Source organism: Streptococcus sp. CM6 (genome assembly GCF_000526095.1).
Lineage (GTDB): Bacteria > Bacillota > Bacilli > Lactobacillales > Streptococcaceae > Streptococcus > Streptococcus oralis_BW.
In genome coordinates this window covers 57672-170943 of the sequence record NZ_JATS01000020.1, presented here as the reverse complement: position 1 = coordinate 170943, position 113272 = coordinate 57672, and the positions used below count along the sequence as shown (strand labels likewise).

The 113272-nt window shown below is 42.1% G+C and carries 122 protein-coding genes, 1 tRNA gene and 1 CRISPR repeat array (2 of these 124 only partly in view); of the genes, 113 read left to right on the top strand and 10 right to left on the bottom strand.

All coding sequences use genetic code 11. From position 1 onward, the window contains the following. The 13 genes from alr to HMPREF1516_RS07450 form a co-directional block, all read left to right on the top strand. Window positions 1–808: the 3' portion of an alanine racemase gene (alr, locus tag HMPREF1516_RS07510; RefSeq protein WP_000648091.1), read on the top strand. Its footprint begins 296 nt before the window's first position; 808 of the gene's 1104 nt are visible here — the last part of the coding sequence; its start codon lies beyond the left edge, outside the window; its stop codon occupies window positions 806–808. Between the two features lie 22 nt (window positions 809–830). Then, entirely contained in the window at window positions 831–2846 is a 2016-nt protein-coding gene (gene recG, locus HMPREF1516_RS07505) for an ATP-dependent DNA helicase RecG (protein ID WP_001048795.1), read from the top strand. Between the two features lie 310 nt (window positions 2847–3156). After that, window positions 3157–3639 (top strand): acyl-CoA thioesterase, encoded by a 483-nt coding sequence (locus HMPREF1516_RS07500; protein WP_000894822.1) that lies wholly within the window; start codon window positions 3157–3159, stop codon window positions 3637–3639. 158 nt (window positions 3640–3797) lie between these two features. Beyond that, window positions 3798–4778 carry an acetylxylan esterase gene (locus HMPREF1516_RS07495; RefSeq protein WP_000795098.1) on the top strand — a complete coding sequence of 327 codons (981 nt, stop codon included), beginning with the start codon at window positions 3798–3800 and terminating at the stop codon, window positions 4776–4778. A 337-nt stretch (window positions 4779–5115) separates the two neighbouring features. Next, window positions 5116–8508: an SIALI-17 repeat-containing surface protein gene (locus tag HMPREF1516_RS07490; protein WP_033606283.1), complete on the top strand. Its 3393-nt coding sequence runs from the start codon at window positions 5116–5118 to the stop codon at window positions 8506–8508. A gap of 233 nt (window positions 8509–8741) precedes the next feature. Next, entirely contained in the window at window positions 8742–9440 is a 699-nt protein-coding gene (locus tag HMPREF1516_RS07485) for an N-acetylmannosamine-6-phosphate 2-epimerase (protein WP_001135660.1), read from the top strand. 113 nt (window positions 9441–9553) lie between these two features. Then, complete coding sequence (locus tag HMPREF1516_RS07480) at window positions 9554–10882, top strand: extracellular solute-binding protein (protein ID WP_033606229.1); 1329 nt, start codon at window positions 9554–9556, stop codon at window positions 10880–10882. A gap of 219 nt (window positions 10883–11101) precedes the next feature. Further along, the gene (locus tag HMPREF1516_RS07475; protein ID WP_161800156.1) at window positions 11102–11968 is read left to right on the top strand and encodes a carbohydrate ABC transporter permease; all 867 of its coding nucleotides are present in this window, start codon (window positions 11102–11104) and stop codon (window positions 11966–11968) included. A gap of 15 nt (window positions 11969–11983) precedes the next feature. Then, on the top strand, window positions 11984–12823 hold the full coding sequence (locus tag HMPREF1516_RS07470) for a carbohydrate ABC transporter permease (RefSeq protein ID WP_001183243.1): 840 nt from the start codon (window positions 11984–11986) through the stop codon (window positions 12821–12823). Window positions 12824–13268: 445 nt separating this feature from the next. Beyond that, window positions 13269–13721: a YhcH/YjgK/YiaL family protein gene (locus tag HMPREF1516_RS07465; RefSeq protein ID WP_000575446.1), complete on the top strand. Its 453-nt coding sequence runs from the start codon at window positions 13269–13271 to the stop codon at window positions 13719–13721. A 20-nt stretch (window positions 13722–13741) separates the two neighbouring features. Further along, the gene (locus tag HMPREF1516_RS07460; protein WP_000057503.1) at window positions 13742–14386 is read left to right on the top strand and encodes a YesL family protein; all 645 of its coding nucleotides are present in this window, start codon (window positions 13742–13744) and stop codon (window positions 14384–14386) included. Window positions 14387–14556: 170 nt separating this feature from the next. Beyond that, window positions 14557–15474 (top strand): dihydrodipicolinate synthase family protein, encoded by a 918-nt coding sequence (locus HMPREF1516_RS07455; protein ID WP_001281480.1) that lies wholly within the window; start codon window positions 14557–14559, stop codon window positions 15472–15474. Between the two features lie 17 nt (window positions 15475–15491). Continuing rightward, window positions 15492–16376: an ROK family protein gene (locus HMPREF1516_RS07450; RefSeq protein ID WP_033606228.1), complete on the top strand. Its 885-nt coding sequence runs from the start codon at window positions 15492–15494 to the stop codon at window positions 16374–16376. Between the two features lie 15 nt (window positions 16377–16391). Here the strand turns inward: HMPREF1516_RS07450 and HMPREF1516_RS07445 are convergent, their stop codons facing one another. Next, window positions 16392–17243 (bottom strand): MurR/RpiR family transcriptional regulator, encoded by an 852-nt coding sequence (locus tag HMPREF1516_RS07445; RefSeq protein ID WP_001039485.1) that lies wholly within the window; start codon window positions 17241–17243, stop codon window positions 16392–16394. Between the two features lie 256 nt (window positions 17244–17499). Here HMPREF1516_RS07445 and pbp2b point away from each other — a divergent pair, with 256 nt between their 5' ends. The 24 genes from pbp2b (at window position 17500) to HMPREF1516_RS07325 (ending at window position 44052) form a co-directional block, all read left to right on the top strand. Beyond that, window positions 17500–19542: a penicillin-binding protein PBP2B gene (pbp2b, locus tag HMPREF1516_RS07440; RefSeq protein ID WP_033606227.1), complete on the top strand. Its 2043-nt coding sequence runs from the start codon at window positions 17500–17502 to the stop codon at window positions 19540–19542. A gap of 10 nt (window positions 19543–19552) precedes the next feature. Beyond that, window positions 19553–20149 (top strand): recombination mediator RecR, encoded by a 597-nt coding sequence (gene recR / locus HMPREF1516_RS07435; protein ID WP_000966754.1) that lies wholly within the window; start codon window positions 19553–19555, stop codon window positions 20147–20149. 186 nt (window positions 20150–20335) lie between these two features. Further along, window positions 20336–21379, top strand: a complete 1044-nt coding sequence (locus tag HMPREF1516_RS07430; protein WP_033606226.1) for a D-alanine--D-alanine ligase — start codon at window positions 20336–20338, stop codon at window positions 21377–21379. 84 nt (window positions 21380–21463) lie between these two features. After that, window positions 21464–22837, top strand: a complete 1374-nt coding sequence (locus HMPREF1516_RS07425) for a UDP-N-acetylmuramoyl-tripeptide--D-alanyl-D-alanine ligase (protein WP_033606225.1) — start codon at window positions 21464–21466, stop codon at window positions 22835–22837. Then, the gene (locus HMPREF1516_RS07420; RefSeq protein WP_033606224.1) at window positions 22824–23435 is read left to right on the top strand and encodes an NUDIX hydrolase N-terminal domain-containing protein; all 612 of its coding nucleotides are present in this window, start codon (window positions 22824–22826) and stop codon (window positions 23433–23435) included. The genes HMPREF1516_RS07425 and HMPREF1516_RS07420 overlap by 14 nt, the downstream gene beginning before the upstream one ends. 196 nt (window positions 23436–23631) lie before the next feature. Beyond that, on the top strand, window positions 23632–24336 hold the full coding sequence (locus HMPREF1516_RS07415) for a YwaF family protein (RefSeq protein ID WP_001055264.1): 705 nt from the start codon (window positions 23632–23634) through the stop codon (window positions 24334–24336). Window positions 24337–24569: 233 nt separating this feature from the next. Continuing rightward, the gene (gene ftsA / locus HMPREF1516_RS07410; protein ID WP_000196341.1) at window positions 24570–25940 is read left to right on the top strand and encodes a cell division protein FtsA; all 1371 of its coding nucleotides are present in this window, start codon (window positions 24570–24572) and stop codon (window positions 25938–25940) included. Window positions 25941–25956: 16 nt separating this feature from the next. Further along, on the top strand, window positions 25957–27213 hold the full coding sequence (gene ftsZ, locus HMPREF1516_RS07405) for a cell division protein FtsZ (protein WP_000144258.1): 1257 nt from the start codon (window positions 25957–25959) through the stop codon (window positions 27211–27213). 3 nt (window positions 27214–27216) lie between these two features. Continuing rightward, the gene (locus tag HMPREF1516_RS07400; RefSeq protein WP_007521215.1) at window positions 27217–27888 is read left to right on the top strand and encodes a YggS family pyridoxal phosphate-dependent enzyme; all 672 of its coding nucleotides are present in this window, start codon (window positions 27217–27219) and stop codon (window positions 27886–27888) included. A 9-nt stretch (window positions 27889–27897) separates the two neighbouring features. Continuing rightward, window positions 27898–28428, top strand: a complete 531-nt coding sequence (locus tag HMPREF1516_RS07395) for a cell division protein SepF (RefSeq protein ID WP_000053358.1) — start codon at window positions 27898–27900, stop codon at window positions 28426–28428. After that, the gene (locus tag HMPREF1516_RS07390) at window positions 28428–28688 is read left to right on the top strand and encodes a YggT family protein (protein WP_000576502.1); all 261 of its coding nucleotides are present in this window, start codon (window positions 28428–28430) and stop codon (window positions 28686–28688) included. Before HMPREF1516_RS07395 ends, HMPREF1516_RS07390 begins: the two co-directional genes overlap by 1 nt. Next, window positions 28685–29476: a YlmH family RNA-binding protein gene (locus HMPREF1516_RS07385; RefSeq protein ID WP_007521218.1), complete on the top strand. Its 792-nt coding sequence runs from the start codon at window positions 28685–28687 to the stop codon at window positions 29474–29476. Before HMPREF1516_RS07390 ends, HMPREF1516_RS07385 begins: the two co-directional genes overlap by 4 nt. Window positions 29477–29484: 8 nt before the next feature. Then, window positions 29485–30279: a DivIVA domain-containing protein gene (locus HMPREF1516_RS07380; RefSeq protein ID WP_033606223.1), complete on the top strand. Its 795-nt coding sequence runs from the start codon at window positions 29485–29487 to the stop codon at window positions 30277–30279. A gap of 253 nt (window positions 30280–30532) precedes the next feature. Continuing rightward, window positions 30533–33325 (top strand): isoleucine--tRNA ligase, encoded by a 2793-nt coding sequence (gene ileS, locus HMPREF1516_RS07375; RefSeq protein WP_033606222.1) that lies wholly within the window; start codon window positions 30533–30535, stop codon window positions 33323–33325. A gap of 327 nt (window positions 33326–33652) precedes the next feature. Continuing rightward, a complete protein-coding gene (locus HMPREF1516_RS07370) occupies window positions 33653–34033 on the top strand; it encodes a hypothetical protein (protein ID WP_000856374.1) in 381 nt (126 codons plus the stop codon). A 188-nt stretch (window positions 34034–34221) separates the two neighbouring features. Beyond that, entirely contained in the window at window positions 34222–34914 is a 693-nt protein-coding gene (locus tag HMPREF1516_RS07365; protein WP_000240120.1) for a phosphoglycerate mutase, read from the top strand. 120 nt (window positions 34915–35034) lie between these two features. Further along, entirely contained in the window at window positions 35035–35736 is a 702-nt protein-coding gene (locus HMPREF1516_RS07360; RefSeq protein ID WP_033606221.1) for an ABC transporter ATP-binding protein, read from the top strand. After that, entirely contained in the window at window positions 35732–38440 is a 2709-nt protein-coding gene (locus HMPREF1516_RS07355) for an FtsX-like permease family protein (protein WP_198014362.1), read from the top strand. The genes HMPREF1516_RS07360 and HMPREF1516_RS07355 overlap by 5 nt, the downstream gene beginning before the upstream one ends. A 144-nt stretch (window positions 38441–38584) precedes the next feature. Continuing rightward, complete coding sequence (rpsO, locus tag HMPREF1516_RS07350; protein WP_001018251.1) at window positions 38585–38854, top strand: 30S ribosomal protein S15; 270 nt, start codon at window positions 38585–38587, stop codon at window positions 38852–38854. A gap of 232 nt (window positions 38855–39086) precedes the next feature. Next, window positions 39087–39404: direct repeats of the CRISPR family, unit length 36 nt; unit sequence TGTTTTATCGGTCACAATTTTGGAGACTACAAAAAC. A gap of 298 nt (window positions 39405–39702) precedes the next feature. Further along, window positions 39703–40314 (top strand): CadD family cadmium resistance transporter, encoded by a 612-nt coding sequence (locus HMPREF1516_RS07345; RefSeq protein WP_000531731.1) that lies wholly within the window; start codon window positions 39703–39705, stop codon window positions 40312–40314. A 231-nt stretch (window positions 40315–40545) separates the two neighbouring features. Continuing rightward, complete coding sequence (locus tag HMPREF1516_RS07340; RefSeq protein WP_033606219.1) at window positions 40546–41592, top strand: FecCD family ABC transporter permease; 1047 nt, start codon at window positions 40546–40548, stop codon at window positions 41590–41592. A gap of 1 nt (window position 41593) precedes the next feature. Then, window positions 41594–42349 carry an ABC transporter ATP-binding protein gene (locus HMPREF1516_RS07335; RefSeq protein ID WP_033606218.1) on the top strand — a complete coding sequence of 252 codons (756 nt, stop codon included), beginning with the start codon at window positions 41594–41596 and terminating at the stop codon, window positions 42347–42349. A 19-nt stretch (window positions 42350–42368) separates the two neighbouring features. Beyond that, the gene (locus tag HMPREF1516_RS07330) at window positions 42369–43379 is read left to right on the top strand and encodes an ABC transporter substrate-binding protein (protein ID WP_033584430.1); all 1011 of its coding nucleotides are present in this window, start codon (window positions 42369–42371) and stop codon (window positions 43377–43379) included. After that, the gene (locus HMPREF1516_RS07325) at window positions 43360–44052 is read left to right on the top strand and encodes an alpha/beta hydrolase-fold protein (RefSeq protein ID WP_000603757.1); all 693 of its coding nucleotides are present in this window, start codon (window positions 43360–43362) and stop codon (window positions 44050–44052) included. The genes HMPREF1516_RS07330 and HMPREF1516_RS07325 overlap by 20 nt, the downstream gene beginning before the upstream one ends. 42 nt (window positions 44053–44094) lie before the next feature. Here HMPREF1516_RS07325 and HMPREF1516_RS07320 read toward each other — a convergent pair whose 3' ends face one another. Continuing rightward, window positions 44095–44844: a lysophospholipid acyltransferase family protein gene (locus HMPREF1516_RS07320; protein ID WP_000500180.1), complete on the bottom strand. Its 750-nt coding sequence runs from the start codon at window positions 44842–44844 to the stop codon at window positions 44095–44097. 133 nt (window positions 44845–44977) lie between these two features. Between HMPREF1516_RS07320 and HMPREF1516_RS07315 the strand changes: the two genes are divergently transcribed. The 6 genes from HMPREF1516_RS07315 to HMPREF1516_RS07290 all read left to right on the top strand — a co-directional run bounded on the left by HMPREF1516_RS07315 (window position 44978) and on the right by HMPREF1516_RS07290 (window position 52283). Next, complete coding sequence (locus tag HMPREF1516_RS07315) at window positions 44978–47314, top strand: cation-translocating P-type ATPase (protein WP_000360081.1); 2337 nt, start codon at window positions 44978–44980, stop codon at window positions 47312–47314. Window positions 47315–47415: 101 nt separating this feature from the next. Continuing rightward, entirely contained in the window at window positions 47416–48093 is a 678-nt protein-coding gene (locus tag HMPREF1516_RS07310) for a tRNA (adenine(22)-N(1))-methyltransferase (RefSeq protein ID WP_033606217.1), read from the top strand. Continuing rightward, window positions 48080–48877, top strand: a complete 798-nt coding sequence (locus HMPREF1516_RS07305) for a Nif3-like dinuclear metal center hexameric protein (RefSeq protein ID WP_000881177.1) — start codon at window positions 48080–48082, stop codon at window positions 48875–48877. Before HMPREF1516_RS07310 ends, HMPREF1516_RS07305 begins: the two co-directional genes overlap by 14 nt. A 16-nt stretch (window positions 48878–48893) precedes the next feature. Continuing rightward, window positions 48894–49997: an NAD(P)/FAD-dependent oxidoreductase gene (locus HMPREF1516_RS07300; RefSeq protein ID WP_000754622.1), complete on the top strand. Its 1104-nt coding sequence runs from the start codon at window positions 48894–48896 to the stop codon at window positions 49995–49997. A 299-nt stretch (window positions 49998–50296) separates the two neighbouring features. Next, window positions 50297–51316 carry a UDP-glucose 4-epimerase GalE gene (galE, locus tag HMPREF1516_RS07295; RefSeq protein WP_033606216.1) on the top strand — a complete coding sequence of 340 codons (1020 nt, stop codon included), beginning with the start codon at window positions 50297–50299 and terminating at the stop codon, window positions 51314–51316. Then, window positions 51300–52283 (top strand): glycosyltransferase family 2 protein, encoded by a 984-nt coding sequence (locus tag HMPREF1516_RS07290; RefSeq protein WP_198014361.1) that lies wholly within the window; start codon window positions 51300–51302, stop codon window positions 52281–52283. The genes galE and HMPREF1516_RS07290 overlap by 17 nt, the downstream gene beginning before the upstream one ends. 82 nt (window positions 52284–52365) lie before the next feature. Here HMPREF1516_RS07290 and HMPREF1516_RS09910 read toward each other — a convergent pair whose 3' ends face one another. Continuing rightward, a complete protein-coding gene (locus tag HMPREF1516_RS09910; protein ID WP_162278996.1) occupies window positions 52366–52569 on the bottom strand; it encodes a ferredoxin in 204 nt (67 codons plus the stop codon). A gap of 45 nt (window positions 52570–52614) precedes the next feature. Between HMPREF1516_RS09910 and HMPREF1516_RS07285 the strand changes: the two genes are divergently transcribed. From HMPREF1516_RS07285 to whiA, 10 genes are all read left to right on the top strand, one after another. Further along, window positions 52615–53121 (top strand): SAG1386/EF1546 family surface-associated protein, encoded by a 507-nt coding sequence (locus HMPREF1516_RS07285; RefSeq protein WP_001040924.1) that lies wholly within the window; start codon window positions 52615–52617, stop codon window positions 53119–53121. A gap of 9 nt (window positions 53122–53130) precedes the next feature. Then, window positions 53131–53805: a (d)CMP kinase gene (gene cmk, locus HMPREF1516_RS07280; protein WP_033606215.1), complete on the top strand. Its 675-nt coding sequence runs from the start codon at window positions 53131–53133 to the stop codon at window positions 53803–53805. A gap of 118 nt (window positions 53806–53923) precedes the next feature. Beyond that, window positions 53924–54430 carry a dihydrofolate reductase gene (locus HMPREF1516_RS07275; RefSeq protein WP_033606214.1) on the top strand — a complete coding sequence of 169 codons (507 nt, stop codon included), beginning with the start codon at window positions 53924–53926 and terminating at the stop codon, window positions 54428–54430. Beyond that, a complete protein-coding gene (locus HMPREF1516_RS07270; protein ID WP_000442251.1) occupies window positions 54430–54600 on the top strand; it encodes a hypothetical protein in 171 nt (56 codons plus the stop codon). The genes HMPREF1516_RS07275 and HMPREF1516_RS07270 overlap by 1 nt, the downstream gene beginning before the upstream one ends. A gap of 31 nt (window positions 54601–54631) precedes the next feature. After that, window positions 54632–55864: an ATP-dependent Clp protease ATP-binding subunit ClpX gene (gene clpX / locus HMPREF1516_RS07265; RefSeq protein ID WP_002874765.1), complete on the top strand. Its 1233-nt coding sequence runs from the start codon at window positions 54632–54634 to the stop codon at window positions 55862–55864. Window positions 55865–55872: 8 nt separating this feature from the next. Next, on the top strand, window positions 55873–56460 hold the full coding sequence (gene yihA / locus HMPREF1516_RS07260; RefSeq protein ID WP_000422603.1) for a ribosome biogenesis GTP-binding protein YihA/YsxC: 588 nt from the start codon (window positions 55873–55875) through the stop codon (window positions 56458–56460). Between the two features lie 9 nt (window positions 56461–56469). Next, window positions 56470–56850 (top strand): RidA family protein, encoded by a 381-nt coding sequence (locus HMPREF1516_RS07255; RefSeq protein WP_001140420.1) that lies wholly within the window; start codon window positions 56470–56472, stop codon window positions 56848–56850. Between the two features lie 51 nt (window positions 56851–56901). Next, the gene (gene rapZ, locus HMPREF1516_RS07250) at window positions 56902–57792 is read left to right on the top strand and encodes an RNase adapter RapZ (RefSeq protein ID WP_000163039.1); all 891 of its coding nucleotides are present in this window, start codon (window positions 56902–56904) and stop codon (window positions 57790–57792) included. After that, window positions 57789–58766: a YvcK family protein gene (locus HMPREF1516_RS07245; protein ID WP_001231060.1), complete on the top strand. Its 978-nt coding sequence runs from the start codon at window positions 57789–57791 to the stop codon at window positions 58764–58766. Before rapZ ends, HMPREF1516_RS07245 begins: the two co-directional genes overlap by 4 nt. Then, a complete protein-coding gene (whiA, locus tag HMPREF1516_RS07240) occupies window positions 58763–59674 on the top strand; it encodes a DNA-binding protein WhiA (RefSeq protein WP_000011291.1) in 912 nt (303 codons plus the stop codon). Before HMPREF1516_RS07245 ends, whiA begins: the two co-directional genes overlap by 4 nt. An 87-nt stretch (window positions 59675–59761) precedes the next feature. On the opposite strand, the gene HMPREF1516_RS07235 is transcribed toward whiA, so the two are convergent. The 4 genes from HMPREF1516_RS07235 to HMPREF1516_RS07220 form a co-directional block, all read right to left on the bottom strand. Next, window positions 59762–60889, bottom strand: coding sequence for a tyrosine-type recombinase/integrase (locus HMPREF1516_RS07235; RefSeq protein ID WP_033606213.1), 1128 nt, complete (start codon window positions 60887–60889; stop codon window positions 59762–59764). A gap of 160 nt (window positions 60890–61049) precedes the next feature. Continuing rightward, window positions 61050–61514 carry a TM2 domain-containing protein gene (locus tag HMPREF1516_RS07230; RefSeq protein WP_033606212.1) on the bottom strand — a complete coding sequence of 155 codons (465 nt, stop codon included), beginning with the start codon at window positions 61512–61514 and terminating at the stop codon, window positions 61050–61052. An 18-nt stretch (window positions 61515–61532) separates the two neighbouring features. Continuing rightward, entirely contained in the window at window positions 61533–61913 is a 381-nt protein-coding gene (locus HMPREF1516_RS07225) for an ImmA/IrrE family metallo-endopeptidase (RefSeq protein ID WP_033606211.1), read from the bottom strand. Window positions 61914–61934: 21 nt separating this feature from the next. Beyond that, on the bottom strand, window positions 61935–62294 hold the full coding sequence (locus HMPREF1516_RS07220; RefSeq protein ID WP_033606210.1) for a helix-turn-helix domain-containing protein: 360 nt from the start codon (window positions 62292–62294) through the stop codon (window positions 61935–61937). Between the two features lie 302 nt (window positions 62295–62596). Here HMPREF1516_RS07220 and HMPREF1516_RS07215 point away from each other — a divergent pair, with 302 nt between their 5' ends. Continuing rightward, window positions 62597–62818: a hypothetical protein gene (locus HMPREF1516_RS07215; RefSeq protein WP_033606209.1), complete on the top strand. Its 222-nt coding sequence runs from the start codon at window positions 62597–62599 to the stop codon at window positions 62816–62818. A gap of 3 nt (window positions 62819–62821) precedes the next feature. On the opposite strand, the gene HMPREF1516_RS07210 is transcribed toward HMPREF1516_RS07215, so the two are convergent. Next, complete coding sequence (locus HMPREF1516_RS07210; protein ID WP_033606208.1) at window positions 62822–63073, bottom strand: hypothetical protein; 252 nt, start codon at window positions 63071–63073, stop codon at window positions 62822–62824. A gap of 68 nt (window positions 63074–63141) precedes the next feature. Here HMPREF1516_RS07210 and HMPREF1516_RS07205 point away from each other — a divergent pair, with 68 nt between their 5' ends. The 48 genes from HMPREF1516_RS07205 (at window position 63142) to HMPREF1516_RS06970 (ending at window position 97942) form a co-directional block, all read left to right on the top strand. After that, window positions 63142–63333 (top strand): hypothetical protein, encoded by a 192-nt coding sequence (locus HMPREF1516_RS07205; protein WP_016397650.1) that lies wholly within the window; start codon window positions 63142–63144, stop codon window positions 63331–63333. Window positions 63334–63406: 73 nt separating this feature from the next. Next, window positions 63407–63679 (top strand): hypothetical protein, encoded by a 273-nt coding sequence (locus tag HMPREF1516_RS07200; RefSeq protein WP_033606207.1) that lies wholly within the window; start codon window positions 63407–63409, stop codon window positions 63677–63679. Then, on the top strand, window positions 63676–63861 hold the full coding sequence (locus tag HMPREF1516_RS07195) for a hypothetical protein (RefSeq protein ID WP_033606206.1): 186 nt from the start codon (window positions 63676–63678) through the stop codon (window positions 63859–63861). The genes HMPREF1516_RS07200 and HMPREF1516_RS07195 overlap by 4 nt, the downstream gene beginning before the upstream one ends. Next, window positions 63858–64070: a hypothetical protein gene (locus HMPREF1516_RS07190; RefSeq protein ID WP_033606205.1), complete on the top strand. Its 213-nt coding sequence runs from the start codon at window positions 63858–63860 to the stop codon at window positions 64068–64070. Before HMPREF1516_RS07195 ends, HMPREF1516_RS07190 begins: the two co-directional genes overlap by 4 nt. Window position 64071: 1 nt before the next feature. After that, complete coding sequence (locus HMPREF1516_RS07185; RefSeq protein WP_033606204.1) at window positions 64072–65352, top strand: AAA family ATPase; 1281 nt, start codon at window positions 64072–64074, stop codon at window positions 65350–65352. 19 nt (window positions 65353–65371) lie between these two features. Beyond that, on the top strand, window positions 65372–65716 hold the full coding sequence (locus HMPREF1516_RS07180) for a hypothetical protein (protein ID WP_033606203.1): 345 nt from the start codon (window positions 65372–65374) through the stop codon (window positions 65714–65716). Window positions 65717–65718: 2 nt separating this feature from the next. Beyond that, window positions 65719–66837, top strand: coding sequence for an ATP-binding protein (locus HMPREF1516_RS07175; protein ID WP_033606202.1), 1119 nt, complete (start codon window positions 65719–65721; stop codon window positions 66835–66837). Window positions 66838–66882: 45 nt separating this feature from the next. After that, on the top strand, window positions 66883–67305 hold the full coding sequence (locus HMPREF1516_RS07170; RefSeq protein WP_033606201.1) for a hypothetical protein: 423 nt from the start codon (window positions 66883–66885) through the stop codon (window positions 67303–67305). A 2-nt stretch (window positions 67306–67307) separates the two neighbouring features. After that, on the top strand, window positions 67308–68045 hold the full coding sequence (locus HMPREF1516_RS07165; RefSeq protein WP_033606200.1) for a hypothetical protein: 738 nt from the start codon (window positions 67308–67310) through the stop codon (window positions 68043–68045). A gap of 13 nt (window positions 68046–68058) precedes the next feature. Beyond that, window positions 68059–68616 (top strand): hypothetical protein, encoded by a 558-nt coding sequence (locus tag HMPREF1516_RS07160; protein ID WP_033606199.1) that lies wholly within the window; start codon window positions 68059–68061, stop codon window positions 68614–68616. Between the two features lie 10 nt (window positions 68617–68626). Continuing rightward, window positions 68627–70210, top strand: a complete 1584-nt coding sequence (locus tag HMPREF1516_RS07155) for a DEAD/DEAH box helicase (RefSeq protein WP_033606198.1) — start codon at window positions 68627–68629, stop codon at window positions 70208–70210. Between the two features lie 3 nt (window positions 70211–70213). Continuing rightward, window positions 70214–71245, top strand: coding sequence for a DNA cytosine methyltransferase (locus tag HMPREF1516_RS07150; RefSeq protein ID WP_033606195.1), 1032 nt, complete (start codon window positions 70214–70216; stop codon window positions 71243–71245). Between the two features lie 12 nt (window positions 71246–71257). Next, window positions 71258–73543: an AAA family ATPase gene (locus HMPREF1516_RS07145; protein WP_033606194.1), complete on the top strand. Its 2286-nt coding sequence runs from the start codon at window positions 71258–71260 to the stop codon at window positions 73541–73543. 229 nt (window positions 73544–73772) lie between these two features. After that, window positions 73773–74174, top strand: coding sequence for a RusA family crossover junction endodeoxyribonuclease (locus tag HMPREF1516_RS07140; RefSeq protein WP_033606193.1), 402 nt, complete (start codon window positions 73773–73775; stop codon window positions 74172–74174). Continuing rightward, window positions 74171–74386, top strand: a complete 216-nt coding sequence (locus tag HMPREF1516_RS07135; RefSeq protein ID WP_033606192.1) for a hypothetical protein — start codon at window positions 74171–74173, stop codon at window positions 74384–74386. The genes HMPREF1516_RS07140 and HMPREF1516_RS07135 overlap by 4 nt, the downstream gene beginning before the upstream one ends. 184 nt (window positions 74387–74570) lie before the next feature. After that, window positions 74571–75269, top strand: coding sequence for a DUF1642 domain-containing protein (locus tag HMPREF1516_RS07125; protein ID WP_033606190.1), 699 nt, complete (start codon window positions 74571–74573; stop codon window positions 75267–75269). Next, on the top strand, window positions 75266–75691 hold the full coding sequence (locus tag HMPREF1516_RS07120; RefSeq protein WP_033606189.1) for a DUF1492 domain-containing protein: 426 nt from the start codon (window positions 75266–75268) through the stop codon (window positions 75689–75691). Before HMPREF1516_RS07125 ends, HMPREF1516_RS07120 begins: the two co-directional genes overlap by 4 nt. A 140-nt stretch (window positions 75692–75831) precedes the next feature. Further along, window positions 75832–75902: transfer RNA gene (locus HMPREF1516_RS07115), tRNA-Trp, on the top strand. A gap of 69 nt (window positions 75903–75971) precedes the next feature. Further along, a complete protein-coding gene (locus HMPREF1516_RS07110; protein ID WP_033606188.1) occupies window positions 75972–76403 on the top strand; it encodes a terminase small subunit in 432 nt (143 codons plus the stop codon). Beyond that, the gene (locus HMPREF1516_RS07105) at window positions 76381–77679 is read left to right on the top strand and encodes a PBSX family phage terminase large subunit (RefSeq protein ID WP_033606187.1); all 1299 of its coding nucleotides are present in this window, start codon (window positions 76381–76383) and stop codon (window positions 77677–77679) included. The genes HMPREF1516_RS07110 and HMPREF1516_RS07105 overlap by 23 nt, the downstream gene beginning before the upstream one ends. Window positions 77680–77690: 11 nt before the next feature. After that, complete coding sequence (locus HMPREF1516_RS07100; RefSeq protein WP_033606186.1) at window positions 77691–79103, top strand: phage portal protein; 1413 nt, start codon at window positions 77691–77693, stop codon at window positions 79101–79103. Beyond that, the gene (locus tag HMPREF1516_RS07095) at window positions 79066–81081 is read left to right on the top strand and encodes a minor capsid protein (protein WP_033606185.1); all 2016 of its coding nucleotides are present in this window, start codon (window positions 79066–79068) and stop codon (window positions 81079–81081) included. Before HMPREF1516_RS07100 ends, HMPREF1516_RS07095 begins: the two co-directional genes overlap by 38 nt. A 10-nt stretch (window positions 81082–81091) precedes the next feature. After that, a complete protein-coding gene (locus HMPREF1516_RS07090) occupies window positions 81092–81307 on the top strand; it encodes a hypothetical protein (protein WP_000466474.1) in 216 nt (71 codons plus the stop codon). A gap of 50 nt (window positions 81308–81357) precedes the next feature. Further along, window positions 81358–81651: a hypothetical protein gene (locus HMPREF1516_RS07085; protein WP_033606184.1), complete on the top strand. Its 294-nt coding sequence runs from the start codon at window positions 81358–81360 to the stop codon at window positions 81649–81651. 193 nt (window positions 81652–81844) lie between these two features. Next, window positions 81845–82012: a hypothetical protein gene (locus HMPREF1516_RS10010; protein WP_156916953.1), complete on the top strand. Its 168-nt coding sequence runs from the start codon at window positions 81845–81847 to the stop codon at window positions 82010–82012. A gap of 103 nt (window positions 82013–82115) precedes the next feature. Continuing rightward, window positions 82116–82685, top strand: a complete 570-nt coding sequence (locus HMPREF1516_RS07080) for a DUF4355 domain-containing protein (RefSeq protein WP_033606183.1) — start codon at window positions 82116–82118, stop codon at window positions 82683–82685. Window positions 82686–82706: 21 nt separating this feature from the next. After that, on the top strand, window positions 82707–83561 hold the full coding sequence (locus HMPREF1516_RS07075; protein ID WP_033606182.1) for a N4-gp56 family major capsid protein: 855 nt from the start codon (window positions 82707–82709) through the stop codon (window positions 83559–83561). A gap of 10 nt (window positions 83562–83571) precedes the next feature. Then, on the top strand, window positions 83572–83775 hold the full coding sequence (locus tag HMPREF1516_RS07070) for a hypothetical protein (protein WP_033606181.1): 204 nt from the start codon (window positions 83572–83574) through the stop codon (window positions 83773–83775). 8 nt (window positions 83776–83783) lie between these two features. Beyond that, entirely contained in the window at window positions 83784–84095 is a 312-nt protein-coding gene (locus HMPREF1516_RS07065; RefSeq protein WP_033606180.1) for a phage head-tail connector protein, read from the top strand. Further along, window positions 84076–84414, top strand: coding sequence for a hypothetical protein (locus HMPREF1516_RS07060; protein WP_033606179.1), 339 nt, complete (start codon window positions 84076–84078; stop codon window positions 84412–84414). The genes HMPREF1516_RS07065 and HMPREF1516_RS07060 overlap by 20 nt, the downstream gene beginning before the upstream one ends. Further along, a complete protein-coding gene (locus tag HMPREF1516_RS07055) occupies window positions 84389–84901 on the top strand; it encodes an HK97-gp10 family putative phage morphogenesis protein (RefSeq protein WP_033606178.1) in 513 nt (170 codons plus the stop codon). Before HMPREF1516_RS07060 ends, HMPREF1516_RS07055 begins: the two co-directional genes overlap by 26 nt. Next, a complete protein-coding gene (locus HMPREF1516_RS07050; RefSeq protein WP_033606177.1) occupies window positions 84898–85266 on the top strand; it encodes a hypothetical protein in 369 nt (122 codons plus the stop codon). The genes HMPREF1516_RS07055 and HMPREF1516_RS07050 overlap by 4 nt, the downstream gene beginning before the upstream one ends. Window positions 85267–85269: 3 nt before the next feature. After that, entirely contained in the window at window positions 85270–85683 is a 414-nt protein-coding gene (locus tag HMPREF1516_RS07045; RefSeq protein ID WP_033606176.1) for a phage tail tube protein, read from the top strand. A gap of 3 nt (window positions 85684–85686) precedes the next feature. Further along, window positions 85687–86076: a DUF6096 family protein gene (locus HMPREF1516_RS07040; protein WP_033606175.1), complete on the top strand. Its 390-nt coding sequence runs from the start codon at window positions 85687–85689 to the stop codon at window positions 86074–86076. 50 nt (window positions 86077–86126) lie between these two features. Next, window positions 86127–86468, top strand: a complete 342-nt coding sequence (locus tag HMPREF1516_RS07035) for a hypothetical protein (RefSeq protein WP_033606174.1) — start codon at window positions 86127–86129, stop codon at window positions 86466–86468. Beyond that, the gene (locus HMPREF1516_RS07030; RefSeq protein WP_033606173.1) at window positions 86469–89708 is read left to right on the top strand and encodes a hypothetical protein; all 3240 of its coding nucleotides are present in this window, start codon (window positions 86469–86471) and stop codon (window positions 89706–89708) included. 11 nt (window positions 89709–89719) lie between these two features. After that, window positions 89720–90070 carry a DUF6711 family protein gene (locus HMPREF1516_RS07025; protein WP_033606171.1) on the top strand — a complete coding sequence of 117 codons (351 nt, stop codon included), beginning with the start codon at window positions 89720–89722 and terminating at the stop codon, window positions 90068–90070. 8 nt (window positions 90071–90078) lie between these two features. Then, complete coding sequence (locus HMPREF1516_RS07020; protein ID WP_084647660.1) at window positions 90079–93372, top strand: tail fiber domain-containing protein; 3294 nt, start codon at window positions 90079–90081, stop codon at window positions 93370–93372. After that, window positions 93369–93578, top strand: a complete 210-nt coding sequence (locus tag HMPREF1516_RS07015; RefSeq protein WP_033606170.1) for a hypothetical protein — start codon at window positions 93369–93371, stop codon at window positions 93576–93578. Before HMPREF1516_RS07020 ends, HMPREF1516_RS07015 begins: the two co-directional genes overlap by 4 nt. Next, window positions 93568–94176, top strand: a complete 609-nt coding sequence (locus tag HMPREF1516_RS07010; RefSeq protein WP_033606169.1) for a hypothetical protein — start codon at window positions 93568–93570, stop codon at window positions 94174–94176. The genes HMPREF1516_RS07015 and HMPREF1516_RS07010 overlap by 11 nt, the downstream gene beginning before the upstream one ends. A gap of 11 nt (window positions 94177–94187) precedes the next feature. After that, on the top strand, window positions 94188–94487 hold the full coding sequence (locus HMPREF1516_RS07005; protein WP_033606168.1) for a hypothetical protein: 300 nt from the start codon (window positions 94188–94190) through the stop codon (window positions 94485–94487). 1 nt (window position 94488) lies between these two features. Then, window positions 94489–94821, top strand: a complete 333-nt coding sequence (locus HMPREF1516_RS07000) for a phage holin (protein ID WP_033606167.1) — start codon at window positions 94489–94491, stop codon at window positions 94819–94821. Window positions 94822–94823: 2 nt separating this feature from the next. Next, window positions 94824–95789, top strand: coding sequence for an N-acetylmuramoyl-L-alanine amidase family protein (locus tag HMPREF1516_RS06995; protein WP_033606166.1), 966 nt, complete (start codon window positions 94824–94826; stop codon window positions 95787–95789). A 252-nt stretch (window positions 95790–96041) separates the two neighbouring features. Next, window positions 96042–96371 (top strand): hypothetical protein, encoded by a 330-nt coding sequence (locus HMPREF1516_RS06990; protein ID WP_197018564.1) that lies wholly within the window; start codon window positions 96042–96044, stop codon window positions 96369–96371. 13 nt (window positions 96372–96384) lie between these two features. Next, a complete protein-coding gene (locus HMPREF1516_RS06985; RefSeq protein ID WP_033606165.1) occupies window positions 96385–96594 on the top strand; it encodes a hypothetical protein in 210 nt (69 codons plus the stop codon). Between the two features lie 25 nt (window positions 96595–96619). Continuing rightward, complete coding sequence (locus HMPREF1516_RS06980) at window positions 96620–97006, top strand: hypothetical protein (protein ID WP_232216685.1); 387 nt, start codon at window positions 96620–96622, stop codon at window positions 97004–97006. Window positions 97007–97323: 317 nt separating this feature from the next. Further along, window positions 97324–97611 (top strand): hypothetical protein, encoded by a 288-nt coding sequence (locus HMPREF1516_RS10165; protein ID WP_232216684.1) that lies wholly within the window; start codon window positions 97324–97326, stop codon window positions 97609–97611. Between the two features lie 58 nt (window positions 97612–97669). Next, window positions 97670–97942 carry a DUF7720 family protein gene (locus HMPREF1516_RS06970; RefSeq protein WP_033606162.1) on the top strand — a complete coding sequence of 91 codons (273 nt, stop codon included), beginning with the start codon at window positions 97670–97672 and terminating at the stop codon, window positions 97940–97942. 140 nt (window positions 97943–98082) lie between these two features. On the opposite strand, the gene HMPREF1516_RS06965 is transcribed toward HMPREF1516_RS06970, so the two are convergent. Next, window positions 98083–99051 (bottom strand): NAD(P)/FAD-dependent oxidoreductase, encoded by a 969-nt coding sequence (locus HMPREF1516_RS06965; protein ID WP_000081035.1) that lies wholly within the window; start codon window positions 99049–99051, stop codon window positions 98083–98085. A gap of 136 nt (window positions 99052–99187) precedes the next feature. On the opposite strand from HMPREF1516_RS06965, the gene cdaA reads away from it, so the two are divergent. The 8 genes from cdaA to HMPREF1516_RS06920 all read left to right on the top strand — a co-directional run bounded on the left by cdaA (window position 99188) and on the right by HMPREF1516_RS06920 (window position 107476). Then, complete coding sequence (cdaA, locus tag HMPREF1516_RS06955; protein ID WP_001011078.1) at window positions 99188–100045, top strand: diadenylate cyclase CdaA; 858 nt, start codon at window positions 99188–99190, stop codon at window positions 100043–100045. After that, a complete protein-coding gene (locus tag HMPREF1516_RS06950; RefSeq protein WP_001230922.1) occupies window positions 100032–100814 on the top strand; it encodes a CdaR family protein in 783 nt (260 codons plus the stop codon). Before cdaA ends, HMPREF1516_RS06950 begins: the two co-directional genes overlap by 14 nt. 28 nt (window positions 100815–100842) lie before the next feature. Then, window positions 100843–102195 (top strand): phosphoglucosamine mutase, encoded by a 1353-nt coding sequence (glmM, locus tag HMPREF1516_RS06945; RefSeq protein WP_000521446.1) that lies wholly within the window; start codon window positions 100843–100845, stop codon window positions 102193–102195. A 73-nt stretch (window positions 102196–102268) separates the two neighbouring features. Then, window positions 102269–102643 (top strand): DUF1149 family protein, encoded by a 375-nt coding sequence (locus tag HMPREF1516_RS06940; RefSeq protein WP_001050095.1) that lies wholly within the window; start codon window positions 102269–102271, stop codon window positions 102641–102643. A gap of 2 nt (window positions 102644–102645) precedes the next feature. Beyond that, complete coding sequence (locus HMPREF1516_RS06935) at window positions 102646–103494, top strand: DegV family protein (RefSeq protein ID WP_000762152.1); 849 nt, start codon at window positions 102646–102648, stop codon at window positions 103492–103494. Window positions 103495–103645: 151 nt separating this feature from the next. Continuing rightward, entirely contained in the window at window positions 103646–104413 is a 768-nt protein-coding gene (gene dapB / locus HMPREF1516_RS06930) for a 4-hydroxy-tetrahydrodipicolinate reductase (RefSeq protein WP_033606161.1), read from the top strand. After that, window positions 104410–105612: a CCA tRNA nucleotidyltransferase gene (locus HMPREF1516_RS06925; protein WP_084647659.1), complete on the top strand. Its 1203-nt coding sequence runs from the start codon at window positions 104410–104412 to the stop codon at window positions 105610–105612. Before dapB ends, HMPREF1516_RS06925 begins: the two co-directional genes overlap by 4 nt. Continuing rightward, window positions 105605–107476: an ABC-F family ATP-binding cassette domain-containing protein gene (locus tag HMPREF1516_RS06920; RefSeq protein WP_033606159.1), complete on the top strand. Its 1872-nt coding sequence runs from the start codon at window positions 105605–105607 to the stop codon at window positions 107474–107476. The genes HMPREF1516_RS06925 and HMPREF1516_RS06920 overlap by 8 nt, the downstream gene beginning before the upstream one ends. Window positions 107477–107513: 37 nt before the next feature. Here the strand turns inward: HMPREF1516_RS06920 and mntE are convergent, their stop codons facing one another. Continuing rightward, entirely contained in the window at window positions 107514–108701 is a 1188-nt protein-coding gene (gene mntE, locus HMPREF1516_RS06915; RefSeq protein ID WP_033606158.1) for a CDF family manganese efflux transporter MntE, read from the bottom strand. A gap of 306 nt (window positions 108702–109007) precedes the next feature. Between mntE and HMPREF1516_RS06910 the strand changes: the two genes are divergently transcribed. The 3 genes from HMPREF1516_RS06910 to HMPREF1516_RS06900 all read left to right on the top strand — a co-directional run. Continuing rightward, a complete protein-coding gene (locus HMPREF1516_RS06910; protein ID WP_033606157.1) occupies window positions 109008–111704 on the top strand; it encodes a cation-translocating P-type ATPase in 2697 nt (898 codons plus the stop codon). Between the two features lie 102 nt (window positions 111705–111806). After that, window positions 111807–112217 carry a peptide deformylase gene (locus tag HMPREF1516_RS06905; protein ID WP_033606156.1) on the top strand — a complete coding sequence of 137 codons (411 nt, stop codon included), beginning with the start codon at window positions 111807–111809 and terminating at the stop codon, window positions 112215–112217. Between the two features lie 11 nt (window positions 112218–112228). After that, on the top strand, window positions 112229–113272 hold the 5' portion of the coding sequence (locus HMPREF1516_RS06900) for a hypothetical protein (protein WP_033606155.1). Its footprint extends 552 nt past the window's final position; the window shows 1044 of its 1596 coding nt (coding positions 1–1044); the start codon lies at window positions 112229–112231; its stop codon lies off the right edge, out of view.

Genomic DNA, 113272 nt, shown 5'->3' with positions numbered 1-113272 from the left:
CGACATCATCTTGACAGTGGCTGGGGTGGAATGGATTCAAGCGCTCTTAGCTAGGGAGACAGATTTATCTGGCTTAACTGTCCACCTCAAGATTGATTCAGGAATGGGACGAATTGGTTTTAGAGAAGCCAGTGAAGCGGATCAGGCTCATGCCTTGCTCCAACAACACGGCGCTCGTGTTGAGGGGATTTTTACCCACTTTGCGACTGCAGATGAAGAATCAGACACTTATTTTAATACCCAGTTGGAACGATTTAAAACCATTCTGTCAAGCATGAAGGAAGTGCCAGAGCTAGTGCATGCCAGCAATTCGGCAACGACTCTTTGGCACGCAGAGACCATTTTCAATGCAGTCCGTATGGGAGACGCCATGTATGGTCTGAATCCCAGCGGAGAGGTCTTGGACTTGCCTTATGACCTGATACCAGCCTTGACCCTGGAATCTGCCCTTGTCCATGTCAAGACAGTTTCGGCTGGAGCTTGCATGGGCTATGGGGCGACCTATCAGGCGGATAGTGAGCAAGTCATTGCGACGGTGCCAATCGGTTATGCGGATGGTTGGACACGAGACATGCAGAAATTTTCCGTCTTGGTAGATGGACAAGCTTGCCCAATCGTCGGCAGGATTTCGATGGACCAAATCACTATTCGATTACCTAAGATTTACCCACTAGGAACCAAGGTAACCTTGATTGGCTCTGACGGAGATAAGGAAATCACGGCAACTCAGGTAGCAGTCTACCGTGGTACCATTAACTATGAGGTGGTTTGTCTCCTCAGCGATCGCATTCCGAGAGAATATTATTAAAACATAGAAAGGAGGGGGGAGCATGAATCTACACCAACCCTTGCATGTCTTGCCTGGTGTGGGACCAAAGTCAGCAGAGAAATACGCCAAACTAGGAATTGAAAACTTGCAAGACCTCTTGCTCTACTTTCCTTTCCGTTATGAAGATTTCAAGACCAAGCGGGTGCTGGAGCTGGAAGATGGCGAAAAGGCGGTCCTGTCTGGTCAAGTCGTGACACCTGCCAGTGTACAGTATTATGGTTTCAAGCGCAATCGCCTACGTTTTAGCCTTAAGCAGGGAGAGGTCGTTTTTGCGGTGAATTTCTTTAACCAGCCCTATCTAGCAGACAAGATAGAGTTGGGAGCAACCCTTGCTGTTTTTGGGAAGTGGGACCGTGCCAAGGCTAGTCTGACTGGGATGAAGGTTCTAGCTCAGGTGGAAGATGACCTCCAGCCTGTCTATCGTCTGGCTCAGGGAATCAGTCAGGCCAGTTTGGTTAAGGTCATTAAGACAGCCTTTGATCAGGGATTGGACCTCTTGATTGAGGAAAACCTTCCCCAGTCTTTACTTGATAAATACAAACTCATGTCCCGTTGCCAGGCTGTTCGCGCTATGCATTTTCCTAAGGATTTGGCAGAATACAAGCAGGCCCTTCGTCGTATCAAGTTTGAGGAACTCTTTTACTTCCAAATGCAGTTGCAGACGCTCAAGTCTAAAAATAGAGTTCAGGGAAGCGGTCTGGTTCTGAATTGGTCTCAGGAAAAGGTGACAGCTACTAAAGAAAATCTTCCTTTTGCTCTGACCCCAGCTCAGGAAAAGAGTTTGCAGGAAATTTTGACCGACATGAAGTCGGACCACCACATGAATCGACTCTTACAAGGGGATGTGGGGAGCGGGAAAACGGTGGTCGCAGGTTTGGCCATGTTTGCTGCAGTGACGGCTGGCTACCAAGCGGCTCTCATGGTACCGACCGAAATCCTTGCTGAACAACACTTTGAAAGTCTACAGAGTCTCTTTCCAGACTTGAAACTCGCTCTCTTGACAGGATCCTTGAAAGCTGCAGAAAAAAGAGAAGTCTTGGAGACCATAGCGAAGGGTGAGGCTGATTTGATTATCGGAACCCACGCTCTGATACAAGATGGGGTTGATTATGCTCGCCTTGGTTTGATTATCATCGATGAGCAGCACCGTTTTGGTGTGGGGCAAAGGCGTATTCTGCGAGAAAAAGGAGATAATCCTGACGTTCTCATGATGACAGCGACACCGATTCCTCGAACACTGGCTATCACAGCCTTTGGCGATATGGATGTTTCCATTATCGACCAGATGCCTGCGGGTCGGAAACCCATTGTGACACGTTGGATCAAACATGAGCAACTGCCTCAGGTGCTGACTTGGTTAGAAGGGGAAATCCAAAAAGGTTCTCAAGCATACGTCATCTCTCCCTTGATTGAAGAATCAGAAGCTCTGGATCTGAAAAATGCCATTGCCTTATCGGAGGAGTTGACAGCTCATTTTGCTGGCAAGGCAGAAGTAGCTCTTCTACATGGTAAGATGAAGAGTGATGAAAAAGACCAGATCATGCAGGATTTCAAAGAGAGAAAAACGGATATTCTAGTATCTACAACTGTTATCGAGGTTGGGGTCAATGTTCCGAATGCGACCGTCATGATTATCATGGATGCTGATCGGTTCGGTCTCAGCCAGCTTCATCAGCTCAGAGGTCGTGTGGGTCGGGGGGACAAGCAGTCATATGCGGTTCTCGTTGCCAATCCCAAGACCGAGTCAGGGAAAGACCGCATGCGCATCATGACAGAAACCACCAATGGATTTGTCCTTGCTGAGGAGGATTTGAAAATGCGCGGATCTGGTGAGATTTTTGGAACCAGACAGTCAGGCCTGCCAGAGTTTCAAGTGGCGGATATTATCGAAGATTTTCCGATTTTAGAAGAAGCTAGGAAGGTTGCCAACTACATTAGTTCGATGGAAGGTTGGAAAGAGGATCCAGAATGGCGCATGATTGCTCTTCATCTAGAAAAGAGGGAACATCTGGATTAAGCCTTTTCTAAGAAATCTATAAGCTAGATTTTAGGTTTGGATCTTATACTAGAGTCATCAAAAAGAAACGAGGACTCTCATATGACGATTAAAGTGACCTACCAAAAGAAATTTCAGACTTTCAAACTAGAGAAAGGAGCTAGCACCTATTGATAACCAAAGAGCGGAAACGCTCTTTTTATTTTTATGAAATGGTCGGCTATAAATCAAACTTAGTCGAGTGATAAAAAGATATTAGTCTCCAAGCCTATTTACTCTTTGACTGAAGCTTGATATAATTGCCCCATCTGAGTAAAGAGGAGTGAAAAGAATGTTAGAAACAAGAATGATTGCTATCCAAGATAGGTATGGAGAACGATTTCAGCATTGTTGGGGATGTGGTCCCAAGAATGATTTAGGCTTACATTTAAAAACCTATCCAAGTATAGATGGGAATAGTTGTATTAGTCGGATAAAGCTTGAAAATGCTTATACTGGTGGAGTTCCATCAAATGTCTTTGGAGGAATGATAGCGACTATTTTTGATTGCCATGGCACGGCCTCAGCAGCTTGGTTTGCCCATCATCAAAAAGGGTTGGAACTGACGGAATCAACTGTGATAGGACGTTTTATTACAGCTCGCTTGGAGATTGATTACCTTAGTCCTAGTCCAATTGAAGATGAAATTGTGGTTACTTCTACTCTGGAGGAATTAGGGGAAAGAAAAGCAATTATTTCTATGGAGATGACAGTGGCTACTAAAGTCCGTGCCAAAGCCAAAATGGTAGCAGTTGCTGTGAAGGATCATATGTAAAACGGAAAATTAGAAGTTTAAGATTTTAAAACTACTTTCAAACGATGCGTTTGAGGGAGGAGAATTTAAAATCACTTTCTGTTTACCATTCTTTCTTGCATTGCTTTTCTAGATATGCTACAGTTATGATAACGATTACAAATTAAAAGGAGCATGCTATGAAAAACCCAGCTTTGCTAGAAGAAATCAAGACTTATAAAGGAAGGGATGAGGTTCCAGAAGACTTTGATGCTTTTTGGGATGAAGAGGTCAAAAAAGTTTCAGTCCTTCCTGCCTACCAGTTGGAGGAAAGGGATTTTCATATTCCTCAAGTCAAGTGTTATGAGCTGACCTTTGAAGGAAGGAATGAAGGCAAGGTCTATGCACGCATCGTCCTTCCAAAGACTGAGGAGAAGGTTCCGCTAATCTTTCACTTCCATGGATACATGGGACGTGGTTGGGATTGGGCTGACATGCTGGCCTTTACCGTGGCTGGTTACGGCGTTGTTTCTATGGACGTTCGAGGCCAGTCAGGTTATTCGCAAGATGGCTTGCGCTCTCCTTTGGGAAATACCGTTAAGGGACATATCATCCGTGGTGCTGTTGAAGGTCGAGACCAGCTCTTTTATAAGGATGTCTATCTGGATATTTACCAGTTGATCGAAATTGTTGCTAGTCTGCCACAGGTAGATGAGGAAAGACTTTCAAGCTATGGTGCCTCACAAGGAGGGGCTTTAGCCCTGGTTGCAGCAGCGCTCAATCCTCGGATTCAGAAAACAGTTGCCATCTATCCTTTCTTGTCAGACCTTAGACGAGTGCTTGAGATTGGCAATACCAGTGACGCCTATGATGAACTCTTCCGATATTTCAAGTTCCACGATCCCTTCCATGAAACAGAGGAGGAAATCATGGCGACCCTTGCCTATATCGATGTGAAAAATCTTGCCCATCGCATTCAAGGTGAGGTCAAGATGATTACGGGCTTGGATGACGATGTCTGCTATCCTATTACCCAGTTTGCAATTTACAACCGCCTAACTTGCGACAAGGCCTATCGCATCATGCCAGAGTATGCTCACGAAGCCATGAATGTTTTTGTCAATGACCAAGTCTACAACTGGCTCTGTGGCAGCGAGATTCCTTTTAAGTACGTAAGATAATGAATGAGAGAGCCCAGGAGCTCTCTTTTTTATGTCCAAAACCTGAAAGTACTTTTAGAAAACTTAAAATATTAAAATATCCTTAAAAGTAAAATCTATTCTGTGGGAACACAGATATAAATATAAGACTTTATTGTATAATAAAGGAAAAGTCACTTGTGAAAGGAGGAAAAAGGCTGCTGGGTGATTAAAAACTCGAGCTCAGCAGAAAATGGGAGAGGATTGGGAGCTCTCATTAAGTTGGATACTTTCTTGTAAAAACTTGTCTCTTGAGAGACAATAAAAATTTTTAAAGAAAAAGAAAGCGCTTTATTTTATGAAAAATGAAAGGACAAACATGAATTACAAATCTTTAGATCGGAAACAGCGATACGGAATTCGAAAATTTGCAGTTGGGGTAGCATCGGTAGTGATTGGTACAGTAGTATTTGGAGCAAATCCAGTCTTAGCTCAAGAGCAAGCCAATGCAGCAGGGGCCAATACAGAAACTGTCGAACCTGGTCAAGGTTTATCAGAATTGCCAAAAGAAGCGTCCTCGGGAGATCTTGCTCATTTGGATAAGGATTTGGCTGGTAAATTGGCAGCAGCACAAGACAACGGCGTTGAGGTGGACCAAGATCATTTGAAAAAAAATGAGAGTGCAGAATCAGAAACCCCATCCTCTACCGAAACTCCTGCAGAAGAAGCAAATAAGGAAGCGGAATCAGAGGATCAAGGAGCGCTTCCTCGTGACTATTACTCAAGAGATTTAAAAAATGCTAATCCTGTCCTTGAAAAAGAAGATGTTGAAACCAATGCAGCAAATGGTCAGAGAGTCGATTTATCAAGTGAACTAGACAAACTAAAGAAACTTCAAAATGCTACAGTTCACATGGAGTTCAAACCAGATGCATCAGCTCCACGCTTTTACAATCTCTTCTCGGTATCCAGTGACACCAAGGAAAATGAGTACTTTACTATGTCGGTCCTTGATAATACAGCTCTTATTGAAGGGCGTGGCGCTAACGGGGAGCAGTTCTATGATAAGTATACAGATGCTCCTTTGAAAGTTCGCCCTGGACAATGGAACTCCGTGACCTTTACTGTCGAACAACCGACAGCAGAGTTACCTCATGGTCGAGTTCGTCTCTATGTGAACGGTGTCTTATCCCGAACAAGTCTAAAATCTGGTAACTTTATCAAAGATATGCCAGATGTTAATCAAGCTCAACTTGGAGCAACCAAACGGGGCAATAAAACAGTTTGGGCATCAAACCTACAAGTACGAAACCTAACTGTTTATGATCGTGCTTTAAGCCCAGATGAAGTTCAAACACGAAGTCAATTATTTGAAAGAGGTGAATTAGAACAGAAACTTCCTGAGGGAGCAAAAGTCACTGAGAAAGAAGACGTCTTTGAAGGTGGTAGGAACAATCAACCAAATAAAGATGGTATCAAGAGTTATCGTATCCCAGCTCTTCTCAAGACAGATAAAGGAACGCTGATTGCAGGTGCAGATGAACGCCGTCTCCATTCGAGTGACTGGGGTGATATCGGCATGGTCATCAGACGCAGTGAAGATAATGGTAAAACTTGGGGAGATCGAGTAACTATTACCAACCTACGTGACAATCCAAAGGCTTCTGATCCATCAATCGGTTCACCAGTGAATATCGATATGACCCTGACTCAAGATCCTGAAACCAAACGCATTTTTGCCATTTATGACATGTTCCCAGAAGGAAAAGGAATCTTTGGAATGTCTTCGCAAAAAGAAGAAGCCTACAAAGAAATCAATGGTAAAACCTATCAACTCCTCTATCGAGAAGGTGAACAGGAAGCTTATACTATTCGAGAAAATGGTACAGTTTACACTCCAGATGGTAAAGCAACAGACTACCGTGTTGTTGTAGATCCTGTTAAACCAGCCTATAGCGACAAGGGTGATCTATACAAAGGTGATCAGCTACTAGGCAATATCTACTTCACAACAAACAAAACTTCTCCATTTAGAATTGCGAAGGATAGTTATCTATGGATGTCCTACAGTGATGATGACGGGAAGTCCTGGTCAGCGCCTCAAGATATCACTCCGATGGTCAAAGCCGATTGGATGAAATTCCTAGGAGTAGGTCCTGGAGTGGGAATTACCCTTCGTACTGGACCACATAAAGGTCGAATCGTCGTTCCTGTCTATACGACCAACCGGGCTAACCACCTCAATGGTTCTCAATCATCTCGAATCATCTACTCGGACGACCATGGTAAGACTTGGCATATGGGTGGTGGTGTCAACGACAATCGTACACTTTATGATGGTACAGTAGTCGATTCAAGTACCATGAGCAATTATTATGCTCAAAATACGGAAGCTTCAGTTGTTCAGTTAAACAATGGGGACCTCAAACTCTTTATGCGTGGGTTGACAGAAGATCTACAGGTTGCAACCAGTCATGATGGTGGTCTAACTTGGGACAATAACGTTGAACGCTACGATGTGCCAGACGTTTATGTTCAAATGGCTGCGACTCACACGGTTCAAAATGGCAAAGAGTATATTCTCTTGGCAAATGCAAATGGTCCAGGTCGTAAAAATGGGTATATTCGAGTGGCTCGTGTAGAAGAAGATGGTCGGCTAACTTGGTTGCACCACCATTTGATTCAAGAAGGTGAGTATGCTTATAACTCACTTCAACAAATCGGGCCAGATGAATTTGGACTTTTATACGAACACCATGCTCCTGGAGGTGTTCCATACACACTTTCCTTCAAGAAATTCAACTGGGATTTCTTGACCAAGGAAAGAATTTCTCCTAAAGAAGCAAAAGTGAAATATGCTATCCAAAAATGGCCAGGTATCATTGCTATGGAGTTCGATTCGGAAGTATTGGTAAACAAGGCTCCGACCCTTCAATTGGCAAATGGCAAGACAGCAACCTTTATGACCCAGTACGATACAAAAACTCTCCTATTCACAATAGATCCAGAGGATATGGGACAAAGGATTACAGGTCTAGCTGAGGGTGCAATTGAAAGCATGCACAATTTACCAGTTTCTTTAGCTGGCTCTAAACTAAGCGATGGTATTAATGGCAGTGAAGCCGCTATCCATGAAGTTCCAGAGTTCACAGGTGGTGTTAATGCAGAAGAAGCGGCTGTGGCAGAGGTACCAGAGTACACTGGACCATTGGCAACAGCAGGTGAAGAACCAGCTCCAACAGTAGAAAAACCGGAATTCAAAGGTGGTGTCAATGCAGAAGAAGCGGCTGTAGCAGAGGTACCAGAGTACACCGGTCCATTGGCAACGGTAGGTGAAGAACCGGCTCCAACGGTAGAAAAACCAGAATTCACAGGTGGTGTCAATGCAGTTGAGGCAGCAGTCCATGAGATTCCTGAGTTTAAAGGAGGAGTGAATGCAGTTCAAGCAGCCTCAAACGAGGTTCCAGAATATAGCGGAGGTGCTAACTTTGTCTTGGCAGCTTCAAATGACCTGCCAGAGTATAAGGGTGGAGTCAATGGCGCTGAGGCAGCAGTCCATGAAGTGCCAGAGTACAAGGGAGAAAACAATCTAGTATTAGCAGCTGCAGACAACAAACTGTCTCTAGGCCAAGATGTGACCTATCAAGCGCCAGCAGCTAAACAAGATGAACTTCCAAATACGGGAAGCAAGGAAACCAGCTCACTAATTTCCCTTGGCCTTGCGGGCGTCCTCTTATCACTTTTTGCATTTGGAAAGAAGAGAAAAGAATAATAAGCAAAAGCTATTATAGCAAGTCTCAGAAGAGATAGCAGGTTTTCAAGCCTGCTATCTTTTTTGATGACATTCAGGTTGATTCGAAATCATAAGAGGCCTGAAACTACTTTCAGGAACGGCTGTTCTATAAAATACTTTTGAAACTGAAATCTATTCTATCACAAGCTATTGAAAGCGCTTAACAAATAATATATAATAAGCCCATAAGAACAAGAAAGGGAGGAAAGAGGATGCCACAGATCAGCAAAGAAGCCTTGATTGAACAAATCAAAGATGGAATCATTGTCTCTTGCCAGGCACTTCCTCACGAACCGCTTTATACAGAAGCGGGAGGAGTCATTCCCTTGCTAGTCAAAGCGGCTGAGCAAGGTGGAGCAGTCGGTATCCGAGCAAACAGTGTTCGCGATATCAAGGAGATCAAGGAGGTTACGAAACTCCCGATTATCGGGATTATCAAACGTGACTATCCGCCACAGGAGCCTTTCATTACAGCTACGATGAGAGAAGTGGATGAACTGGCTGAACTAGATATTGAGGTCATTGCTCTGGATTGTACCAAACGTGAACGTTACGATGGTTTGGAAATCCAAGACTTTATCCGACAAGTCAAAGAAAAATATCCGCATCAACTCTTGATGGCTGATACCAGCACGTTTGAAGAAGGAATTGCAGCGGTTGAAGCAGGTGTTGATTTTGTTGGAACAACCCTATCAGGTTACACCTCTTATAGTCCGAAAGTGGATGGTCCAGACTTTGAACTGATCAAAAAACTGTGTGAAGCAGGTGTGGATGTCATCGCTGAAGGGAAGATTCATACACCAGAACAAGCTAAGCAAATCCTTGAGTATGGGGTGCGAGGCATTGTTGTTGGTGGAGCTATTACTAGACCAAAAGAGATTACGGAACGCTTTGTTGCCGGTCTTAAATAACACAATCTCAAAAAAGAGGAGAGTGGTCGATGCGTCGAATAAAATGAAAACGTATACAAATATAAAGAACTCATTATCCAATATGGATACGCTTATTAATTAGGAGAATACAAATGAAATTTAGAAAACTAGCTTGTACAGTACTTGCGGGTGCTGCGATTCTTGGCCTTGCGGCTTGTGGTAACTCTGGTGGAAGTAAAGATGCTGGAAGCTCTAGTAGCGATAGTGGAAAAACAGAAATCACTTGGTGGGCATTCCCAGTCTTCACACAAGAAAAAACGGGTGACGGTGTTGGAACTTATGAAAAATCAATCATCGAAGCTTTTGAAAAAGCAAATCCAGATGTAAAAGTGAAATTGGAAACCATTGACTTTAAGTCAGGTCCAGAAAAGATCACAACAGCTATCGAAGCAGGAACAGCGCCAGACGTACTCTTTGACGCACCAGGACGTATCATCCAATACGGTAAAAATGGTAAATTGGCTGAGTTGAACGACCTCTTCACAGACGAATTCGTCAAAGATGTCAACAACGAAAACATCGTACAAGCAAGTAAGGCTGGAGACAAAGCTTACATGTATCCAATCAGTTCAGCTCCATTCTACATGGCTATGAACAAGAAAATGTTGGAAGATGCTGGAGTTGCAAACCTTGTAAAAGAAGGTTGGACAACTGATGACTTTGAAAAAGTTTTGAAAGCGCTTAAAGATAAAGGCTACACTCCAGGTTCATTGTTCAGTTCTGGTCAAGGGGGAGACCAAGGAACACGTGCCTTCATTGCAAACCTTTATGGCGGTTCTGTAACAGATGAAAAAGTAACGAAATATACAACTGACGATCCTAAATTCGTCAAAGGTCTTGAAAAAGCTGCTAGCTGGATCAAAGACGGTTTGTTGAACAATGGTTCACAATTTGACGGTGGGGCAGACATCCAAAACTTTGCTAACGGTCAAACTTCATACACAATCCTTTGGGCACCAGCTCAAAACGGTATCCAAGCGAAACTCTTGGAAGCAAGTAAGGTAGAAGTGGTAGAAGTACCATTCCCATCAGATTCTGGTAAACCATCTCTTGAATACCTTGTAAACGGATTTGCAGTATTTAACAACAAAGACGATAAGAAAGTCGCAGCTGCTAAGAAATTCGTTCAATTCATCGCAGATGACAAAGAATGGGGTCCTAAAGACGTAGTTCGTACAGGTGCCTTCCCAGTTCGTACTTCATTTGGCAAACTTTATGAAGACAAACGTATGGAAACAATCAGTGGCTGGACTAAATACTACTCACCATATTACAACACTATCGATGGATTTGCTGAAATGAGAACACTTTGGTTCCCAATGTTGCAATCTGTATCAAATGGTGACGAAAAACCAGCGGATGCTTTGAAAGCCTTCACTGAAAAAGCTAACGAAACAATCAAAAAAGCTACAAAACAATAAGCACTAAGTCAGATTGATTCCCCCCTTTTCCCTGTGCACTATGGTGTAAGAAAAGGGGGACTTTTGTTTGAAATGGTAGGAACTGTCACGAAATTAAAATGAAGTTCTTACATAAGCGAATCTTAAAAAATTTCATTTTGGTTTTAAAACAGTTCAAGAAAATCAAAAACTATTCTATTTGAAAGAGAGGTGCCGACTGTGAAAGTCAATAAAATTCGTATGCGGGAAACAGTGATTTCCTACGCTTTCCTAGCACCAGTGTTATTCTTCTTTGTAATCTTTGTCTTGGCTCCTATGATTATGGGATTCATTACAAGTTTCTTTAACTACTCCATGACGAAATTTGAGTTTGTGGGCTTGGACAACTACATTCGCATGTTTAAAGACCCTGTCTTTATGAAGTCTTTGATCAATACCGTTATCCTGGTTATTGGATCTGTTCCGATTGTGGTTCTCTTCTCGCTCTTTGTAGCATCTCAAACCTATCATCAAAATGCCATTGCCCGTTCTTTCTATCGTTTCGTCTTCTTCCTACCGGTTGTAACAGGTAGTGTTGCCGTAACGGTTGTATGGAAATGGATTTATGACCCCCTATCAGGGATTCTAAACTTTGTCCTTAAGTCAAGTCATATCATCAGCCAAAACATTTCTTGGTTGGGTGATAAAAACTGGGCTTTGCTAGCGATTATGATCATCCTTTTGACTACATCTGTTGGTCAACCGATTATCCTTTATATCGCTGCTATGGGAAATATTGACAACTCACTAGTTGAAGCAGCGCGTGTTGATGGTGCGACTGAGTTCCAAGTGTTCTGGAAGATCAAATGGCCTAGCCTTCTTCCAACAACTCTTTACATCGCGATCATTACAACCATCAACTCATTCCAGTGTTTCGCCTTGATTCAGTTGTTGACTTCTGGTGGTCCAAACTATTCAACAAGTACACTCATGTACTACCTTTACGAAAAAGCCTTCCAATTGACAGAATACGGCTATGCAAATACCATCGGTGTCTTCTTGGCAGTGATGATTGCCATTGTCAGCTTTGCTCAATTCAAGATCCTCGGAAACGATGTAGAATACTAAAGAAAGGAGACAGTTATGCAACCTACACAAAAGAAACCCTTAACAGCTTTCACTGTTATTTCAACGATTATCTTGCTCTTGTTGACCGTACTGTTCATCTTTCCATTCTACTGGATCTTGACAGGGGCCTTCAAATCACAACCAGATACCATTATGATTCCGCCACAGTGGTTCCCTAAAATGCCAACCATGGAGAACTTCCAACAACTCATGGTGCAAAACCCTGCTATGCAGTGGATGTGGAACTCTGTATTTATCTCACTGGTAACCATGTTCTTAGTCTGTGCAACCTCTTCTCTAGCAGGTTATGTTTTGGCTAAAAAACGTTTCTATGGTCAGCGCATCCTCTTTGCAGTCTTTATCGCTGCCATGGCTCTTCCAAAACAAGTTGTCCTTGTACCATTGGTACGTATCGTCAACTTCATGGGAATTCACGATACACTTTGGGCAGTGATCTTGCCTTTGATCGGATGGCCATTCGGGGTCTTCCTTATGAAACAATTCAGTGAAAATATCCCGACAGAATTGCTTGAATCAGCTAAAATCGACGGTTGTGGTGAGATTCGTACCTTCTGGAGCGTAGCCTTCCCTATCGTGAAACCAGGATTTGCAGCCCTTGCGATCTTTACCTTCATCAATACTTGGAACGACTACTTTATGCAGTTGGTTATGTTGACTTCACGTCAAAACTTGACCATCTCACTCGGGGTTGCGACCATGCAGGCCGAAATGGCAACCAACTATGGTTTGATCATGGCGGGTGCAGCTCTTGCAGCCGTGCCAATCGTAACCGTCTTCCTTGTCTTCCAAAAATCCTTCACTCAAGGGATTACTATGGGAGCGGTTAAAGGATAAGATTCTGCGAAAATCGAGTTTAAACGACGTTAGCGTTACCTTGCCATACTTAAGTATTGCCTGGGGTTAGCTTTCTAGTTTGTTCTTCGATTTTCATTGAGTATAAGAGAATACAGAGTTATAAGTGTCTACAAAATGGAGAGTATGCAGTTACTTCGTGAAGTTTTGTCAGACACTTATAAACTTAAGAATGAACTCTTTTCATGATACTAGTTAGAGTAGGTTCGTTTTATGGTGGCTATTTTCCGCTTTAGTGGTATCTAAGATAAGCATCTTACGCTTATCTTAGACGGGATTTTTGAGACTGACGATGAAAGAGCAAAAGGCTCAAAAATTAGGAATGAAATACCGAAGAAATTTGCTTCCGTCCGCACTATTATAGGGAAATAGAGAAAGGATAATTCGAAACTGAAAAATAGTAACTATCAGAAACGAAGGAAACAGTATGATTTTTGACGATTTGAAAAACATCACCTTTTACAAAGGGATTCATCCCAATCTAGATAAGGCTATCGACTATCTCTATCAGCACCGTAAGGATTCTTTCGAACTCGGTAAGTATGAGATTGACGGGGACAAGGTCTTTCTAGTTGTTCAGGAAAATGTCCTCAATCAAGCTGAAAATGATCAGTTTGAGCACCATAAACACTATGCAGACTTGCATTTGCTGGTAGAAGGACATGAATATTCGAGTTACGGTTCACGTATCAAAGACGAAGCGGTAGCATTCGACGAAGCGAGCGACATTGGCTTTGTCCATTGTCATGAACGCTACCCACTCTTGTTGGGTTATCACAATTTTGCGATTTTCTTCCCAGGAGAACCGCATCAGCCAAATGGCTACGCAGGGATGGAAGAAAAAGTTCGCAAGTATCTCTTTAAAATTTTGATTGATTAAAAGAATCAGGAGGAGCAAACATGGCACAAAAAGGAGTAAGCCTTATCAAGGCAGCATTTGATACAGATAATTTTCTCATGCGTTTCAGTGAGAAGGTCTTGGATATCGTCACAGTCAATCTTCTTTTTGTCGTCTCTTGTTTGCCCATTGTGACGATTGGAGTGGCGAAAATCAGCCTTTATGAGACCATGTTTGAGATTAAGAGAAGCAGACGGGTACCAGTCTTTAGAACTTATCTAAGAGCTTTCAAGCAAAATCTGAAACTGGGTTTCCAGTTAGGTTTGCTAGAGTTAGGCATTGTGTCATTAAGCCTTCTAGACCTCTATCTCTTCTGGGGACAGACTGCTTTGCCTTTCCAGATTGTGAAAGCTATTTGTTTGGGGATTCTCATCTTCCTCACTCTGGTGATGCTGGCTAGTTATCCCATCGCTGCCCGCTATGACCTGTCTTGGAAAGAAGTGCTGCAAAAAGGGCTTATCTTGGCAAGTTTTAACTTTCCTTGGTTCTTCCTCATGTTAGCCATTCTCTTTCTCATTGTGATGGTTCTTTATCTATCCGCCTTCACTCTTCTTTTGGGTGGATCGGCCTTTATCCTCTTTGGCTTTGGTTTGCTAGTCTTTCTCCAAGCAGGTTTGATGGAGAAAATCTTCGCCAAATACCAGTAGGATGGCTTGTTTCTGAAACTACTTTCAATCGTTACAGTTTCTAAAATACAAGTAGAAACTAAAATCTAAGTGTATACAAGATATTGAAAGCGATTTTCACAAGGTGTATACTAAACTTGTAAAAAATAGAACTGCTCTCAGCAGAAAAAAGAAATCTTAGGAGAAAATCTATGTCAGATTTGAAAAAATACGAAGGTGTCATTCCAGCCTTCTACGCATGTTATGATGATCAAGGAGAAGTCAGTCCAGAGCGTACGCGTGCCTTGGTTCAATACTTTATTGATAAAGGTGTTCAAGGTCTCTATGTCAATGGTTCTTCTGGTGAATGTATCTACCAAAGCGTTGAAGACCGCAAATTGATTTTGGAAGAAGTCATGGCAGTTGCCAAAGGAAAATTGACTATCATCGCCCATGTTGCCTGCAACAACACAAAGGATAGTATGGAACTTGCTCGCCACGCAGAAAGTTTGGGTGTAGATGCCATTGCAACGATTCCACCGATTTACTTCCGCTTGCCAGAATACTCAGTTGCCAAATACTGGAATGACATTAGTGCTGCAGCTCCAAACACAGACTACGTGATTTATAACATTCCTCAATTGGCAGGAGTTGCTTTGACTCCAAGTCTCTATACTGAAATGTTGAAAAATCCACGTGTTATCGGTGTTAAGAACTCTTCTATGCCAGTTCAAGATATCCAAACCTTTGTCAGCCTTGGGGGAGAAGACCACATCGTATTTAATGGTCCAGATGAACAGTTCCTAGGAGGACGCCTCATGGGTGCCAAAGCTGGTATTGGTGGTACTTACGGTGCTATGCCAGAACTCTTCTTGAAACTCAATGAGTTAATTGCTGAGAAAGACTTGGAAACAGCTCGTGAATTGCAATACGCTATCAATGCAATCATTGGTAAATTGACTGCTGCACATGGAAATATGTACTGTGTAATCAAAGAAGTCTTGAAGATCAATGAAGGTTTGAACATTGGTTCAGTTCGTTCACCATTGACACCAGTAACCGAAGAAGATCGTCCAGTTGTAGAAGCAGCTGCAGCCTTGATTCGTGAAACCAAGGAGCGCTTCCTCTAATCCATAAGGAGGTATTTATGACACATTACGTTGCAATTGATATTGGCGGAACCAACATCAAATATGGTTTGATTAATCAAGAAGGCCAACTTGTTGAATCGCACGAAATGCCAACAGAGGCGCATAAGGGTGGCCCACATATCTTACAAAAGACAAAAGATATCGTTTCCAGCTGTTTAGAAAAAGGCCCAGTAGCAGGTGTTGCCATTTCTTCTGCTGGGATGGTGGATCCAGATAAGGGTGAGATTTTCTATGCTGGTCCTCAAATTCCTAATTACGCAGGAACTCAGTTCAAAAAGGAAATCGAGGCTAGCTTTAATATTCCTTGTGAAATTGAAAATGATGTCAACTGTGCAGGTCTTGCTGAGGCAGTATCTGGTTCAGGAAAGGGAGCGAGTGTGACACTTTGCTTGACCATTGGAACAGGTATCGGTGGTTGCTTGATTATGGATGGGAAAGTTTTCCATGGATTTAGCAACTCAGCCTGTGAAGTCGGTTATATGCATATGCAGGATGGGGCTTTCCAAGACTTAGCTTCTACGACAGCCTTGGTAGAATATGTGGCAGCAGCTCATGGTGATCCAGTTGATCAGTGGAATGGCCGACGCATTTTTAAGGAAGCTACTGAAGGAAACAAGATTTGCATGGCTGGTATTGACCGCATGGTCGACTATCTAGGAAAAGGTCTGGCAAATATTTGCTACGTTGCCAATCCAGAAGTAGTCATTCTCGGTGGCGGTATCATGGGACAAGAGGCTATCCTCAAACCAAAGATCCGCACAGCCTTGAAGGCGGCCTTGGTACCAAGTCTAGCTGAAAAAACACGATTAGAATTTGCCCATCACCAAAATACAGCAGGTATGTTGGGAGCCTATTATCATTTCAAAACAAAACAATCCTAGTTTGGTTTAACCAAACTAGGATTTTCTAACGCGTTTTTGTCTACGATAGCCATTGAGTTTTTTATTTTCCCAATAGCTGTTAAAGATTTTTTCCTTGCTCTCGCGATTGATTTCCAAAAAGTAGGCATAAATCAAATCTATTAAAATGAGCATAGGGAGTTGAGCGGAAATACGCTGGATGTAAGAAGATTGACTGTGGCTTGCCACAAGGACCGTTTCGGTGTAGGCCTGACTATTTTTATTTGGAGCGCTGGTAAAGAGAATGGTCTTGGCACCCATTTCCTTGGCATCCAACAAACTATCGAGGACGGATTGGGTAGTGCCTGATAGAGAAAAGCCAAGTACCAGACAATTTTCATCCATGATACTGGTCGTCCATGCAAAGCCATCCTGGTCGGTCAAAGCTTCACAGACAACACCTAGACGCATAAAGCGCAGTTTCATCTCACGGGCAATCAGACCAGAACTTCCCGTCCCAAAGAAGTAAACTCGTTCTGCGTCATCGATTAATTGGGCGACGCGTTCCAGTTGTTCTTCGTCGATCAAATCCTGAGTTTGTTCTCGCATGATACTGTAGCTTCGCAAAACACGTTTGGTCAAAGGACTATGTTTGTGGGAATGAGTATCCTGTTTACTAGCCTGATGCTGGTATTGAAAGACGAATTCTCGGTAACCTGTAAAACCACACTTTTTGGCAAAGCGGGTCAATGCTGCTTGGGAGATGTGTAATTTCTGGGTGACTTGCTGAGAAGAAAGATCATCTTGGATCGTTTCAGGTTGTAAAAAATAGCGAGCGATTTCTTGCTCGAGCTCGGTTAATTCTTCAAAATGGAGGTCGATTATGGTTGCGATGTCTGGCTTGTTCATGAGGCTCCTTTTTATGAGTCAAATTCTTAAAGGTTAACGCTTTCCTAACTATTACTATCATTATATCACAGAAGTTAGGATAACCAAATAAAAAGGCATTTTCAGTTGAAAGTCAAAAAATGCTTCGACTTTTCCAAGAGTTTCTCCGTAAAATATGGTACAATGAAATGTACTGAACATCACCTGTTTGCTCTATTATTTTATATGTAAATAAAGGTGAAAATCGGAAATTTTTCTAGAAAAGAGTCTTAGTTGTATGAGAAAATTCAATAGCCATTCGATTCCTATTCGGCTTAATTTACTGTTTGCCATTGTTATCCTGTTGTTTATGGCCATTATTGGTCGATTGTTATACATGCAGGTGCTCAATAAAGATTTCTATGAAACAAAATTGGCCTCAGCCAGCCAGACAAGGGTAACAACCAGTTCAGCTCGTGGACAGATCTATGATGCGGCAGGGAAACCCTTGGTAGAAAACACTGTCAAGCAGGTTGTTTCTTTCACCCGAAACAATAAAATGACAGCAGCAGAATTGAAGGAGACAGCCAAGAAACTTCTCACATATGTGAATGTAACCTCCCCTAATTTGACAGACCGTCAGATTGCAGACTACTACTTGGCGGACCAGGACGTTTACAAAAAAACAGTCGAATCCTTGCCAAGTGATAAACGCCTGGATTCAGATGGAAATCGTTTATCAGAAGCAACTCTCTACAATAATGCAGTTGAAAGTATTGACGTGAGTCAACTCAATTATACAGATGACCAGAAAAAGGAAATCTATCTCTTTAGTCAGCTCAATGCCGTTGAAAATTTTGCGACAGGAACCATTTCTACGGATGCCTTGAATGATACCCAAGTTGCTCTCGTTGCATCAGCATCCAAGGAATTACCAGGTATCAGTATTTCAACCTCATGGGATAGAAAAGTCCTAGACACTTCTTTGTCTTCAATTGTAGGTAGTGTATCAAGTGAAAAATCAGGTCTTCCAGCGGAGGAAGTGGACGCTTATTTGAAAAAAGGATATTCTCTCAATGACCGAGTGGGAACTTCCTATCTTGAAAAGCAATATGAAGATGTTCTTCAAGGCAAACGCTCCGTCAAGGAAATCCACCTTGACAAACACGGAAATATGGAAAGTGTAGAAAATGTCGAAGAAGGAAGCAAAGGAAACAACATCAAACTAACGATTGACCTAACTTTCCAGAATGGTGTAGATGACCTACTCAAGAGCTACTTCAACTCAGAGTTGGGTAACGGTGGAGCTAAATACTCTGAAGGGGTCTACGCTGTAGCCCTCAATCCTAAAACCGGTGCAGTTCTAGCGATGTCGGGTGTCAAGCATAATGTCGAATCCGGTGAATTAAGTTCAGATTCGCTTGGAACGATAACCAATGTCTTTGTTCCAGGATCTGTCGTTAAGGCGGCAACCCTTAGCTCTGGTTGGGAAAATGGGGTCTTGTCAGGCAATCAAACCTTGACAGATCAGCCGATTGTTTTCCAAGGTTCGGCTCCGATCAATTCATGGTATACCTTATCCTATGGCTCCTTCCCTATCACAGCAGTTGAGGCTTTGGAGTACTCTTCTAATACCTACATGGTTCAGACTGCGCTAGGGATCATGGGGCAGACCTACCAGCCAAATATGATAGTCGCAACTGATCAGTTAGAGACTGCAATGGGCAAATTGCGATCAACTTTTGGGGAATATGGACTCGGAGCTTCAACAGAGATTGACCTCCCAGATGAATCTACAGGATTTACACCAAAAGAATTTGATTTGGCCAACTATATTAATAACGCCTTTGGCCAGTTTGATAACTACACACCTATGCAGTTAGCCCAGTATGTCGCAACCATTGCAAACAATGGCGTACGATTGGCTCCTCACATCGTTGAGGGAGTTTATGGAAACAATGAACAAGGTGGCTTAGGCAATCTAGTTCAAGAAACAGCCACCAAGGAACTGAACAAGATCAATATCTCAGAAGCGGATATGGCTCTCTTGCACCAAGGTTTCTATCAAGTTTCGCATGGAACGAGCGCTCTGACAACTGGTCGTGCCTTTTCAAATGGTGCATCCGTTTCCATCAGTGGGAAGACAGGTACTGCCGAAAGTTATGTCAATGGTGGTCAAAAAGCCAATAATACCAACGCAGTTGCTTATGCTCCGTCTGATAATCCTCAAATCGCGGTCGCAGTCGTCTTTCCTCATAACACCAACCTAACAAATGGTGTCGGACCTTCAATTGCACGAGATATTATCAACCTCTATAACCAACAACATCCAATGAATTAGAAAGGAACTTATGCTGTATCCAACACCTATTGCCAAGTTAATTGATAGCTATTCAAAGTTACCAGGTATCGGGATCAAAACGGCTACTCGTCTCGCCTTTTATACCATTGGAATGTCTGATGACGATGTCAATGAATTTGCCAAAAACCTTCTATCTGCCAAGCGGGAATTGACCTATTGTTCCATCTGTGGTCGCTTGACGGATGATGACCCTTGCTCGATCTGTACAGATCCGACTCGAGACCAGACAACCATCTTGGTGCTAGAGGATAGTCGCGATGTGGCTGCTATGGAAAATATCCAAGAATACCACGGACTCTATCATGTCTTGCACGGTCTCATTTCTCCTATGAATGGTATCAGTCCAGACGATATCAACCTCAAGAGCCTCATGACTCGTCTCATGGATAGTGAGGTTTCAGAGGTGATTGTGGCAACCAATGCGACAGCGGATGGAGAAGCGACATCCATGTATCTCTCTCGTTTGCTCAAACCAGCTGGTATCAAGGTCACTCGTCTAGCACGAGGCCTAGCCGTGGGAGCAGATATCGAGTATGCGGATGAGGTCACACTTTTACGAGCCATTGAAAATCGGACAGAGTTGTAGGTGAAGACCAGTTTACAAACTCAATTCATTATACAAAAATCTTATACAAAAATCGAGGAGACCGACTTTGTTTTTATCGGTCTCTTTTTATGTTTTTTGAAGATCAGTATTACCTTCAAGTTTTAAAAAAGAAGCAAATATGATATACTAAAGAACGAATATTCTATTAGAATTAGGACAAACAATATGAAACAAACGATTATTCTTTTATACGGTGGACGTAGTGCAGAGCGTGAAGTCTCTGTCCTTTCAGCTGAAAGTGTGATGCGTGCGGTCAACTACGACCGTTTCACTGTCAAAACTTTCTTCATCAGCCAGTCAGGTGACTTTATCAAAACGCAAGAATTTAGCCAGACTCCAGGTCAAGAAGACCGTCTCATGACCAATGCGACTATTGACTGGGATAAGAAAGTTGCACCAAGTGCCATCTACGAAGAAGGCGCTGTAGTCTTTCCAGTTCTTCATGGTCCGATGGGAGAAGATGGTTCTGTTCAAGGATTCTTAGAAGTTTTGAAAATGCCTTACGTTGGTTGTAACATCTTGTCATCCAGCCTTGCTATGGATAAAATCACGACCAAGCGTGTTTTAGAATCTGCTGGGATTGCCCAAGTTCCTTATGTGGCCATTGTCGAAGGGGATGATGTGACTTCTAAAATTGCTGAAGTTGAAGAAAAATTGACTTATCCAGTCTTCACGAAACCGTCAAATATGGGTTCAAGTGTCGGTATTTCTAAGTCTGAAAATCAAGAAGAACTCCGCCAAGCTTTGGAACTTGCCTTCCAATATGACAGCCGTGTCTTGGTAGAGCAAGGGGTGAATGCGCGTGAAATTGAGGTTGGTCTCTTGGGCAACTACGATGTTAAGAGCACTTTGCCAGGAGAAGTGGTCAAGGATGTTGCCTTTTATGACTACGATGCCAAATATATCGATAACAAGATTACCATGGACATCCCAGCCAAGATTAGTGATGATGTAGTAGCTGTCATGCGTCGAAATGCTGAAACAGCCTTCCGTGCAATCGGTGGCCTCGGTCTGTCTCGTTGTGATTTCTTCTATACCGATAAGGGCGAGATTTTCCTAAATGAGCTCAATACCATGCCAGGTTTTACCCAGTGGTCTATGTATCCACTGCTTTGGGACAATATGGGGATCAGCTACCCAGAACTAATCGAGCACTTGGTTGACCTTGCTAAGCAAAGTTTTGACAAGCGCGAAGCGCATTTGCTATAAAAATGAAAGAGAGGGTAGAAGCCGGAACTATCACTGCATGGTGACTAGAGTTCTTGGACTTCAACCCTTTTTAAAGGAGTAGAAATGAAATTAACAATCCACGAAGTTGCCCAAGCTGTTGGAGCTAAAAATGATGTTAGTCTTTTTGCGGACGTTCAGTTAGAAAAAGCTGAGTTTGACAGTCGTTTGATTGGGACAGGTGATTTGTTTGTGCCACTTAAAGGAGCGCGTGACGGTCATGACTTTATCGAAACAGCTTTTGAAAATGGTGCAGTAGTAACCTTGTCTGAGAAAGAGGTTGCAAATCATCCCTACATTCTAGTAGACGACGTTTTGACTGCCTTTCAAACCCTCGCCGCCTACTATCTTGAAAAAACGGCAGTTGATGTCTTTGCCGTTACGGGTTCAAATGGTAAGACAACGACCAAGGATATGTTGGCGCATTTACTGTCAACAACCTACAAGACCTACAAAACTCAAGGCAATTACAATAACGAGATTGGACTTCCCTACACAGTTCTCCACATGCCTGAGGGGACAGAAAAGTTGGTCTTGGAGATGGGGCAGGATCACTTGGGAGATATCCATCTTTTGTCTGAATTGGCTCATCCTAAGACAGCCATCGTGACCTTGGTTGGAGAAGCTCATTTGGCCTTTTTCAAAGACCGTTCAGAGATTGCTAAAGGGAAAATGCAAATTGCAGATGGTATGGCTTCGAATTCCTTGCTATTAGCACCAACTGATTCGATTGTAGAGGACTACTTGCCTACTGACAAAAAGGTAGTTCGTTTTGGGCAAGGGGCAGAATTGGAAATCACAGACTTGGTCGAACGCAAGGATAGTCTGACCTTTAAGGCCAATTTCTTGGAACAAGCCCTCGATTTGCCAGTGACAGGTAAGTACAATGCCACCAATGCTATGATTGCATCTTATGTTGCCCTACAAGAAGGAGTTTCAGAGGAACAGATTCATCAGGCCTTTCAGAACCTAGAATTGACCCGTAATCGTACTGAGTGGAAGAAAGCAGCCAATGGAGCAGATATCCTGTCAGATGTCTACAATGCCAATCCAACTGCTATGAAGTTGATTTTGGAGACATTCTCTGCCATCCCAGCTAATGAAGGGGGCAAGAAAATCGCTGTCTTAGCGGACATGAAGGAACTTGGTGACCAGTCTGTTCAACTCCATAACCAGATGATTTTGAGCCTCTCGCCAGATGTGCTGGATACCGTTATTTTCTACGGAGAAGACATTGCCGAATTGGCACAACTAGCTAGTCAAATGTTCCCAATCGGTCATGTATTCTACTTTAAGAAAACTGCGAGCGAAGATCAATTTGAAGACCTAGTCAAGCAGGTTAAGGAAAGCCTCGGTGCCAATGATCAAATTTTGCTCAAAGGCTCGAACTCCATGAATCTAGCCAAGTTGGTAGAAAGTTTAGAAAATGAATGCAAATGATTTTGCCAAGTATCTTCAAAGAATGTTAGCTATTACGGATACTGGATTAACCTTTACAAAAGATCCTTTTGACCGTGAGCGCTATGAGGACTTGCGAAGCCTGTTATCTGAAATGTTGAATCAGGTATCAGACCTCGATACAGAAGCAGTGGCAGAAGTCTTGAAACCAACTTCCGCTTATGCAACTCCTCTGATGGACGTCCGTGCTTGGATTGTTGAGGATGAAAAAGTATGTTTAGTTAGAGGAAAAGGAGAGGATAGTTGGGCTTTGCCAGGTGGATTTGGTGAAGTCGGCTACTCTCCAACCGAAAATATTCTCAAAGAAATTGAAGAAGAAACCGGCTTTACAGCAAAAGCTGAAAGGTTACTTGCAGTTTTTGACACCAATCGTTTCCAACTACAGAGCAAACAATATGCAAAGTTTGTCTTTGAATGCCAACTTCTTGATGGACAATTTCAAGAGAATCAAGAAATTGCTGAGCTTCAATTTTTTGCCATTGACCAATTGCCGGTCTTATCTGAAAAACGCATCACCAAGGAGCAAATGGAGATTCTTTGGCAAGTTTATAAAGGACAAAGAGACCAATATGTCGATTAGTTTGTGCTAGAGAAGTCGACAAATCAAAAAAGGGTGTCTGTAAAGTGCATTTCTGCAATACAAATGATATAATAGGTTGCGAATTTAAGACGCAAGTGTTCTATGAATAGCATAGAATCAAGTTTTTTCAAAAAATTTAAAAGCTGGAGAAAGTGAATTTTTTACTGCCTCTAGCTAGATGAACGAGGAATAGAATATGAATTTGTGGGATAAATTATTTACCACGCAGATATCAGAACCGCCCCAGTTTGAACTCCACTGGTATATTGGTTTGTTATGTTTACTGGCCTTTACTTTCTACGCTTCTTATCGTTTTCGCGACAAAGTGGCTTACCAACGATTTATTCAGATTCTTCAATCTGTTCAACTGATTGTTCTGTATGGCTGGTATTGGGGAAACCATCTGCCCCTGTCAGAAAGTTTACCCTTCTATCATTGCCGTGTTGCCATGTTTGTCTTGCTCCTGATCCCGGGAACCTCTAAGTACAAGCAATACTTTGCCCTTCTAGGAGTCTTTGGAGCAACAGCAGCTCTGGCGTATCCACTATTTGATCCTTATCCGTTTCCACACGTGACCATCCTGTCCTTCATTATCGGACATGTGGCACTTTTGGGAAATGCACTCTTATACTTGTTTAAAAACTATGAAGCTTCCCTGCTCAGCTTCAAGAATGTAGCGGTGATTACCTTCACTCTAAACGCTTTGATATGGGTTGTTAATTTAGTTGTCAGTGGGGATTATGGTTTCTTAACGAGACCGCCACTTGTTGGAAATCACGGACAACTTTTGAATTACCTTATTGTTTCGAGCGTTATCGTGATAGCAATTTGCGTAACAGCAAAATTGCTAGAGATCTTTTTACAGCAAAAATCGCAAGAATTTATTCAAGAGAAGGTCTAAATAGACCTTCTCTTTTTGATGGGTTATAAATATTATCGAATTGTTGACAAGAACATCAAAAACTTTTTCCAGAAGAAAAATTTTCTAATATTTTCTCAAAAAACATGCAGGAAATTTACGAAAAACTAAGCATGATTAGTTTTTTTGTGTTATAATATTCTTTGAATAGCTATGCCCAAACATAGTTATTAAATAGAAGTGAGAAACTTGGAAGATAGAGAGGATGCGATGTAATGACTAGAGATGGTTTTTTTACAGGCTTGGATATCGGAACTAGCTCCATTAAGGTGTTAGTTGCTGAGCATAGAGATGGCGAAGTAAATGTAATTGGTGTTAGTAATGCCAAAAGTAAAGGTGTAAAAGACGGAATTATTGTTGATATTGAAGCAGCTGCTTCAGCAATCAAATCCGCAATCACACAGGCAGAAGAGAAAGCAGGCATTTCTATCAAGTCTGTTAACGTTGGTCTTCCAGCAAATCTTCTGCAGGTCGAACCAACACAAGGAATGATTCCTGTTACGTCGGATACAAAAGAAATCACAGATCAGGATGTTGAAGATGTTGTTAAGTCAGCTTTGACAAAGAGCATGACTCCTGATCGTGAAGTGATTACCTTTATTCCAGAAGAATTTATCGTGGATGGTTTCCAAGGAATTCGTGACCCTCGTGGTATGATGGGTGTTCGATTGGAAATGCGTGGTCTGCTTTACACAGGTCCTCGTACGATTCTACACAATCTTCGCAAGACAGTCGAACGTGTAGGTATCCAGGTTGATAATGTGATTATTTCACCTTTGGCGATTGTGAACTCAGTCCTCAATGAAGGCGAGCGTGAATTTGGTGCGACTGTCATTGACATGGGTGGAGGTCAGACTACTGTAGCGACTATCCGCAATCAAGAATTGCAATTCACCAACATCTACCAAGAAGGTGGAGATTACGTTACAAAAGACATCTCTAAAGTCTTGAAAACATCTCAAAAGATTGCAGAAAGTTTGAAACTGAACTATGGTGAAGCTTATGTTCCGCTAGCAAGTAATGAAACTTTCCAAGTTGAAGTAATTGGCGAAGTAGAGCCTGTTGAAGTGACAGAGAGCTACTTGGCAGAAATTATCTCAGCACGCATCAAACATATCTTTGACCAAATCAAACAAGAGTTGGAAAGAAGACACTTGTTGGATTTGCCAGGAGGTATCGTCCTTATCGGTGGAAATGCAATTTTGCCAGGCGTTGTTGAATTAGCCCAAGAAGTATTTGGTGTTCGAGTAAAACTCTATGTTCCGAATCAGGTTGGAATTCGCAACCCTGCATTTGCTCACGTGATTAGTTTATCTGAGTTTGCTGGTAAATTGACTGAAGTCAATCTTCTTGCTCAAAAAGCAGTTAAAGGAGATGAATTCCTTCGTCAAAAACCAATCAACTTTGGCATCCCAAATCAACGTTTGAATCCTGTGGCACAACCAAGCCCAACACAGACAACTCCAGTTGAAACTGTACAGGAAACTCCAGTTGCTCCCAAGGAAGAATTCCAAGCAAGTTCTCAAAGTAAACCGAAGCTAACAGAACGTTTCCGTGGTTTAATCGGAAGCATGTTTGATGAATAAAAGAGGATAAGAAATTATGACATTTTCATTTGATACAGCAGCAGCTCAAGGCGCAGTTATTAAGGTAATTGGTGTCGGTGGTGGTGGTGGCAACGCCATCAACCGCATGGTTGACGAAGGTGTTGCTGGTGTAGAATTTATCGCAGCCAACACTGATGTACAAGCACTTAGCAGTACGAAAGCAGAAACCGTTATCCAACTTGGTCCAAAATTGACTCGTGGTTTGGGTGCTGGAGGTCGTCCAGAAGTTGGACGTAAAGCTGCAGAGGAAAGCGAAGAAGCTTTGACGGAAGCAATCAGCGGTGCAGACATGGTCTTCATCACTGCTGGTATGGGTGGTGGATCTGGTACAGGTGCTGCCCCTGTTATTGCACGTATCGCTAAAGATCTTGGTGCTCTCACAGTTGGTGTCGTGACACGTCCTTTCGGATTTGAAGGAAGCAAACGTGGTCAGTACGCTGTAGAAGGAATCAATGAACTTCGCGAGCATGTTGATACTTTGTTGATTATCTCTAACAATAACTTGCTTGAAATTGTTGACAAGAAAACACCGCTTCTTGAAGCTCTTAGTGAAGCAGATAACGTTCTTCGTCAAGGTGTTCAAGGGATCACTGACTTGATCACGAACCCAGGATTGATTAACCTTGACTTTGCTGACGTGAAGACTGTAATGGCAAACAAAGGGAATGCCCTTATGGGTATCGGTATCGGTAGTGGTGAAGAACGCGTTGTTGAAGCGGCGCGTAAAGCAATTTACTCTCCACTTCTTGAAACAACTATAGATGGTGCAGAGGATGTGATTGTCAACGTTACTGGTGGTCTTGATTTGACTTTGATTGAAGCAGAAGAAGCTTCAGAAATTGTCAATCAAGCAGCTGGCAAAGGTGTAAACATCTGGCTTGGAACATCTATCGACGAAAGCATGAAGGATGAAATCCGTGTGACTGTTGTAGCGACAGGTGTTCGTCAAGAACGACTAGAAAAAGTAGTCGGGTCTGCTACCAACCAACCAGTTGGTCGACCATCAACTAAAACTCCACAAGCACACACATTTGACCGTCAATTCGACTTGGAAGAGACAGCAGAACTGCCTAAATCAAGTCCGCGTCGCTTTGAAACCAACCAAGCATCTGCTTTTGGAGATTGGGACTTGCGCCGTGAGTCAATTGTTCGCCAAACAGATCCCGTTGTTTCACCAGTTGAACGCTTTGAAACACCAGTTTCACAAGATGAGGATGAATTGGATACACCTCCATTCTTCAAAAATCGTTAATCAATGAATTTGAAAAAAAATACTGAATTAGTTTTTCAGCAAATTGCTGATGCTAGTCAAAAAGCCAACCGTAATCTAGATGCTGTTTCAGTAATCGCAGTGACAAAATATGTAGATGTACAAACAGCGGAAGCTTTGCTTCCGCTTGGCATCTATCATATCGGTGAAAATCGGGTTGATAAATTTTTAGAAAAATATCAGGCCTTGAAAGATTACCCAGTCACTTGGCATTTAATAGGAACACTACAGAGACGGAAAGTAAAAGAAGTAATCCCATATGTGGATTACTTTCATGCTTTAGACTCCCTAAAATTAGCCCAGGAAATTCAAAAGAGAACAGATCATGTTATCAAGTGTTTCTTGCAGGTTAATATTTCTGGGGAAGAAAGTAAGCATGGGTTTTCAAAAGAAGAATTGCTAGAACTTTTGCCAGAATTGGCTAAGTTAGATCAGATTGAGTATGTTGGTTTAATGACCATGGCTCCTTTTGAGGCAGACAGTGATGAATTGAAAGAAATTTTCAAGGATACGCAGGCTCTGCAAGCAGAAATTAGAGAAAAACAAATCCCTAATATGCCGATGACAGAGCTAAGCATGGGAATGAGTCGTGACTTTAAAGAAGCGATTCAGTTCGGCTCAACCTTTGTTCGAATCGGTACAGCATTTTTTAAATAGGAGAGAGCTATGTCTTTAAAAGATAGATTCGATAAATTTATAGATTATTTTACAGAAGATGGAGAAGACGTGACTAACTACCAGACTCAACAAGAGGAAACAGTTAGCCCAGCCATCTCATCTTCTAAAGAATTACCAGCATCTGCTCAGCCGGGCTCAGTAAAAGATGCGAATATTACTCGCCTCCATGCTCGTCAACAAGAGTTGGCAAAGCAAAACCATCACTCAGATGAGAAAGTGACGATTGATGTTCGTTATCCAAGAAAGTATGAGGATGCAACTGAGATTGTTGATTTGTTAACTGGAAATGAAAGTATCTTGATTGATTTCCAATACATGACAGAAGTACAAGCGCGTCGCTGCCTTGATTACTTGGATGGAGCTCGTCACGTCTTGGCTGGAAATATGAAAAAAGTTGCGAGTACGATGTATCTATTGACGCCTGTCAACGTTATCGTGAATATTGAAGATATCAAACTTCCAGATGAATCACAAGGTGCCGAGTTCGGCTTTGATATTAAACGAAATAGAGCAAGATAATGATTTTCTTAATCCGTTTAATTCAAAATGCGGTTAGCATTTACTCCATCATTCTCGTTGCATTTGCTCTTCTTTCATGGTTTCCAAATGCCTATGAAAGTCAACTAGGTCGCTTAGTCATCAGACTTGCTCGTCCAGTTATTGAGCCACTTCGTAAGCTCAATTTACAATTTGCTGGTCTTGATTTCACGGTTTGGGTCGCGCTGATTCTAATCCAGTTTCTTGGAAATATCTTAACACGACTAGTACTATTACTATGACAGTAAATCGATCCATTTATCAGCATTTTTCCCAAGATGATATTCCCTTTATTGACAAGGGATTAGAGTGGATAAGGCGGGTAGAAGATACATATGTACCGGTGCTTACTCCTTTTATCAATCCCCATCAAGAACAGATTTTAAGGGTGCTTGCTGGGACATATGGACTGGGTTGCCAAAGTAGTGGTGATTTTCTTCCGACAGAGTCGGTTCGTGTTCTTCTCTATCCAGATTACTTTGAACCGGAAATATCAGATTTTGAAATGGCCTTGTTGGAAATTTGCTATCCGAGTAAGTTTGAACAGCTGAGCCATGGAAAAATATTGGGAACAATCATCAACCAGCTAGGAATTGACCGTAAATTATTTGGTGATATCTTGGTAGATGAAAAGAGAGCACAGATTTTTGTCAATCGTGATTTTATTCCTCTTTTTCAGGATGGGATAAGAAGGATTGGCAGACTTCCTGTATCGCTGGAGGAACGTCCTTTTACCGATAGGATTATATCTAAAATTGACTTTAGAGAACGAGAAATTTTAGTTTCGAGTTTTCGATTGGATGCCCTCTTATCAAGTGCCTTGAAATTATCTAGAAATCAAACCAGTCAACTGATTGAGAAAAAATCTGTTCAGGTAAACTATCATCTGGTTGAAAAATCTGATTACCAGGTTGCCGTTGGAGATTTGATCAGTGTGAGAAAGTTTGGTCGTCTAAAAGTTGTTAAAGACAATGGACAGACAAAAAAAGACAAGATAAAATTAAGCATTCAATTATTATTAAGTAAGTGAGGAAAAGTATGCCAATTACATCGTTAGAAATTAAAGATAAAACCTTTGGTACAAGATTTAGAGGTTTTGACCCAGAAGAAGTAGATGAATTTCTTGATATCGTTGTTCGTGACTATGAAGATTTGGTTCGTAGCAATCATGATAAAGAGACACGCATCAAGAGTTTGGAAGAACGTTTGTCTTACTTTGATGAGATGAAAGATTCCTTGAGTCAGTCAGTTTTGATTGCTCAAGATACTGCGGAGCGTGTCAAACAGGCTGCTCAAGAACGTTCAAACAATATTATTCAACAAGCTGAACAAGACGCTCAGCGTTTGCTAGAAGAAGCAAAATACAAGGCAAATGAAATTCTCCGTCAGGCAACAGATAACGCTAAGAAAGTGGCTGTTGAGACAGAAGAGTTGAAGAACAAGAGTCGTGTATTCCATCAACGCCTCAAGTCTACGATTGAAAGTCAATTGGCTATTGTTGAGTCATCAGATTGGGAGGACATTCTTCGCCCAACAGCAACGTATCTTCAAACAAGCGATGAAGCCTTTAAAGAAGTGGTGGGTGAAGTTCTTGGTGAAACTATTCCTTCACAACCTGAGGAAGAGCCAATTGATATGACTCGTCAATTCACACCAGAAGAGGTTGCTGAGTTGCAAGCTCGTATCGAGGCTGGAAATAAAGAATTGGCTGAGTTTGAAGCTCAACAAAATCAACAGACAGATGAAAGTGAACAACATGAAGAGTCAGTTGACGTAGAAACTACTGCAGCAACTGAGGAAGATGCAAACAAAGAATCTGTTCGTATCCTATAAAAGTAAATGTGAGAACAAAATCTAACCAACTATATTTTCAGCGAGCAGGAGATGGTGTGAGCCCTGCAATCCCTAGTCGTTAGATTATCCTCTCAACGAATTCAGTCTGAAAACAGTAAGACTGGACGTTCCCCACGTTACGGGAAAAGAGGAAAAGAGACCCTGTCTTTTTTCGAACAAAGGTGGTACCACGATTTTCGTCCTTTTTGGAAGTCGTGGTTTTTAATTTGTTAATATTTATAAAGGAGATACCATGAAACTCAAAGATACCCTTAACCTTGGGAAAACAGCTTTCCCAATGCGTGCAGGACTTCCTACCAAAGAGCCACTCTGGCAAAAGGAATGGGAAGATGCAAAACTTTACCAACGTCGTCAAGAATTGAACCAAGGAAAACCGCATTTCACCTTGCATGATGGACCTCCATATGCAAACGGAAATATCCACGTTGGACATGCCATGAACAAGATTTCCAAAGATATTATTGTTCGTTCTAAGTCTATGTCAGGATTTTACGCTCCTTATATTCCTGGTTGGGATACACATGGTTTGCCAATCGAGCAAGTCTTGGCAAAACAAGGCGTGAAACGTAAAGAAATGGACTTGGTTGAGTACTTGAAACTTTGCCGTGAGTATGCTCTTTCTCAAGTAGATAAACAACGAGAAGACTTTAAACGTTTGGGTGTTTCTGGTGACTGGGAAAATCCTTATGTGACCTTGACTCCAGACTATGAAGCGGCTCAAATCCGTGTCTTTGGTGAAATGGCTAAGAAAGGCTACATCTACCGTGGTGCCAAGCCGGTTTACTGGTCATGGTCATCTGAGTCAGCTCTTGCAGAAGCGGAAATTGAATACTATGACTTGCTTTCAACTTCCCTTTACTATGCTAACCGCGTCAAAGATGGCAAAGGTGTCCTAGATACAGATACTTATATCGTCGTATGGACAACTACACCATTTACTATCACAGCATCTCGTGGTTTGACAGTTGGAGCAGATATTGATTATGTATTGGTACAACCAGCTGGCGAATCTCGTAAGTTTGTGGTTGCTTCAGAATTACTGAATAGTCTTTCTGAGAAATTTGGCTGGGCTGATGTTCAGGTCTTGGCGACCTACCGTGGTCAAGAATTGAATAAAATTGTGACAGCTCACCCATGGGATACAGCTGTAGATGAGTTGGTGATCCTCGGTGACCACGTTACGACTGACTCTGGTACTGGTATCGTCCATACAGCCCCTGGTTTTGGTGAGGACGACTACAATGTCGGTGTTGCTAACGGCCTTGAAGTTGCTGTAACAGTTAACGAACGCGGTATTATGATGGAAAATGCCGGCCCTGAATTTGCAGGTCAATTCTACGACAAGGTTGTTCCAACTGTTATCGAAAAACTGGGCGATTTGCTCCTTGCTCAAGAAGAAATTTCTCACTCATACCCATTTGACTGGCGTACCAAGAAACCAATCATCTGGCGAGCTGTTCCACAGTGGTTTGCCTCTGTATCTAAATTCCGCCAAGAAATCTTGGATGAAATTGAAAAAGTGAAGTTCCACTCAGAATGGGGTAAAGTTCGTCTTTACAACATGATTCGTGATCGTGGCGACTGGGTTATCTCTCGTCAACGTGCTTGGGGAGTTCCACTTCCTATCTTTTATGCTGAAGACGGAACACCAATCATGACAGCTGAGACTATTGAACATATAGCTCAACTCTTTGAGGAACACGGTTCTATCATCTGGTGGGAACGTGATGCTAAGAACCTCTTGCCAGAAGGATTTACTCATCCAGGTTCACCAAATGGCGAGTTCAAGAAAGAAACAGATATCATGGACGTATGGTTTGACTCAGGTTCATCATGGAATGGAGTAGTGGTCAACCGTCCAGAACTCAAATACCCAGCAGACCTCTACCTAGAAGGCTCTGACCAATACCGTGGTTGGTTCAACTCATCACTTATCACATCTGTTGCTAACCATGGCGTTGCTCCTTACAAACAAATCTTGTCACAAGGATTTGCCCTTGACGGTAAAGGTGAGAAGATGTCTAAATCTCTTGGGAATACCATTGCTCCAAGCGATGTTGAAAAACAATTTGGTGCGGAAATCTTGCGTCTCTGGGTAACAAGTGTAGACTCAAGCAACGACGTGCGTATCTCTATGGATATCTTGAGCCAAGTCTCTGAAACTTACCGTAAGATCCGAAACACCCTTCGTTTCTTGATTGCCAACACTTCTGACTTTAACCCAACTCAAGACGCAGTAGCCTACGATGAGCTTCGTTCAGTTGATAAGTACATGACCATCCGCTTTAACCAGCTTGTTAAGACCATTCGTGATGCCTATGCTGACTTTGAATTTTTGACAATCTACAAGGCCTTGGTGAACTTTATTAACGTTGATTTGTCTGCCTTCTACCTTGACTTCGCTAAAGATGTTGTTTACATAGAAGGTGCCAAATCACTTGAACGTCGTCAAATGCAGACTGTTTTCTATGATATTCTTGTGAAAATCACCAAACTCTTGACACCAATCCTTCCTCACACTGCAGAAGAAATCTGGTCATATCTTGAGTTTGAAGAAGAGGAATTCGTTCAATTGTCAGAATTGCCAGAAGCGGAAACTTTTGCTAATCAAGAAGAAATCTTGGATACCTGGGCAGCCTTCATGGACTTCCGCGGACAAGCTCAAAAAGCCTTGGAAGAAGCTCGTAATGCAAAAGTAATCGGTAAATCACTTGAAGCTCACTTGACAGTTTATCCAAACGAAGTTGTGAAAACTCTTCTTGGAGCGGTGGATAGCAATGTGGCTCAACTTTTGATTGTGTCAGAATTGACTATTGCAGAAGGACTAGCTCCAGAAGGCGCAGTTAGCTTTGAGGATGTTGCCTTCACAGTTGAACGCGCTGCGGGTGGAGTCTGTGATCGTTGCCGTCGTATCGATCCAACTACTGCTGAACGCAGCTATCATGCAGTCATCTGCGACCACTGTGCAAGCATCGTAGAAGAAAACTTTGCGGATGCAGTTGCAGAAGGATTTGAAGCGAAATAATCAGAAAGAGACTGAGAAAGGTCACTAAAATCATAAAAACGCATAGTATCAAGAGTTCAAGTGCTTTGATATTATGCGTTTTATCATGGGAAAATTTACTAGCCCATTTCCTAGAATGAAGTTCTTCCTGGCCTGTCCGTGTAGATAATTAACATAATTAACTATTCAGTTTTCTCATAATTTTATATTTCTACTAATTATAAAGAGACTATAGAACTTAAAATTATTTTTTGAAAATCAATATTTATTATAAAATTTTATAAGATTGTTTAATTTTTAGATAAATTATGATAGAATAATACCTATAAAAATTTTAAGGAGATTATTATGAAAACAAATACACTTGCTCGTGTTAACGCTATTTTTGGTCTTATTTCAGGAATTATATTGCTTTTAGCGCCAGTTATCATGTTTATCATGGCTGTTGGAGCTGCTGCGGCAACTGAAGACGCAGATGTAACGGTTGGGACATTGACAGGGCTCTCAATTATTTTGTCATTGGTTAAAATTGCTGTTTTAGTGTTGGGAATTGTGGCTATTGTTTATTATAAAGATGATGAACGTGTTACGAATGCACCTTCTGTTTTGCTCATTGTAGGTGGTGCGGTCGGCTTGATTCCATTTTTAGGATGGGTAGGTGGAATTCTAACCATTATTGGTGGTTCACTTTACTTTGGAACATTGAAAAAATTTGTAATTGAAGAGTAGTAGTTTTCCAATTATTTTTTGGGGACTATTTCATCCTCTATCGAGAACAATTATGATAGTGTGATAAAGAGAAGACTGATAAGCTCTTCTCTTTTTAGTTGATTTTAACTAGCTTTTTTGTGAAAAATTGTGTAAAATATAATAGATAAACGAGGGAAACCTCGAAAAATAAAAGGAGAATCCATCTAATGGTAAAATTGGTTTTTGCTCGCCACGGTGAGTCTGAATGGAACAAAGCTAACCTTTTCACTGGTTGGGCTGATGTTGATTTGTCTGATAAAGGAACACAACAAGCGATTGACGCTGGTAAATTGATCAAGGAAGCTGGTATCGAATTTGACCAAGCTTACACTTCAGTATTGAAACGTGCGATCAAAACAACAAACTTGGCTCTTGAAGCTGCTGACCAACTCTGGGTTCCAGTTGAAAAATCATGGCGCTTGAACGAACGTCACTATGGTGGTTTGACTGGTAAAAACAAAGCTGAAGCCGCTGAACAATTTGGTGATGAGCAAGTTCACATCTGGCGTCGTTCATACGATGTATTGCCTCCTGCAATGCCTCATGATGATGAATACTCAGCTCACACTGACCGTCGTTACGCTTCACTTGACGACTCAGTCATTCCAGATGCTGAAAACTTGAAAGTGACTTTGGAACGTGCCCTTCCATTCTGGGAAGACAAAATCGCTCCAGCACTTAAAGATGGTAAAAACGTATTCGTAGGAGCTCACGGTAACTCAATCCGTGCCCTTGTAAAACATATCAAACACTTGTCAGATGATGAAATCATGGGTGTAGAAATCCCTAACTTCCCACCATTGGTATTCGAATTCGACGAAAAATTGAACGTCGTAAAAGAATACTACCTTGGAAAATAATCTATAAACAGAAAGCCTAGGAATTCCTAGGCTTTTTTGTTTTTGCTTCTGGTTTCCAACTAGTTGAAAAAGCGTTATAATGATAATAGGAAGTAATTTGTTTGAGAGAAGGTGTGTCTAATGGCTTATATTGAGATGAAACACAGCTACAAGCGTTACCAGGTTGGGGATACGGAGATTGTGGCTAATCGTGATGTGAATTTTGAAATTGAAAAAGGGGAGCTGGTTATCATACTTGGCGCTTCAGGTGCTGGAAAATCAACCGTTCTCAATCTCCTAGGAGGTATGGATACCAATGATGAGGGGGAGATTTGGATTGATGGTGCCAATATTGCCAATTATAGTTCGCACCAACGAACAAACTATCGTCGTGAAGATGTAGGTTTTGTTTTTCAATTTTACAATCTAGTCTCCAATCTGACAGCCAAGGAAAATGTGGAACTGGCTTCAGAAATCGTGACAGATGCCTTGGATCCTGAGCAGGTCTTGACAGATGTAGGTCTGGCTCATCGCCTCAATAACTTTCCAGCCCAGCTTTCTGGAGGGGAGCAACAGCGAGTCTCCATTGCACGCGCTGTAGCCAAAAATCCTAAAATTCTCCTCTGTGATGAACCGACAGGTGCCTTGGATTACCAGACGGGGAAGCAAGTCTTGAAGATTCTCCAAGACATGTCTCGTCAAAAGGGAGCGACGGTGATTATCGTGACCCACAATGGCGCGCTAGCCCCTATTGCAGATCGGGTGATTCACATGCGCGATGCCACGGTTAAGAGCATGACGGTCAATGAGTATCCGCAGGATATCGATACATTGGAGTATTAGCATGAAAAAAACGTATCGGAAAGACCTATTTCAGTCAGTGAGGACTTCAAAAGGACGCTTTGTTTCTATCTTAACCTTGATGATGCTGGGTTCTTTAGCCCTAGTAGGTCTTAAAGTAGCCAGTCCAAACATGGAACGTACGGCAGAAGATTATCTCCGTAAAGCCAATACTCTGGATCTGGCCGTGATAGCTGATTATGGCTTGGGCAAAGAAGACCAAGACGAACTAAAAACACTTCAAGGAGCAAGTGTTGAGTTTGGCTATATGGCAGACCTAACAGTTGAAAATAGTGAGGAAGCGGTTCGACTTTATTCCAAACCAGAGAGCATTTCAACCTTCCAAGTGACAGAAGGGCGACTGCCAGAAGCTAATGAAGAAATTGCCTTGGCTGATTTCTGGAAAGACCGCTATCAGATTGGAGAGACCATTACCTTTACTAAGAAAGAAGAAGGGAAGTCCGTCTTAAAATCCCAAACTTTTACAATTACTGGATTTGTTCAGTCGGGTGAAATCCTTTCTAAAAAAGACTTAGGGAGTGCTAGCAGTGGAAATGGAAGCTTGGCTGGCTATGGAGTGATTTTGCCCAGCCAGTTTGATTCAGATGTTTATAGTATTGCGCGTGTGCGCTATGATGATTTAAAAAATTTGGATGCTTTTTCATCAGACTATAAGAGAAAACGAACCCAACATCAGGAAGACTTGCAAGACTTACTTGCCGATAATGGTCAAAAAAGATTGGCAAACATCAAAACAATTGGGCAAAAGAGCCTGGAAGAGGGGAAAGATCGGCTCCAAACTGCTGAAAGCAACCTTGAAAATGGCAGGAGTCAGTTAGAGCAGGCTGAAAGTCGCTTGAAAACCCAAGAAGAACAAGCGACCGCTCTACCAGAACCACAAAAGAGTCAAGCCAAGGGACAGCTGACAAAAGCTAAGGAAGAACTGGCGACAAAAAAAGAAAAACTGGCTCAGACAGAGAGTGATTTAACTAAGGAAAAAGAGAAGCTAGAACAGCGTCAGAAAGATCTTGATGAACTGGCAGAGCCGAAATACCACGTATACAATCGTCAAACCATGCCAGGTGGTCAAGGTTACCTCATGTACAGCAATGCATCATCAAGCATTCGTTCAGTCGGAAATATCTTTCCAGTGGTGCTTTATATGGTCGCTGCAATGGTGACCTTTACAACGATGACTCGCTTTGTGGATGAAGAGCGTACCAATGCTGGTATTTTCAAGGCCTTGGGTTACCGCAACCGAGATATTGTTGCCAAGTTTGTCCTCTATGGTTTTCTTGCAGGAACTGTGGGAACCATTATAGGAACACTTCTAGGACATTATCTCCTTGCAGGCGTGATTTCGGATGTTATAACAGCTGGGATGGTCGTTGGGAAAAGTCAGGAGTATTTCTATTGGTCTTATAGTCTTATTGCCCTAGCTTTAAGTTGGGTATCCAGTGTCTTGCCGGCTTATCTGGTAGCGCGAAGGGAATTACACGATGAAGCAGCCCAACTCTTACTTCCAAAACCTCCCGTTAAGGGATCAAAGATTTTGCTGGAACGCCTGAGCTTTATTTGGAGTCGTTTGAGTTTTACTCATAAGGTTACGGCAAGAAATATTTTCCGTTATAAGCAACGAATGTTGATGACCATTTTTGGAGTTGCAGGTTCGGTGGCTCTCCTATTTGCAGGTCTTGGCATTCAGTCTTCTGTGGGAGGAGTTGTGGAGCGCCAATTTGAACAAATCCAGCAATACCAGATGATTGTAGCGGAAAAGAGCAGTGCGAGTGAGCAAGAAAAAACAGATCTAGAAAGTGCCTTGCAAGCTGAATCGATCCACGCTTATCAAAAGATTCACTCTAAATCCATTGAAAAAGATTTTAAAGGAAAAATAGGACTTCAGACTATCACCATGATGGTCACAAACAGAGCAGACTTCAAGCCCTTTATCACATTAGAGGAAAATGGGCAAGAGGTGCAGGTCACTGATGGAGCGGTCGTGAGTCAAAAACTAGCCCAACTAGCAGGTGTTACGGTTGGGGACGAGCTGGAGCTTGATGGGAAGGAAATCAAGGTCGCGGCTATTTCTGAAAACTATGTTGGACACTTTGTTTATCTCAACCGAGCGACTTACGAACAAGTCTATGGAACCAGTCCGCAAGACAATACCTACCTAGTAAAATTAAAAGACCCAACACCTTCCAATACGGAGAAAGAAGCGGCTACTTTCATGGGAAAAGCTGCTGTTTCTGGGGTCGTCCAAAATGCGACAGCCATCCATCTCTTTGAATCCGTGGCTAGTTCGCTCAATAAAACCATGGCAATCCTTGTCCTTGTTTCGGTTTTACTAGCCATTGTCATTCTCTACAATCTCACTAACATCAATGTGGCAGAACGTATTCGTGAACTTTCCACTATTAAGGTTCTCGGTTTCCATAATAAAGAAGTGACCCTCTATATCTACCGTGAGACCATGGTGCTGTCCCTTGTGGGAATTGCTCTCGGTTTGGTAGCTGGCCACTATTTACATCAATTTTTGATTCAAATGATTTCACCTGCCACCATACTCTTTTATCCTCAGGTCAGCTGGGAAGTCTATGCTCTTCCAATCGTCGCAGTGACTGTAATCTTAACCTTACTGGGCGTCTTTGTCAATCACCACTTGAGAAAAGTGGATATGCTCGAAGCCCTGAAATCAGTAGAGTAATTCAAGGTTTTAAACAGTAAATCAGTTGACAAAGTCCCTGCTTCTTGGTAGAATAAGAACTGTCGTAAAGACAAATAACTTCTTCTTGGTTACAGGCATGCCAACCTGTCACTCGGATGAAGCCAAATAAAAAGGAGAAATATCATGGCAATCTCAAAAGAGAAAAAAAATGAAATCATCGCACAATATGCACGTCACGAAGGTGATACAGGTTCAGTAGAGGTTCAAGTTGCTGTCCTTACTTGGGAAATCAACCACCTTAACGAACACATCAAACAACACAAAAAAGACCACGCTACTTACCGTGGATTGATGAAGAAAATCGGTCGCCGTCGTAACTTACTTGCATACTTGCGTAAAAACGACGTTAACCGTTACCGTGAGTTAATCAACTCTCTAGGACTTCGTCGCTAATCTGCTTTATTTTCCACTTACATTGCGTTGTCACCTTACCTCGATATACTCAAGTATAATCTTCGGTTACGGTTCCTAGCACTGTAAGGTAAAATAAACCAGAATGATCTCCCTTCGGGGAGATTTTTTGTTTCACTAAAATTTTCGTACAATCTTTGGCTTGTCGCCTAGTCTATAAACGTTTTATCCAGCAAGAATAAAGCTCTCTGATTTCAGAGGGCTTTTTTATTGAGGTTTTATCGGTCACAATTTTGGAGACTACAAAAACAAAACTATATTTAACTATGAACCCGTGGGGTTTTATCGGTCACAATTTTGGAGACTACAAAAACTCATGTTCATCAATATCTCAATGCTCTTGCTCTTCCTCTTTGCGACGGTCACTGTTTTATCGGTCACAATTTTGGAGACTACAAAAACATAATCTCTTCCAGCTTTCGCTTCGAAAGTGTTTTATCGGTCACAATTTTGGAGACTACAAAAACTAGGAAAATATAGACAAATTATAGATCTTTGTTTTATCGGTCACAATTTTGGAGACTACAAAAACCTCAAATAGTATCAGCTAATTACACCATAAAGGTGCGCATCTACTCGGCTTGAAAAGTCGAGTAGCTGTCTGCAAGCCCCCTCGGAGAGCCCACACTTTACGAAGTAAAGTATAGTATGTTATACTTTACATAGAAGTAGTCACCGAATTTCAGTTAGAAATTACTTTGTAACTACGTTTTGAGGAGGAGTAAAATGCTTTCCTACGTTCGACATTACCCACTAGCGATAGCTAAATTAATGTGTCTGTGCTCTCCTAAAATCTGCTGATTTATTACTGACTAATACAGGAGGTTTTTATGGGACAGACAATCATATCTGCTATTGGTGTTTATATTTCCACCAGTATCGATTATTTAATTATTTTAATTATTTTATTTGCACAGCTATCACAGAATAAACAGAAATGGCATATTTATGCGGGGCAATATCTAGGAACAGGCTTACTTGTAGGGGCGAGTTTAGTTGCTGCTTATGTCGTTAATTTCGTGCCTGAAGAATGGATGGTTGGATTGCTTGGTTTAATCCCTATCTATTTAGGGATTCGCTTTGCAATTGTTGGAGAAGGTGAGGAAGAAGAGGAAGAAATTATTGAAAGATTAGAACAAAGCAAGGCAAATCAACTGTTTTGGACAGTTACATTGCTGACAATTGCGTCTGGCGGAGATAATTTAGGTATCTATATACCTTATTTTGCTTCGTTAGATTGGTCACAGACCCTCGTGGCGTTGCTTGTGTTTGTAATCGGCATAATTATCTTTTGCGAGATTAGTCGGATGTTATCCTCTATTCCGTTAATATTCGAGACAATTGAAAAATACGAGCGAATCATTGTGCCCTTAGTATTCATTCTACTTGGACTATACATCATGTATGAAAATGGCACGATAGAGACTTTTCTGACCGTGTAGATTTTTTTGTTTCACTAGGATTTTAGCCCGGGTTCAAATCAGCTCTCTAATTTTAGAGGGCTTTTTATGTTGTCACTTTACCTCGATATACCCAAGTATAATCTTCGGTTACGATTATTAGCACTGTAAGACCAACTATATTTATTTTTCTCATCTTGTTCCATTGTTGAAAATATGGTATACTTTTCATGAGAATTTTCTAAATTTTTAATTTTGTCTAAGGAGGTTTTCATGCTTTCCAAATTTTCTGGAAGCCGACAAGATTTGCAATTTGTGTTGTTTTTGGGTATTTTGCTAAGTGTTTTAGGAATTTCACTTTTCCTAGCTGTTTCTATGGGGTCCGTTGCGATTGATCTAGGAGATACCTATCGAATTATTTTGAGCAGATTGGGGATTCCTCTTGAGATAGGAGAGGTTTCCAAGTCCACTCTTGCCATTGTATGGAACATGAGATTCCCCCGAGTATTGTTAGGTCTGATAGTAGGAGCTGGTCTTTCTATGTGTGGTAGCGTGATGCAGTCCACAGTGAACAACCCCATCGCAGAGCCTTATGTCTTAGGAATCTCTGCTGGTGCAACTCTAGGGGCAACCTTGAGCATCATTCTTGGTTTAAAATTGGTGATTAGCCTTGGAGCTTTTTTAGGAGCTGTTTTGGCAACAATCGCTGTCCTCATTATTGCCTCTATGCAGGGCAGGATGACGACTTCTAGTCTGATCTTATCAGGAACGGTGGTCAACGCTCTCTTTCTGGCTTTTTCAAACTTTATTATCTCAGTCGGCGCTAATGCGGACAGTGTGATGACCATTAAATTTTGGACCATGGGCTCGCTTGCCGGGACCACTTGGTCTGACTTAGTCCTGCCAACTATAGTAGTGGGAGTAGCGTTTCTATTTTTCTCTACTCAGTATCGTGTTTTCAATGCAATGATGATGGGAGATGAGGCTGCTTTAACTTTGGGGATTCCCTTACGCTTTTATTGGTATCTTTATGTGACAATGGTGGCTGTGTTAACAGCAGTCTTAGTGGCAACCTGTGGGATTATTGGATTTGTCGGTTTGATTACTCCACATTTAGCTCGAGGGTTAGTAGGAACGAATTACAGGAGACTTTTTCCTATTGCGACCTTACTGGGTGCCCTCTTTGTGGTCTGGGCAGATGTACTCTCTCGTGTCATCATTCCCAATGCTGAGCTGCCTATTGGTATTTTTACAGCCTTAGTAGGTGCTCCCTTCTTTATCTACATTGTCGGAGGTAGGCGAAGGGAGGTGAGGGGCTGATATGGACTTGAATTGTCAGGATATCCATTTTGGACTAGGAGAGAAAAAAATCCTCAAAGGAGTCTCTCTTAAGGTTGAGGGGAATCAATTTCACACGATACTAGGACCAAATGGAAGTGGGAAAACCAGCCTGCTTAAACTTCTCTATCGTCAGGAAAAGGCGGACAAAGGCTTGATAAGCTTAGATGGAAAGCCGCTGGAGCATTGGTCACTCAAAGAAACAGCCAAGCAAATGGCAGTTGTTACCCAGTTTAATCAATTGCAGTTTGATTGTACAGTTGAGGAAATCGTCTTGCTGGGAAGAACTCCCCACCTCTCTTTTTTACAGAAGGAAAAGGAAAGGGATTATGCCCTCGTTCAAGATGCTCTCGTCAAGGTGGATATGCTTGAGAAGAAAACTCGTCTCTATTCGTCTCTGTCAGGGGGGGAGAAACAACGAGTCTTGTTAGCACGTGCCTTGGCGCAAGAACCGACTCTCTTGCTCCTGGACGAACCAACCAATCATCTAGACATCAAGTATCAGCTAGACTTGTTGGCCATTGTGAAGAATCTCAAGGTCAATGTTCTAGCTGTCCTGCATGATATTCAACTTGCCTGTCGCTATTCGGATTATCTCTATCTGATGAAAGAGGGAGAAATCCTTTACCAAGGAACTCCAAAGGAGACCATCACACCTGAGTCATTGCAAACTGTATATGGAGTTCAAAGTCAGGTTACTTGGACCGAGGATCAGCAAGCTATGATTCACTATTTATAAGAATGAAAAGGAAAACAAGATGAAAAAAACACTAAGCATTTTACTCGTAACAGTAGCTACCCTAACCATGGCAGCTTGTAACAACACTACCACTGAAAAAGCAACCTCACAATCTAGCACAGAAACAAGTCAAAAGGCGAGCACAGAGACGAGTTATCCGCTAACGGTCAAGACCTATGATGCTAAGGGAAATGAAGTCGAACAAGTCTTTGACAAGACACCTGAAAAAGTTATCACTAACAATCTTTCAACCACTGAAATCTTATTGGAGTTAGGCTTGAAGGATAAAATTGCTGGCATGCTTAACCCAGACAATGCTGTAACGGACAAATACAAGGATGCTATTGCGACGATTCCTCAAATTGGTGATAAAAAAACAGTCTCACAAGAGACAGTCCTTTCTTATGAGCCAGACACTGTGATGGGTCGAAACATGATGTTTTCTGAAAAATCCTTGGGAACAGTTAGCACTTGGAATGAAAATAAAATCCCAATCTATACGCAGAAAGCCTCTCTCTCAACGATTCAGCAAGATTTGGGAAATATTGTAGAAGACGTTAAAAATCTTGGAATGATTTTTAATGTGCAGGACAAGGCTAATGAATACGCAGCCCAATTACAAGCTAAAATTGACGCTGTTAAGAAAGCAAACCCAACAAGCCAAGGTGAAAAGAAAAAGGCTTTGATTATGGTTGCTTATAACGACGAAACCTTCGGCGCTTACAAGTCTGCTTTGCAAGAAAGCTTGCTAAATCAACTTGGTTATACCAATGTCGCAACGGGAACATCAGGCTTGACCTTGGAAAATCTCGTGTCAATGGATCCTGAATTAATTATCTATGTAACCAGCGACCGCAATAAAAAATTGGATGCCACAGCTGTAGAGTTGATGAAGGCAAATGAAGTTTTAGAAAACGTTCCTGCAATTAAGAATCAAAAAATCATGACCATCTCTTACGATGAGTTGATGGACTATGGTCCAGCAGTGATTGATTCCCTTGAGAAAATCAATGATTTTATCAATAAATAATGAGTTTGATTGGGAAGGGATCCAAGTCAAGGTCAGCCTTCCTTCGACCTATGATCCCAATCAAACCTATCCGGCTATTTTATTGAATGATGGAAACTTGGATTTCCTATCATCTCTGTCCGAATCTGTGATTTTAGTGGGCTTGACCTCTAAAAATCGCCTAGATGACTACACTCCTTGGAAGGCATCTGCTCTGAGAGATGGAGCTCCAGATTTTGGAGGTCAAGCCAACGTCTATCATGGACATTTATTTGGAGGTCTTTTAGAAAAATTGCAGTCTCTTTATCAACTGGACGAAGATCGTCTTGCCTATGGAGGGTATTCATTAGGTGGTTTGACAGCAGTATACAGTCTTTTCCGTTTTGATAAGGTTTCCTGTATCTTCTCTATCTGCGGTTCCTTTTGGTATCCTGATTTTACGACTTATTGCAGGGAAGAAAGGGTGAAAAATTTAGATTGTTTACTGTATTTACAGAATGGTCAAACAGAAGGAGTTCATCATACCAATCGCTTGGCTCAAGCACCAGCCTATGCTGAGCAGATCCATACTAGTCTTCAGAAGCACTATCCGACTAGTCAGTTTGTCTTTGATCCCTATGGGCATCATGAGCAAGTGGTTGAACGATTCCTAACCTTTTCCAACTGGTTGGCTCAAAAATGGAAAATCGAATAAAAGAAATATCCCTTGGCAAAAGCCAAGGGATAATTGTATTTTTTAACCAAGAGCCTCTCTCTTCTTATCTGGATTCCAGATAAAGCTTGCGATGAAGGTAAAGATAATCGTTAGGATACCAACAATCACAGCAAGGATGAGGGCAGGGATGCGGACAAACCACCAGAGTGGGTTTGGTTTTTTATCGTTGTGCCATTGTTTGGTTTCTTCATCCAAACGTTGGAATTCTGCTTGGATACGATCTGCAACCATTTCGATTCCTTCATCATTCATTTTCTTGATGTCTGAGATATCGATAGGATTTCCAAAGTTCATATCCACACGTTCACGGCTAACCAAACCTTTCAAGGTCATGGGACCTGTGTAGGTGACCGGCATGATACGGACCTTGGCCATTTTAGCAATCAAGGCAACTCCACCCTTGACATCATTTGAGTGACGGCTCCCACTTGGAAACATGATGAGAGAACGGTCGCTTTTTTTGAGGACATTGATAGGGTACTTGATGGCGGAGGCGTTAGGTTTTTCCCGGTCGATAGGAAAGGCTCCACACATACGGATCCACCAGCCAAAGATACGGTTGTTAAATAGCTCTTTTTTGGCCATAAAGATGAACTGTTTTGGCTTGGTCGCAAAGGCCATGTAAACAGGATCCCACCAGGTACGGTGAGGTGCGACGAGGATATAGTTTTCGTCTCGGCTAGGGATTTTATCAGTATTGTGGTAGTGAGCATTGCCATTAATGGACCACAAGATCAGCATGACTAGTCCACGCAAATAAGTATAAAACATGAGATCTCCTTCGATTGTATTGCTTTTATTATTATACCTTATCGAAACACTACTGGCAAACTTTTTCAGTTATCAGTGGACAGTTTTTAGATAGGATTAGAATTCTGCTAGAAAAAATGATATGATAGAATTTATGGATAAAAATAAGATAATGGGATTAACCCAAAGAGAAGTCAAGGAAAGACAGGCTCAAGGTTTGGTCAATGACTTTACCGCATCGGCCAGTACCAGTACTTGGCAAATCATTCAACGAAATGTTTTTACACTTTTTAACGCGTTAAACTTTGCCATTGCTTTGGCGCTAGCTTTTGTGCAGGCTTGGAGCAATTTGGTCTTCTTTGCTGTTATCTGCTTTAACGCTTTTTCTGGAATTGTGACCGAGCTACGGGCCAAACACATGGTGGACAAGCTCAATCTCATGACCAAGGAAAAGGTCAAGACTATTCGTGATGGCCAAGAAGTGGCTCTGAATCCTGAAGAATTGGTGTTAGGAGATGTCATTCGTTTGTCTGCAGGAGAGCAGATTCCTAGTGATGCCTTGGTTTTGGAAGGCTTTGCGGAAGTCAATGAAGCCATGTTAACGGGTGAGAGTGATTTGGTGCAAAAAGAAGTGGATACCTTGCTTTTGTCTGGAAGTTTCTTAGCCAGTGGGTCTGTTTTAGCTAAAGTTCACCATGTCGGGGCAGACAACTATGCTTCCAAACTCATGCTGGAAGCTAAGACAGTGAAACCGATCAACTCCCGTATCATGAAATCGCTAGACAAGCTAGCTGGTTTTACTGGGAAGATTATCATTCCCTTTGGTCTAGCTCTTCTGCTAGAAGCCTTGATGTTAAAAGGCCTACCCCTCAAGTCATCCGTTGTAAATTCGTCAACAGCTCTTTTGGGAATGTTGCCCAAGGGAATCGCCCTTTTGACCATAACTTCGCTCTTGACTGCGGTGATTAAGCTGGGCTTGAAAAAGGTCTTGGTGCAGGAGATGTACTCTGTCGAGACCTTGGCGCGCGTGGATATGCTCTGTCTGGACAAGACGGGGACCATCACCCAAGGAAAGATGCAGGTGGAGGCAGTTCTTCCTCTGACGGAAACTTATGGTGAAGAGGCTATTACTAACATTCTGACCAGCTACATAGCTCATAGTGAGGATAAAAATCCAACAGCTCAAGCCATTCGCCAGCGTTTCCAAGGACAGGTCTCCTATCCTATGCTTTCGAATCTTCCTTTCTCAAGCGACCGTAAGTGGGGAGCTATGGAGTTAGAAGGGCTAGGGACAGTTTTCTTAGGAGCTCCTGAGATGTTGTTGGACTCTGAAGTACCAGAAGCCAGAGAGGCTTTGGAGAGAGGGTCACGAGTCTTGGTTTTAGCCCTCAGTCAGGAAAAACTAGACCACCACAAAACACAGAAACCGTCTGATATTCAGGCTCTAGCCTTGCTGGAAATCTTGGACCCTATTCGAGAAGGAGCCGCTGAAACGCTAGACTATCTCCGTTCTCAGAAAGTGGGCCTCAAGATTATATCTGGTGACAATCCGGTCACTGTATCCAGCATTGCTCAGAAAGCTGACTTTGCAGACTATCACAGCTATGTAGATTGTTCAAAAATCACGGATGAGGAATTGATTGCCATGGCTGAAGAGACAGCTATTTTTGGACGTGTCTCCCCTCATCAAAAGAAACTCATCATCCAAACGCTGAAAAAAGCAGGGCATACAACGGCAATGACAGGGGACGGAGTCAATGACATCCTAGCTCTTCGTGAGGCGGATTGTTCGATTGTAATGGCGGAGGGAGATCCGGCGACTCGTCAGATTGCCAATCTGGTTCTCTTGAACTCAGACTTTAATGATGTTCCTGAGATTCTCTTTGAAGGCCGTCGGGTGGTCAATAACATCGCCCATATCGCACCGATCTTCTTGATTAAAACGATCTATTCCTTCCTGTTAGCAGTCATCTGTATTGCCAGTGTTCTTCTGGGACGGTCTGAGTGGATCTTGATTTTCCCCTTCATTCCAATCCAGATTACCATGATCGACCAGTTTGTGGAAGGTTTCCCACCATTCGTTCTGACTTTTGAGCGAAATATCAAGCCTGTTGAACCAAACTTCCTCAGAAAATCCATACTTCGCGCCCTACCAAGTGCCCTCATGGTCGTGTTCAGCGTTCTTTTTGTGAAAATTTTTGGAGCTAGTCAAGGTTGGTCTGAGTTAGAAATCTCAACCCTACTCTATTATCTCCTTGGGTCTATCGGTTTCTTATCCGTATTTAGAGCCTGCATGCCATTCACCCTCTGGCGTGTCCTCTTGATTGTCTGGTCAGTAGGAGGCTTCCTAGCCACAGCTCTTTTCCCAATGATCCAAAAGTTGCTTGAAATTTCGACCTTAACAGGACAAACACTGCCTGTTTATGGGGCCATGATGTTGGTCTTTACCGTGATTTTCATCTTGACTAGTCGTTACCAAGCGAGAAAATAAAGAAAGACTGCAATCTGTGGATTGCGGTCTTTTTAGGTGCAAGATTGCTAGCTGAAATGTGGTATAATAAGAGGTAATAGAGTTTTGGAAAGTGAGAGAAGATGATTTCAAAGAGATTAGAATTGGTAGCTTCCTTTGTGCCACAAGGTGCTGTGTTACTAGATGTGGGGAGTGACCATGCTTATCTGCCAATCGAGTTAGTTGAGAGAGGCCAAATCAAAAGCGCCATTGCAGGTGAGGTGGTGGAAGGCCCCTACCAGTCAGCGGTGAAAAACGTTGAGGCTCACTGTCTAAAGGAGAAAATCCAAGTCCGTTTAGCCAATGGCTTGGCAGCCTTTGAAGAGGCAGACCAAGTGTCGGTTATCACCATTGCTGGTATGGGTGGCCGTTTGATTGCGACCATATTGCAAGAAGGCTTGGACAAGCTAGCTAATGTAGAGCGTTTGATCCTCCAACCCAATAATCGTGAAGACGACTTGCGCATCTGGCTACAGGGTAACGGTTTTCAGATTGTAGCAGAAAGCATCCTAGAAGAAGCTGGCAAGTTCTATGAAATTCTAGTTGTGGAAGCGGGACAAATGAAGCTATCAGCCAGTGATGTTCGCTTTGGTCCCTTCTTGTCCAAAGAAGTCAGTCAAGTCTTTGTCCAAAAATGGCAAAAAGAAGCTGCTAAGTTAGAATTTGCTCTTGATCAAATTCCAGAAAAAAATCTGGAGGGACGTCAAGTTCTAGTAGATAAAATTCAAGCCATCAAGGAGGTGCTCCATGTTAGCAAGTGAAGTAATCAGGGCTTATGAAGCCTTTTGTCCCCAGGAATTTTCTATGGAGGGAGACAGTCGTGGCCTGCAAATTGGCACTTTGGACAAGGATATCCAAAGTGTCATGGCTGCTCTCGATATTCGAGAAGAGACGGTGGCAGAGGCTATTGAAAAGGGTGTGGATTTGATTATCGTTAAGCACGCGCCAATTTTCCGTCCGATTAAGGATTTGGTAGCCAGCCGTCCACAAAATCAGATTTACATCGACCTGATCAAGCATGACATCGCAGTTTATGTCAGCCATACCAATATTGATATTGTTGAGAACGGGCTAAATGATTGGTTTTGCCAGATACTAGGCATTGAGGAAACGACTTATCTGCAGGAAACAGGCCCAGAACGTGGGATTGGGCGGATTGGAAATATTCAAACTCAGACATTTGGGGAATTGGCCCAGCATGTCAAGCAAGTCTTTGGTCTAGATAGTCTTCGAATGGTGCATTATCAAGAGAGTGATTTGCAGAGGCCTATTTCAAGAGTGGCCATCTGTGGTGGTAGCGGGCAGTCATTCTATAAGGATGCCTTAGCTAAGGGGGCAGATGTCTACATCACTGGTGATATCTACTACCACACTGCTCAGGATATGTTGTCTGATGGCTTGCTGGCATTGGATCCAGGACATTATATCGAAGTGCTTTTTGTGGAAAAAATCGCAGCACTTCTTACTCAATGGAAGGCAGAAAATAGCTGGTCTATTGATATCTTGCCTAGTCAGGCATCGACCAATCCTTTCCACCATATTTAGTTAGAAGGTGAAGACAATGAAAAAAGTTGCCATTATTGGAGCAGGAATTGTGGGGGCAACAGCTGCCTACTACCTCGCGAAAGAAAGCGACCTAGAGGTGACCGTTTTTGACCATGGACAGGGGCAAGCAACCAAGGCTGCAGCAGGAATTATCAGTCCTTGGTTTTCCAAACGCCGCAATAAAGCTTGGTACAAGATGGCGCGCTTGGGGGCTGACTTTTATGTGGATTTGTTGGCTGATTTAGAAAAGTCTGGTCAGGAAATCGACTTTTACCAGCGTTCGGGAGTTTTTCTCTTGAAAAAGGACGAATCCAAGTTAGAAGAACTCTATGAACTAGCCCTCCAGCGTAGGGAAGAATCTCCCTTGATAGGTCAATTAACCATTTTAGACCAAGCGTCTGCAAATGAATTATTCCCTGGTTTGCAGGGATTTGACCGCCTGCTCTATGCTTCTGGTGGGGCGAGAGTAGATGGCCACCTCTTAGTGACTCGTTTGCTAGAAGCTAGTCAAGTCAAGCTGGTCAAAGAAAAAGTGAGTCTGACACCTTTAGCATCAGGTTACCAGATTGATGAAGAGGTGTTTGATCAGGTTATTTTGGCGACGGGAGCTTGGCTGGGGTACATATTAGAACCCTTGGGTTATGATGTGGATGTTCGTCCTCAGAAAGGGCAACTCCGAGATTATCAGCTTGCCCAAGACATGGAATCATACCCTGTTGTCATGCCAGAAGGGGAATGGGATTTGATCCCTTTTGCAGGTGGGAAATTGTCCTTGGGCGCTACTCATGAAAATGATATGGGATTTGATTTGACGGTAGATGACACCTTGCTCCAACAAATGGAGGAGGCAGCCTTACCTCACTATCCAGCCTTGGCAGAAGCGAAATCATCGGGTGAGCGAGTAGGAATCCGTGCCTACACCAGTGATTTCTCACCTTTCTTTGGGCAGGTGCCAGGATTGGCAGGTGTCTATGCGGCTAGTGGTCTAGGTTCATCAGGTCTCACAACGGGGCCTATCATCGGTTACCATCTAGCCCAGTTGGTCCAAGACAAGGAATTGACCTTGGACCCAGTAAACTACCCAATTGCAAACTATGTCAAACGAGTAAAAAGCGAATAGTACTCAATGAAAATCAAAGAGTAAACTAGGAAGCTAGCCGCAGGCTGCTCAAAGCACGGCTTTGAGGCTGTGGACAGAACTGATGAAGTCAGCTCAAAACACTGTTTTGAGGTTGTGGATCGAACTGACGAAGTCAGTAACCATACCCACGGCAAGGCGAAGCTGACATTGCTTGAAGAGATTTTCGAAGAGTATAAGCATTTTACTAAAATTTTAGTCTCCCCTTTAGGATGGCAAATGACATTCCCTACCAAAAATGGTAAAATAAGAAAAAATAATTCGAGAATCGAGGAAAAAAGATGCAAGAAAAGATTTTGGTAACTGGTGGTGCCGGTTTTATCGGAACCCACACTGTTATTGAATTGATCCAAGCAGGTCATCAAGTGGTTGCAGTGGATAACCTTGTCAACAGCAACCGTAAAAGTTTAGAAGTTGTTGAAAGAATCACAGGAGTTGAAATTCCTTTCTATGAGGCAGATATCCGTGATACTGATACTCTCAGAGATATTTTCAAGCAAGAAGAGCCAACAGGTGTGATTCACTTTGCTGGTTTGAAGGCTGTAGGTGAATCAACACGTATCCCTCTTGCCTACTATGACAACAATATCGCTGGAACTCTTAGTCTTTTAAAAGTTATGGAAGAAGCAAACTGTAAGAATATCATCTTCAGTTCTTCTGCGACAGTTTACGGAGATCCTCACACAGTTCCAATCTTAGAAGATTTCCCACTTTCAGTGACCAATCCTTACGGTCGTACCAAACTCATGCTAGAAGAAATCTTGACTGATATCTACAAAGCAGACTCAGAATGGAATGTGGTCTTGCTTCGTTACTTTAACCCAATCGGAGCACATGAGAGTGGAGATTTAGGAGAAAATCCAAACGGTATCCCAAACAACCTCTTACCATATGTGACTCAGGTAGCTGTTGGAAAATTAGAGCAAGTACAAGTCTTCGGAGACGATTACGATACGGAAGATGGAACTGGTGTTCGTGACTATATCCACGTCGTAGACCTAGCCAAAGGTCACGTTGCAGCTCTTCAAAAAATCCAAAAAGGGTCTGGCCTTAACATTTATAACCTTGGAACAGGCAAGGGCTACTCTGTTCTTGAAATTATTCAAAATATGGAAAAAGCAGTGGGACATCCCATTCCTTACCGCATCGTAGAACGCCGACCAGGAGACATCGCTGCCTGCTATTCAGATCCTGCAAAAGCCAAAGCAGAACTCGGATGGGAAGCAGAATTTGATATCACGAAAATGTGTGAAGACGCATGGCGTTGGCAAAGTAAGCATCCAAATGGATTTGAAGACTAAGATAATGATTTCGATCATTGTCCCCTGTTTAAATGAAGAGGAAGTACTTCCTCTTTTTTATCAGTCTATTGAAGATTTGCTTCCTGATCTGGGAGCAGAGGTCGAGTATGTCTTTGTAGACGATGGCTCAAGCGATGGAACCTTAGAGCTCTTGAAGGCTTATCGGGAGCAAAATCCTGCGGTGCATTATATCTCGTTCTCGCGAAATTTTGGGAAGGAGGCAGCTCTGTACGCAGGTTTACAGTATGCGACTGGGGACCTGGTGGTTGTGATGGATGCAGACCTCCAGGACCCTCCCGGTATGCTACTTGAGATGAAAGCCTTACTAGACCAAAATGCAGACTTGGACTGTGTTGGGACACGGAGAACTAGTCGGGAGGGAGAACCCCTCTTTCGCAGTTTCTGTGCTGATCTTTTTTATCGCCTCATGCAAAAAATCAGCCCAGTAGCTCTCCCCTCAGGCGTCCGTGATTTCCGCATGATGAGAAGGTCTGTGGTAGATGCTATTTTAACCCTGACCGAGTCCAATCGGTTCTCTAAGGGACTCTTTGCCTGGGTGGGCTTTAAAACGCACTATCTTGATTATCCAAACGTTGAACGACAGGCTGGCAAGACCAGTTGGAGTTTTAGACAGCTCTTTTTCTACTCGATTGAAGGGATTCTCAATTTTTCAGATTTCCCCTTGAGTATAGCCTTTGTAGCTGGACTTCTATCTTGTTTTATTTCTTTTATGATGACTGTTTTTGTAGTGTTTCGGACTCTTATCTTGGGAAATCCAACATCTGGCTGGACCTCTCTGATGGCTGTCATTCTCTTTCTTGGGGGGATTCAACTTCTGACCATTGGAATTCTGGGCAAGTATATCAGTAAGATTTATCTAGAAACCAAAAAAAGACCACTCTACCTCATCAAAGAAAAAAGTGATCTTTCTATTTTTGAAGGAAAAAATAACCGGAAAAGACTATAATTTTACCTAGAAATATGCTAAACTAGTAGGTGAAGGGATTAAAGTGATAAAGAGAATCTACAAAATCAATCTCCCTTTTAAACTATGATGGATCTTTTAGAAGTGCACGTGTAGGACAATTTTTGATGGCCTCCAGAACATCGCTGTTCTCAGCGATTTCTCTTTGCAATTCAACTGGATCATCGCAAAATCGAACGATTCCATTATCATGGTAATCAAAGAGTTCAGAATAGGTTTGGCAAAGCCCGCAGGCGATGCACCGTTCAGGTATAAGTGTGAGTTTCATATTTATATTGTAATAAGAAAGTTTAAAAAATACAAGGAGTAAGGTATGGCAAAGGAACCATGGCAAGAAGATATCTATGAAAATAGTGAGGAAGAATCAAGATCAGAGCGTCGTCGCCGTAAACAAAAAGGAAAAGGCGCTGTTGCGAATCGTGTCTTAACAGTTCTAGCTAGCCTCTTCTTTGTGATCGTTGTAGCGATGGTGGTTGTATTGATTTACTTATCAACCGGAGGAAGCAATCGTACTTCATCTTTGAAGGACTTCTATGATACATCGTCTCCTTCTACAAGTTCAAGTTCTAAAGTAGAAGCATCGTCATCTTCAAGTAGCAAGGTAGAGGAAACATCTTCTTCTGAAACAACTCCTTCAGAGAGCAGTTCAGAAGAGCACACAGAAGGAGAAGGAACACTCACTGTGCATCCTGGAGAGGGTGAGGCAGCTCTTGCTCAACGTGCAGGGATTTCCATTGCTCAATTAGAAGCCCTAAATCCTTCTCACATGTCATCTGGATCTTGGTTTGCCAACCCAGGTGATGTGATTAAGACAAGATAGGAGTCGGGAATGAAGACAATTCAAATTGCTATTGATGGTCCAGCTTCCAGTGGTAAGAGTACGGTTGCAAAGATTGTCGCTAAAGATTTTGGTTACACTTATCTCGATACTGGTGCTATGTACCGTGCTGCGACTTATATAGCGCTTAAGCACCAGTTGGATGCAGGAAATGTAGAGCAACTTTTGGAATTGCTTGATCAACATCCCATTAGTTTTGGACGTTCAGAAACTGGTGAGCAACTTGTTTTTGTAGGAGATGTTGATATTACGCATCCGATTCGTGAAAATGAAGTGACCAACAAGGTTTCAAGCATTGCTGCCATTCCTGAGGTGCGTGAGAAACTGGTTTCTCTTCAGCAAGAGATTGCCCAGCAAGGTGGTATCGTCATGGATGGCCGTGATATCGGGACAGTTGTTTTACCACAAGCTGAACTCAAGATTTTCCTAGTGGCTTCTGTTGAAGAAAGAGCAGAGCGTCGTTACAAGGAAAATATTGCTAAAGGGATTGAGACTGACTTGGAAACGCTGAAAGAAGAGATTGCGGCGCGTGACTACAAGGATAGTCATCGTGAAACCTCACCTCTCAAGCAGGCTGAGGATGCAGTTTATCTTGACACAACTGGACTAAGTATCCAAGAAGTGGTCGAAAAAATTGAATCAGAAGCAAAAAAATATATGTCCTAGGGACGAGAGGAGCAGGCTAGATGATGCCTGCTCCTTTTCTCTCTTTTGCGCGCGTTTCAAAACAGTCTTTTTGGGAGAATTTTGATAAAATAGTAATATCAATAAAAAGGACGGAAGCATGACAAAGAAAATCATAGCCATTTGGGCCCAGGATGAAAAAGGTGTGATTGGGAAGGAAAATCGTCTCCCTTGGCATTTGCCGGCAGAGTTGCAACATTTTAAGGAAACAACTTTAAATCATGCCATACTGATGGGACGAGTGACCTTTGATGGCATGGGACGTCGTCTGCTTCCAAAACGGCAAACCCTGATTTTAACGCGCAATAGCGAAGAGGTCATAGATGGGGCGCTCGTATTTCAAGATGTGGAGTCTGTTTTAGCGTGGTATCAGAGTCAAGAAAAAAATCTCTATATCATTGGCGGAAAACAGATTTTTCAGGCTTTTGAGCCTTATTTAGATGAAATCATCGTGACACAGATTCATGCTCAGATAGAGGGAGATACCTATTTCCCTGAGGCGTTTGACTTGTCTCGTTTTGAGACGGTCGCAAGCAAATCTTACACCCGAGATGAGAAAAACGACTATGATTTTACCATCGAATACCGAGATAGAAAGGAAGTCTAATGGAGCGCAGTATATTTGGATTTTTCACAGCTTTTTTGTGTGTAATCTGTATCTTGACTGGAGCACAGGCTTTTCGTAAGAAGCGCTATGGACTGTCTGCCTTACTCTGGTTGAATGCCTTTACCAATCTGGTAAACAGTATTCATGCTTTTTACATGAACTTATTTTAGATAGAATGATAAATTAGAATGGAAGGAAATCATGCCTACAAATAGGAAAAATGATATGATGGTTTATTGCTCATTTTGTGGCAAAAGCCAAGAAGAAGTAAAGAAAATAATCGCTGGGAACAACGCTTTTATCTGTAATGAATGTGTGGAGTTGGCCCAGGAAATCATTCGGGAGGAGTTGGCCGAGGAAGTTTTGGCAGACTTGTCTGAAGTGCCAAAACCAATCGAACTCCTCAATATCTTGAACCACTATGTGATTGGTCAAGATCGTGCCAAACGTGCCTTGGCAGTGGCTGTATACAATCACTATAAACGCATCAATTTCCACGATACGCGTGAAGAGTCAGAAGATGTGGATTTGCAGAAGTCAAATATCCTGATGATTGGCCCAACTGGTTCAGGGAAAACTTTCTTGGCTCAGACCTTGGCTAAGAGCTTGAACGTGCCTTTCGCTATTGCAGATGCGACAGCTCTGACTGAGGCTGGTTATGTGGGTGAGGACGTGGAAAATATCCTCCTCAAACTTTTGCAGGCTGCTGACTTTAACATCGAACGTGCAGAACGTGGGATTATCTACGTGGATGAAATTGACAAAATTGCCAAGAAGAGCGAGAATGTGTCTATCACACGTGACGTTTCGGGCGAAGGGGTACAACAAGCCCTTCTCAAGATTATCGAGGGAACTGTCGCTAGCGTGCCACCTCAAGGAGGACGCAAACATCCACAACAAGAGATGATTCAGGTGGATACTAAAAATATCCTCTTTATCGTGGGTGGTGCTTTTGATGGCATCGAAGAAATTGTGAAACAACGTCTGGGAGAAAAAGTCATCGGTTTTGGCCAAAATAACAAGGCGATTGACGAAAATAGCTCCTACATGCAAGAAATCATCGCAGAAGACATTCAAAAATTTGGTATTATCCCTGAGTTGATTGGACGCTTGCCTGTCTTTGCAGCTCTTGAGCAATTGACGGTTGATGACTTGGTTCGCATCTTGAAAGAGCCAAGAAATGCCTTGGTCAAACAATACCAAACCTTGCTTTCTTATGATGATGTTGAGTTGGAATTTGACGATGAAGCCCTTCAAGAAATCGCCAATAAGGCTATCGAACGTAAAACTGGTGCGCGTGGTCTTCGCTCAATCATTGAAGAAACCATGCTAGATGTTATGTTTGAAGTACCAAGTCAAGAAAATGTGAAATTGGTTCGCATCACGAAAGAAGCTGTCGATGGAACGGAAAAACCCATCCTAGAAACAGCCTAGAGGTGACTATGGAACTTAATACACACAATGCTGAAATCTTGCTCAGTGCGGCTAATAAATCCCACTATCCGCAGGATGAACTGCCAGAGATTGCTCTAGCAGGACGTTCAAATGTTGGTAAATCTAGCTTTATCAACACCATGTTGAACCGCAAAAATCTTGCTCGTACATCGGGGAAACCTGGTAAAACCCAGCTGCTCAACTTCTTTAATATTGATGACAAGATGCGTTTTGTGGATGTACCAGGTTATGGCTATGCCCGCGTTTCCAAAAAGGAACGTGAAAAGTGGGGGCGCATGATTGAGGAGTACCTGACGACTAGGGAAAATCTCCGTGCCGTGGTCAGTCTGGTGGATTTTCGTCATGACCCGTCAGCAGATGATGTGCAGATGTACGAATTTCTCAAGTATTATGAGATTCCGGTTATCATCGTTGCGACCAAGGCGGACAAGATTCCTCGCGGTAAGTGGAACAAGCACGAATCAGCAATCAAAAAGAAATTAAACTTTGACCCAAGTGACGACTTCATCCTCTTTTCATCTGTCAGCAAGACAGGGATGGATCAGGCTTGGGATGCAATATTAGAAAAATTGTGAGGGAAAGAAATGGCAAAAACAATTCATACAGACAAAGCTCCAAAAGCTATCGGACCATATGTTCAAGGAAAAATCGTTGGCAATCTTTTGTTTGCTAGCGGTCAAGTTCCCCTATCTCCTGAAACTGGAGAAATTGTAGGAGAAACGATCCAAGAACAGACAGAACAAGTCTTGAAAAATATCGGTGCTATTTTGGCTGAAGCAGGAACAGACTTTGACCATGTTGTCAAAACAACTTGCTTCTTGAGCGATATGAATGACTTTGTTCCTTTTAACGAGGTTTACCAGACTGCCTTTAAAGAGGAATTTCCAGCTCGTTCAGCTGTAGAGGTTGCACGTCTTCCTCGTGATGTAAAAGTCGAAATTGAAGTGATTGCAGAGATTGGATAAGCTAGTTGAAGTTTGGCTCTGCCAAACTTTTTTTGATATAAGGAGAGATAGATGACAAAGAAACAACTTCACCTGGTGATTGTGACAGGGATGAGTGGCGCAGGGAAAACGGTAGCCATTCAGTCCTTCGAGGATTTGGGATATTTCACTATTGACAATATGCCACCAGCCCTCTTGCCAAAGTTTTTGCAGTTGGTTGAGACCAAGGATGATGACCATAAGTTAGCCCTAGTAGTCGATATGCGGAGCCGTTCTTTCTTTTCAGAGATTCAGGCTGTTTTGGATGAATTGGAAAACCAAGACGATTTGGACTTCAAAATTCTCTTTTTAGACGCAGCAGATAAGGAATTGGTGGCACGCTATAAGGAAACTAGACGAAGTCACCCTCTAGCTGCAGATGGTCGGATTTTAGATGGCATCAAGCTGGAACGCGAACTCTTGGCACCTTTGAAAAACATGAGCCAAAATGTGGTGGATACGACCGAACTCACTCCGCGTGAGCTTCGTAAAACCATTGCAGAGCAATTTTCAGATCAAGAACAGGCCCAGTCTTTCCGTATCGAAGTCATGTCTTTTGGATTCAAGTATGGTATCCCTATCGATGCAGACTTGGTCTTTGATGTCCGTTTCTTGCCAAATCCATACTACCTCCCTGAACTTCGCAATCAGACAGGTGAGGATCAAGCAGTTTATGACTATGTGATGAATCATGAAGAGTCTGAAAGTTTTTATCAGCACTTACTCGCCTTGATTGAGCCCATTTTGCCAAGTTACAAAAAAGAAGGCAAGTCCGTCTTGACCATTGCAGTAGGATGTACAGGTGGACAACACCGTAGTGTAGCCTTTGCCAAGCGCATAGCTGAGGACCTTGCTAAAAATTGGCCTGTCAATGAAAGCCATCGTGATAAAGACAGAAGAAAGGAAACGGTAAACCGTTCATGAGAAAACCAAAGATAACGGTAATTGGTGGAGGAACAGGTATCCCCGTCATTTTGAAAAGCTTGCGAGAAAAGGATGTTGATATCGCAGCCATCGTAACGGTAGCTGATGATGGTGGCTCTTCTGGTGAACTAAGAAAGAATATCCAACAGCTGACACCACCAGGCGATCTTCGCAATGTTCTGGTAGCCATGTCGGATATGCCTAAGTTTTATGAGAAGGTTTTTCAGTACCGTTTCTCAGAAGAGGCTGGAGCTTTTGCGGGTCATCCTCTAGGAAATATCATTATAGCAGGGCTTTCTGAAATGCAAGGGTCCACTTATAATGCCATGCAGCTGCTAAGTCTCTTTTTCCACACAACAGGAAAAATTTACCCATCGAGCGATCAGCCTCTGACACTGCATGCAGTCTTTAAAGACGGTTCTGAGGTGGCAGGTGAGAGCCACATTGCAGATCATCCAGGCATGATCGACCATGTCTATGTGACCAATACCTTGGATGATGAAACACCGCAAGCCAGCCGTCGAGTAGTCAATACCATCCTCGAGAGTGACATGATTGTCTTGGGGCCTGGTTCCCTCTTTACATCGATTTTGCCCAATATTGTCATTGAGGAGATTGGACAGGCTCTCTTGGAGACTAAGGCTGAGATCGCCTATGTCTGCAATATCATGACCCAGCGTGGGGAAACAGAGTACTTTTCAGACAGTGACCACGTGGAAGTCCTCCATCGACACTTAGGTCGGCCTTTTATTGATACGGTCTTGGTTAATATCGAGAAGGTTCCTAGAGAATACATGGATACCAACCGTTTTGATGAATATTTGGTTCAGGTAGAGCATGACTTTGCTGGTCTTTGCAAGCAGGTCCCTCGTGTGATTTCATCCAACTTCCTTCGTTTGGAAAATGGAGGAGCCTTCCATGATGGCGATTTGATTGTAGATGAATTGATGCGCATTATACAGGTTAGAAAATGAGTTTCACAGTAGCAGTAAAGGAGGAAATTCTTGGTCAACACCATCTCAGTCGTCATGAATTGTCTGCCATCATCAAGATGTCTGGCAGTATCGGTCTCTCGACTTCAGGCTTGACCTTGTCAGTTGTAACTGAAAATGCTAAGTTGGCTCGGCATCTCTATGAGTCCTTTCTCCATTTTTATGAGATTAAGTCTGAGATTCGACACCATCAGAGAAGCAATCTTCGCAAGAATCGTGTCTACACGGTCTATACCGATGAGAGGGTGCAGGAGCTTTTAGCTGATTTGCGGCTTGCGGATTCCTTCTTTGGTTTGGAGACAGGTATTGATCCTGATATTCTAGCAAATGAAGAAGCTGGACGTGCTTACTTATGTGGGGCCTTTCTGGCAAATGGTAGCATCCGAGATCCGGAGTCTGGTAAGTATCAGTTGGAGATCAGTTCCGTTTATCTGGACCACGCCCAAGGACTAGCCTCTCTCCTCCAGCAGTTTTTGCTGGACGCCAAGGTCATTGAGCGCAGGAAAGGTGCAGTTACCTATCTTCAGCGGGCAGAAGACATCATGGATTTCTTGATCGTGATTGGGGCCATGCAGGCGCGTGATAATTTTGAGCGCGTCAAGATTTTGCGCGAAACTCGTAACGATCTCAATCGAGCCAATAACGCTGAAACAGCTAATATCGCTCGAACGGTTTCTGCTAGTATGAAGACCATCAATAATATCAGTAAAATCAAAGATAGAATGGGTTTGGAAAATTTACCCGTGGATTTGCAAGAGGTGGCTCAGTTGCGGATTCAGCATCCAGACTACTCTATCCAGCAGTTGGCAGATAGTCTAAGCAATCCCCTGACCAAAAGTGGCGTTAACCACAGACTTAGAAAAATCAATAAAATAGCAGATGAATTATAATGATATAAAGTAACCCCTTGAATTATCAATATCTTCAAGGGGTTTTGTTGTGTTATAAAATCAAAAAGGGGCAACCAAGGGGCAGAATTAAAAAATAGTATCTAATTTATTGACCAGTTTATCCTCCATATCCTCAGTAGTATGAGAATAGATTTCCAAAGTCATCTTTGCATTTGAGTGCCCAACTCGATCCATTATTGATTTTATTGGGAGGCCAGACTCTGCTAAAAACGAAATGTGAGAATGTCTGAAAATATGGCTAGATAAGTTTTTTTCTATTTTAGCCTGTTTTCCATATTTTTTTAATATTTGAATAAAGCAAGATATTGTTGTAGGTTGATTCCATCTTTCAAAGCAGAAAATATAATCATCGCTTGACAATGGCTGGAAACGTTCACTAAGTCGCACTATTTGCCTTTGAATAGCTTCCATAACAGTCTTCGATACTTTGATTGTCCGTATTGAATTTGTAGTCTTTGGTAGCGTCTTGATTTTGTTTACTGAATCAAAATTACCTGAGATCTCAATTTTGTTGTTTTCGAAGTCTATATTCTTTAGCTGCAAGGCAGTTAACTCACCATATCTCATCCCAGTTAATGCCAGCACAAGAACCATATCAGCGTACTTTTGGTGATATTCTCGACGATTAAGGACATCGACAAGTGCTTTTATTTCTTGCATGGTGAGAAAGTTGTTACGCTTTTTTTCCAGTTCTTCTAAAGTCTTTGGTTTTTGAGGAATCGTAGTATAATCTACTTCGTTGTTATCGATGTATGAGTATTGAACGGCGTACTTGAATATACCTCTTAATCTGTGCCTAACTTTTTTAGCTGTAATATATCCATTGCTTTCAATAACTTTTTCAATTGCCTGCTGAAGAAAGCGCCTATCAAGATTTGCTAGTAAAGTATCAGATGGTATGACTTGTTTCATTGTCTTATCAACTGACTTACAATTATGTTTTGTGGATTCTTTGACTGTTTGCGCCCACGATTTATAAAAAAGGTTATAGATTTCTTCAAATGTAATGCTTTCTACTTGTTTTGTGCTGAGTTTTTTATTTATCTTCTCTTGCAACAAGATAGCAGCTTGATTTCTTGCCTGGGGAGTTTTCTTTTCCATAGTGACTGAGACTTTTTTTAATTTCTCAGTATATGGATCTTTGTATCGCTCAAAATATTTAAACTTGCCATTTGGCAATTCTTCTACCCACATTGTATTTTCTCCTATATTTTGGTAAAATGGGTATAAGAAAACGACCTTTTGAATGGTTGTTTCTTATACATGCTTTCCTCACACTCAGAGTCGCTAAACTTTGCGAGTGTGGGGATTTTTTGTTTGAACTATTTCCATTTTGGAAACAACTGGTTTTTTATTAAACCGCAATTTTCCCATTTGCATCTGGTGTTTTGAACAAAGCAATGATCCCTTGAAATAAGCCAAGAAAAACAGATATACCAGTAATAAGTAAAATCAGATGAAAGATTCCCTTACCATTATACCCAGCGTAAAAATGATGCGCACCGAATCCACCGAAGAATATAGCTAGTAGAACATATAACCATTTATTTACATAGTGCATTCCGTATGTAGCTTGTTGGGTGTTAACAACTTGCGACTGATTTTGGATAGCGTTATTCTCGTTTACGATACTAATATTGATTTTGTCATCTTTCTCACTGTCTTTTTTCATGACAATGATTTCTCCATCAACCTTGTGAACTTCGACCTCATCTCCCAATTGTGGGACAAAATTTAACTCAGATGGGCTCAATTTTAGGTACTCTTCATTGTGTGCGATTGTGATCTCCGCACCAGTTACTTTGATAATTTTAGCCATTTTTTATTCCTTTCATCTTTAATTCAACAATGCTAAATACTCTTCTTTAACCATTGTTTCATCAGCAATGGTTTTTAAATTATACTTTTCCATAAAAACTAGGTAATTAAATGTAGTGGTATCTTCAGCTATATCCAACTCGGCCTTTATCAGATGATGAATCATATTTCGGTTAGCTTCAAGCTCACATTTCTCCCTGAAAAGGCTATAAGTGTCTGGCGCGTGATTTTTATGGCCTATTTCATGTAGGGCAACTTGGACCCTTTTCTCATCTGATATAGCATCACTCAAAAACATAGTTTGGAGGGCTGGGATATAAAATGCCTCATCTGGAAATAGACCATCTTCAAAAATCTCTATATCTATACCTAGATTTTGAGAAAATTCTTTTTCAGTCATAAACAATCCAACCTTTGATTATTATTGCTTTTTGAGATAAATTTCGATAATATTTTGAATTGCTTTTTTATCTTCTTCAGTTAGTGGCTTCCCATTAAAACGCATAGCAGTAGAGGCGAGTTCTTCGACATCGACCTCTTTGCCCTCAAAAAAGAATTGTTCTTTTGAGTTAGCGATAGCAGGGTTATCCGTACGGCCAAGCAAGTAGTCAGTAGACACGTTGAAGTAGTCGGCGATTTGTTGAAGCCGTTCAGCAGAAGGTTGATTCCTTTTCAACCCGTACAAAGAATTTTTGCCTAGTTTTAGCTTATCTTCTAAAGTATTTAGCGAAATCCCTTGTTTTTCACATAAATCTTTTACGATTTCAAAAGTAGAAAACATTGATTTATCAGCCTTTCTAAGACATGACAAAAAATATTTTACAAAATACGCAAAAAATAGTTGACATTATTTCGCGTTTACGCTAAAATAGTTTTTGTAAGTTAATGAGTTAGTAAAAAAACGAAGTTAAAACTTATCTAAAAATAAATAGCTTTGGCGAGCAAGAAAATTGATAGATATAACGTTTTATCAAGGTTTTTAATTATGCTTTCATTTTAGCAGATACGCTAAAAACTGTCAAGCATTTTATAAAATAATTTACTGACTCATTTTCTTACTTTTTGAAGAAAGGAGGGAGACGGATGTCAAAAAATGAAGCTCCTCTAATATCTTTAGAGAATCTAAAAAACGATATTCAAAGTTTTGTTGAGAAGGTCGCTGATGAAGCTATTCAACAATCTGAGACATATTCGCAAGCAATTTTGCTAGTTTCGAAAAACACTAGTTTTTCAGAGCATGACTTAGCAATGACAAAAGCTATCCAAGACGAAATCACGAAGCGCGCCTTGAATAGCCGTGTGTAAAAATTATATCGCTTCGATTTTCACAATTGAAGCAGAAGCGTAGATGGTTGATGGTTTTTCAATATCGAAGAAAAACGGAGCGTTTGCTACTATTTCTAAAAAACTTGGAACCAAACCATCGTGATGATGATACCAAAGTCCGCTAAGCTCACTTAATGAAACTGAGTTGTTTGAAGTTTTCCAAGTTTGAAAAATTTGTTCTTCATGGAAAATAGCTTCGGTACCATCTGAAAAAGTAACTTTTATTCTATGCATATGATCCTCCTTTCTAGTTTTATTATAGCAGAAAGCGAGGAGAGAAAAAGAAAAGAAAGGAGAGAAATATGCCAAATATGGATGGTGGACGTCAAAAAATCAGAGATTATCTGAAAGAGCATAATTTGACGATGGCAACGCTAGCAGTACAGTATAGCATGGCTCGTCAAGATGTAACTAATATCCTGAATGGTAAGCTGAAAAATCCACAAGCAAATCAGTTCATTGCTCGGGTTATTGAAGATTTTAAAATTCGCTAATACAAAAAGCACCTAACAAAAGTCAGGCGCTCAACAAAATATTCATCTAAATTATATCACGAAAGGAGCAAAAATGGAAGCAGTTGAAATTGTAAGAATTAAAGATGTGATCATCGAGAAAGTTTCGGCTAATGATGAAGAATTAGAACACATCTTTGGATGCACAAAGCGACAAGCAGGAGACATGAGGCGAGAGATGAAGAAACTACCTAGCCAACAGAAACATCTTAGAAATGATGGCCAGCTTGTCACAATCAAAGGTTTTGACGAATATCTGCAATATCGTGGGACTCAAGCTTGGAAAAAAGAAATGGTGAAAAGCAAGAAAATGAGGTCAATAGGATGAACTTTTTAACAAAAATAAAAAACTGGTTGGAAAAAGAAATAAATACTGACTGGAGAATCGTAGCTTTGGATTTAAACAGAGCATTGATTGACCTTCAAGAAAAATACCAACAAGCGAATCAGCGTATAGCTGATCTTGAAAATATTGTGGCGATTTATGAAGGAAAGGAGAAAGCAAGATGATGGAATACATTTACCTGGTAACAATCGTAGGAATAGTCCTGTGGTCACTAGTAAATAAACTAGATGATCACGCTGAAATGAAGCAGAAAAAACGTCAGCTGATGGCAAGTAACATTGCACGCATGAATCTGAGAAATTCAGATAAGCAATTTACTTATGATGTAGAGCCACCTGTAGGGCTCACAAAAGGTGTTGAAGAAGGAGCTTAAAATGGTAACGATCAATAAACTAGAAATTGAAAACGTTAAGCGCGTGAAAGCAGTTAAACTAGAGCCGTCAGCGGCTGGTTTGACAATCGTCGGAGGAAATAACAATCAAGGTAAAACAAGCGTACTGGACGCGATTGCTTGGGCGCTGGGTGGCAACAAGTACAAACCGAGCCAAGCACAACGTGAAGGCAGCACAATCCCGCCAAGCTTAAAAATCACGCTATCAAACGGCTTGATTGTGGAGCGTAGCGGGAAGAACAGCACTCTCAAGGTCATTGACCCGAGTGGTAACAAGGCTGGTCAAAACTTGCTTGATAGCTTCGTGGAAGAGCTGGCCATCAACTTACCTAAATTCATGGAGCAGACTAGCAAAGAAAAAGCGAAGACATTACTACAAATCATCGGAGTTGGTCCGCAGTTAGCTGAGCTAGAAATGCAGGAGAAAACTAAGTATAACGAACGTCATGCGATTGGTGTGATCGCGGACCAGAAAGAAAAGTTTGCGAAAGAGCAACCGTACTACCCAGATGCACCGAAAGAATTGGTCTCTATCGCTGAGCTTATCCAACAACAACAAGCTATCCTTGCCAAGAATGGCGAGAACGCCCGCAAGCGCCAGAACTTGGTAGCTATCCAATATCAACATGACTCAGCAACCGCGGAAGTTGAACGACTGGAGCAATTGCTGGCTGATGCGAGAACAAAAGAAGAGCAATTGGCTCAGGACTTGGCTATTGCAAATACTGACGCAATGGATCTTATCGATGAGTCGACTGAAGAAATCGAAAGCAACATCGCAGAGATTGACGAAATCAATCGTAAAGTGCGTGCTAATCTGGACAAGGACAAAGCTGAAGAAGATGCTAAAGGTTATCGTGAGCAGTACAAGGAACTTGACAATGTGATTGCAGACATCCGCAAGCAGAAGACAGACCTGCTTACTAACGCTGACTTACCATTACCAGGGTTATCTGTGGATGATGGCGAGTTGCTCTATCTTGGTCAGCGTTGGGACAATATGTCTGGCAGTCAGCAACTGCAAGTTGCAACTGCAATCGTGCGTAAATTGAAACCAGAATGCGGTTTTGTGCTGATTGACAAGCTAGAGCAAATGGATCAGCAGACTTTGCTAGAGTTTGGCCGATGGCTCGAACAAGAAGGCTTGCAAGCAATCGCGACACGAGTGTCAACAGGTGATGAATGTAGCATCCTGATTGAAGACGGGTATAGCGTGAAGCCAGAGGTGACACAAACGCCAAAAACATGGCAAGGTGGATTTTAAAAACTAAAGGAGAACAATCATGAAAAAAACAGAAACTTTTATCGTATTACGTAACAAAAAAACAGGTAACTTTTTGTTGAAATACAAAAGCAAAGAACAAACTCTTGCTTATTCAGCACATTATACAGAAGAACTAAAGCGAGCTGCTAAAAATGAAGTTGAAGCTACAAAAGTACAAATTGAAAATTTTACAAAACTAGCAAATGCGTTAGATTGTGAATTGCTCGAAGTGACTGCAACGTATGAGCTCAAAACACTTGATGGCGAAGAGCCGGAAGGATTGATTGAAGGAACTGAAACATCGGATGAAGAAGAATTTAAAAGATTCTTAAAAATGTTAAAAGCTGGATTGGAGAATGACTAAACATGCAAATTACAAGAGGAAAACGAGCACGAGCTCAAAAGGTAGTTATCTACGGACCGGAAGGAATTGGAAAATCTAGCTTTGCGAGTCAATTCCCAGACCCAGTCTTCATCGATACGGAAGGTTCGACAGATAACATGGATGTGGCACGACTCGACAAGCCAACAAGCTGGACCATGCTGATCAATGAAATCGCCTTTATCAAGGCAAACCCAACAGAGTGTAAAACGCTCATTGTTGACACAGTCGACTGGGCAGAGCAACTCGCAGTAGCTCACGTATGCTCACAACACGGAAAACAAGGGATTGAAGATTTCAGTTGGGGCAAAGGCTACACCTATGTCCAAGAAGAAATGGGACGTTTCTTGAATAGCTTGTCTGATTTGGTTGATATGGGGATCAACGTGGTATTGACTGCGCACGCTCAAATCAAGAAATTTGAACAGCCAGACGAAATGGGGTCTTATGACCGTTACGAGTTGAAACTTGGTCAAAAGACAGGCTCTAAGACTACTCCACTCGTAAAAGAATGGGCAGATATGGTTCTATTCGCTAATTACAAGACCTTAGTCATGACGGCCGAGAACGGCAAAAAGAAAGCCCAGGGCGGTGAACGTGTGATGTATACCAACCATCGACCGGCTTGGGATGCTAAGAATCGCCACGGATTACCAGATGAAATACCGTTCAACTATGCTGGAATCGCTCATATCTTTGCCGGCCAACAAGTCCAAACGCCTGCGCCACAACCGCAGACAGCCGCTCCTGAATCTCAGCAGGCTGTTCATCAAGCCCCTGAGCAAGTTCGAGAAGAACTACCTCTCGATATGTCGCAGGTAGCTGAAAAACCTCAAAATGAAGCTCCTAGCACGCCGCAGACACCACGTGCGCAATATCATGCAAGTTTGCCTAAGAGTTTGACGGACCTCATGATGCAAGGCAACGTGACGGAAGAAGAGCTCCAAAAAGTTGCATACATACGAGGTCACTTTCCGCTGGGCACACCAATCGAAAACTTTCCGCCTGATTATTGGGATATGATTGTTGCACACTGGCAGGCGACTATGGAAGTTATTCAAAATCAAGTACGAGCAGACCCTGAACTGCCCTTCACGATGTAGATTTTGGGAATTAGAAATCATAGCAAAATATAATAAGGAGTATCTATGAAAGATAAAACTATTAAAATTGATTTGTCAAAAATCGCAAATACAGCCCTACAAGAAAAGGTTGATAAAGAACTTGAGAAAGTTCTTGAGAACATTCTGGATCTCAACACGGAAGCTAAAGCGACTCGCAAAGTTACTATCACACTAACGATGTCAACAGACGATGAACGTACAGTCGTTAAGACAGGTATGGAAGTCAAATCCACTTTGGCACCGCAAAAAGGCGTTGCAACAACTGTTATTGTCGGTCGCGACGACACTGGTAAAATTCACGCAAATGAGCTCAAGAGCGGCATCCCTGGTCAGACTTACTTTGATGACAATGGAGACATGAGAACTGACACTGGCGAACTCGTCGAAGAAGTAGAACAACAAAGCACAAATATCATTGATTACAACAAAAAGAAAGCAGGTAACTAACCATGACAGAAAATCTCAAAGAAGCATTATCTTACACAGTCGAACTAGCGGGTAAAGAAAACAAAATCATTCGTTCAGAAACTGGGAAGGAATATTTTGACAGCAATGAATATGACTTACAGGAACTTAACCCTCGTAAGTACGCACCTATCCTTGAGCTTCAGACGCTCAAGAGTCTTGTTGATTATCTCAAGTCAGATAACGATCTCATCAGTGATCGTAAGCTTGTAGTTGTCGTGGACAGTTGTCAAAAAGTATCTGTATATGATCAAGTTGATTTTGAAAATGGTAAACGTCCTCAACTTGTGTCTGTAAGAGCATCTGTCCCAGTTATTCCTTTTAGCAATTGGCGCGATCAGGAAGAATTCAATATTATGCTGCAGTCTATGTTCATCAATGATGCAGACCGCAATTTAGTTTTGGATTTTGCTAGCCATCTGAAAATCGAAAAGGGTGCAGAAGTACAGGACAATGGTATCAGTCAAATGGCTACGGTTCGCGATGGTGTAGCAAGCCTAGCACAAGCTAAAACTCCAAATCCAGTAACCTTGCGACCATATCGTACTTTCAACGAAGTGGAACAACCAGCAAGTCAATTCGTCTTCCGCATCAACAAATTGGCAAATCTTGCGCTCTTTGAAGCAGACGGTGGCAAATGGAAATTAGAAGCCGTCGAAAGCATCGCGAATTATTTAAAAAATGAACTTGCTAGCAACAAAAAAATTACTATTTTAGCTTAAAGGAGAAATCAACATGACACAACAATACAACAACTTTGATCACGAAATTGGTTGGGAAGATACTATCGAAAAAGACTCGGATTTCGTCCTTTTGCCTGACGGATTGTACTTTTTCACAGTCGTTGGCATGGAACGCACGCGACACACACCAAATCCACAAAACCCCGGCAAATTACCAGCTTGTAACAAGGCTATCGTTAGCATCAAAATCGTGGCAAACGAAGGTGAAACAGAACTGCGCCACAACCTATTCCTACATAGTTCAACTGAAGGAATGTTATCTGCTTTCTTTGCCGCAATTGGTCAAAAGAAAAAAGGCGAACCACTTCGCATGAATTGGAATACCATAATTGGCGCAACTGGTGTATGTAAAGTCGGAACTCGACAATACAATAACAACAATTACAACGAAGTCAAATCCATGCTCTACCCTGAAGACGTTGATTACACAAAAGTGTTGAATCAACAACCTGGACAAACTACACAAGCAAGCTACCAGAAACCACAGCAGCCGAATTTTGCGCAACAACCACAACAGCCACAAGCTGGATACCAAGCTGGGCAATTTTAGGAGGTAAGGGATGCAATTAAGACCTTATCAACAGGAAGCACGGGAGGCTGTTCAAGCTGAATGGGCTAAAGGTCGCAAGCGCACGCTCTTAGTATTACCAACAGGATGTGGGAAGACGATCGTCTTTTCCAAAATCATAGAAGACCAAGTGAAAGAGGGCAAGCGTGTGCTTGTCCTTGCTCATAGGTCTGAATTGCTAGAACAGGCCAGCGACAAGCTCAAGACTGCGACAGGATTAGGAACGGCCTTAGAGAAAGCTGAAAACACCTCTATCGGTTCATGGTATCGAGTAGTCGTTGGATCAGTCCAGACCATGCAGAGGGAGAAGCGACTTAGTCAATTTCCTCCTGATTGGTTCGATACAATTGTAGTCGACGAAGCCCATCACGCCATTTCAGATGGTTATCAACGTGTACTTGGTTATTTTGAACAATCGAACGTCTTGGGTGTGACAGCAACGCCTGACCGTGGAGATATGAAGAACCTCGGCTCTTATTTCGACAGCTTAGCTTATGAGTATTCGTTAGTCCAGGCTATTAAAGAAGGCTATCTGTCTAAAATCAAGGCGTTGACAATCCCGCTTAGCTTGGATTTATCAAATGTCAGCATGTCAGCGGGTGATTTCAAGGCAAGCGATGTCGGAACAGCGCTAGACCCATACTTGGAGCAGATAGCCGATGAAATGGTCAAGCAATGTGCAGACCGCAAAACGGTCGTATTCTTGCCTTTGGTAAAGACCTCGCAGAAGTTTCGCGACATCCTAAACGCAAAAGGTTTTCGCGCTGCTGAAGTGAATGGAGAGTCCAAGGACCGTGCAGAAGTCTTAGAAGACTTCGAGAATGACCGCTACAACGTTCTTTGTAACTCTATGCTCTTGACTGAAGGCTGGGATTGCCCGTCAGTAGATTGCGTAGTTGTACTAAGACCTACTAAGGTGCGAGCGCTGTATAGCCAGATGGTAGGGCGTGGAACTCGCTTGCATCCGGGCAAGGAAGAATTGCTCTTACTAGACTTTCTCTGGCATACAGAACGCCATGAACTTTGTCGGCCTGCTCACTTAATCTGCGAGACACCAGAAGTTGCTCAGAAAATGGTTGAGAACATGGAAGAGCAAACCGGAGTCATGCTTGACCTTGAAGATATGGAAGTGAAGGCAGCAGAAGACGTAGTCGCACAGCGTGAAGAGGCTTTAGCCAAGCAACTTGCAGAAATGCGTAAGCGTAAACGTAAGCTAGTTGATCCGTTGCAATTTGAAATGTCTATCCATGCTGAAGATTTGTCAAGTTACGTCCCAAGCTTCGGTTATGAAATGGCGCCACCTTCAGAAAAACAAATCAAAGCGCTTGAGAAGTACGGTATCTTTGCTGACGAAATTGGAAATGCAGGAAAGGCTGCATTATATTTAGACAGATTGCACAAACGACAGTCAGAAGGCTTGACGACACCGAAGCAAATTCGTTTCCTAGAAGGTCGTGGTTTCAAAGATGTCGGTATGTGGCAATTTGACCACGCTAGGAATATGATTGATCGTATCGCTGCAAACGGCTGGCGATTACCAGCAGGCGTGCGACCAGCTGAATATGTACCGGGGTGATGTATGAAATTTTTGGATTTATTCGCAGGCATCGGTGGATTTCGTCTTGGAATGGAATCCGCTGGTCATGAATGTGTTGGCTTTTGCGAAATAGACAAGTTTGCAAGAGCTAGTTATAAAGCTATACACGACACGAAAGGAGAAATAGAACTACATGACATCACAGCAGTATCAGATGAGTCTATTCGAAGAATCGGACGTGCGGACATTATCTGTGGAGGATTTCCGTGCCAGGCTTTCAGCATTGCAGGAAACAGACGAGGTTTTGAAGATACACGAGGAAGTCTCTTCTTTGAAATTGCAAGGTTCGCATCTATTCTCAGACCTAAATATCTATTCCTTGAGAACGTCAAAGGACTCCTCAACCATGACGGAGGAGCTACATTTGAGACCATCCTCGGAGCCCTGGATGAATTGGGGTACAATGTGGAATGGGAAAATATTAACAGCAAAAATTTTGGAGTCCCCCAAAACAGGGAGCGCGTGCTCATTATCGGCCATCTTAGAGGAGAATGTACCAGAAGAGTTTTTCCTCTCTCAAAAAGTGGCCAGCAAGCCACTTCAATCAAAGAACAGTACAGCAATACCATTACAACCAGATACGGAAACTCACAAGGCGCAGGGGCGTACATTGTTGAAAGTAAATCGCAGAAAGTGAGATCCATCGGAAACATCCATCCTTCAGGAAATGGGATGAATGGAGAGGTTTATGATTCAACTGGATTGGCTCCCACACTCACAACAAATAAAGGGGAGGGTGTAAAAATTATTCAAAGAGCACACGGTTATAATAAAGGCGGAGAACATGACATCGCTCCTACTATAACGAGTAACAGCTATCATGAAAACAATCATTTATCAGATGGCTTTCGAATCAGAAAACTAACCCCTCGAGAATGTTGGAGGCTGCAAGGCTTTCCTGATTGGGCATTTGACAAGGCGCAAGAAGTAAATAGCAACAGTCAATTATACAAACAAGCAGGAAACAGCGTGACCGTGAGTGTTATTGCTGCAATCGCAAAGGAATTGAAATAAAAGGAGAAAACAGTGGCAGAGAATGATTTTAACTTATTGCCGTTGCTGGATTACATCAATCCTGCCACGGTAGACTACCAGACATGGGTAAATGTGGGCATGGCCTTGAAGCACGAGGGGTATACGGCATCCGATTGGGACAACTGGTCGCAAAATGATAGCAGATACAAGAAGTTTGAATGCTTCAAGAAATGGGATACCTTCAACGAAGAAGCAGGAACGATTGTAACAGGTGCCACGATTACCCAACTTGCGAAAGAAAACGGCTGGGTGTCACAATCAGGCTATGATAGTGAGAATGCGCATGAATTAGACTGGAACGATACCATCGACCGTGATTATCGAGTCATTGATAAAAATTGGATAGAAGGCAAAGAAATCCACGAGCCGACCATTTGGAATCCTATTCAGGAAATCATCAAGTACCTTGAAACGCTCTTTGAAGCTAGCGAAAATGTCGGTTATGTGACCGAGTGCTATCCAAAGAAAGACGATGAAACGGGCGAGATTGTCAAGTGGCTACCTACGAAGGGAGCCTACGACCGTACAGCTGGCCAGCTTATTAAAGAGTTGAGTCAGTGCAATGGTGATATCGGGGCAGTCTTAGGTGACTACCACGAAGAAGCTGGTGCATGGGTTCGTTTCAACCCAATGGATGGTAAGGGTGCTAAAAACGAAAACGTGACAGATTTCAGATACGCCCTGGTCGAATCCGACAGTATGCCAATCGATAAGCAAAATGCCATTTATAAAGAGCTGGAGCTACCGATTGCTGCCCTGGTTCATAGTGGGAATAAATCCCTGCACGCCATTGTCAAGGTAGATGCCGGCAACTACGACGAATACCGCAAACGCGTGGATTATCTCTACAAGGTCTGCCAAAAAAACGGCATCGTAGTTGATACCCAAAATCGAAATCCAAGTAGACTATCACGCATGCCGGGATTTATCCGAAATGGGCAGAAGCAATTCTTAGTAGATACGAACATCGGTAAGACCGATTGGGATGAATGGTATCAATACATCGAAGATTTGAACGATGATTTACCTGATCCTGAAGGATTGGCCGACAGCTGGGATAACTTGCCAGAATTGGCTCCTGAGTTGATAAAAGGCGTCCTTCGTCAAGGCCACAAGATGCTGATTGCTGGTCCGTCCAAGGCTGGTAAGTCATTCGCTTTGATTGAGATGTCGATTGCGATTGCAGAGGGCGAGAAGTGGCTAGGCTGGGATTGTACGCAGGGGCGTGTCCTCTATGTCAATCTGGAGTTAGACCGTCCGTCTGCCCTACATCGTTTCCGTGATGTCTACCATGCAATGGGATTGGCTCCGCAAAATATCAACAACATCGATATCTGGAATCTGCGTGGAAAGACCGTACCAATGGACAAGCTAGCGCCTAAGCTCATTCGCAGAGCTTTGAAGAAGAATTATATCGCAGTCATCATCGACCCGATTTATAAGGTCCTGACTGGTGACGAAAACAGCGCAGACCAGATGGCACATTTTACCAATCAATTTGATAAGGTAGCGACAGAGCTAGGCTCTAGCGTTATCTACTGTCACCACCACTCAAAAGGTTCACAAGGTGGCAAGAAGTCCATGGACCGCGCTAGTGGTTCGGGTGTATTCGCTCGGGATCCTGACGCGCTTATCGATTTGGTCGAGCTGGAAGTATCAGAGGAATTACTGACCCAGCGATTAAATCAAGCAGCGTGCGAAGTGTACAAACAGGCCTTGCAAGAGCGAAATAATGCCTATTACCAGCAAAATGTCGGCTTAGATGACCTCTTGAGCCCTGCGCAGATGCGGACACATTTCGAGAAAGGCATTCCTGATGTCATGGCTCGGGCTCCATTCGTGGATAAGCTCGAAGAAGTCCGTAACAAGGTCCAGATAGCAACCGCATGGCGTGTTGAGGGTACACTTCGAGAGTTTGCCAAGTTCAACCCAGTCAACATGTGGTTCAGTTATCCAGTACACGTGCTTGATGAAACAGGCGTGCTGGCGGATATTAAGCTGGAAGATGATAAACCAGGGTGGATGAAAGCTAAAGAAACTCGCAAAAAGAACGCAAAGGAAGACAAAAAGCAAAAGCTGATAGAGTTTGACGAAGCGATCGAAAACGCGAATTTTGGCGAGCCTCCCTCAAAAGAAGACGTAGCTGAATATTTAGGAATTTCTGTAAAAACAGTTACTCGCAGATTGAATTCATCCAAAAAATATTGGTTCGACAAGAACTCAAATTCAATAAAAGAAAAAGGACAAGACCATAAAAACGTGGTCGTGTCCGAATAAGACAGCACCATAATTTTATGGTTGTGTCTTTGTCTTAAAAAAACAGACAAGACCATAAAAACGTGGTCGTGTCCCGGACAGACAACTATATATTATATATATAGATAATGTCCTGTCGTCCATCATGTCCATACCTGTATAGACAGGGTTGCTTAAAACGCACCCTGTCATATACAAGGGTCATGGACTAAAAGCGAAATTAAAAAAGAAAGGAAGTGCATTTATAAAAATGTCTATTGAATTCTTTTTACCAATGAAAAAAATTCCAACAACGACTCACCAGCAGAAAAAAGTAAACGTGCAATTTGGAAAGCCAATTTTTTATGAGCCAACTGATTTGAAAAACGCCAGAGTGAAATTTGAGAGCTTGCTTGCGCAGCATGTGCCACCAAATAAATTAAAAGGAGCGATTCGTCTGACAGTCAAGTGGTGCTTCCCGCGTATCAAAAAAAGCTACAATGGACAGTACAAGACCACAAAACCAGACACAGACAATCTGCAGAAGTTGCTCAAGGACTGCATGACGAAGCTAGGATATTGGCAAGATGATGCTCAGGTCGCTAGTGAGATAGCAGAAAAGTTCTGGGCAGACACAGTCGGGATCTATATCAAGATTGAGGAATTGCCATGAAGATTGACTATATAGATTTCTTTAGCAGAGTCATTCCTGAATGGATGGCGCGCAGCAATCAGAAAAGTCAAGAAGTCGGTTTCGGCTCAGATGCTTATTGGCTATGGGCAGTGTCGTCGATTAGCGAAATTTGCAAGCAATACAATGATGATGAGCTAGTGACGGAGCAGTTTTGCTTGCTATTTAACTGGCTTGAGAAACAGGCAGGTTAAACCATGAAATACAACAAACAAACAATGATTGACGGGTTAAAGCGGTCAATCGAGAAAACGGAAAAGGAAATCGAGGAGTATTCGAAGCCATGCGATAAACGAGTGGCACAAGGACGGACTGCTCACCGTGAATTTTTGAAGAAAAGACTAAATAAAATGAAAATGCAATTGAAGGAGCTAAAGAATGAATAAGCAGGAATTGATTAAGAAGATTGAATATTTGGGTGGATTTAGCTCAAGTTCCTACATCGAAAAAGATGAAGTTTTAGGTCTAGTAAGGCAGTTGGATGAATCAGAAATAGGTCACGAAGACGAAGCGCCTCGCTATGTCAAGAATATACTAGCAAGATTGCGAGAATTGCCATTGCATGATCGTGAAGTTTGGCTAAAGGCCATCATGGGTGAATTTGAGCAAGATTTTAGTCATGCAAAATGGCGTGAAGGTTATGGGCAAGGGAAATTTGAAGGCATGGTTGAACATGAGAAAGTCAAAGTCCCGCAGTGTGTGGCGGATTGGTATGAGATAAACAAAGATAATTTTGATAAAAACATTGTATATCTTTGTTTGAATTGGGAAAAATTGATAAATGACAATAATTTATTTAACTGGATGTCGAATACAGATAACTTTATCCAAATCCTCGTCAATATGCATCAATTCGGCTACGAGGTCGAGAAGGAAAAGCGGTATTTGGTGAAATTGAAAGGTATTTTTAAAGGATGTGAATATCTGAATTTCAAATTCGGTCGTGTATGGACTTTTAGCAACGAAGAAGAGAACGAAGAATATCGCACATGCCACACAAAGAAAGAACTAGAAGAAGCCAATTTCGGCTGGGTATTCGATTGTCCCGGCGTGGAAGTCCAGGAGGTGGACGATTGACGATAAACATCAAACAGCGATTAAAAGCTTTGCAGTACATCGATATCAAAGCGAAGTCAAAACACCAGGAAATTATCAGCCTGAAATCAAGCATCTTGCGAGGGCAGCAGTTTAACAATATGCCAAAGTCGAAGAATAACAAAAACCAATCAGAAGAATTGAATATTCTGATTATTGATAAAACAGAACAGCTCTATCAAGAAATTCAAGAACTTTATCAAGAACGAGATGAGTTGGTTCAAGCAATCGAATCGCTAGACGATCCGGTAGAAAATATCGTAATGCGGTTGTTTTATATCGATGGTATGACATGGAATGAAGTTGAAGCTAAGCTAAAATACAGTAGAGGCACTATTCAAAAAATCAGAAAGTCTGCCTTTGAGAATTTATCTAAAAATTGTGAACGAAGTGAACTAAAGTGAACTTTCAATGTGGTATTATGGTATTGTCAGCAAGTACGGTAAAGCGGACTGATGACTCCTTTAATGTTTAACGGTATCAGGGCGGTAAGCTGGTGATCTCCTCTTTGTGTTATTTAGTTCAATCCCTGGTGCCGTTATTTAGATTTTTAGTGTAGTGGTAACACAACAGACTCCAAATCTGTTATCGCGGGTTCGATTCCTGCAAAGTCTGTGAGAGGTCTTCATTAAGTCACACAAGTGTGTGGCTTTTTGTTTTGTGAAAAAATGGAGGTGATGGAAAATCGCTAAACTAACTTTAAAACAACAGAGATTTGCTGACGAGTACATCATCAGCGGGAATGCGACAGATGCAGCTATTAAGGCAGGGTATAGCTCTAAATATGCTAATACAAACGCATCTAAGTTACTACAAAATACTACAATCAAATCTTATATCGACGAAAGGCTGGCTCAGCTTGCGTCTGAGAAGATTGCAACACAACAAGAGGTACTTAGCTATTTAACTTCAGTCATGCGAGGGGAGACTCAAGAACAGACTCTATGCAGTATCGGTGAACTTGGTCAACAAGTTATTGATATTGATGTTGGAGCAAAGGATAGAATTAAAGCTGCTGAACTTTTAGGAAAACGTCATAGGCTTTGGACAGACAAGGTAGAGGCTGATGTCTCTGGAACGGTGGTGTTTGCGAATGAGTCAGACATACCAGATTAAACAGAACGATATTGTCGTTGATTTACCTAAGACGGTAGGTGGTGGATATGGCCAGTTCTGGCGCTCGAGAAATCTTTATCGAGTGGTAAAAGGTTCTCGTGGCTCGAAGAAATCCAAGACAACCGCTTTGAATTATGTTATCCGTCTTTTGAAATATCCTTGGGCTAATTTACTTGTTATTCGTAGGTATTCAAATACGAACAAGCAATCGACTTACACGGATTTCAAGTGGGCTGCTAACCAGTTAAAAGTTGCTCATAAGTTTAAATTCAATGAGTCTTTGCCTGAAATCACAGTCAAAGAAACAGGACAGAAGATTCTATTTCGTGGTTTGGATGATGAGTTAAAAATCACATCTATCACGGTTGATGTAGGTATTCTTTGCTGGGCTTGGTTCGAAGAAGCGTACCAGATTGATACTGAAGATAAGTTCAGTACGGTAGTTGAGTCTATCCGTGGTAGCTTAGATGTTCCTGATTTCTTTAAACAAATCACGGTCACGTTTAACCCGTGGAATGAGAGACACTGGCTCAAACGTGTCTTCTTCGATGAAGAGACGAGACGAGCTGATACATTCGCTACTACGACAACTTATCGATGCAACGAGTGGCTGGATGAAGTCGATATTAAGCGTTACGAAGACTTGTATCATACAAATCCAAGGCGTGCAAGAATCGTTTGTGACGGCGAATGGGGAGTTGCTGAGGGTCTAATCTACAACAACGTGACTGTCAAGGACTTTGACAAAGATGAGCTATTGCAGAATCCTGCTAACAAGTTGTGTATCGGACTTGACTTTGGTTTCACTCATGATCCAACTGTTTTGTGTTGTTCGCTAATAAACGACACGACGAAAGAGATACACATCTTTGACGAAGCGTACAAAGTCGGTTTGATAACCAAGGAAGTCGCTAAGATGATAAAAGATAAAGGTTATCATCGCTCGACAATCATCGCAGATAGCGCAGAGTCACGACTGATTGAGGAATTAAGGTCAGAACACGGCATATCTCGAATTAAAGAGAGCAGAAAGGGAAAGGATAGTATCATGGCAGGCGTATCCAAATTGCAAGGATACGCTATTTATGTGCATCCTAGTTGTGAGCATATCATGGATGAATTTTACAGTTATTGTTATCAACGAGACAAAGAGGGCAATTGGTTGAACAAACCAGAAGATAAAAACAACCACTTGATGGATGCGTTGCGATATAGCCTTCAATGTATTGAGGGTGGGAAAGCAACCGTCCGTAGACGCTCACAGTACGGTTTATAGAAAGGAATTAAATGTATCAGATTTTAACTTATCCACGGGATGGATATGATGAAACAGCTTTGAACAAGGAATTGATTTTCAAGCTGATTCGCAAGCATACACAAGAACGCAGTCGCTTGCAGAAATTGAAGAAATACTACTTGGGTGAGCATGCTATCTTGAATCATACGAGAAGGAATCAGAATGCGCCGAATTATAAGACGGTAGCTAATCACGCTAAGGACATTGCGGATACGTCTACGGGCTATTTCATGGGCAATCCTATCAAGTATAACAACACCGCTGAGAGTGACCTTGAGCCTTTACTTAAAGCTTTCGATGGTGCTGAAATAGACCAAGTAGACGCTCAGAATGCGTTGAACATGGCTATTTATGGACGTGCTTACGAGTACATCTATGCTAAAGAGGGATTGACTGAGCTTGATTCGACTAGCGTAGACCCTGAGAATGTATTTATTGTTTACGATGACAGCATTGAACGCAAGGCCTTGTTTGCAGTGTATTACTACGAGATTAAAGACGATACAAAAGATGCGACTAAGTATCAAGCAGAAGTCTTTACTCAGAACTTGCACTATCACATCGTGCTGCGTGATTCGAGCACAGGAACAACGCAGGATGAGGAAGTAGAACCTCACAACCTCGGACAAATCCCAATCATCGAGTATCGTAACAACCACTTTGCGATTGGCGACTACGAGCAACAAATCAGCTTGATTGATGCTTATAATTCATTGATGGGCAATCGAGTCAATGATAAAGAGCAGGCGGTTGAGTCTATTCTTGTCCTGTACGGTGCGCAGTTGGCTGACAACCTAGAAGATGCTAGGGAAGCAATGAGCATTCTTGCTGAAGAGGGACTTTTGGAATTGCCAGCAGATGCTAAGGCTGATTTCTTGAAGAATGCTTTGGACGAAAATGCGACTGAAATCTTGCGCAAGGCTTTGAAAGAAGACATCTACACATTTAGCCATGTGCCGAATTTGACAGATGAGAACTTCGCAGGAAATAGCTCGGGTGTAGCCATGGAATTCAAGCTGCTAGGTCTTGAAATGATTACTAAGACGAAAGAAGCTAATTACAAGCGTGGACTTAGACAGCGGATTGCTATCTTCGCTCATTATTTGGGCATGCAGCAGATTGCTCTTGAAGCACATTCGATTGTACCTCAATTCAGTCGCGGATTACCTAAAAACTTGCTCGAATTGTCGCAGATTATCAATAATCTTGAAGGCAAGGTATCCCTTCGTCAGCTTATTTCACTCTTGCCATTTGTTGAAGATCCTGATGCTGAACTTGAAGAGCTAGAAGAAGAGAAAGAGAAGAACATGGAACGTGTACCATTCTTTAACCAGGCTAACACGAAGCCAGACGAAGAGGTAGCAGATGAAGAACGAGGAGTATTGGACGAAGCGGAAGGCTAATCTCATCTATGAGCAGATGGATAAGGCTGAGAAGCAGGCAGACAAGTTCGATAAGGTCTATCAGGAAGCTAAGACTTACTTGGATAAAGAAATCAATAAGATTTTCGATAAGTTCCAACGTGATTATGGTCTAAGTCAGGTAGATGCTAGACAAGCCTTGAAAAATATGAAAGATCAGAAGGATTTAAATGAACTTCGCAAGGTTCTTGAAGCTAGACCGAATGATCCGAATATTCAACGATTGCTTGCTGATTTGGACAGTCCAGCCTATGCTTATCGCATGAAGCGCCTAGAGCGTTTGAATGATGATTTAGACCGTATGCGTGAGTCAATCTATCATTCTGAGAAGTCAGGTTCAGATGCCTTTTATAGCGACCTGATGAAAGATAGCTACTACAAGGCTACTTTTGACTTGCAACAGCAGACAGGACTAGCTTATAGTTTCTCTAGGTTACCCGAAACAGAAATTAAGCGTCTACGAGGTCTAAAATGGACAGGAGAGGCTTATTCAGACAGGATATGGTCAAATACTGGGGCGCTCGCTTCAAACGTGAAAGATGAGCTCCTAGTGAGTCTCATGACGGGTCGAAGTGTCAAGGATACTGCCCAAGCAATCGCTGAACGATTTGAGGTTGGCCAAAACAACGCAAGGCGCTTGGTTCGTACTGAGTCAGCCTTTTTTCATAATCAAATGGAACTGCTCAGCTATGAAGATGCTGATATAGAAAAGTATATCTTTGTGGCTGTCTTAGACAAGCGAACATCACGTATTTGTCAAGAACACGATAACAAGGTCTATGATAGAGATAAGGCTGTTCCTGGTGTGAACTATCCACCTATGCATCCATGGTGCAGGTCTACGACTATCGCTTATGACGAAGATGCAGATTACAGCAAGCTCGAACGCAGGGCTAGGAATCCTAAGACTGGCAAAGTTGAGTATGTGCCTGCTGATATGAGTTATAAAGAGTGGTATAGCAAGTATGTAGATGGTGAGGAAGTTGGTAAGATTGACTTTTCCAAGCTTACTTCCGAAGAAATCAATAATCTTGATTTCGATGATCTTTTAAAATATTTTGACTGGGTAGCTGAACAAGATGCTTTAAAAGAGAAAGCAGAGCAAGCTGCTTTGCAAGCACGAGAGGATAACGTTCCTTTGGAACGACGTGATTTGGTAGATCGTTTAGAAAAGAGACTTAGAACAACGAATTTTGTTGATGTCTTTGGAGAAGAAAATGCACAAGGCCTTTTAAGAGAATTGCGTTTCTTCCCGAATGATGATTTTGTACAATCCCTCTACGGTTCAATCGATAAATTATCTTTTGCTAAAGTAAAAGAAATGTCTTCTCATGTGTCTGGTACACAAGTTAATTTGGCAAAAGGCGATTTTATTTACAACAAGAAATTTAATCAGAAAGCACATTCAATCGTTCTTCATGAATTGACTCATGGCATCGATAATATCGCAACTTATTTCGGTGCCCCAGAATTGGGAGCTAAAGCATTTAGCAGTCAGTATGACTTGTACAATACCATAAAAAAAGATATGGACAATTATATTTTCGGGGATATGAAGCTCAAAAGAGGAGCGTCTATGGATGAGAAACGAGACTTCTTTAATCTTCGTCAAGCTAAAGTAAGAGATTTCAAATCGGAATTACTTGAACTAGCAAAGAAACTACACCCGGAAATTCGTCCCGAAGAAAATGCAGAGGTTGCCGCATTTGCATCAGATATGATGAGTTCTTTCAGAAGCGCGGAATATGGCTCTCAGACTTTCAATCATCCAGACTCATATTGGAACAATAAAACCCATCGAGGGATGGAATTTATTGCAGAATATACTCAAGCACAAATGACTCCTGAAATAAAAGCGTTTTATGACAAAGTTTTCCCAAATTCTGTTAAAATATACAACAAGATATTTGAAGATATTTCAAAATTGAAATTAGAAAACAAAAAGCCGATTGTTTGGTAAGGAGGTCAGGATGTTTTTTTGGAAGAATGAAAAAATTTATAATCAATTCAAAGAAATCAGCGAGAGATACAATAGTCATTTTGGTGAAGATTTTCCTGTGTATTTGATAATTCCTTTCGAGGTAGATGAGGAAGCTATTTCGAAATATAATTCAGTCGTGGATTCATGCATCAAAAACAATAAAATGTATAAGAAACCGATTGATTATGATGATAGAAAATATTAAGCACCTAGAGAGATCTAAGTGCTTTTCTTATGCTCAGAAAGGAAATTTTGATGAACAAATACAAAAAATTGATAGGATTGATTGAAGATAACAATCTGGAGATACAGTCCTCTAAATGTTACGACCCACAGAGCGCTTGGCATGGTGAGGAGTTATGGATTGTTGATAAGAAAAAACAAAATAAAATTTTTGATTTATCAGGTAACGGTTACTGTTTTCACGACGATAAAGTTGATGAAGCCATTGACGAAGTTGAAAAGTATTTGGAGTTTAAAAACATGAATACTTTTGACGCTTTCAAAAAATGGGTAGAAAAGAATGCTAAACCTCAAGAGGATGTATAGAAAGGAGTAAAAAGTATGTTCATCTGGGAATGGGTACTAATCGCCTTCGGGTGGTTGGTATTTTTTGGGTTATTCGTGATTATTGCAGGAATTATTCTTGCGATTTTAACAGGTTTCAAAAACAGAAAGTAGGTGATCCAACATCTTGACTTGCAGGAATAGACTGCTATAAGTTGAAGTAAGGAGTTTAACAATGAAAGTGAAAGAACTTTGCAAAGTGATAGAGAAAGAGTCTTATGTGACTGTTGAACATCACGGTAAACAATTAGAGGGCGACTACCCTTGTTGCTTTCTTGATTGTGAGTTAGAAGTTAAAAGAGTTTCAGTCATAATTGGAGACGTTATCTTAATAGAAACCTAACCGTATGGAATCCCGTACGGTTTTTATATTGTCCAAGCATTGAAGACACTAAAAGCCATGGAATTATACAGTCGGGGACGACTTTAAAAATAGGAGGTTCGCAATGAACGAAGAAACACAAACAGTCGAAACGGTTGAAGAACAAAAGGTGCCTGCAGAACCTGCACAACAACCGCAAGACGAGAAGAAGTACACGGATGCAGATGTCGATGCTATCATCGATAAGAAATTTGCTAAGTGGAAATCTGAGCAAGAAGCCAAGGAAAACGAAGCTAAGAAGCTTGCCAAGATGAACGCTGACCAGAAACAAGAATATTGGTTAGATCAGCGTGAGCAAGAACTAGCTAATCGTGAACAAGCAATTGCTCGCAAGGAATTGACCGCAGAGGCTAAGACGATGCTAAGTGAACGTGGCTTGCCAGTTGAATTAGTGGCCGTGGTTGATTTGTCCAACGCTGAAGCGGTGACTGAATCGGTCGCAAGCATTCAGAAAACGTGGGAGGATGCAGTCCAGAAAGGTGTATCCGAACGCATGAAGGGTAGCGCACCTATTAAGACTGCGCCACAACAATCAACAGGGCTTTCAAGAGCTCAATTTTTCCAAATGAGTCATTCAGAAAAGGCTGCATTGAAGCAGTCAAATCCTGAATTGTATAACTCATTTTTGAATTAACTAACAAGGAGAATTTAATATATGGCACAAACTAAAATTGCTAATCTCGTAAATCCCGAAGTAATGGGAGATATGATCGCAGCTAAACTACCAAAAAAATTGCAAGTAATTCCATTTGCAGCTATCGACCGCACGCTTGAAGGCGTACCAGGGAACACAATTACAGTTCCATCTTACACATATATTGGTGATGCCGAAGATGTAAATGAAGGCGTTGAGGCTGGCGTTGTAGTCCTTGGAACATCTACTAAGACCGCTACAATCAAGAAGGCTATGAAGGCTGTTGAGTTGACAGACGAAGCTGTCCTTTCAGGTTATGGCGATCCAGTTGGTAACGCAGAGAACCAACTTGCACTCTCAATCGCGTCTAAAATTGATAACGACGCAATGGATGCCCTTTTGAAAACGAACACTCGTAAATTTGACTCAAAAACAAAAGCAATCAGCTACGATGTAATCGTTGATGCTATTGATTTGTTTGAAGAAGAAGTCAATACTGAAAAAGTTATGTTTGTCAATCCAAAACAAGTCACAACTTTGCGCAAAGATCCAAACTTTATCTCAGCAGATAAGTACCCAAATCAAGTTGTAATGACTGGTGAGATTGGTATGATTGCTAACACACGTATCGTAGCCACTAAGAAGGTTGCTCTTGATACTACTAGCGCATTCTACACTTGCCCAATCATCAAGCTCACTCATGATGATGAAACTGAAAAAGACACTCCAGCGTTGACAGTCTATCTTAAACGTGATCCAAACGTTGAAGTAGACCGCAAGTCTTTGAAGCGTTCTACTGAAATCTCAATTGACGAGTTTTACACAGTCGCAGTTTCAGATGATTCTAAAGTCGTGCTTGCAGAAATTAAGAAATAAGGTCTGACCTATGAAAGTCAGAGTAAAACAAGCATTCAATGACTGGCAAGCGAAAGTGAGACGACAAGAGAATGATGTTTTTGAGATGACGGACGAGCGATTCAACGAATTGTCGCACAATCTCAAGAGTGAGTTTTCAGTCGATATCGCAGAGGTTGTCGAGATCATTGATGAAACAGAAAGCCAAGGAGACGAGACGACTCCTTTTGACTAGGAGGTCTTATGGAACTTGAAAAACTAAAATCATTGACGGGCGAGAGTGACGAAACATTCCTCTCGTCCTTGCTTTTAAGGGCTGAAAACATCATTTTATCTGAAACAAACCGAGAGAAGCTGACTCCAGCGCTCAACAGACTACTACCTGAACTTGTAATTGAGCTCTACAACCGCTCAGGAAGCGAAGGAGAGCAATCTAGGAGTGAAGGTGGTATATCTGTCACCTATGCAGAGTCAGGCTTGTCTACGGGCCTTTTACAGCGTATTCGGATGCATCGATTAGCGAGGGTGGCAGGTCATGTTTTTGAGAAAGAATAGACTGAAGCCTTACAACCTCAAACGGTTCAAGAAGACCGTAACGAATGAGGGAGTCGCTAAAGAAGGATATACGGGCGAGGTTGAAGAAGTGCGACTTGAGTTGTGGCCAGCTACTAGCAATCTACAATCTGAGATTTACGGTGACCGTGTCAACGATATCTTGAATGCGAATGCGAGCAAGGATGCGAATATCAACGTGAAAGACGGTATTTGTATCGATAACAAGACAGAGGTCACGCATCGGGTTATCTCAAAGAAAGTATACAGCAAGCATTTAGTATTGGAGTTGGAACGTGTCAGATTTAATCGGAGCAGATAGGCTCATAGCTAAATGCCGTAAGTTATACGGTGCAAAGAGCAACGAGATAGCAGGACAAGCGGTCTTGCATGCTGCCAAAACAGTCGTACAAGCTGAAGCGAAACTCAGAGCTCCAGCGAATGAGGGTGAATTGAGAAATAGCATCAGAGTCCGTCTGAAAGTAAATGGCAACAAGATATCGAGTGAAGTCTTTACAAACTCAGATCACGCTGCATATGTAGAACTCGGAACGGGTCCGAAAGGACAAGAAAACCACTCTGGCATCTCTCCAGAAGTGAGCGTGTCTTATCGGTCTAGTCCGTGGTATGTGCACGAAGACCAAATCAACGTAGGACCTTACCACTTTGCGAAAAGAGGTGAGTTTTACAAAATGTATGGTCAGCCTGCGCAACCTTACTTGTATCCAGCTTTGAAAGATAACCAAGATCGTGTATCAAGGAATATCTCAAAATACGTAAGTAGAAAGATAAGAGAACAGATAAAATGATTAATATTAAACCCTTAATTTACAAAGAATTGCAAAAGGTCGCAGATAATGTGACCGATACTTATCCAGACGATTGGGAGAATGTCCCAGTCGTCATTTTTTTGGAAGAACAAAATAAACCGGGTGAATGGTTCGACGACAAAGAACAAAAAACATCAATTCGCTATAAGGTTGATATCTTCGACAAAGACAGCACAAGCGATTTAGCTGTCAAAATCAATGAGATCTTCGCTTCTTTAGGATTGAGAAGAACAGATTGTCAAGATGTACCTGACCCGTCGCATTTACGTCACAAGTTGATGCGCTTCGAGGGAATCGTTGACCTGAATTCACAATTGGTTTATCAGTATAGAATGGAGAATTAACACATGTTAGCAAACGGAATCACGCTGTCTTACGGAACAGCTAAAGGAACTTACACCAAACTTGCAGGACTTAAAGAAGTACCTGAATTTGGTATTGAACCCGAAAAGGTAGAAAATACAACCCTTGAAGACAAGGTTAAAAAATATGAATTTGGTATTGGTGATGCTGGAGAATTGGAATACAAATTCTCTTATAAAAACGACGGAGAAAATGCTCCTTATCGTGTTTTGCGTAAAGCAGCTGACAATAAGGAGAAACTCTTCTTTGAACAAAAATACCCAGACAACACCAAGGTTGAATTTGAAGGGCAGGTATCTGTCAAACTCGGCGGTGGTGGTGTGAACTCTGTAATTGAGTTTACTCTTAAAATCGCATTGCAATCTGAACTCGCATTTACAGATGGAATGGGAGGTTAATATATGGCTCTACCATACGCAACTTGGAAAGTTAGTGAGGATAAGGAGTTGAAACTTCGCCTCACATCCTTGCAAGCGACCAAAGTTGAAGAAAAAATCGGAGCAAACTTGCTCAAGGTATTCATGCCTGCTGAGGGTGAAGCCTTTGCTTTGCCACCACTAAAAGTCATGCTGTTGTTGACCCATGGAGCGCTTCAAAAGTTCGAGCATGGACTCTCGTTTGAAGATGTATCTGACCTTTACGATGACTACGTTGACAACGGTGGAGATCAGGCAGCATTCATGGCAGATGTTATTTTGCCGATGCTCCAAGTATCGGGTTTTATGCCACGGGAGAAAGCAAGCAAGAAAACTCCCAAGAAATCCAAAGCCAAAATGGAAGTAGTCGATTAGAATCGACTGCTATATTATCAGTAAAAGAAATGGTTGAGGGGCTATATCCGATGTTTTTAGATATCGGAGGAAAGCCCCTCGATTTTTGGGATTTGACAGTACTTGAAATCAGAGACATGATTGAAAGCTATAATCGTGTAAATATCCAAAAGCAAAAAGAAAAAATCATTGAATCTTACAGACTTTCGCAGATGATAGCAAACAATATGTCCATGTTGCTTTCAAAAGATGCTAAACCGCTTGAAGTGTGGGATTATGCTCCTGAGCTTTTTGAAAAAGAACGCGAGCAGGTCGAGCAAGCAAGATTGGCTCAAGAGTTGAGATTGCATAAGGAACGCATGCGCATGTTTGCTGAAAGTCACAATCGAAAAATGAAAATGAAAGGAGAATAGATGGGAATTACTCTTGACGAGCTCAAGGTTATGATTGATGCCGAAATCGCACCTTTCAAAAACAAGATGAAAGAAGTCGAGAACAAGGTCAAAGACGCCTCTAACAAAGTACAGTCATCCACCGACAAAATCAAGGCACAGTCTGGCTCCATGCTAGGTGTGTTTGGCAAATTAGCCAAATTCGCTGGATTTGCGTATCTTGGCAAGAAGTTGCTTGATGTCGGCATGTACTCGACTCAGATGGCTCTTGAAGTTACAGCATCAATTAACCAAATCAAACGTCAAATGGGCGAGAGCTCACAGACATTCTTAAAATGGGTCAACGATAACGCAAACGCTATGAATATGGGCGTTGGTGAAGCAACAAAATATGGGGCGGTGTATTCAAACCTATTTTCTGGCTTTATCAAGGATTCAAACAAGCTGAGCGCATATACTGCTAAGATGTTGCAAACATCGGCAGTTATAGCAGAGGGTTCAGGTCGTAGCATTACAGACGTTATGGAGCGGATTCGCTCTGGTTTACTAGGTAATACGGAAGCAATTGAGGACCTAGGAATCAACGTTAATGTGGCCATGATTCAATCTACTGAAGCGTTCAAGCGCTTTGCAAATGGCCAAAGCTGGGACCAACTAGATTATCAAACCCAGCAACAAATCCGTCTGATGGCAATTTTGGAGCAGGCAACCGCTAAATACGGAGATACACTATCAAGCTCTGTAAACGGTAGCATCAGCTTATTCAAGTCATTGTTGAAAGACTCAGCTCTTAACATCGGTAACGCATTCTTGCCGATTATCAACGCGATCATGCCAGTCTTGAACTCGTTCGCTATGGTCTTGAAGAATGTGACTGCTAAACTCGCTGAGTTTATCGCTCTCATGTTCAACAAGAAAGCGACCGTTAAAGACGGTGTAGCTGGTGCAGTCGGAGATATGAACGGGGCTATGCAAGATGCAGCAGGAGGCGCAGGCGACCTTGCAGATGCTATGGACGATGCAGACGATGCTTCGGGTGGTCTAGCTGATAATCTCGGAGACTCTGCCAAAAATGCTAAAAAAGCAGTCAAAGAATTGCTTGGTCTAGCTGGATTTGATGAAATCACGCTTTTAAACAAGAAAGATGACACAGACGACGGAGGATCTGGTGGTTCTGGTGGGGGCGGAGGCAAAGGCAAAGGTAAGAAAGGAAAAGGCGGTAGCGGACCTTTCAAGGATATCTTGCCGGAAGTAGCCTTGACTGACATGAATAGCCAGTTTAAGAGTATTTTTGATGGTCTTGGAGACAAGCTGAAAGGTTTAACAGACCTCTTTAGCAAGGGCTTCACTGCTGCATTCAGAGCCGAAGGTTTAGAACGTATTAAGATTGGTCTTGGTCAAATCAAGACTACACTTGAAGAAATTGCTACTGATCCACGAGTAGTAAATGCTTTTAATGGCATGACTGAGAAAATTGCTTACGCACTAGGGCAGATTGCAGGTTCTATCGGCACGGTAGGAGTTGGCATCGGGGTCTTTCTTGCCGAAAGCATAGCGAACGGTCTAGGACGCCAAAAAGAGCGTATCATTCGCTCACTTGTGGCACAATTCGAGAATACGGGCAATATATTTGCATCAGCTGGAAACATCGCTCAGGCGTTTGCAGATGGCTTCTATGACGTCATAACATCGACTGGTGCTGTTCGTATTGGAAGTTCGATTGTGTCTGCTCTTTTAGCTATTCAAGCTAGCGTTACTGAGGTTAGTTACAAGCTTGGTGGTGACCTTATGCAAGGTATCGAGCGAATTGTCACAGATAACATGCTTGGTATCGCTGACGCACTTTCAAATGCTCTATCTACCGTTGCTCCTGTTTTTGAGAGTGCAGAAAAAGCAATCAATGACCTGTCAGACTCAATTAGTCGTGTGTATGATAATTACATTCGTCCAACGATTGAATCATCAACGAAAGCTATATCAAGTATTATCAGTTTGTTTGTAAAAGGTTGGAATAATTACATCCAACCAATTATCGAAAAACTCAGTCAAGGCTTCTCGGACACAATTGGCAAACATATCTCGCCAATGATCCAGAAGATTTTGGAGATGGTCGCAAGTTTCCAAGAAATGTCACAAGTCATTAACGCTTATGTAGGTCCTACTATCGGCTTTATCGTTGAGCAATTGACAAGAGTATTAGCTCCTGCAATTGAATATATAGGAGAAGTTTGGCGTGTTCTATCTAACACTATTTCTGATGTTTTAGGAGGCATAGCTGACTTCCTAAAGGGCGTGTTTGATATTATCACTGGTATTCTTACGAGTGATATGAGCAAGATTTTCGACGGTTTCACTGAAACAGGTGATGCTATTATGAACATCTTGTCTACAATCTTCACAGGATTGTTAGATTTAACAGTAGCAGTCTTAAAGCTTATCTGGGATACGATTATAGCAATCTTCCAAGGAATTTGGGATGGGATCGTGGCTATCTTCACACCGATTGGTGAATGGTTCGCAGAACGTTGGAACGACATTACAACTGTTTTAGCTGACGTGGCTAAATGGTTTGGGGACATGTTTCAAAAGGCGTGGGACGCCCTTACAAGCATATTCTCTTCAATTGGCACTTGGTTTGGTGAACGCTGGAATGATGTAACAACGGCCCTTTCAAATGTCGTGACGTGGTTCGGGAATATCTTCAGGACTGCATTTGAAGCAGTCAAGAACGCATTCAGCACGATTGGTAGTTTCTTTTCAGGAGTGTGGGCCACGGTCAAAAACATCTTCGTCAATGCTGGCCAAATGGTCGGTAGCGCCGTAGGTGGAGCATTCAAGAGCGCAGTTAATGCGGTCCTTGGCACCATTGAGAACGTGGTTAATGGCTTCATCGGTATGATTAACGGTGTTATCGGTCTAATTAACAAGATTCCGGGCGTATCTCTTGGTGGTATTGGATACGTAAGCCTACCTCGATTAGCTCGTGGTGGTATCGTCGATAGTCCGACAGTGGCCATGATTGGTGAAGCTGGTAAAGAGGTCGTTATGCCTCTTGAAAACACTGGATTCTTGCAGACTATGGGTCGCATCGTAGGTGGTGCGGTAGTCAATGCTTTGGGCGGTGGTTTACCACAATCAGGAGGCTTCAACGGTAGTGGCGATATCGTCATCATGATTGGTGGACACGAATTTGGTCGTGTAGCTATCCAAGAAATCAATCGAGAACAAGAACGTGCAGGACAAGTCTTGCTTAACATCTAAAGGGAGGTAAAATGGCACGCTTAATTATCAACGGGGTGGCTGTTAAGCCTCCTCAAAAATTTCAAGTCGGTATCCAAGATATTGATGGAGAAACTGGTCGAAACGCTAACGGAGACATGATGCGTGATCGTATCACGACCAAGCGGAAGTTAGATTGTGAATGGGGCATGCTGACTCAAGATGAAATGAGTCAGCTTTTAAATGCCGTCTCAGCGGTCTTTTTTGAGGTCTCTTATCCCGACCCTGTAAGAGGCCAGACAACAGGGACTTTCTATGTTGGAGATAGAACGGCTCCAAGTTATTCGTTTACAAACAAGCTCAAGCCATGGTCGGGCGCTAAATTTAATCTGGTAGAAAGGTAGGTTAGAACATGGATATATTCAGAAGAAAGAAATTTGATGAAGCGATGTTCGCTAAAGATCGTACCCTTTCTATCAGAGTAGGACAGTATCAGTCAAGCAACATCAAAGAGGCTAGCTTCGATTACGGCTATATTAAGGGTGACACTTATAAGCCTGGTGGAACATGTGCAGGTAGTGCTAAAATCGTCTTTACAAGCATCATTACCACTTTCAATAAGTTAGATAAGGTTTACCCTGAAATCGGTCTTTTGGTCGATGGAACCTATGAATGGGTCAAAATGGGTGAATACTTCATCAATGATATTGAAATTGACCGCAACCGTAAAACGACTACGCTTGACCTCATGGACGGAATGTTCAAACTCAATCGTGAACACATTACATCTCTGACCTATCCTGCTGAAATTAGACAAGTCATCAAAGAGATTTGTCTGAAAACGGGAGTCGAACTGGCAAACGAGAACATGGATATTACATCCATGAATTACCGAATCGAAAGCATTCCGAAAGAAAAGAAAATGACATTCAGAGATGTCTTGAGTCTAGCTACTCAAATGCTCGGGATGTCTTGTTTTTTCAATCGAGAAGGGAAACTTGAAATCAAAGAGTTGACCGACTCAGGTATCGTGATTACTGCAGACAGCTACTTTATGCACGGATTGACCAAAAGCGAAGTCGAGTATCGGATTGCAGGGATAACCTGCAAGAAAGATAAAGAGATACTTACGGTCGGAATGCGTACGGGTCGCTCGTTAGAATTGGATAATCTGTTCATGTCTCAAGCGATTTTGGATAATCTCTATCACAAAATCAAGGATATTCGCTATTATTCATTTAATTTGAATTATCAGGGGCACCTCTTACTAAACGTGGGTGAATGGGTGACTATCAAGACCAATACCGGCGAGACCTTCAAATCGCCTGTATTGAGTCAATCATTCACGTTTAAGGGTGGGCTTCGTGGTCGTATCAGCGCAGACAGCAAGGCTGGAAATGATGCTCAGTATTCGTATGCAGGAACGCTCACGAAGAAGATTGAGCAATTCAGCGAATTTGAGAAACAAATTCAAAACCAAATCGAAGAAGCAGACAAAGGCTTTGACAAGAAAGTCGATAAAATCAAGAATGACTTTAACGACCAGATTGAACTAGCCAAAGCAAAAGCTGAAGAAGTCAAGCAAAGTCTAACAGAGACTATCGACCAGCGGTTTAGCAGCTTTAACAACGGCCCATTACAAGAAGTCAAGCGTAGAGCTGAAGAAGCATTGCGAAATGCTGGTGCGAGCTCATCTCTTGCTCAAGAGGCTAAGCGAATCAGCGAGCAGGCAACCGCTGATATAACCAAATTAAAAAACGAGGTCGTTGATGGATATGTCGGCAAGAATACTTACCAAGAAGGAATTCGTGGGATTGAGCGACGGATTGAGGAAGTGAAGACATCAACGAATGGCCAAATTGCTACTCAAATCGCTGCGTACAAGCAATCAGTAGATGGCCGATTCACAAGCTTATCTTCTCAAATTGACAGCAAAGCTAATCTTGTAGATTTTCAGCGTGTACAAGAAACAAGCAAACTCTATGAGAGGATTATCGGTAGCAACGAGAATGACATTTCGAATAAGGTTGCTCGCATGGCTTTGACCAATCAACTGTTTCAAGTCGAAGTCGGCAAATATGCAAATACAGGTGGTCCCAATATGCTACGAAATTCGAGGATGGACGATGGCTTGAAATATTGGGAAGGCGAGAATTTGAAACAGTGGAGTCACTCGTTCTATTTTAATGAACAAAAACATATGTTTATGCTCTTACAGAAGTCTTGGCTTAAATCACCACGCTTTTTGCTTAAACGAAATACAAGCTACAAATTAAACTTTTTCGGTTTTAACTCAGGAAACACAAAGTATTTAAAAATAGTTTTGCGAAAACGAAAAAAAGGCGAGAAACAAGATTACACAGCTGAGGAGATTTTATTTAATGAAAGTTCGTGGCCTATCCTAAATACATCGCAAGCCGTTCATAAATCTTTAACTTTTGATACCAAGGATTTCGACGAAGGTTATCTCTATATTGAAAACGGAGGGCCAAATAACGGAGCGGATAAGTGGTCAGGTGTGTTTTTGACAGAATTCGACCTGTACGAGGGCACAACCGATCGCAAATGGCAACCAGCTCCTGAAGATGCGACGATGGAAACTGACAAGACTCTTGAAGCGACTCAAACTAAAATGACTCAACTTGCTGGCTCATGGGCGATTCAAAACCTGACTAGCGCAGGTTCAATCATTTCACAAATCAATGCAACGAACAATCAAATTCTGATTGAAGCCGAGAAAATTAGGCTCAAGGGCAAGACCTTACTTGATGAACTCACTGCAATAGATGGATATTTCAAACGTCTGTTCGTCGGTGAAGGTGCATTTGCGAAGCTGAATGCTGAGATTATCGGCTCAAAGACTATCACAGCTGACAAGCTAATAATGGACTCGGCAATGGCTCGGTTGTTCGTTTCAAGCGATATCTTCACGGACACGCTTGCGTCGAAGGCAGCCTTTATCACCAAGCTTCGGTCAGTAGTAGTGTCTGCGACCTTGTTCGAGGGATACAAAGGTAAGATTGGTGGATTCCAAATCGGTACGCACGACAAGGACCCGTCAACTTACTGGTTGACTGGTCAGAATCAGTTTGCTGTTGGCATGAGCAACGGTAGCACTAAATGGGGTCAAACCTCTCTTTGGGTAAACTGGGGCAACGATTGGGAGAAACCTGGCGACTATGCTTGGTTTGTTAAACGTACAGGAGAAATGTTTTGTTACAATCGAGCTTACTTTTGGAATACACCAGTTATCAATGGTAATTTGCGTGTTACAGGCGAAATCTACTACAACAATGAGAACTCAGGAAAATCTGGTTACTGGATTTACTCTCCCCAATACAAGCAAATCTTTAGCGAAAATGGCTATATGTATTTTGTTTGGAGTGGTGGCGGTTCTAATTGGATCCCGATGAACAAAGAAATCTCAGACCGTCGCTACAAATCAAATATCCAAGATAGCCAAGTCTCAGGCATCGATGTAATCAAAAACTTGAAGACGTATAGCTATCGCAAAGAATACGATGGCAAAATAGAGGATATCTCCTGTGGTATCATGGCGCAGGATGTCCAGAAATATGTTCCTGAAGCATTTTACAAAAATCCTGACGGTGCATACTCATATCGCACATTTGAACTTGTGCCTTATCTCATTAAGGCCATTCAAGAACTCAATCAAAAAATAGAAAAATTGGAGAAAACAGCATGAACGAACAAAACCAACAAATCAGCAGTCTAGCGATTAAGTCGCTTAGTGAGAAAATCAGCAAAGAGGCCACTCAATCGGCTACGCTCGAAGCCCTCTACACAGTAACTGCGATGGAGCTTGAGCAAATGAAGCAGGTCATCGAATCTGACGAAGAGCTCAAAGCGAAATTTGAAGAAGCGAAAGGAAAAATGACAAATGGCAATTAACAACTATGAACTGGCAAGCAAACCTTATACACGAGGTTTTGGCGATAATATCAAGACAGTAGTTGAAATTCGTCTGTCGGATGGCAGTCGCTACAGTACGAATATGCGTGAGTTGGCAGGAGACCGGACGAATGAGCAAGAGGATGTCTTAATTCAAGCAGTACTGGATATTATCAAGGCAGAATTAGACCCAGGATCCGCAATCGTGAAGGCTCAAGCTGAGATTGAACAAGCGGTTCAATCTTTGGCAAAAGCTAAGACTGATCTCTCAGCGAACAAAGAGAACATTGATAGTGTATCAGCGATTACTGAGGTTCTCATTGCTCTAGCGATTGGCCAGAATGGTGGGATGCCAACGAATACTTATGAAAAGGTTGCTCAATTCATCAAGCCTCTTGTTAAGGACCGTCGTTATGTAAACGGTGATATCGTATCAATGCCTTATCCGTACGACACGAATCCGAAGTGGCCGAAGGAAACACTTACCATCCTGAAATTCCAGATGCAACCATCTGAAGGGTACACTTACAAGGAGCAGGCTCTTGCTGAAATGCTACAGAAGGGTATTCTGACTGTGGTCATGCCACGAATTGAGTAGAGGGTGGTTATATGCCAATTGAAGAAGCTGAAAGAATCGCTCAAAGTCAAGTAGCTTGGGCGATTTTGTTTATCTTGCTTTTCTTTATTATCATTCGATATCTTATCAAGACTTCAGACAAGCGAGAAAAGAAGATTATGGATTTGCATGAGCAATCAAAGGCCGACTCTAACAGACGAGAAGAGCGTTTGATGACTCATCTGGAAAAGACAACTACAGAATTAACCACAATTACTCACACGGTCGGTGACATTCAAAAAGAAATGGTCCGCATGAACGACCGCATGGACGAAATCGAAAAAGGAGAATAACATGCAACAAATCAATGAAATCATCGTAAATGGAGCAATCAGCATTCTTGTAATTTTGGCAGGTATCGCAGTCAAGGCGGTCAAAGAATACCTTGTAAAAAAAGGTGGAGAAAAGACCATCAAGATTGTCGAAATCTTAGCTAAGAACGCAGTTAATGCCGTTGAGCAGGTAGCTGCTCAAACTGGCTACAAAGGCGAAGAGAAGCTTGAGCAAGCACGTACTAAAATCCGTGCTGAACTTACCAAATACAACATCAGTATGACTGATAAAGACTTAGACACATTTGTCGAGTCAGCGGTCAAGCAAATGAACGAAGCCTGGAAAGGGGAATAATCATGGATATTGATACAAGTAGACTAAGAACCGACCTTCCACAAGTTGGGGAACAACCATACAGACAAATTCATGCGCATTCAACAGGAAACCCGAACTCAACGGCACAAAATGAAGCAGACTACCACATGCGCCGTCCTGTTGATTCAGGATTTTTCTCACATGTCGTCGGTAACGGCCGTGTGATGCAGACCTGGTACACAGACATGGGGGCCTACGACGTAGGAGGTGGCTGGAACGTTGAAGGATACGGCCAAGTTGAGCTTATTGAAAGTCATGAAACCAAGGAAGAGTTCATGCGTGATTATAAGCTCTATGTTGAGCTTTTGCGGAACCTTGCAGACGAAGCTGGAATTCCGAAAACACTTGACTCTGACAGTCTAGCTGGTATTAAGACGCACCAATACTGTACTTATAACCAGCCAAGAAACTACTCTGACCATGTTGACCCATATCCTTATTTGGCCAAATGGGGCATCAGTCGTGAGCAGTTCAAGAAAGACATCGAAGGCGGTCTATCTGAAGCTGGTTGGAAACAAAATAGCACTGGCTGGTGGTGGGAGGAGTCAGACGGCTCTTATCCTACAAATCGCTGGAAACAAATCAACAACGAATGGTTCTATTTTGATGACCATGGCTATTGCTTAATCAATCGATGGTTCAATGATGGCAAAGATTGGTTCTATCTTGATAAACGTGGGGCGATGGTAACAGGCTGGATGTTCCTAAATAATCGCTGGTATTTCTTCAAGTCAGACGGCCGCATGGCCAAAGGCTGGGTTAAGTATCGTGAAACTTGGTATTTTATGGAAGAAAAAGATGGTTATATGCTATCTAAACAATTCGTCAAGTCTGGCGATGGCTGGTACTATCTAAAAGCAAATGGTGAACTTCATACTGATCCAGCATTCAAAACAGAACCAGATGGTCTGGTGACCGTCGTTGACAAACCAAAAGAAGAAAAATAAAACAGAAAGGATTTCAAATAGATTACACTAACCGCAGGCAATAGCTTGCGGTTTTTTTGTTTGCTCTGGAATGTTATTACTTAAAAGTGCGTTGCTATCAGTTTTGTTAATGCCAACAAAATTGGCCCGAAAGTAGTTTCAGAATAAAAAAACTTTAAATATTTTTATTAAAATACTTGACGAACGTCAAGTATAGTGATATACTATAATCAAGATAAGGAAACGAGGAAATCAAAAATGAAAAAAGAAGTTATGACACTGGCATGGGAAATAGCAAAACGTGGCGCTAAAAGATTCGGCGGTTCAACAGTTGAATACATCGCAGAAGCTATGAAAATCGCATGGGGAATCGTTAAATCAGAACAAGAAGAAACAGAACACTATAACTTAAAACAATGGCATGCAGTTGAAGCAAAAATGCGCCAAGCTGGTAAATATGGATACGCTAATATGCTCGGTGAAGCTAAAGAAGTGCACTTCAACGAAGTGATGCACAAAGCTGGCGCTTACTACGGCATCGAAGTTATTGCAGACGGTTCTAACTACGGAACTTACTATATTTCAGAAAAAATTTGGGGTTAAGGAGAAGAATATCATGGTTACTGAAGAACAATTAAAAGAAGTGCTTGTTGGCATTTATGAAACAGACTATAAGGATGAACAAACGTTTGAAGAGTACGCAGATGGCTGGGATTTTTGGATTGACAAAGATGGAGACATCTTAATTGAGGGGCGTGGCATGAAACCGATTGACGGAGTTCAAAAAGTAGGTCACGTAGATAACGGGGTGATATATGCTTATTAACACATCACGAGTTGAGATGGTCTTAATGAATAAGGCTATCTCAGCTTATCGTTTAGCAAAAGAAATAGGCATACAAGAGAGCTCTATCTCTCTCTTGAGAAATGGAAAAAAAGACTTTAACAAGTTAAGCCTTGAGTTCGCTATAAGAGTCCAGTCATGGATAAATGAAGGTAATTATTGTTTTAGCTATGATTACAGCGAATTGATTGAAGATTTAGAGGCTGATATAGCTGATGGATTGACAGACGAATATATTTATATTGCCCGTGGTGAATACAACGAAGTCATGGAGAAGTGCATGATTATCGACTATTATTATGATCCTGAAGAAATTGCAGAAGGCGATATTGCTGAAAAAGTCTTGACTAGCTCGGCGCTTGCTGAAATGAAGAAAGACAACGAGATATTTTAATTGAAATGAGGAAGATTGATTTAACAGGCAACATTTACGGCCGTCTGACCGTTATCACAGATGATGGTTCAAGAACTAAGACAGGAAGGGTCTTATGGTTGTGCGAATGCTCTTGTGGTAATAAAGTTCACGTCCAGTCTCAAAATTTAAAGAATGGTCGAACCAAATCTTGCGGATGCCTTAATGACGAGAAGAAGCGTGAGCGATTCAAAGACTTGTCAGGAACTGAAACAGATAACTTCAAGATTGTTGACAGAGCGTATTCTAAGAATCAGCGTGTGTGGTGGAATTGTATCTGTAAGCATTGTGGTCAGAGCGTGATTCTTAATAATAACCTTATCGGTCATCAGACCTCTTGTGGATGCAGACGTGGAGCATCTAAGGGCTATATGGACTCTATTCGGGATCCCGAGAGTCGAAAATCTACGAAACCAACTGCTAGGAGTAGCACTGGTGTTCGAGGTGTCTATTTCAACAAACTAAAGAAGAGGTATCAAGTATTCATCAATGTTGATAAGAAGCCGAAGTATTTAGGCAGCACCTCATCTCTTGAAGAGGCTACGAAAATGCGCCGTGAAGCTGAAGTGGAATATGGTTACAAATAAAACAGTGATTTTTTTCACTGTTTTTTTTCTACGAATAGATAAGTAGGAGGAAGAAAACATGAACGTTTTGAAGATTGAACTTGCGAGCATAGAGCAGACAGAATTAGGTTTTGAACATTGGGTAGATGTGACTTACCAGGGTCCGATTTTGAAAAATAAGTACACGGTCAAGCTATTGCTGTTCATGGAATGCAAGATAGAGGACCAAGAGGTTATCGAGTACTTGATATCGACTTGGAAGTATCGTGATCTCGTGCTGCATTCTGTGCGGATGGATGAGGTGGAGAGAGAAGGGGCAAAAAAGGGGCAAAAATGTCGTAAACGTCTGTAAAACGATGTAAAAACAATTATTTTAAAGATAAAAATACAGCTGATTTTTAAGGCATCGGAACTTGATGTAAATATATGTAATAGTATTTTTGAAAGCAGATGAATTATAAAACCACGGATTGTTGATCCGTGGTTCTTTTCTTATAAACTTGTTGAGTGTTTGGGTTGTACTTTTTGGTCAGGGTCGATGTAGTTGATAGCATTGTTGACGGCGGTTGGTGCTTCACCCAGTCCTGTGGCAATCAAATCAATCTTTCCTTCGTAGTAGCAGCAGTCTCCAATAGCGTAAATACCCGTTTGGCTGGATTCTTGCTTGCTATTGACGATAATCTTATGACGGTTGAGGTCCAGACCCCAATTTTTAAGATTGCCGACAGATGATTTGAAACCATAGTTGACAAAGAGGTGGTCTACCTCGATAGTTTCGGTTTCATCTGATTTGACTTTGGTGATTTCTAGTTTGTCGAGTGTTTTTCCATCTCCGAGAAGTTGGCTAGGGACGAACGGTGTCTTGATGGTTACAGATGATTCTTGCAGGGCTTGCACACTGTGTTCCAAGGCGCGGAAATTATCTCTGCGGTGAACAAGGGTAGTTGGCGCAATTTTTTCAAAAGCTAGAGCCCAGTCCACAGCTGAGTCTCCCCCACCAAGGATGGTTACTTTCTTCCCAGCGTATTGTTGGATATTGGAAACGTGGTAGTGGATATTTTCATAGTTTTCAACTCCATCTAATTCGAGCGGACGTGGTTTGAAGGCACCACCCCCCATAGCAATGATGACTGTTTTGGTCAGGTGGCTTCCCTTGTTGGTTGTGATAGTAAAACCTTGATCTTCTTTCTCGATTTCAAGAACGGTTTCGTTGAGGTGAACAGGTGTTTCAAAGCTATTTAGCTGTTCAATCAAGCGATTGGTCAATTCTTCTCCAGTTAAGTTTGGAAAACCTGGCACGTCAAGGATTTGCTTTTCAGGGTAGAGGATAGCTGGTTGACCACCGAGCTGGGGAAGGGAGTCGATGATTTGGACTTTGGCTTGGCGTAGGTGAGCGTAAAAGGCAGCAAAGAGCCCAACAGGACCGCCACCTACAATGGTAATATCATAGAGTTGAGACATGATTTCTCCTTTGTTTTTTCTAGTCAGTTTATTTTATCATATTTTTGCTTAATTTAAAATGAGGTAGGATAGGGAAAAAATGGGCAAAAAATGGTATAATGATGAGTAAAGTGTTTTGACAGGGAGGAGGCCAAGGATGAATTTTCAACAATTATCCAATTTACAATACTGGACGAGTTTGTTTTCAAGTCCTTGGAGTATAGTCACCAATCTGATTGATATTCTCATTGTGACTTATATTTTATATCATTTTACTAAAGCTATTGCAGGCACCAAGATTATGATATTGGTCCGTGGAGTCTTAGTTTTTATTCTAGCCCAGATTCTTTCCAATATGATTGGTTTAACGACTATTTCCTGGTTAATCAATCAGATCATCACCTACGGGGTGATTGCAGCGGTGGTTATCTTTTCACCAGAGATTCGGACTGGTTTGGAGCGATTGGGCCGGGCTACTGATTTCTTCTCCAATGCCCCTATTAGTGCGGAAGAGCAGATGGTTCGTGCATTTGTGAAATCAGTTGAATACATGAGCCCTCGTAAGATTGGGGCGCTTGTAGTGGTTCAGAGAGTGAGAACCTTGCAGGAATACATCTCGACAGGGATCCCTTTAGATGCCAAAATTTCGGCTGAATTGCTTATCAATATTTTCATTCCCAATACTCCCTTGCATGATGGTGCTGTCATTATCAAGGAAGACCGAATTGCTGTAACTTCAGCCTATCTACCCTTGACTGAAGATACCGGGATTTCCAAGGAGTTTGGAACGCGTCACAGGGCGGCGATTGGTTTGTCGGAAGTGTCAGATGCTCTTACCTTTGTGGTTTCGGAAGAAACGGGTGGAATCTCAATCACCTATAATGGAGTCTTTAAGCATGATTTGACCTTGGAAGAGTTTGAATCTGAATTGAGAAGAATCTTACTTCCAAAATCAGAGAAAAAGCAGGGTCTGAAAGAGCGCTTGCTAGGAGGATTGAAACATGAGAAAAAATAGTCTATACATCATTTCTTCCTTCTTTTTCGCCTGCATTCTCTTTATCTATGCAACATTGACAAACTATCAGAATAGCAACAGTGCCAGACAGGTGCGGACGGAGACTTATACAAACACAGTTCTTAATGTCCCAATTGATATTCAGTATGACAGTGATCAGTATTTTATCAGTGGTTTTACATCTGAGGTGACGGTCTTTCTAACAGGGTCAAATAGAGTTGCTTTGGCGAGTGAGATGCAGGAAAGCACCCGCAAATTTAAGGTGACAGCTGATCTTTCTGATGCCAGTGTAGGAACCATCGAAGTTCCTCTAACCATTGAAAATCTTCCGAGCGGTTTGACGGCTGTTGCGACACCGCAAAAGATAACAGTGAAGGTCGGTAAAAAAGCAAAACGGGACAATGTCATTGTTGTGCCGGAGATTGATCCTAGTCAGATTGATTCTCGCGTGAAAATTGATACAGTCACTGTGTCAGATGAAAAAGTAACGGTTATTAGTGATGAGGAAACCCTCTCCAAAGTAGATCGTGTCATTGCCATCTTACCGACGAGTGAACGGATAACTGGAAACTACTCGTCCTCTGTTCCTCTACAAGCAGTCGATAAAAATGGAAATGTCTTACCAAGCGTCATTATGCCATTTGACACAACTATGAAAATTACAACAAAAACAGCAACGTCTAGTTCAAGTAACTCGTCAACAAGTTCTTCAGAAGGCAGTTCGTCTTCAACGAGTTCAGAAACAAAATCAGATTCGTCTAAACAATAATAAATAATAGAAAAGGATGATAAATAAAATGGGTAAATATTTTGGGACCGATGGAGTCCGTGGAGAAGCAAACGTAGAACTGACACCAGAATTGGCTTTTAAACTAGGCCGTTTTGGTGGATATGTCCTCAGTCAACACGAAACAGAAGCCCCTAAAGTCTTTGTAGGACGCGATACACGTATCTCAGGAGAAATGCTAGAATCTGCCTTGGTGGCAGGTCTCCTCTCTGTAGGGATTCACGTCTACAAACTTGGTGTCCTTGCAACACCAGCAGTAGCTTACTTGGTAAAAACTGAGGGAGCCAGTGCAGGTGTCATGATTTCCGCTAGCCACAACCCAGCCCTTGATAATGGAATTAAGTTCTTTGGTGGGGATGGTTTCAAACTTGATGATGAAAAAGAAGCAGAAATCGAAGCCTTGCTAGATGCTGCTGAAGATACTCTTCCTCGTCCAAGTGCAGAAGGTCTAGGAACCTTAGTGGACTATCCAGAAGGCTTGCGTAAGTACGAGGGTTACCTTGTTTCAACTGGAACTCCTCTTGAAGGAATGAAAGTGGCCTTGGACACAGCAAACGGTGCAGCGTCTACAAGTGCCCGTCAGATTTTTGCTGATCTTGGTGCTCAGTTGACAGTTATTGGCGAAACACCAGATGGTCTTAATATCAACTTGAATGTGGGTTCTACACACCCAGAAGCTCTTCAAAAAGTGGTCAAAGAAAGTGGGTCAGCTATTGGTTTGGCCTTTGACGGAGACAGTGACCGTTTGATTGCTGTTGATGAAAATGGCGATATCGTTGATGGTGATAAGATCATGTATATCATCGGGAAATACCTTTCTGAAAAAGGCCAGTTAGCTCAAAATACTATCGTAACAACCGTTATGTCTAACCTTGGTTTCCATAAGGCCTTGGATCGTGAAGGCATCAATAAGGCAGTCACTGCAGTTGGTGACCGCTATGTCGTCGAAGAAATGAGAAAATCAGGCTATAACCTTGGCGGTGAACAGTCTGGTCACGTTATCTTGATGGATTACAATACGACAGGTGATGGACAGTTAACTGCCGTTCAACTAACAAAAGTTATACGGGAAACAGGTAAGAGTTTGTCACAATTGGCATCGGAAGTAACGATTTACCCACAAAAGCTGGTCAATATCCGAGTGGAAAATGCCATGAAAGAAAAAGCCATGGAAGTACCAGCCATCAAGACAATCATCGAAAAGATGGAAGAAGAAATGGCAGGAAACGGCCGTATCCTTGTCCGCCCAAGTGGAACAGAACCTCTCTTGCGCGTCATGGCAGAAGCCCCAACAACAGAAGAAGTTAACTACTACGTAGATACGATTGCTGCTGTTGTTAAAGATGAGATCGGTATTGACTAAAGCCTAGAAAACTAGATGAAATGATAAAAATGTGGTACAATTGCATAGTAAATTGTAGCAATGGGAGAGAAAAATGAATCTTAAACGAGAACAAGAATTTGTTAGCCAGTATCACTTTGATGCTCGTAACTTTGAATGGGAAAATGAAAATGGGGCTCCTGAAACCAAGGTAGACGTGAATTTCCAGTTGCTCCAATACGACCAAGAAAACCAAGTAACCTCGCTAGTTGTCATCTTGAGCTTTATGATCGTCTTTGACAAATTTGTCATCAGCGGAACGATTTCCCAAGTTAACCATGTGGAAGGTCGCATTGTCAACGAACCAAGTGAATTTAATCAAGAAGAAGTTGAAACCTTGGCACGTCCATGCTTGAACATGCTCAATCGTTTGACGTATGAAGTAACAGAAATCGCCTTGGATCTTCCAGGGATCAATTTGGAGTTTTAGTTATGAAATTAGCTGTCATTACAGATTCTTCAGCCTATTTAGAGGAGAAGACGCTGCAAAGAGAGAATCTATTTATCTTGGATATTCCTGTCAATATTGATGGGGAGGAGTATGTTGAAGGTATCAATCTGACTGCTGAGGAATTTTATCAAAAAATGGCTCAGTCTGCAGAATTGCCTAAAACCAGTCAACCAAGTCTTGCCAAATTGGATGAGATTCTAAGTTCTTTGAAAGATGAGGGTTATACCCATGTCTTGGGACTCTTTCTTTCGTCAGGAATTTCAGGCTTTTATCAGAACATCCAATACATGTTGGATGAGTATGATGGCTTGACCATTGCCTTTCCAGATACCCATATCACAAGTTCCCCTCTAGGATTTATGGTAGAGAGTGCCTTTGAATGGTCAGAACAAGGCGATGATTTTGCCCAGATTCAGGAGAAGTTGGGGATTCAAATTGCTGATAATTCAGCCTTTATCATAGTAGATGATCTCGACCACTTGGTTAAGGGAGGACGTTTGTCAAATGGGGCAGCCGTCTTAGGGAATCTCCTCAGTATCAAGCCTATCCTTTACTTTAATGACCAAGGTGTGATTGAAGTTTACGAAAAAGTTCGTACAGAAAAGAAAGCAATTAAACGTTTGGTGGAAATCATCAAGGAGTTGACAAAAGATGGGAACTACCGTATAACAGTCATCCATGGCAATGCTCCTCAAAAGGCAGCGGATTTACGTCAGCTTTTGATGGAGAGTGGTGTGACTGCTGAAATTCCAATTGAAACCTTTGGTAGTGTCATTGGGACCCACCTTGGAGAAGGTAGTATCGCCTTGAGCTATACACCAATCGTCTAAATTGTTCTTACAGGCTTTGTATCTTAGCAATTGAACACGGACTATCTTCCTCTTGAAAAAAGATGCCTGTCTTGCCTTTCATGGAAAGTCAGCGCCATTCCCTATTTTTCATGGGCAGCTAACGTCCTTTGTATCTTAATCAGGAGTAGAGATGAGTATTCGAGTAATTATTGCCGGTTTTAAGGGAAAGATGGGCCAGGCTGCTTGTCAGATGGTCTTGGCTGATCCAGACTTGGACTTGGTCGCAGTTTTGGACCCTTTTGAGTCTGAGTCAGAATGGCAGGGAATTCCTGTCTTCAATGATAAGGCTGACTTGGCTGGTGTTGAAGCGGATGTCTGGGTGGATTTTACTACACCAGCCGTTGCCTACGAAAATACACGCTTTGCTCTTGAAAATGGCTTTGCTCCAGTCGTAGGAACAACTGGATTCACTAGTGAAGAAATTGCAGAACTAAAAACATTTTCCCGTGAACAAGATTTGGGTGGTTTGATTGCTCCTAACTTTGCCTTGGGCGCGGTCTTGCTTATGCAATTTGCGGCGCAGGCTGCCAAATATTTCCCAAATGTGGAGATTATCGAGCTCCATCATGACAAGAAAAAAGATGCTCCGAGCGGAACAGCCATTAAAACGGCTGAGTTGATGGCAGAAGTGCGTGAGTCTATCCAGCAAGGTGCGCCTGATGAGGAAGAATTGATTGCAGGTGCCCGTGGTGCTGACTTTGATGGCATGCGGATCCACTCAGTTCGTTTGCCAGGCTTAGTAGCTCATCAAGAAGTTATCTTTGGCAATCAGGGAGAAGGATTGACCCTCCGTCATGACTCCTATGATCGCAGCTCCTTCATGACAGGGGTCAATTTGGGAATCAAAGAAGTTGTCAAGCGTCATGAGCTTGTCTATGGATTAGAACACTTATTATGAGATTAACGCAAATGCCTTCTGAATTTCAGAAGGCTTTACCAGTATTAGAAAAAATTAAAGAAGCAGGCTTTGAGGCCTATTTTGTTGGGGGCTCTGTTCGAGATGCCCTCCTCAATCGTCTCATCCACGATGTGGATATCGCGACTTCTTCCTATCCAGAGGAGACCAAGCAGATTTTTCCGCGAACAGCCGATATTGGAATCGAGCACGGAACTGTTTTAGTTTTAGATGGGGACGAGGAATATGAAGTGACGACCTTTCGGACCGAAGATGTCTATGTGGACTATCGCAGACCCAGTGCGGTTTCCTTCGTGCGTTCGCTAGAAGAAGACCTCAAGCGCCGTGATTTCACAGTCAACGCCTTTGCCTTGGATGAGACAGGCGAAATCATTGACTTGTTTCATGGTTTAGAAGATTTGAAAAACCAAGTCTTGCGAGCAGTTGGAGTGGCTAGTGAACGTTTCAACGAAGATGCTCTGCGGATTATGCGTGGTTTCCGTTTTCAGGCCAGTCTCGGTTTTAAACTTGAGTCAGAAACTTTTGAGGCAATGAAGACTTTGACACCGCTTTTGGAGAAAATTTCAGTGGAGCGCACCTTCGTTGAGTTTGATAAGCTCTTGTTGGCACCTTTTTGGCGAGTTGGTCTGGCTTCCATGATTGAGAGTCGAGCTTATGACTATCTTCCAGATATGGCAGGAAGCCAAGACAAGCTCAACAAACTGTTTGATTTGAAGACTGATTTCACTTTTGAGTCTTCCGAACAAGCCTGGGCGGCTCTATTGTGGGCTATGGAGATTAAAGATGCACAGCCATTTTTGAAAGCTTGGAAAACCTCACGACAGTTTGCCAAGCAGGTGCAGGATTTACTGACTATTTTGGCTTTGCGAGAAGAAGGTGAGCTGAGCAAGCGTGATTGTTACCGCTTTGACTTGGATTCCCTTCTACAAGCTGAAAGTCTTCGTCAGGCCCAAGGGAAAGAAGTCAACCCACAAACCATCAAAGAAACTTACCATAGTTTGACCATTCATGATAAGAAAGAAATCCAGATTAATGGTGGAATTTTGATTAAGGAATATGGTTACCAGCCAGGACCAGACTTGGGAGAGATTTTAACAGAGATTGAGTTTGCCATTGTCGATGGAGAGTTGGAAAATGATCGTCAAGCTATCCATGCTTACCTGAGGGAGAAAAATGAGTGATTTTATCGTTGAAAAACTAAGCAAATCCGTTGGTGACAAGACCGTTTTTAAGGATATTTCCTTTATCATCCATGACTTTGACAGAATCGGTCTAATTGGTGTCAATGGAACGGGTAAGACCACCCTTTTGGATGTTCTTTCTGGTGTTTCAGGATTTGATGGTGACGTCAGCCCTTTTTCTGCTAAGAATGACTATAAGATTGGCTACTTGACACAGGATCCTGATTTTGATGATAGCAAGACAGTCTTGGATACGGTTCTCTCCAGCGACCTCAAGGAAATCCAGCTCATTCGTGAGTATGAGTTAATCATGCTCAACTACAGTGAGGACAAGCAAGCTCGTTTGGAACGGGTCATGGCAGAAATGGACTCTCTCCAAGCCTGGGAAATTGAAAGCCAGGTCAAGACAGTCCTCAGCAAGCTGGGTATTCAGGACTTGTCGACTCCAGTTGGTGAATTGTCAGGCGGTCTAAGAAGACGGGTTCAGTTGGCGCAAGTTCTCCTAGGAAACCACGACCTCTTGCTTCTGGACGAGCCGACCAACCACCTGGACATTGCGACCATTGAGTGGCTGACTCTTTTTTTGAAAAATTCCAAGAAGACCGTTCTCTTTATCACCCACGATCGTTATTTCCTAGATGCACTATCAACGCGGATTTTCGAGTTGGACCGAGCAGGCTTGACCGAGTATCAGGGAAATTACCAGGACTATGTTCGCCTCAAGGCTGAACAAGATGAGCGTGACGCTGCCCTTCTCCACAAAAAAGAACAACTTTATAAGCAAGAACTGGCCTGGATGCGCAGACAACCACAGGCACGTGCGACCAAGCAACAGGCCCGTATCAATCGTTTCCACGATTTGAAAAAAGAAGTTTCAGGTGGCGTTGCTGATACAGACTTGACCATGAACTTTGAAACCAGTCGGATTGGGAAAAAAGTCATCGAGTTTCAGAATGTTTCCTTCGCCTATGAAAACAAGCCCATTTTGCAAGATTTTAATCTATTGGTGCAAGCCAAAGACCGTATCGGAATCGTTGGGGATAATGGTGTCGGGAAGTCAACTCTGCTTAATCTCATCGCAGGAAGTCTTGAGCCGACTAAAGGTCAAGTTATCATCGGTGAGACGGTTCGCATTGCCTATTTCTCTCAACAAATTGAAGGTTTAGATGAAAGCAAGCGCGTTATCAATTACCTGCAGGAAGTAGCAGAAGAGGTTAAGACCAGCGGTGGTTCTACGACTTCCATCGCTGAGTTGCTGGAGCAGTTCCTTTTCCCACGTTCGACACATGGAACCTTGATTGAGAAGTTGTCTGGTGGAGAGAAAAAACGTCTTTACCTTCTAAAACTGCTTTTGGAAAAACCAAATGTTCTTCTCTTGGACGAGCCAACCAATGACCTAGACATTGCAACCTTGACAGTCTTGGAGAATTTCTTGCAGAGCTTTTCAGGTCCTGTCTTGACAGTTAGCCACGACCGTTATTTCCTGGATAAGGTAGCGACCAAGATTCTCGCCTTTGAGAATGGCAAGATTCGTCCTTTCTTTGGTCATTACACCGACTACCTTGATGAAAAAAACTTTGAAACTGATATGGCCAATCAAGTGCAAAAGGCCGAAAAGGAAAAAGTGGTCAAGGTCCGTGAAGACAAGAAGCGTATGACCTACCAAGAAAAGCAGGAGTGGGGAAGCATTGAAGGGGATATTGAAGCCTTGGAAAATCATATTGCTGCTATTGAAGAAGAGATGCAGGCAAATGGCTCTGACTTTGGCAAACTAGCGACCCTTCAGAAAGAACTAGACGAGAAAAACGAAGAACTCCTTGAAAAATACGAACGCTATGAATACCTAAGTGACTTTGATAGTTAGGTGAATAGAAAAATCCTGTCATTACGACAGGATTTTTCTATTCTTCTTTTTTAGTTTCCTGGTGGAAGATATTTTGCCAAGTCTCATGGCGACGCCAGATACTGGTATGGATGATACCATCTAACACATAGCAAATGAGCTTGGTTTTCTGACTAATGGAGGTAATCTGAATGTCCTTAATTGCAGCTTTAAGTTCTTTTTCAGCCTTATAGGCCTCTTTATCCATCTGCTCTCCATCTTGACGGATATAGATAAAGTCCTCAGCAAGGAGTTCTTCTAGTTGGTTTCCTTGGTCAATCAATTGCTCGCGCATGAGTAGTTTTTTGTAGACATTGTCTAAAATTTCATCTTCAGGTATAGGAGCAGGTTCGATATGGACATCGGTGTCAAATACTCCAAAACGCTCTTCTAGCATGGATTCGACCTGGTCTGCAATTTCGTGACTTTCATAGACTGATAAATCAGGATTCATCTCCAGCGTGATATCAAGGTAGATATTGCTACCATAGGTACGCCCTCTTTGGGACTTGACCTTACTAATCTTTGGAATTTCCATTATGGCCTTTTGGTAGTCTTCTAGTAGCTGATCATCAAAACCATCTGAAAGACTGAAGGACGATTCGATAAAGATATCATAGGCTGTCTTTAAGATAAAGAAAGTGATGATGATAGCGACTAATTTATCCACAATCGGATAATTAAAACTGCTAGCTAGGATAGCAATGGAAGTCCCAAGCGAGGTGACAGCATCGGAAAGATTGTCCTTAGCAGCTGCCTTGAGAGCCTTGGATTTGGATTTCTTACTGAGGCGTGTGTTATAGAGATAAACAGCAAACATGACTGCTGCTGAAATGGCTCCTAGAGTTGCACCCAGAGGATCAATGGGTGTTTGTTCTCGACTGAGGATTTTCTGAATGGTGTCCCGAAGAACATCAAAACCAACATAGAACATGATGATGGAAGTAATCAAGCTAGCCAAATCTTCAATCTTCCAATGACCAAAGCGATGGTCACGGTCTGCAGGTTGGCGGGCCATTCGAATCCCAATCAAGAGAGCAACATTTCCGATAATATCGGATACGTTGTTGAAACCATCCGCCACCAAACTGGAAGAATGCAGGAGGTGACCAGTTGCCAATTTTGCTGCAGACAAGAGGAGGTAGGTTGAAATGCTGATAATGGCTCCACGTTCTGCCAATTTGAGATTTGACATGGATTGGTTCATCGGGCTTCCTTTCTAGTCATATAGTATTCTTACATTATACTGGTTTTCAAAGGAAAATTCAAATTTAGTCTTGTTTCATCTGATTTAAACCCTTGAAAATTGTTCAAATTTTGATATAATAGTACTACTCAAGGGAGTAGCTGGCAGAAACCTGTGATAGTGTCGTCATTCCGAATTGTGTACTGCAAAGTATACCTTCCGGCCCTATCTTAAACAGCGAGACTTGTTATGATTAACAGGTCTCTTTTTGTTTGTCATAAAACCAAAAGAGAGCTTGTTTTGCACACAAAGTCAAGGAGGAGACATATGTCAAAAGAACAAAAACGCCAAGCGTTTTATACTCAAAGTCCTGAAGAGGTCTTGAAATCAGTTGAAGCTACTGAGCAAGGTCTTTCGTCAAGCGAAGCGCAGAAACGCCTAGCTGAATATGGGCGCAATGAACTCGAAGAGGGTGAGAAAAAATCTCTCTTGGTTAAATTCATCGAACAGTTTAAGGATTTGATGATTATTATTTTGGTGACTGCAGCCATCTTGTCCGTCATAACTTCTGGTGGGGAAGATATTGCAGATGCCATTATTATTCTAGCCGTTGTTATCATTAACGCAGCCTTTGGTGTTTACCAAGAAGGAAAAGCAGAAGAAGCCATCGAAGCCCTCAAGTCTATGTCTAGTCCAGCAGCACGTGTTATCCGTGATGGGCATATGGCTGAGATTGACTCAAAAGAATTGGTACCAGGTGATATCGTTGCCCTTGAAGCAGGTGACGTTGTACCAGCAGACCTACGTTTGCTAGAAGCCAACTCTCTCAAAATCGAAGAAGCAGCCCTAACAGGTGAGTCTGTTCCAGTCGAAAAAGACTTGACCGTCGAGCTCTCTGCAGATGCTGGTATTGGTGACCGTGTCAATATGGCCTTCCAAAACTCAAACGTTACTTATGGTCGTGGTCTTGGTGTTGTTGTCAATACTGGTATGTATACGGAAGTGGGTCATATCGCTGGCATGCTCCAAGATGCGGATGAGACGGATACACCACTCAAGCAAAACTTGAACAACCTTTCTAAGGTCTTGACCTATGCAATTTTGGTCATTGCCCTTGTTACTTTTGTAGTCGGAGTCTTCATTCAAGGTAAAAATCCACTTGGTGAGTTGATGACCTCTGTTGCGCTTGCTGTTGCAGCCATCCCAGAAGGACTTCCTGCTATCGTGACCATCGTTCTTGCCCTTGGTACTCAAGTTTTGGCAAAACGAAACTCTATCGTTCGTAAGTTGCCAGCAGTAGAAACACTTGGTTCAACTGAAATCATCGCTTCTGATAAGACCGGTACGCTTACCATGAACAAGATGACAGTCGAAAAAGTCTTCTATGATGCAGTCCTACATGATTCAGCTGATGACATTGAACTAGGTCTTGAAATGCCTCTTCTTCGTTCTGTTGTTTTGGCTAATGATACTAAGATTGATGCAGAAGGAAACCTGATCGGGGATCCAACGGAAACAGCCTTCATCCAGTATGCCTTGGACAAGGGTTACGATGTTAAAGGGTTCATAGAGAAATATCCTCGTGTAGCTGAATTGCCGTTTGACTCAGATCGTAAACTCATGTCAACGGTTCATCCATTGGCAGATGGCAAATTCCTCGTAGCAGTCAAGGGAGCCCCTGACCAACTCTTGAAACGTTGTGTTGCTCGGGATAAAGCTGGAGATGTCGCTCCGATTGATAATCAAGTCAATGACATAATTCACACAAACAACTCTGAAATGGCTCACCAAGCCTTGCGTGTCCTTGCGGGTGCTTATAAGATTATTGATAGTATTCCAGAAAATCTTACTTCTGAAGAGCTTGAAAACAACTTGATCTTTACTGGATTGATTGGGATGATTGACCCTGAACGTGCCGAAGCTGCAGAAGCTGTTCGTGTGGCTAAGGAAGCTGGAATCCGTCCAATCATGATTACGGGTGACCATCAAGATACTGCAGAAGCTATTGCCAAACGTTTGGGAATTATTGATGCAAATGATACAGAAGGCCACGTTTTAACTGGTGCTGAGCTCAACGAACTGTCAGATGAAGACTTTGAAAAAGTAGTTGGTCAATATTCTGTTTATGCCCGTGTGTCTCCAGAACACAAGGTTCGTATCGTCAAGGCTTGGCAAAAACAAGGTAAGGTTGTTGCTATGACAGGTGACGGTGTTAATGATGCGCCAGCTCTGAAAACAGCCGATATCGGTATCGGTATGGGAATCACTGGTACAGAGGTTTCTAAGGGGGCTTCTGACATGATTCTTGCAGATGATAACTTTGCGACCATTATCGTCGCAGTTGAAGAAGGACGTAAGGTCTTCTCAAACATTCAAAAGACTATTCAGTACTTACTTTCTGCCAATACTGCTGAAGTATTAACTATCTTCTTATCAACCTTGTTTGGTTGGGACGTCTTGCAGCCAGTTCATCTTTTGTGGATCAACTTGGTAACCGATACCTTCCCAGCTATCGCTCTTGGTGTTGAACCTGCTGAGCCAGGTGTTATGACCCACAAACCTCGTGGACGTAAGTCAAGCTTCTTCTCAGGTGGTGTTTTGAGTTCTATCATCTATCAAGGTGTACTCCAAGCAGCTATTGTTATGAGTGTTTATGGACTTGCAATTGCTTACCCAGTTCATGTGGGTGACAATCATGCCATTCATGCGGATGCCCTTACTATGGCCTTTGCAACCCTTGGTTTGATTCAACTATTCCATGCCTACAATGTCAAGTCTGTTTACCAGTCTATTTTGACTGTTGGTCCATTTAAATCTAAAACTTTCAACTGGTCAATCTTGGTTTCATTTATTTTACTAGCATCAACTATTGTTATCGACCCATTAGAAAGCATCTTCCACGTAACCAAACTAGACTTGTCACAATGGGCCATTGTTCTGGCTGGAAGCTTCTCAATGATACTTATCGTAGAAATCGTTAAGTTTGTTCAACGTAAACTTGGTCTTGATAAGAACGCGATTTAAAAAGAAAGTCATCTTCGGATGGCTTTTTTGCATTTGAGGAGAATAGTTAGGAGTTATCCACTTTTATGCTATAATAAAGTAAAATGGCAAGGAGTGAAAGAAATGGAAAAGAAAATTGTCCGAGATGTCTTATTCCTATCGCAAGTTTCGAAAGCTGCAAGTCAGGAAGACCTTTATCTGGCTAGAGATTTACAGGATACCCTGCTAGCCAATCGCGAGACCTGTGTTGGTCTGGCGGCAAATATGATTGGGGTGCAGAAGCGGGTGATTATCTTTAATCTTGGCTTGGTTCCCATAGTTATGTTTAACCCCATTCTCCTTTCCTCTGAAGATCCTTACGAGACAGAGGAAGGTTGTTTGTCCTTGACTGGGGTACGGCCAACGACTCGCTATGAAACGATTACGGTTTCCTATCGCGATAGCAAGTGGCAGGAACAGACCATTACACTGACAGGTTTTCCAGCTCAGATCTGCCAACATGAACTGGATCATTTGGAAGGACGAATTATTTAGGAGGAACTCAGATGAAACGTATACTCTTTGAACTTGTTTTTATCGCAACGACCTGGTATATCTTTTTACCACCACTTAATCTTACGAGTTGGGAATTTATCTTTTTCCTATGCGGACATTTGGTGGTGATGGGAATTTTGTTTAGTTTTCGAAGGGATACCAATCCTTTCAAGACAGTTCATGTACGTCATGGCAAGGTTGCCAACGAACTCAATCTAGAAGGGCTTCATTTTAATAGACTAGGTGGAGGATTGTTGCTGGCCGCGGGACTTATCTTTGCCCTTGCTGGTCTGGTAAGCCTAGTAACTTCTAGCTTTTTCCAAGCAAAAAATTATGCTAATGTGGTGTCCATCACAGAAAAAGACTTTAAAGATTTTCCTAAGAGTGATACCAGTAAGGTTCCAATCCTAGATCGGAGCACTGCAGAAAAGATTGGTGACCGTTACCTGGGGTCTCTGACGGATAAGGTCTCCCAGTACGTAGCAGCAGATACTTATACCCAGCTGACAGTTGATGGCAAGCCCTATCGGGTGACACCTTTGGAATATGCTGATCCGATTAAATGGTTCAATAATCAGTCCAAGGGGATTGGCGAGTATATCAAGGTTGATATGGTGACAGGAAATGCGGAATTGGTGGATTTAAAAACACCGATGAAGTATTCAGACTCCGAGTATTTTAACCGAGACGTCAAACGTCATCTTCGGATCAAGTACCCAACCAAAATTTTTAAAACCCCATCCTTTGAGGTGGATGATGAAGGCAATCCTTTCTATGTAGCAACAGTTTATCAAAAGCAGTTTGGTCTAGGAGTTCCTCGTCCTTCATCTGTTATTATCTTAGACGCCACCAATGGAGAAACCAAGGAATACAGCTTGGATGAAGTGCCAGAATGGGTAGACCGTGTCTATCCTGCTGAAGAAACTATCGAACAAATCAACTACAACGGCAAGTATAAAGACGGCTTCTGGAATGCCTTGATTTCTAAGAAAAATGTTACCCAAACGACAGAGGGCTATAACTATCTTTCTATCGGAAATGACATTTATCTCTAC

Bases quoted from the DNA above. Each gene is read 5' to 3' on its own strand.
- HMPREF1516_RS06970 (WP_033606162.1), top strand. From the start codon at position 97,670: ATGAACGTTTTGAAGATTGAACTTGCGAGCATAGAGCAGACAGAATTA.
- HMPREF1516_RS07020 (WP_084647660.1), top strand. From the start codon at position 90,079: ATGGATATATTCAGAAGAAAGAAATTTGATGAAGCGATGTTCGCTAAA.
- HMPREF1516_RS07245 (WP_001231060.1), top strand. From the start codon at position 57,789: ATGAGAAAACCAAAGATAACGGTAATTGGTGGAGGAACAGGTATCCCC.
- HMPREF1516_RS07175 (WP_033606202.1), top strand. From the start codon at position 65,719: ATGCAAATTACAAGAGGAAAACGAGCACGAGCTCAAAAGGTAGTTATC.
- HMPREF1516_RS07230 (WP_033606212.1), bottom strand. From the start codon at position 61,514: ATGGCTAAAATTATCAAAGTAACTGGTGCGGAGATCACAATCGCACAC.
- ftsZ (WP_000144258.1), top strand. From the start codon at position 25,957: ATGACATTTTCATTTGATACAGCAGCAGCTCAAGGCGCAGTTATTAAG.
- HMPREF1516_RS07190 (WP_033606205.1), top strand. From the start codon at position 63,858: ATGATGGAATACATTTACCTGGTAACAATCGTAGGAATAGTCCTGTGG.
- HMPREF1516_RS07290 (WP_198014361.1), top strand. From the start codon at position 51,300: ATGGATTTGAAGACTAAGATAATGATTTCGATCATTGTCCCCTGTTTA.
- ileS (WP_033606222.1), top strand. From the start codon at position 30,533: ATGAAACTCAAAGATACCCTTAACCTTGGGAAAACAGCTTTCCCAATG.
- HMPREF1516_RS07135 (WP_033606192.1), top strand. From the start codon at position 74,171: ATGAAGATTGACTATATAGATTTCTTTAGCAGAGTCATTCCTGAATGG.
- HMPREF1516_RS07450 (WP_033606228.1), top strand. From the start codon at position 15,492: ATGACACATTACGTTGCAATTGATATTGGCGGAACCAACATCAAATAT.
- HMPREF1516_RS07315 (WP_000360081.1), top strand. From the start codon at position 44,978: ATGGATAAAAATAAGATAATGGGATTAACCCAAAGAGAAGTCAAGGAA.
- HMPREF1516_RS07065 (WP_033606180.1), top strand. From the start codon at position 83,784: ATGGAACTTGAAAAACTAAAATCATTGACGGGCGAGAGTGACGAAACA.
- HMPREF1516_RS07235 (WP_033606213.1), bottom strand. From the start codon at position 60,889: ATGTGGGTAGAAGAATTGCCAAATGGCAAGTTTAAATATTTTGAGCGA.
- mntE (WP_033606158.1), bottom strand. From the start codon at position 108,701: ATGAACCAATCCATGTCAAATCTCAAATTGGCAGAACGTGGAGCCATT.
- HMPREF1516_RS07325 (WP_000603757.1), top strand. From the start codon at position 43,360: ATGATTTTATCAATAAATAATGAGTTTGATTGGGAAGGGATCCAAGTC.
- HMPREF1516_RS06905 (WP_033606156.1), top strand. From the start codon at position 111,807: ATGGAAAAGAAAATTGTCCGAGATGTCTTATTCCTATCGCAAGTTTCG.
- HMPREF1516_RS07305 (WP_000881177.1), top strand. From the start codon at position 48,080: ATGTTAGCAAGTGAAGTAATCAGGGCTTATGAAGCCTTTTGTCCCCAG.
- HMPREF1516_RS07485 (WP_001135660.1), top strand. From the start codon at position 8,742: ATGCCACAGATCAGCAAAGAAGCCTTGATTGAACAAATCAAAGATGGA.
- HMPREF1516_RS06980 (WP_232216685.1), top strand. From the start codon at position 96,620: ATGAATAAGGCTATCTCAGCTTATCGTTTAGCAAAAGAAATAGGCATA.
- HMPREF1516_RS07500 (WP_000894822.1), top strand. From the start codon at position 3,157: ATGTTAGAAACAAGAATGATTGCTATCCAAGATAGGTATGGAGAACGA.
- HMPREF1516_RS07470 (WP_001183243.1), top strand. From the start codon at position 11,984: ATGCAACCTACACAAAAGAAACCCTTAACAGCTTTCACTGTTATTTCA.
- HMPREF1516_RS07270 (WP_000442251.1), top strand. From the start codon at position 54,430: ATGGAGCGCAGTATATTTGGATTTTTCACAGCTTTTTTGTGTGTAATC.
- HMPREF1516_RS06925 (WP_084647659.1), top strand. From the start codon at position 104,410: ATGAGATTAACGCAAATGCCTTCTGAATTTCAGAAGGCTTTACCAGTA.
- HMPREF1516_RS07150 (WP_033606195.1), top strand. From the start codon at position 70,214: ATGAAATTTTTGGATTTATTCGCAGGCATCGGTGGATTTCGTCTTGGA.
- HMPREF1516_RS07225 (WP_033606211.1), bottom strand. From the start codon at position 61,913: ATGACTGAAAAAGAATTTTCTCAAAATCTAGGTATAGATATAGAGATT.
- HMPREF1516_RS07430 (WP_033606226.1), top strand. From the start codon at position 20,336: ATGAAACAAACGATTATTCTTTTATACGGTGGACGTAGTGCAGAGCGT.
- HMPREF1516_RS07025 (WP_033606171.1), top strand. From the start codon at position 89,720: ATGGCACGCTTAATTATCAACGGGGTGGCTGTTAAGCCTCCTCAAAAA.
- HMPREF1516_RS07040 (WP_033606175.1), top strand. From the start codon at position 85,687: ATGGCTCTACCATACGCAACTTGGAAAGTTAGTGAGGATAAGGAGTTG.
- HMPREF1516_RS07460 (WP_000057503.1), top strand. From the start codon at position 13,742: ATGGCACAAAAAGGAGTAAGCCTTATCAAGGCAGCATTTGATACAGAT.
- HMPREF1516_RS07395 (WP_000053358.1), top strand. From the start codon at position 27,898: ATGTCTTTAAAAGATAGATTCGATAAATTTATAGATTATTTTACAGAA.
- HMPREF1516_RS07050 (WP_033606177.1), top strand. From the start codon at position 84,898: ATGATTAATATTAAACCCTTAATTTACAAAGAATTGCAAAAGGTCGCA.
- HMPREF1516_RS07215 (WP_033606209.1), top strand. From the start codon at position 62,597: ATGTCAAAAAATGAAGCTCCTCTAATATCTTTAGAGAATCTAAAAAAC.
- HMPREF1516_RS06990 (WP_197018564.1), top strand. From the start codon at position 96,042: ATGACACTGGCATGGGAAATAGCAAAACGTGGCGCTAAAAGATTCGGC.
- HMPREF1516_RS07445 (WP_001039485.1), bottom strand. From the start codon at position 17,243: ATGAACAAGCCAGACATCGCAACCATAATCGACCTCCATTTTGAAGAA.
- HMPREF1516_RS07495 (WP_000795098.1), top strand. From the start codon at position 3,798: ATGAAAAACCCAGCTTTGCTAGAAGAAATCAAGACTTATAAAGGAAGG.
- HMPREF1516_RS07400 (WP_007521215.1), top strand. From the start codon at position 27,217: ATGAATTTGAAAAAAAATACTGAATTAGTTTTTCAGCAAATTGCTGAT.
- HMPREF1516_RS07170 (WP_033606201.1), top strand. From the start codon at position 66,883: ATGAAAGATAAAACTATTAAAATTGATTTGTCAAAAATCGCAAATACA.
- HMPREF1516_RS07345 (WP_000531731.1), top strand. From the start codon at position 39,703: ATGGGACAGACAATCATATCTGCTATTGGTGTTTATATTTCCACCAGT.
- HMPREF1516_RS07415 (WP_001055264.1), top strand. From the start codon at position 23,632: ATGAATTTGTGGGATAAATTATTTACCACGCAGATATCAGAACCGCCC.
- HMPREF1516_RS09910 (WP_162278996.1), bottom strand. From the start codon at position 52,569: ATGAAACTCACACTTATACCTGAACGGTGCATCGCCTGCGGGCTTTGC.
- HMPREF1516_RS07155 (WP_033606198.1), top strand. From the start codon at position 68,627: ATGCAATTAAGACCTTATCAACAGGAAGCACGGGAGGCTGTTCAAGCT.
- recG (WP_001048795.1), top strand. From the start codon at position 831: ATGAATCTACACCAACCCTTGCATGTCTTGCCTGGTGTGGGACCAAAG.
- HMPREF1516_RS06965 (WP_000081035.1), bottom strand. From the start codon at position 99,051: ATGTCTCAACTCTATGATATTACCATTGTAGGTGGCGGTCCTGTTGGG.
- HMPREF1516_RS07080 (WP_033606183.1), top strand. From the start codon at position 82,116: ATGAACGAAGAAACACAAACAGTCGAAACGGTTGAAGAACAAAAGGTG.
- HMPREF1516_RS07420 (WP_033606224.1), top strand. From the start codon at position 22,824: ATGAATGCAAATGATTTTGCCAAGTATCTTCAAAGAATGTTAGCTATT.
- HMPREF1516_RS07200 (WP_033606207.1), top strand. From the start codon at position 63,407: ATGGAAGCAGTTGAAATTGTAAGAATTAAAGATGTGATCATCGAGAAA.
- HMPREF1516_RS07255 (WP_001140420.1), top strand. From the start codon at position 56,470: ATGGCAAAAACAATTCATACAGACAAAGCTCCAAAAGCTATCGGACCA.
- HMPREF1516_RS07390 (WP_000576502.1), top strand. From the start codon at position 28,428: ATGATTTTCTTAATCCGTTTAATTCAAAATGCGGTTAGCATTTACTCC.
- HMPREF1516_RS07365 (WP_000240120.1), top strand. From the start codon at position 34,222: ATGGTAAAATTGGTTTTTGCTCGCCACGGTGAGTCTGAATGGAACAAA.
- HMPREF1516_RS07045 (WP_033606176.1), top strand. From the start codon at position 85,270: ATGTTAGCAAACGGAATCACGCTGTCTTACGGAACAGCTAAAGGAACT.
- cmk (WP_033606215.1), top strand. From the start codon at position 53,131: ATGAAGACAATTCAAATTGCTATTGATGGTCCAGCTTCCAGTGGTAAG.
- HMPREF1516_RS10010 (WP_156916953.1), top strand. From the start codon at position 81,845: ATGAAAGTGAAAGAACTTTGCAAAGTGATAGAGAAAGAGTCTTATGTG.
- yihA (WP_000422603.1), top strand. From the start codon at position 55,873: ATGGAACTTAATACACACAATGCTGAAATCTTGCTCAGTGCGGCTAAT.
- HMPREF1516_RS07160 (WP_033606199.1), top strand. From the start codon at position 68,059: ATGACACAACAATACAACAACTTTGATCACGAAATTGGTTGGGAAGAT.
- HMPREF1516_RS07330 (WP_033584430.1), top strand. From the start codon at position 42,369: ATGAAAAAAACACTAAGCATTTTACTCGTAACAGTAGCTACCCTAACC.
- HMPREF1516_RS07140 (WP_033606193.1), top strand. From the start codon at position 73,773: ATGTCTATTGAATTCTTTTTACCAATGAAAAAAATTCCAACAACGACT.
- HMPREF1516_RS07490 (WP_033606283.1), top strand. From the start codon at position 5,116: ATGAATTACAAATCTTTAGATCGGAAACAGCGATACGGAATTCGAAAA.
- HMPREF1516_RS07070 (WP_033606181.1), top strand. From the start codon at position 83,572: ATGAAAGTCAGAGTAAAACAAGCATTCAATGACTGGCAAGCGAAAGTG.
- HMPREF1516_RS07195 (WP_033606206.1), top strand. From the start codon at position 63,676: ATGAACTTTTTAACAAAAATAAAAAACTGGTTGGAAAAAGAAATAAAT.
- HMPREF1516_RS07360 (WP_033606221.1), top strand. From the start codon at position 35,035: ATGGCTTATATTGAGATGAAACACAGCTACAAGCGTTACCAGGTTGGG.
- HMPREF1516_RS07095 (WP_033606185.1), top strand. From the start codon at position 79,066: ATGAAGAACGAGGAGTATTGGACGAAGCGGAAGGCTAATCTCATCTAT.
- HMPREF1516_RS07030 (WP_033606173.1), top strand. From the start codon at position 86,469: ATGGGAATTACTCTTGACGAGCTCAAGGTTATGATTGATGCCGAAATC.
- HMPREF1516_RS07100 (WP_033606186.1), top strand. From the start codon at position 77,691: ATGTATCAGATTTTAACTTATCCACGGGATGGATATGATGAAACAGCT.
- HMPREF1516_RS07180 (WP_033606203.1), top strand. From the start codon at position 65,372: ATGAAAAAAACAGAAACTTTTATCGTATTACGTAACAAAAAAACAGGT.
- HMPREF1516_RS07075 (WP_033606182.1), top strand. From the start codon at position 82,707: ATGGCACAAACTAAAATTGCTAATCTCGTAAATCCCGAAGTAATGGGA.
- HMPREF1516_RS06920 (WP_033606159.1), top strand. From the start codon at position 105,605: ATGAGTGATTTTATCGTTGAAAAACTAAGCAAATCCGTTGGTGACAAG.
- HMPREF1516_RS07425 (WP_033606225.1), top strand. From the start codon at position 21,464: ATGAAATTAACAATCCACGAAGTTGCCCAAGCTGTTGGAGCTAAAAAT.
- HMPREF1516_RS07335 (WP_033606218.1), top strand. From the start codon at position 41,594: ATGGACTTGAATTGTCAGGATATCCATTTTGGACTAGGAGAGAAAAAA.
- clpX (WP_002874765.1), top strand. From the start codon at position 54,632: ATGCCTACAAATAGGAAAAATGATATGATGGTTTATTGCTCATTTTGT.
- rpsO (WP_001018251.1), top strand. From the start codon at position 38,585: ATGGCAATCTCAAAAGAGAAAAAAAATGAAATCATCGCACAATATGCA.
- HMPREF1516_RS07210 (WP_033606208.1), bottom strand. From the start codon at position 63,073: ATGCATAGAATAAAAGTTACTTTTTCAGATGGTACCGAAGCTATTTTC.
- HMPREF1516_RS06910 (WP_033606157.1), top strand. From the start codon at position 109,008: ATGTCAAAAGAACAAAAACGCCAAGCGTTTTATACTCAAAGTCCTGAA.
- HMPREF1516_RS06940 (WP_001050095.1), top strand. From the start codon at position 102,269: ATGAATCTTAAACGAGAACAAGAATTTGTTAGCCAGTATCACTTTGAT.
- HMPREF1516_RS07035 (WP_033606174.1), top strand. From the start codon at position 86,127: ATGTTTTTAGATATCGGAGGAAAGCCCCTCGATTTTTGGGATTTGACA.
- HMPREF1516_RS07125 (WP_033606190.1), top strand. From the start codon at position 74,571: ATGAATAAGCAGGAATTGATTAAGAAGATTGAATATTTGGGTGGATTT.
- rapZ (WP_000163039.1), top strand. From the start codon at position 56,902: ATGACAAAGAAACAACTTCACCTGGTGATTGTGACAGGGATGAGTGGC.
- whiA (WP_000011291.1), top strand. From the start codon at position 58,763: ATGAGTTTCACAGTAGCAGTAAAGGAGGAAATTCTTGGTCAACACCAT.
- recR (WP_000966754.1), top strand. From the start codon at position 19,553: ATGCTGTATCCAACACCTATTGCCAAGTTAATTGATAGCTATTCAAAG.
- HMPREF1516_RS07370 (WP_000856374.1), top strand. From the start codon at position 33,653: ATGAAAACAAATACACTTGCTCGTGTTAACGCTATTTTTGGTCTTATT.
- HMPREF1516_RS06995 (WP_033606166.1), top strand. From the start codon at position 94,824: ATGGATATTGATACAAGTAGACTAAGAACCGACCTTCCACAAGTTGGG.
- HMPREF1516_RS07480 (WP_033606229.1), top strand. From the start codon at position 9,554: ATGAAATTTAGAAAACTAGCTTGTACAGTACTTGCGGGTGCTGCGATT.
- HMPREF1516_RS07465 (WP_000575446.1), top strand. From the start codon at position 13,269: ATGATTTTTGACGATTTGAAAAACATCACCTTTTACAAAGGGATTCAT.
- galE (WP_033606216.1), top strand. From the start codon at position 50,297: ATGCAAGAAAAGATTTTGGTAACTGGTGGTGCCGGTTTTATCGGAACC.
- glmM (WP_000521446.1), top strand. From the start codon at position 100,843: ATGGGTAAATATTTTGGGACCGATGGAGTCCGTGGAGAAGCAAACGTA.
- pbp2b (WP_033606227.1), top strand. From the start codon at position 17,500: ATGAGAAAATTCAATAGCCATTCGATTCCTATTCGGCTTAATTTACTG.
- HMPREF1516_RS07455 (WP_001281480.1), top strand. From the start codon at position 14,557: ATGTCAGATTTGAAAAAATACGAAGGTGTCATTCCAGCCTTCTACGCA.
- HMPREF1516_RS07300 (WP_000754622.1), top strand. From the start codon at position 48,894: ATGAAAAAAGTTGCCATTATTGGAGCAGGAATTGTGGGGGCAACAGCT.
- HMPREF1516_RS06935 (WP_000762152.1), top strand. From the start codon at position 102,646: ATGAAATTAGCTGTCATTACAGATTCTTCAGCCTATTTAGAGGAGAAG.
- HMPREF1516_RS07015 (WP_033606170.1), top strand. From the start codon at position 93,369: ATGAACGAACAAAACCAACAAATCAGCAGTCTAGCGATTAAGTCGCTT.
- HMPREF1516_RS07185 (WP_033606204.1), top strand. From the start codon at position 64,072: ATGGTAACGATCAATAAACTAGAAATTGAAAACGTTAAGCGCGTGAAA.
- HMPREF1516_RS07010 (WP_033606169.1), top strand. From the start codon at position 93,568: ATGGCAATTAACAACTATGAACTGGCAAGCAAACCTTATACACGAGGT.
- HMPREF1516_RS07275 (WP_033606214.1), top strand. From the start codon at position 53,924: ATGACAAAGAAAATCATAGCCATTTGGGCCCAGGATGAAAAAGGTGTG.
- HMPREF1516_RS07475 (WP_161800156.1), top strand. From the start codon at position 11,102: ATGCGGGAAACAGTGATTTCCTACGCTTTCCTAGCACCAGTGTTATTC.
- HMPREF1516_RS07085 (WP_033606184.1), top strand. From the start codon at position 81,358: ATGAACAAATACAAAAAATTGATAGGATTGATTGAAGATAACAATCTG.
- HMPREF1516_RS07165 (WP_033606200.1), top strand. From the start codon at position 67,308: ATGACAGAAAATCTCAAAGAAGCATTATCTTACACAGTCGAACTAGCG.
- HMPREF1516_RS07005 (WP_033606168.1), top strand. From the start codon at position 94,188: ATGCCAATTGAAGAAGCTGAAAGAATCGCTCAAAGTCAAGTAGCTTGG.
- HMPREF1516_RS07105 (WP_033606187.1), top strand. From the start codon at position 76,381: ATGAGTCAGACATACCAGATTAAACAGAACGATATTGTCGTTGATTTA.
- HMPREF1516_RS07090 (WP_000466474.1), top strand. From the start codon at position 81,092: ATGTTTTTTTGGAAGAATGAAAAAATTTATAATCAATTCAAAGAAATC.
- HMPREF1516_RS06950 (WP_001230922.1), top strand. From the start codon at position 100,032: ATGAGAAAAAATAGTCTATACATCATTTCTTCCTTCTTTTTCGCCTGC.
- HMPREF1516_RS07385 (WP_007521218.1), top strand. From the start codon at position 28,685: ATGACAGTAAATCGATCCATTTATCAGCATTTTTCCCAAGATGATATT.
- HMPREF1516_RS07285 (WP_001040924.1), top strand. From the start codon at position 52,615: ATGGCAAAGGAACCATGGCAAGAAGATATCTATGAAAATAGTGAGGAA.
- HMPREF1516_RS07205 (WP_016397650.1), top strand. From the start codon at position 63,142: ATGCCAAATATGGATGGTGGACGTCAAAAAATCAGAGATTATCTGAAA.
- dapB (WP_033606161.1), top strand. From the start codon at position 103,646: ATGAGTATTCGAGTAATTATTGCCGGTTTTAAGGGAAAGATGGGCCAG.
- HMPREF1516_RS06985 (WP_033606165.1), top strand. From the start codon at position 96,385: ATGGTTACTGAAGAACAATTAAAAGAAGTGCTTGTTGGCATTTATGAA.
- cdaA (WP_001011078.1), top strand. From the start codon at position 99,188: ATGAATTTTCAACAATTATCCAATTTACAATACTGGACGAGTTTGTTT.
- HMPREF1516_RS07220 (WP_033606210.1), bottom strand. From the start codon at position 62,294: ATGTTTTCTACTTTTGAAATCGTAAAAGATTTATGTGAAAAACAAGGG.
- HMPREF1516_RS07060 (WP_033606179.1), top strand. From the start codon at position 84,076: ATGTTTTTGAGAAAGAATAGACTGAAGCCTTACAACCTCAAACGGTTC.
- HMPREF1516_RS07340 (WP_033606219.1), top strand. From the start codon at position 40,546: ATGCTTTCCAAATTTTCTGGAAGCCGACAAGATTTGCAATTTGTGTTG.
- HMPREF1516_RS07380 (WP_033606223.1), top strand. From the start codon at position 29,485: ATGCCAATTACATCGTTAGAAATTAAAGATAAAACCTTTGGTACAAGA.
- HMPREF1516_RS07000 (WP_033606167.1), top strand. From the start codon at position 94,489: ATGCAACAAATCAATGAAATCATCGTAAATGGAGCAATCAGCATTCTT.
- HMPREF1516_RS07320 (WP_000500180.1), bottom strand. From the start codon at position 44,844: ATGTTTTATACTTATTTGCGTGGACTAGTCATGCTGATCTTGTGGTCC.
- HMPREF1516_RS07310 (WP_033606217.1), top strand. From the start codon at position 47,416: ATGATTTCAAAGAGATTAGAATTGGTAGCTTCCTTTGTGCCACAAGGT.
- ftsA (WP_000196341.1), top strand. From the start codon at position 24,570: ATGACTAGAGATGGTTTTTTTACAGGCTTGGATATCGGAACTAGCTCC.